99 protein-coding genes, 1 other RNA gene and 1 pseudogene (2 of these 101 running past the window's edge) are annotated in these 115,343 nt (G+C 43.7%); 59 read left to right on the top strand and 42 right to left on the bottom strand.

Going from position 1 to position 115,343, the window contains the following annotated elements:
* On the bottom strand, positions 1–333 hold the 5' portion of the coding sequence (rlmE, locus tag PCAR9_RS09145; RefSeq protein WP_014949364.1) for a 23S rRNA (uridine(2552)-2'-O)-methyltransferase RlmE. 297 nt of this gene lie to the left of the window's left edge; the window shows 333 of its 630 coding nt (coding positions 1–333); it begins with the start codon at positions 331–333; its stop codon lies beyond the left edge, outside the window.
* 95 nt (positions 334–428) lie between these two features.
* On the opposite strand from rlmE, the gene yhbY reads away from it, so the two are divergent.
* Together yhbY and PCAR9_RS09135 are read left to right on the top strand one after the other, a co-directional pair.
* Positions 429–722 carry a ribosome assembly RNA-binding protein YhbY gene (yhbY, locus tag PCAR9_RS09140; RefSeq protein ID WP_014949363.1) on the top strand — a complete coding sequence of 98 codons (294 nt, stop codon included), beginning with the start codon at positions 429–431 and terminating at the stop codon, positions 720–722.
* A gap of 114 nt (positions 723–836) precedes the next feature.
* Complete coding sequence (locus PCAR9_RS09135) at positions 837–1,613, top strand: 3-hydroxyacyl-CoA dehydrogenase (RefSeq protein ID WP_179983327.1); 777 nt, start codon at positions 837–839, stop codon at positions 1,611–1,613.
* A 137-nt stretch (positions 1,614–1,750) separates the two neighbouring features.
* Here PCAR9_RS09135 and PCAR9_RS09130 read toward each other — a convergent pair whose 3' ends face one another.
* On the bottom strand, positions 1,751–3,691 hold the full coding sequence (locus PCAR9_RS09130; protein WP_179983326.1) for a hypothetical protein: 1,941 nt from the start codon (positions 3,689–3,691) through the stop codon (positions 1,751–1,753).
* Between the two features lie 106 nt (positions 3,692–3,797).
* Positions 3,798–6,194, bottom strand: coding sequence for a Lon protease family protein (locus tag PCAR9_RS09125; protein ID WP_179983325.1), 2,397 nt, complete (start codon positions 6,192–6,194; stop codon positions 3,798–3,800).
* A gap of 291 nt (positions 6,195–6,485) precedes the next feature.
* Here PCAR9_RS09125 and PCAR9_RS09120 point away from each other — a divergent pair, with 291 nt between their 5' ends.
* From PCAR9_RS09120 to PCAR9_RS09045, 16 genes are all read left to right on the top strand, one after another.
* Positions 6,486–7,121: a hypothetical protein gene (locus PCAR9_RS09120; protein ID WP_179983324.1), complete on the top strand. Its 636-nt coding sequence runs from the start codon at positions 6,486–6,488 to the stop codon at positions 7,119–7,121.
* A 319-nt stretch (positions 7,122–7,440) separates the two neighbouring features.
* The gene (gene leuS, locus PCAR9_RS09115; RefSeq protein ID WP_179983323.1) at positions 7,441–10,044 is read left to right on the top strand and encodes a leucine--tRNA ligase; all 2,604 of its coding nucleotides are present in this window, start codon (positions 7,441–7,443) and stop codon (positions 10,042–10,044) included.
* An 11-nt stretch (positions 10,045–10,055) separates the two neighbouring features.
* Entirely contained in the window at positions 10,056–10,583 is a 528-nt protein-coding gene (locus tag PCAR9_RS09110; protein ID WP_179983322.1) for an LPS-assembly lipoprotein LptE, read from the top strand.
* A gap of 24 nt (positions 10,584–10,607) precedes the next feature.
* The gene (holA, locus tag PCAR9_RS09105; protein WP_179983321.1) at positions 10,608–11,636 is read left to right on the top strand and encodes a DNA polymerase III subunit delta; all 1,029 of its coding nucleotides are present in this window, start codon (positions 10,608–10,610) and stop codon (positions 11,634–11,636) included.
* A 57-nt stretch (positions 11,637–11,693) separates the two neighbouring features.
* Positions 11,694–12,395, top strand: coding sequence for a nicotinate (nicotinamide) nucleotide adenylyltransferase (gene nadD, locus PCAR9_RS09100; RefSeq protein ID WP_179983320.1), 702 nt, complete (start codon positions 11,694–11,696; stop codon positions 12,393–12,395).
* Between the two features lie 17 nt (positions 12,396–12,412).
* Positions 12,413–12,733: a ribosome silencing factor gene (gene rsfS, locus PCAR9_RS09095; protein WP_118495087.1), complete on the top strand. Its 321-nt coding sequence runs from the start codon at positions 12,413–12,415 to the stop codon at positions 12,731–12,733.
* A gap of 114 nt (positions 12,734–12,847) precedes the next feature.
* Positions 12,848–13,318, top strand: coding sequence for a 23S rRNA (pseudouridine(1915)-N(3))-methyltransferase RlmH (gene rlmH / locus PCAR9_RS09090; RefSeq protein ID WP_179983319.1), 471 nt, complete (start codon positions 12,848–12,850; stop codon positions 13,316–13,318).
* Positions 13,319–13,348: 30 nt separating this feature from the next.
* On the top strand, positions 13,349–15,265 hold the full coding sequence (gene mrdA, locus PCAR9_RS09085) for a penicillin-binding protein 2 (RefSeq protein ID WP_179983318.1): 1,917 nt from the start codon (positions 13,349–13,351) through the stop codon (positions 15,263–15,265).
* Positions 15,262–16,377, top strand: coding sequence for a rod shape-determining protein RodA (gene rodA, locus PCAR9_RS09080; RefSeq protein ID WP_179983317.1), 1,116 nt, complete (start codon positions 15,262–15,264; stop codon positions 16,375–16,377). The genes mrdA and rodA overlap by 4 nt, the downstream gene beginning before the upstream one ends.
* Before the next feature lie 5 nt (positions 16,378–16,382).
* Entirely contained in the window at positions 16,383–17,390 is a 1,008-nt protein-coding gene (locus PCAR9_RS09075; protein ID WP_179983316.1) for a septal ring lytic transglycosylase RlpA family protein, read from the top strand.
* A gap of 410 nt (positions 17,391–17,800) precedes the next feature.
* Positions 17,801–18,985 (top strand): D-alanyl-D-alanine carboxypeptidase family protein, encoded by a 1,185-nt coding sequence (locus PCAR9_RS09070; RefSeq protein WP_179983315.1) that lies wholly within the window; start codon positions 17,801–17,803, stop codon positions 18,983–18,985.
* Between the two features lie 101 nt (positions 18,986–19,086).
* Positions 19,087–19,350, top strand: coding sequence for a DUF493 family protein YbeD (ybeD, locus tag PCAR9_RS09065; protein ID WP_179983314.1), 264 nt, complete (start codon positions 19,087–19,089; stop codon positions 19,348–19,350).
* 87 nt (positions 19,351–19,437) lie between these two features.
* Positions 19,438–20,022, top strand: coding sequence for a lipoyl(octanoyl) transferase LipB (gene lipB, locus PCAR9_RS09060; RefSeq protein ID WP_420000790.1), 585 nt, complete (start codon positions 19,438–19,440; stop codon positions 20,020–20,022).
* Complete coding sequence (lipA, locus tag PCAR9_RS09055; RefSeq protein WP_179983312.1) at positions 20,015–20,977, top strand: lipoyl synthase; 963 nt, start codon at positions 20,015–20,017, stop codon at positions 20,975–20,977. Before lipB ends, lipA begins: the two co-directional genes overlap by 8 nt.
* Before the next feature lie 139 nt (positions 20,978–21,116).
* A complete protein-coding gene (ansA, locus tag PCAR9_RS09050) occupies positions 21,117–22,124 on the top strand; it encodes an asparaginase (RefSeq protein ID WP_179983311.1) in 1,008 nt (335 codons plus the stop codon).
* 90 nt (positions 22,125–22,214) lie between these two features.
* Complete coding sequence (locus PCAR9_RS09045; RefSeq protein WP_179983310.1) at positions 22,215–23,054, top strand: DUF2797 domain-containing protein; 840 nt, start codon at positions 22,215–22,217, stop codon at positions 23,052–23,054.
* 118 nt (positions 23,055–23,172) lie between these two features.
* Here PCAR9_RS09045 and PCAR9_RS09040 read toward each other — a convergent pair whose 3' ends face one another.
* Both PCAR9_RS09040 and PCAR9_RS09035 read right to left on the bottom strand, forming a co-directional pair.
* Entirely contained in the window at positions 23,173–23,724 is a 552-nt protein-coding gene (locus PCAR9_RS09040; RefSeq protein ID WP_179983309.1) for an NAD(P)H nitroreductase, read from the bottom strand.
* Positions 23,725–23,921: 197 nt separating this feature from the next.
* The gene (locus PCAR9_RS09035) at positions 23,922–24,533 is read right to left on the bottom strand and encodes an HvfX family Cu-binding RiPP maturation protein (protein WP_179983308.1); all 612 of its coding nucleotides are present in this window, start codon (positions 24,531–24,533) and stop codon (positions 23,922–23,924) included.
* A 44-nt stretch (positions 24,534–24,577) separates the two neighbouring features.
* Between PCAR9_RS09035 and PCAR9_RS09030 the strand changes: the two genes are divergently transcribed.
* The 3 genes from PCAR9_RS09030 (at position 24,578) to PCAR9_RS09020 (ending at position 27,382) form a co-directional block, all read left to right on the top strand.
* A complete protein-coding gene (locus PCAR9_RS09030; RefSeq protein ID WP_179983307.1) occupies positions 24,578–24,763 on the top strand; it encodes a hypothetical protein in 186 nt (61 codons plus the stop codon).
* A 195-nt stretch (positions 24,764–24,958) separates the two neighbouring features.
* Positions 24,959–26,824, top strand: coding sequence for a signal peptide peptidase SppA (gene sppA, locus PCAR9_RS09025; protein WP_179983306.1), 1,866 nt, complete (start codon positions 24,959–24,961; stop codon positions 26,822–26,824).
* 66 nt (positions 26,825–26,890) lie between these two features.
* Positions 26,891–27,382, top strand: a complete 492-nt coding sequence (locus PCAR9_RS09020; RefSeq protein ID WP_332066660.1) for a SprT family zinc-dependent metalloprotease — start codon at positions 26,891–26,893, stop codon at positions 27,380–27,382.
* 86 nt (positions 27,383–27,468) lie between these two features.
* On the opposite strand, the gene yfbV is transcribed toward PCAR9_RS09020, so the two are convergent.
* A complete protein-coding gene (yfbV, locus tag PCAR9_RS09015) occupies positions 27,469–27,918 on the bottom strand; it encodes a terminus macrodomain insulation protein YfbV (protein ID WP_179983305.1) in 450 nt (149 codons plus the stop codon).
* A gap of 586 nt (positions 27,919–28,504) precedes the next feature.
* Here yfbV and trxB point away from each other — a divergent pair.
* The 4 genes from trxB to infA all read left to right on the top strand — a co-directional run bounded on the left by trxB (position 28,505) and on the right by infA (position 31,281).
* Positions 28,505–29,470 carry a thioredoxin-disulfide reductase gene (gene trxB, locus PCAR9_RS09010; RefSeq protein WP_118495102.1) on the top strand — a complete coding sequence of 322 codons (966 nt, stop codon included), beginning with the start codon at positions 28,505–28,507 and terminating at the stop codon, positions 29,468–29,470.
* A 51-nt stretch (positions 29,471–29,521) separates the two neighbouring features.
* Positions 29,522–30,268 carry a leucyl/phenylalanyl-tRNA--protein transferase gene (gene aat / locus PCAR9_RS09005; RefSeq protein ID WP_179983304.1) on the top strand — a complete coding sequence of 249 codons (747 nt, stop codon included), beginning with the start codon at positions 29,522–29,524 and terminating at the stop codon, positions 30,266–30,268.
* Entirely contained in the window at positions 30,265–30,987 is a 723-nt protein-coding gene (locus tag PCAR9_RS09000; RefSeq protein WP_179983303.1) for an arginyltransferase, read from the top strand. The genes aat and PCAR9_RS09000 overlap by 4 nt, the downstream gene beginning before the upstream one ends.
* Positions 30,988–31,062: 75 nt before the next feature.
* A complete protein-coding gene (gene infA / locus PCAR9_RS08995; RefSeq protein WP_008844395.1) occupies positions 31,063–31,281 on the top strand; it encodes a translation initiation factor IF-1 in 219 nt (72 codons plus the stop codon).
* A gap of 162 nt (positions 31,282–31,443) precedes the next feature.
* On the opposite strand, the gene clpA is transcribed toward infA, so the two are convergent.
* The gene (gene clpA, locus PCAR9_RS08990; protein ID WP_179983302.1) at positions 31,444–33,720 is read right to left on the bottom strand and encodes an ATP-dependent Clp protease ATP-binding subunit ClpA; all 2,277 of its coding nucleotides are present in this window, start codon (positions 33,718–33,720) and stop codon (positions 31,444–31,446) included.
* 24 nt (positions 33,721–33,744) lie between these two features.
* Complete coding sequence (gene clpS, locus PCAR9_RS08985; protein WP_118495106.1) at positions 33,745–34,065, bottom strand: ATP-dependent Clp protease adapter ClpS; 321 nt, start codon at positions 34,063–34,065, stop codon at positions 33,745–33,747.
* A 245-nt stretch (positions 34,066–34,310) separates the two neighbouring features.
* Here clpS and cspD point away from each other — a divergent pair, with 245 nt between their 5' ends.
* Positions 34,311–34,529 carry a cold shock domain-containing protein CspD gene (cspD, locus tag PCAR9_RS08980; protein ID WP_014949330.1) on the top strand — a complete coding sequence of 73 codons (219 nt, stop codon included), beginning with the start codon at positions 34,311–34,313 and terminating at the stop codon, positions 34,527–34,529.
* A gap of 581 nt (positions 34,530–35,110) precedes the next feature.
* On the opposite strand, the gene PCAR9_RS08975 is transcribed toward cspD, so the two are convergent.
* Positions 35,111–37,330 carry an NADP-dependent isocitrate dehydrogenase gene (locus PCAR9_RS08975; RefSeq protein ID WP_179983301.1) on the bottom strand — a complete coding sequence of 740 codons (2,220 nt, stop codon included), beginning with the start codon at positions 37,328–37,330 and terminating at the stop codon, positions 35,111–35,113.
* Positions 37,331–37,844: 514 nt separating this feature from the next.
* Between PCAR9_RS08975 and PCAR9_RS08970 the strand changes: the two genes are divergently transcribed.
* From PCAR9_RS08970 to PCAR9_RS08940, 7 genes are all read left to right on the top strand, one after another.
* The gene (locus PCAR9_RS08970; RefSeq protein WP_179983300.1) at positions 37,845–38,387 is read left to right on the top strand and encodes an rRNA large subunit pseudouridine synthase E; all 543 of its coding nucleotides are present in this window, start codon (positions 37,845–37,847) and stop codon (positions 38,385–38,387) included.
* Positions 38,388–38,772: 385 nt separating this feature from the next.
* On the top strand, positions 38,773–39,900 hold the full coding sequence (gene mnmA / locus PCAR9_RS08965) for a tRNA 2-thiouridine(34) synthase MnmA (protein ID WP_179983299.1): 1,128 nt from the start codon (positions 38,773–38,775) through the stop codon (positions 39,898–39,900).
* Positions 39,900–40,526: a high frequency lysogenization protein HflD gene (hflD, locus tag PCAR9_RS08960; RefSeq protein WP_179983298.1), complete on the top strand. Its 627-nt coding sequence runs from the start codon at positions 39,900–39,902 to the stop codon at positions 40,524–40,526. The genes mnmA and hflD overlap by 1 nt, the downstream gene beginning before the upstream one ends.
* A 13-nt stretch (positions 40,527–40,539) precedes the next feature.
* Positions 40,540–41,907 carry an adenylosuccinate lyase gene (gene purB, locus PCAR9_RS08955; protein ID WP_179983297.1) on the top strand — a complete coding sequence of 456 codons (1,368 nt, stop codon included), beginning with the start codon at positions 40,540–40,542 and terminating at the stop codon, positions 41,905–41,907.
* Between the two features lie 104 nt (positions 41,908–42,011).
* Positions 42,012–42,854, top strand: coding sequence for an adenylate/guanylate cyclase domain-containing protein (locus PCAR9_RS08950; RefSeq protein WP_179983296.1), 843 nt, complete (start codon positions 42,012–42,014; stop codon positions 42,852–42,854).
* Positions 42,855–43,208: 354 nt separating this feature from the next.
* Positions 43,209–44,375, top strand: a complete 1,167-nt coding sequence (locus tag PCAR9_RS08945; RefSeq protein WP_179983295.1) for a cupin domain-containing protein — start codon at positions 43,209–43,211, stop codon at positions 44,373–44,375.
* 9 nt (positions 44,376–44,384) lie between these two features.
* Positions 44,385–44,843: a GNAT family N-acetyltransferase gene (locus PCAR9_RS08940; RefSeq protein WP_118495114.1), complete on the top strand. Its 459-nt coding sequence runs from the start codon at positions 44,385–44,387 to the stop codon at positions 44,841–44,843.
* Positions 44,844–44,890: 47 nt separating this feature from the next.
* Here PCAR9_RS08940 and PCAR9_RS08935 read toward each other — a convergent pair whose 3' ends face one another.
* On the bottom strand, positions 44,891–45,307 hold the full coding sequence (locus tag PCAR9_RS08935) for a DUF4826 family protein (protein WP_179983294.1): 417 nt from the start codon (positions 45,305–45,307) through the stop codon (positions 44,891–44,893).
* A gap of 417 nt (positions 45,308–45,724) precedes the next feature.
* On the opposite strand from PCAR9_RS08935, the gene PCAR9_RS08930 reads away from it, so the two are divergent.
* The 3 genes from PCAR9_RS08930 (at position 45,725) to PCAR9_RS08920 (ending at position 49,058) form a co-directional block, all read left to right on the top strand.
* Positions 45,725–45,940, top strand: a complete 216-nt coding sequence (locus PCAR9_RS08930) for a PGPGW domain-containing protein (protein ID WP_179983293.1) — start codon at positions 45,725–45,727, stop codon at positions 45,938–45,940.
* Positions 45,941–46,293: 353 nt separating this feature from the next.
* Positions 46,294–46,800, top strand: coding sequence for a (2Fe-2S)-binding protein (locus PCAR9_RS08925; protein WP_179983292.1), 507 nt, complete (start codon positions 46,294–46,296; stop codon positions 46,798–46,800).
* On the top strand, positions 46,797–49,058 hold the full coding sequence (locus PCAR9_RS08920) for a molybdopterin cofactor-binding domain-containing protein (protein WP_179983291.1): 2,262 nt from the start codon (positions 46,797–46,799) through the stop codon (positions 49,056–49,058). The genes PCAR9_RS08925 and PCAR9_RS08920 overlap by 4 nt, the downstream gene beginning before the upstream one ends.
* A 257-nt stretch (positions 49,059–49,315) precedes the next feature.
* On the opposite strand, the gene PCAR9_RS08915 is transcribed toward PCAR9_RS08920, so the two are convergent.
* Positions 49,316–49,465, bottom strand: a complete 150-nt coding sequence (locus tag PCAR9_RS08915; protein ID WP_179981858.1) for a hypothetical protein — start codon at positions 49,463–49,465, stop codon at positions 49,316–49,318.
* 293 nt (positions 49,466–49,758) lie between these two features.
* Complete coding sequence (ppsA, locus tag PCAR9_RS08910; protein ID WP_179983290.1) at positions 49,759–52,131, bottom strand: phosphoenolpyruvate synthase; 2,373 nt, start codon at positions 52,129–52,131, stop codon at positions 49,759–49,761.
* 271 nt (positions 52,132–52,402) lie between these two features.
* Between ppsA and ppsR the strand changes: the two genes are divergently transcribed.
* On the top strand, positions 52,403–53,215 hold the full coding sequence (gene ppsR / locus PCAR9_RS08905; protein WP_049586695.1) for a posphoenolpyruvate synthetase regulatory kinase/phosphorylase PpsR: 813 nt from the start codon (positions 52,403–52,405) through the stop codon (positions 53,213–53,215).
* Between the two features lie 214 nt (positions 53,216–53,429).
* Here ppsR and PCAR9_RS08900 read toward each other — a convergent pair whose 3' ends face one another.
* Positions 53,430–54,143 (bottom strand): diguanylate cyclase, encoded by a 714-nt coding sequence (locus PCAR9_RS08900; RefSeq protein ID WP_179983289.1) that lies wholly within the window; start codon positions 54,141–54,143, stop codon positions 53,430–53,432.
* A gap of 301 nt (positions 54,144–54,444) precedes the next feature.
* Between PCAR9_RS08900 and PCAR9_RS08895 the strand changes: the two genes are divergently transcribed.
* Positions 54,445–54,909 (top strand): metal-independent carbonic anhydrase family protein, encoded by a 465-nt coding sequence (locus PCAR9_RS08895; RefSeq protein WP_156086370.1) that lies wholly within the window; start codon positions 54,445–54,447, stop codon positions 54,907–54,909.
* Between the two features lie 80 nt (positions 54,910–54,989).
* Here the strand turns inward: PCAR9_RS08895 and PCAR9_RS08890 are convergent, their stop codons facing one another.
* Both PCAR9_RS08890 and PCAR9_RS08885 read right to left on the bottom strand, forming a co-directional pair.
* On the bottom strand, positions 54,990–56,966 hold the full coding sequence (locus tag PCAR9_RS08890) for a tetratricopeptide repeat-containing sulfotransferase family protein (RefSeq protein WP_179983288.1): 1,977 nt from the start codon (positions 56,964–56,966) through the stop codon (positions 54,990–54,992).
* Between the two features lie 223 nt (positions 56,967–57,189).
* The gene (locus PCAR9_RS08885; RefSeq protein ID WP_179983287.1) at positions 57,190–59,892 is read right to left on the bottom strand and encodes a TonB-dependent receptor; all 2,703 of its coding nucleotides are present in this window, start codon (positions 59,890–59,892) and stop codon (positions 57,190–57,192) included.
* 322 nt (positions 59,893–60,214) lie between these two features.
* Between PCAR9_RS08885 and PCAR9_RS08880 the strand changes: the two genes are divergently transcribed.
* Complete coding sequence (locus PCAR9_RS08880; RefSeq protein ID WP_179983286.1) at positions 60,215–62,185, top strand: BCCT family transporter; 1,971 nt, start codon at positions 60,215–60,217, stop codon at positions 62,183–62,185.
* Between the two features lie 30 nt (positions 62,186–62,215).
* On the top strand, positions 62,216–62,692 hold the full coding sequence (locus PCAR9_RS08875; protein WP_012518305.1) for a MarR family winged helix-turn-helix transcriptional regulator: 477 nt from the start codon (positions 62,216–62,218) through the stop codon (positions 62,690–62,692).
* Positions 62,693–62,776: 84 nt separating this feature from the next.
* Here the strand turns inward: PCAR9_RS08875 and PCAR9_RS08870 are convergent, their stop codons facing one another.
* Together PCAR9_RS08870 and PCAR9_RS08865 are read right to left on the bottom strand one after the other, a co-directional pair.
* Positions 62,777–63,124: an RnfH family protein gene (locus tag PCAR9_RS08870; protein ID WP_179983285.1), complete on the bottom strand. Its 348-nt coding sequence runs from the start codon at positions 63,122–63,124 to the stop codon at positions 62,777–62,779.
* Positions 63,121–63,552 carry a type II toxin-antitoxin system RatA family toxin gene (locus PCAR9_RS08865; RefSeq protein WP_179983284.1) on the bottom strand — a complete coding sequence of 144 codons (432 nt, stop codon included), beginning with the start codon at positions 63,550–63,552 and terminating at the stop codon, positions 63,121–63,123. Before PCAR9_RS08865 ends, PCAR9_RS08870 begins: the two co-directional genes overlap by 4 nt.
* A gap of 145 nt (positions 63,553–63,697) precedes the next feature.
* Here PCAR9_RS08865 and smpB point away from each other — a divergent pair, with 145 nt between their 5' ends.
* A complete protein-coding gene (smpB, locus tag PCAR9_RS08860) occupies positions 63,698–64,177 on the top strand; it encodes an SsrA-binding protein SmpB (RefSeq protein ID WP_179983283.1) in 480 nt (159 codons plus the stop codon).
* 99 nt (positions 64,178–64,276) lie between these two features.
* Here smpB and PCAR9_RS08855 read toward each other — a convergent pair whose 3' ends face one another.
* Complete coding sequence (locus tag PCAR9_RS08855; RefSeq protein ID WP_179983282.1) at positions 64,277–65,500, bottom strand: NADH:flavin oxidoreductase/NADH oxidase family protein; 1,224 nt, start codon at positions 65,498–65,500, stop codon at positions 64,277–64,279.
* A 408-nt stretch (positions 65,501–65,908) separates the two neighbouring features.
* Here PCAR9_RS08855 and ssrA point away from each other — a divergent pair.
* Positions 65,909–66,268, top strand: a transfer-messenger RNA (tmRNA) gene (gene ssrA, locus PCAR9_RS08850).
* A gap of 226 nt (positions 66,269–66,494) precedes the next feature.
* Positions 66,495–67,251: pseudogene (locus tag PCAR9_RS08845) on the top strand (DUF2034 domain-containing protein).
* A 223-nt stretch (positions 67,252–67,474) separates the two neighbouring features.
* On the opposite strand, the gene PCAR9_RS08840 reads toward PCAR9_RS08845, so the two are convergent.
* A complete protein-coding gene (locus PCAR9_RS08840) occupies positions 67,475–70,216 on the bottom strand; it encodes a hypothetical protein (protein ID WP_179983281.1) in 2,742 nt (913 codons plus the stop codon).
* Between the two features lie 597 nt (positions 70,217–70,813).
* Positions 70,814–71,416 carry a thiamine biosynthesis protein ThiC gene (locus PCAR9_RS08835; protein ID WP_179983280.1) on the bottom strand — a complete coding sequence of 201 codons (603 nt, stop codon included), beginning with the start codon at positions 71,414–71,416 and terminating at the stop codon, positions 70,814–70,816.
* A 315-nt stretch (positions 71,417–71,731) separates the two neighbouring features.
* Between PCAR9_RS08835 and PCAR9_RS08830 the strand changes: the two genes are divergently transcribed.
* The 7 genes from PCAR9_RS08830 (at position 71,732) to PCAR9_RS08800 (ending at position 81,214) form a co-directional block, all read left to right on the top strand.
* Positions 71,732–72,454: an ABC transporter ATP-binding protein gene (locus PCAR9_RS08830; RefSeq protein WP_179983279.1), complete on the top strand. Its 723-nt coding sequence runs from the start codon at positions 71,732–71,734 to the stop codon at positions 72,452–72,454.
* Positions 72,451–73,893, top strand: a complete 1,443-nt coding sequence (locus PCAR9_RS08825; protein ID WP_179983278.1) for an ABC transporter permease — start codon at positions 72,451–72,453, stop codon at positions 73,891–73,893. Before PCAR9_RS08830 ends, PCAR9_RS08825 begins: the two co-directional genes overlap by 4 nt.
* Complete coding sequence (locus tag PCAR9_RS08820; RefSeq protein ID WP_179983277.1) at positions 73,890–75,206, top strand: DUF3526 domain-containing protein; 1,317 nt, start codon at positions 73,890–73,892, stop codon at positions 75,204–75,206. Before PCAR9_RS08825 ends, PCAR9_RS08820 begins: the two co-directional genes overlap by 4 nt.
* Positions 75,203–77,398, top strand: a complete 2,196-nt coding sequence (locus tag PCAR9_RS08815) for a TonB-dependent siderophore receptor (RefSeq protein ID WP_179983276.1) — start codon at positions 75,203–75,205, stop codon at positions 77,396–77,398. The genes PCAR9_RS08820 and PCAR9_RS08815 overlap by 4 nt, the downstream gene beginning before the upstream one ends.
* 295 nt (positions 77,399–77,693) lie before the next feature.
* Positions 77,694–78,659 carry a hypothetical protein gene (locus PCAR9_RS08810; RefSeq protein ID WP_232091164.1) on the top strand — a complete coding sequence of 322 codons (966 nt, stop codon included), beginning with the start codon at positions 77,694–77,696 and terminating at the stop codon, positions 78,657–78,659.
* 9 nt (positions 78,660–78,668) lie between these two features.
* Positions 78,669–79,175: a YfiR family protein gene (locus PCAR9_RS08805; RefSeq protein ID WP_179983274.1), complete on the top strand. Its 507-nt coding sequence runs from the start codon at positions 78,669–78,671 to the stop codon at positions 79,173–79,175.
* Positions 79,172–81,214, top strand: coding sequence for a putative bifunctional diguanylate cyclase/phosphodiesterase (locus PCAR9_RS08800; RefSeq protein WP_179983273.1), 2,043 nt, complete (start codon positions 79,172–79,174; stop codon positions 81,212–81,214). The genes PCAR9_RS08805 and PCAR9_RS08800 overlap by 4 nt, the downstream gene beginning before the upstream one ends.
* A 173-nt stretch (positions 81,215–81,387) precedes the next feature.
* On the opposite strand, the gene PCAR9_RS08795 is transcribed toward PCAR9_RS08800, so the two are convergent.
* Both PCAR9_RS08795 and PCAR9_RS08790 read right to left on the bottom strand, forming a co-directional pair.
* Complete coding sequence (locus tag PCAR9_RS08795) at positions 81,388–82,614, bottom strand: hypothetical protein (RefSeq protein WP_179983272.1); 1,227 nt, start codon at positions 82,612–82,614, stop codon at positions 81,388–81,390.
* Between the two features lie 245 nt (positions 82,615–82,859).
* Positions 82,860–83,828 carry a LysR family transcriptional regulator gene (locus PCAR9_RS08790; RefSeq protein WP_179983271.1) on the bottom strand — a complete coding sequence of 323 codons (969 nt, stop codon included), beginning with the start codon at positions 83,826–83,828 and terminating at the stop codon, positions 82,860–82,862.
* A 190-nt stretch (positions 83,829–84,018) separates the two neighbouring features.
* Between PCAR9_RS08790 and PCAR9_RS08785 the strand changes: the two genes are divergently transcribed.
* On the top strand, positions 84,019–84,849 hold the full coding sequence (locus PCAR9_RS08785) for a DUF4437 domain-containing protein (RefSeq protein WP_179983270.1): 831 nt from the start codon (positions 84,019–84,021) through the stop codon (positions 84,847–84,849).
* Here the strand turns inward: PCAR9_RS08785 and PCAR9_RS20255 are convergent.
* The 6 genes from PCAR9_RS20255 to PCAR9_RS08755 form a co-directional block, all read right to left on the bottom strand.
* Positions 84,827–85,117: a DUF3325 family protein gene (locus PCAR9_RS20255; protein ID WP_179983269.1), complete on the bottom strand. Its 291-nt coding sequence runs from the start codon at positions 85,115–85,117 to the stop codon at positions 84,827–84,829. The two genes, PCAR9_RS08785 and PCAR9_RS20255, sit on opposite strands and share 23 nt — an antisense overlap.
* Complete coding sequence (locus tag PCAR9_RS08775) at positions 85,114–86,700, bottom strand: PepSY-associated TM helix domain-containing protein (protein WP_179983268.1); 1,587 nt, start codon at positions 86,698–86,700, stop codon at positions 85,114–85,116. Before PCAR9_RS08775 ends, PCAR9_RS20255 begins: the two co-directional genes overlap by 4 nt.
* Positions 86,701–86,720: 20 nt before the next feature.
* A complete protein-coding gene (locus PCAR9_RS08770; RefSeq protein WP_179983267.1) occupies positions 86,721–87,014 on the bottom strand; it encodes a DUF3649 domain-containing protein in 294 nt (97 codons plus the stop codon).
* Between the two features lie 15 nt (positions 87,015–87,029).
* The gene (locus PCAR9_RS08765) at positions 87,030–89,477 is read right to left on the bottom strand and encodes a TonB-dependent receptor (protein ID WP_179983266.1); all 2,448 of its coding nucleotides are present in this window, start codon (positions 89,475–89,477) and stop codon (positions 87,030–87,032) included.
* Between the two features lie 226 nt (positions 89,478–89,703).
* A complete protein-coding gene (locus PCAR9_RS08760; RefSeq protein WP_179983265.1) occupies positions 89,704–90,816 on the bottom strand; it encodes an ankyrin repeat domain-containing protein in 1,113 nt (370 codons plus the stop codon).
* A gap of 77 nt (positions 90,817–90,893) precedes the next feature.
* Positions 90,894–91,865: an NAD(P)H-dependent oxidoreductase gene (locus PCAR9_RS08755; RefSeq protein WP_179983264.1), complete on the bottom strand. Its 972-nt coding sequence runs from the start codon at positions 91,863–91,865 to the stop codon at positions 90,894–90,896.
* 199 nt (positions 91,866–92,064) lie between these two features.
* On the opposite strand from PCAR9_RS08755, the gene PCAR9_RS08750 reads away from it, so the two are divergent.
* On the top strand, positions 92,065–92,964 hold the full coding sequence (locus PCAR9_RS08750) for a LysR family transcriptional regulator (protein WP_179983263.1): 900 nt from the start codon (positions 92,065–92,067) through the stop codon (positions 92,962–92,964).
* 64 nt (positions 92,965–93,028) lie between these two features.
* Here PCAR9_RS08750 and PCAR9_RS08745 read toward each other — a convergent pair whose 3' ends face one another.
* Both PCAR9_RS08745 and PCAR9_RS08740 read right to left on the bottom strand, forming a co-directional pair.
* The gene (locus tag PCAR9_RS08745) at positions 93,029–93,598 is read right to left on the bottom strand and encodes a nuclear transport factor 2 family protein (protein WP_179983262.1); all 570 of its coding nucleotides are present in this window, start codon (positions 93,596–93,598) and stop codon (positions 93,029–93,031) included.
* 30 nt (positions 93,599–93,628) lie between these two features.
* The gene (locus PCAR9_RS08740; protein WP_232091163.1) at positions 93,629–94,735 is read right to left on the bottom strand and encodes an alpha/beta hydrolase; all 1,107 of its coding nucleotides are present in this window, start codon (positions 94,733–94,735) and stop codon (positions 93,629–93,631) included.
* Positions 94,736–94,850: 115 nt separating this feature from the next.
* Here PCAR9_RS08740 and PCAR9_RS08735 point away from each other — a divergent pair, with 115 nt between their 5' ends.
* Positions 94,851–95,756 (top strand): helix-turn-helix domain-containing protein, encoded by a 906-nt coding sequence (locus tag PCAR9_RS08735; protein ID WP_179983261.1) that lies wholly within the window; start codon positions 94,851–94,853, stop codon positions 95,754–95,756.
* Positions 95,757–95,799: 43 nt separating this feature from the next.
* On the opposite strand, the gene PCAR9_RS08730 is transcribed toward PCAR9_RS08735, so the two are convergent.
* Positions 95,800–96,651, bottom strand: a complete 852-nt coding sequence (locus PCAR9_RS08730; protein ID WP_179983260.1) for a DUF3307 domain-containing protein — start codon at positions 96,649–96,651, stop codon at positions 95,800–95,802.
* Positions 96,641–97,315 carry a hypothetical protein gene (locus PCAR9_RS08725; RefSeq protein WP_179983259.1) on the bottom strand — a complete coding sequence of 225 codons (675 nt, stop codon included), beginning with the start codon at positions 97,313–97,315 and terminating at the stop codon, positions 96,641–96,643. Before PCAR9_RS08725 ends, PCAR9_RS08730 begins: the two co-directional genes overlap by 11 nt.
* Positions 97,316–97,640: 325 nt before the next feature.
* Between PCAR9_RS08725 and PCAR9_RS08720 the strand changes: the two genes are divergently transcribed.
* Complete coding sequence (locus PCAR9_RS08720; protein ID WP_179983258.1) at positions 97,641–98,156, top strand: TetR/AcrR family transcriptional regulator; 516 nt, start codon at positions 97,641–97,643, stop codon at positions 98,154–98,156.
* 63 nt (positions 98,157–98,219) lie between these two features.
* A complete protein-coding gene (locus PCAR9_RS08715) occupies positions 98,220–99,269 on the top strand; it encodes an alcohol dehydrogenase family protein (RefSeq protein WP_179983257.1) in 1,050 nt (349 codons plus the stop codon).
* A 122-nt stretch (positions 99,270–99,391) separates the two neighbouring features.
* On the opposite strand, the gene PCAR9_RS08710 is transcribed toward PCAR9_RS08715, so the two are convergent.
* Entirely contained in the window at positions 99,392–100,882 is a 1,491-nt protein-coding gene (locus PCAR9_RS08710; protein ID WP_179983256.1) for a sensor domain-containing diguanylate cyclase, read from the bottom strand.
* Positions 100,883–101,048: 166 nt separating this feature from the next.
* Here PCAR9_RS08710 and PCAR9_RS08705 point away from each other — a divergent pair, with 166 nt between their 5' ends.
* Both PCAR9_RS08705 and PCAR9_RS08700 read left to right on the top strand, forming a co-directional pair.
* The gene (locus tag PCAR9_RS08705) at positions 101,049–101,624 is read left to right on the top strand and encodes an exopolysaccharide biosynthesis protein (protein WP_179983255.1); all 576 of its coding nucleotides are present in this window, start codon (positions 101,049–101,051) and stop codon (positions 101,622–101,624) included.
* A 241-nt stretch (positions 101,625–101,865) separates the two neighbouring features.
* Positions 101,866–102,627, top strand: coding sequence for a DNA/RNA non-specific endonuclease (locus PCAR9_RS08700; protein ID WP_179983254.1), 762 nt, complete (start codon positions 101,866–101,868; stop codon positions 102,625–102,627).
* 66 nt (positions 102,628–102,693) lie between these two features.
* On the opposite strand, the gene PCAR9_RS08695 is transcribed toward PCAR9_RS08700, so the two are convergent.
* From PCAR9_RS08695 to PCAR9_RS08660, 8 genes are all read right to left on the bottom strand, one after another.
* Entirely contained in the window at positions 102,694–103,545 is an 852-nt protein-coding gene (locus PCAR9_RS08695) for a sterol desaturase family protein (RefSeq protein ID WP_179983253.1), read from the bottom strand.
* Positions 103,546–103,654: 109 nt separating this feature from the next.
* Positions 103,655–104,308 carry a CDP-alcohol phosphatidyltransferase family protein gene (locus PCAR9_RS08690; RefSeq protein WP_179983252.1) on the bottom strand — a complete coding sequence of 218 codons (654 nt, stop codon included), beginning with the start codon at positions 104,306–104,308 and terminating at the stop codon, positions 103,655–103,657.
* Positions 104,302–104,940, bottom strand: a complete 639-nt coding sequence (locus PCAR9_RS08685) for an ATP-binding cassette domain-containing protein (protein ID WP_179983251.1) — start codon at positions 104,938–104,940, stop codon at positions 104,302–104,304. Before PCAR9_RS08685 ends, PCAR9_RS08690 begins: the two co-directional genes overlap by 7 nt.
* The gene (locus PCAR9_RS08680; RefSeq protein WP_179983250.1) at positions 104,930–106,675 is read right to left on the bottom strand and encodes an ABC transporter permease; all 1,746 of its coding nucleotides are present in this window, start codon (positions 106,673–106,675) and stop codon (positions 104,930–104,932) included. Before PCAR9_RS08680 ends, PCAR9_RS08685 begins: the two co-directional genes overlap by 11 nt.
* Positions 106,675–108,009, bottom strand: a complete 1,335-nt coding sequence (locus PCAR9_RS08675) for an ABC transporter substrate-binding protein (RefSeq protein ID WP_420000783.1) — start codon at positions 108,007–108,009, stop codon at positions 106,675–106,677. Before PCAR9_RS08675 ends, PCAR9_RS08680 begins: the two co-directional genes overlap by 1 nt.
* Positions 107,996–108,883 (bottom strand): DUF547 domain-containing protein, encoded by an 888-nt coding sequence (locus tag PCAR9_RS08670; protein ID WP_179983249.1) that lies wholly within the window; start codon positions 108,881–108,883, stop codon positions 107,996–107,998. The genes PCAR9_RS08675 and PCAR9_RS08670 overlap by 14 nt, the downstream gene beginning before the upstream one ends.
* A 5-nt stretch (positions 108,884–108,888) precedes the next feature.
* On the bottom strand, positions 108,889–111,042 hold the full coding sequence (locus PCAR9_RS08665; RefSeq protein WP_179983248.1) for a dihydrolipoyl dehydrogenase family protein: 2,154 nt from the start codon (positions 111,040–111,042) through the stop codon (positions 108,889–108,891).
* Between the two features lie 15 nt (positions 111,043–111,057).
* On the bottom strand, positions 111,058–113,397 hold the full coding sequence (locus tag PCAR9_RS08660) for a TonB-dependent receptor (RefSeq protein ID WP_179983247.1): 2,340 nt from the start codon (positions 113,395–113,397) through the stop codon (positions 111,058–111,060).
* A gap of 167 nt (positions 113,398–113,564) precedes the next feature.
* Between PCAR9_RS08660 and PCAR9_RS08655 the strand changes: the two genes are divergently transcribed.
* A complete protein-coding gene (locus PCAR9_RS08655; RefSeq protein WP_179983246.1) occupies positions 113,565–113,975 on the top strand; it encodes a hypothetical protein in 411 nt (136 codons plus the stop codon).
* Between the two features lie 85 nt (positions 113,976–114,060).
* Here PCAR9_RS08655 and PCAR9_RS08650 read toward each other — a convergent pair whose 3' ends face one another.
* Positions 114,061–114,525, bottom strand: coding sequence for an EVE domain-containing protein (locus PCAR9_RS08650; RefSeq protein ID WP_179983245.1), 465 nt, complete (start codon positions 114,523–114,525; stop codon positions 114,061–114,063).
* A 228-nt stretch (positions 114,526–114,753) separates the two neighbouring features.
* Here PCAR9_RS08650 and PCAR9_RS08645 point away from each other — a divergent pair, with 228 nt between their 5' ends.
* A protein-coding gene (locus PCAR9_RS08645) for a YgiQ family radical SAM protein (protein WP_179983244.1) crosses the window boundary here: on the top strand, positions 114,754–115,343 show its 5' end (the start). 1,765 nt of this gene lie beyond the right edge of the window; 590 of the gene's 2,355 nt are visible here — the first part of the coding sequence; it begins with the start codon at positions 114,754–114,756; its stop codon lies beyond the right edge, outside the window.

Raw genomic sequence — 115,343 nt, 5'->3', positions numbered from 1 at the left:
GTTCAATAGTGCGTCGAGAACCGCGTCCTCTCTGAAATCACCTTGTAAAAAGTCTACGCCGACTATCGGGTCCATTGGCAAAATATCGCACGCGATAACTTGACCATTGTCGCCAACAAGCTGTGCAGCTAACTGAGACCAGCCTCCTGGTGCAGCACCAAGGTCTACAAGTGTCATTCCTGGCTTTATAAGCTTATCTTTTTTCTGGATTTCTTCCAGTTTATAAATAGCTCGCGAGCGCCAACCTTCCTTATTTGCTTTCTGCACATAATGGTCGTTGACGTGTTCTTGTAACCAGCGTTTACTGCTGGCGGAGTGTTTCTTTTTTGTCATTCCAGTACAATGTCATTAGGATTGTAGAGAAGATGGCGTTAGAATACGTAATTTCAAGCATAAACTAACAGATTAATTGTAAGAAATATTACTAGATGAAACTTTCAAATAAACAGAAACAATTCCTAAAAGGTCTTGCACACCCGTTAAAACCTGTTGTGCAGCTAGGTGGGAACGGCCTGACAGAAGGTGTAGTTGCTGAGATTGACAACGCACTTAGTCACCATGAATTAATTAAAGTTAAGGTGCCAACCGATGATCGCGAAGAAAAAGCGCTTATCATGGATGCCATTGTACGTGAAACCAACTCAGTTAAGCTTCAGGTAATTGGTCACACGCTAATTATCTACCGTCAAAGCGAAGACTGTAAAATTCAGTTGCCAAAATAGCTACAAAGTAACTGAATAAAAGGTGCCGTTCCCTTTCGGCACCATAGTTTTTCTTCTTACTTCCCGTTAACATCACGTTAATAATAGTGAACAAACAGGGTTTAAGGGAAAACTATGACGCTAAATAATCTTACCGCCGTTGTCACTGGCGGTTGTTCAGGACTTGGTCACGCAACTGCTATCGCGCTACGCGATGCGGGTGCTAACGTCAGCCTTTTCGATCTAAATGACGAACTTGGCGCGCAACGCGTTGAAGAATTAGGTAAGGACAACACGCTTTTCACCAAAACCGATGTTCGTGATGAGGCTTCTGTTCAAGCGGCTATAGACGCGACAACCGAAAGATTTGGGGCCATTTCTTTAGTGGTTAACTGCGCAGGTATCGCCCCTGCAAAACGTTTACTTGATAAAGAAGGCAACCCTGCCCCGCTTGGCGATTTTCAGAAAACTATCGATATCAACTTGGTCGGCAGTTTTAACGTATCTCGTTTGGTGGCTGCAACTATGGCCAAACAGTCGCCCATTAACGAAGAAGGTGAACGCGGTCTTATTATCAATACTGCTTCAGTTGCGGGCTATGAAGGTCAAATAGGCCAAACTGCCTATGCCGCAAGTAAAGGCGGCATTATTGGTCTAACTCTACCAATGGCACGAGATTTAGCACCTTTAGGCATTCGTGTGAATACCATAGCGCCGGGTGTAATGGGCACGCCAATGCTGCTTGCTATGCCTGAAAAAGTACAAGACGCCCTTTCTGCTAACGTTCAGTTTCCTAAGCGCCTTGGCCTGCCTGAAGAGTTTGCTAAATTAGTTATTCATATGGCGAACAACAGTTACTTGAATGGTGAGACAATCCGCTTAGACGGCGGGCTGCGCATGCCACCAAAATAGGAAAAAGTACAAAATCATAAACACCGGTTTTACAAATAACGAGCATTAAAAACCTTCAAAAGCGGGAGCATAAGCTCCCTTTTTTCTCAGGGTGGCTAAAACCACTGACCCTTTTTTAATAGAAGTCGCGCTAGTCGCTAGAAGTAAGTATAGAGATAAGTTTCTGGAAGAGAAATTGCTTCATCTTCGTTAACACGTAACTCAGGATGTAAAGCGGTAAGTCTTTCATAACTTTCCGGGTAATAAAGCTTTACCAATTTCATTCGACTTTTATGAAATTTATCAATAGTGGGCTTAAAACGCATAAGTTCGTTAACCGTTTTTTCAATACGCATTAGTGAGCTAGTGTTTTTTCTGATGTTTAGTGCAATATGAAGAGGATCTTGCCCTTCATTTGAGCCACTGAATTGGACATTATTTTCAAAGAGGTACGATATTAATTCCGCATCATGCTTTGACGCTGCATAGTAAACTAAACTCTTACCATAAGCGTCAGGTTCGTAAATGGGGACACCCAAGACTGACATATTTTCTATAAAGTCACTGTTCAAAAGTCTTCTGAAGGTTAACTGGTTATAATCATTTATCCCGCTCCAGAATGGGCTCTGAATTATGGCGGAATAGCCTGTTTGAAACATCAGCAACTTGTACATCACAAATTCATACTGACTTTTATGCACAGGCTCAGACAATATTAAATCAATGCCTTGTTGCGCTTTCCCCTTTCTAAAATAAGTGTATGAAGAATCTATTCTATCTATCAAAGCTTGATTTACAGGTACACCTTCGGTGGGTGTTCTATATTTACGAAGGTAATAATCAAGTAGCACTGGATCTGTACCAGAAAGTTTACCGATGATCGCTTTTTTATCACCATCAAAACGTGAAGCAACCTCGGATACGACATCATGTATTTCTCGTGGTTGCCAGCGTTTGTTTAGCTCTGTCACGTGCGCGTTACATTCCTTAATGATACGATTTAACTCGGTTTGATTTAAGCTTCCCTGTACACTTGCCAACAGTTGTTTTTCTAACGTTTCAATGAGCGGATGATTTTCACTTATGCGTATGTTTTTTCTTTGGCCTATTGAAGTTAAATCCAAATTATAGTCAATGATGAGCGTCTGAATTTCGCTTTCGTCAAATCTGAAAAATTGTCGAGGAAAACGCCCTTCTACCAGTTCATACGTTTGTGACTCGAAACGCGCGGCTGCGTTAAAATCCAATAACTTTAATACAATATTAGCTGCGGATGCCCGGTTATCAGTATGATAGCCGTGTGTCAGTGCACTAAGTGCCCACTCCATACTAGAGCCTAAATATTCGTCTTGCGTGGGTCTAAATCCCCGCTTAAGCATGAAGCTAACAATATTATCGCGATGACCCATAATGGCATAGTCAAGAAGCGAAGTTGTGGCGTAACGATCATAGGAAACTTTGGCAAAAGGATTTTCTAGCGCTTCGAACATCATGAGTATGCTGTCATCTGATGTACTTTTATCAATAAGAAAGTACGCAACATCGTCAACACTCACATCGTTTTCAGCAAGCGTCGTTTGTTTTTCTAATAACGTTAAATGCTCGAAATTTTTAAGCTCTGGATTGGGAACCTTTATCATCACAGATAAGCCCCATTCTTTAGCTAAAGGCTCTGCATCAAAGAATCTGTCGTTCAAATCCTTAGTTTGCAAAGAAGTTGGCGCGTCACTTCTTAAGTATTTAATTCGAAAACTTTCAGCAAAATTTGAGTTGAGAAAATGTTCAACAACCAGTGTGACTTCATTAAGAGAATAGATACCCTCTTTGACGTAACCATCCCAACTGGGATAGCTATTACGTGCCCAGTTGGATTTTTGCTGATTTTGCTGGTTAATAATTGTTAAACAAGAAGAGTAGTTCTTAGTATCAGCGTGGGATATTTCTTCCGTATTATTATCTGTTGTCGAGTCAGTAACGTTATATTCTTCGACGGGCGAATACGTTGTTTCGTTTGCATCGGAAGAGTATCGACTACTTACATAAATAACCCCGCAACCAAGTAGCACAACCCCTATGCCAATTAATAGCCTTTTGTTCATTGCTATGTACTCCCTTACTCAAATGAATTCGTACCCTTATTCTCATTTACCCCCGTCACATCACCCTCTGCTTCCCCAAAAACAAGCGAACTACGCTCGAAGCCTATTATTCGCCATCGCCACCATTCACAATAAGGGCAATATTGTATAAACGATTCACGGCATGGTAGTTAATTGAATTTTTCGGATAACGTCCTTTACTGCTAATTTTACCTGCTTCCTGTTCCATTAGAATAGTTAGCGCGTCATCAACGGTTTCAACGGTGTAAATGTGAAACAGACCTTTTTTCACAGCGTCGATAACGGTGACGTCTAATACCAAATTAATCGCATTCGATTTAGGAATAATAACGCCCTGCGTACCGGTTAGGCCGCGGTGCTGACACAAGTCGAAAAAGCCTTCTATCTTTTCGTTCACACCGCCCACCGCTTGCACTTCACCATATTGGTTTATTGAACCTGTAATAGCCAAAGTTTGTAGGCACGGGATTTCAGTAAGAGCAGATATAAGCGCAACCAGTTCTCCAAGGGATGCGCTGTCGCCGTCTATATGACCGTATGACTGCTCTAATGCGATGTTGGCAGATAACGTTAACGGGAAATGCTGAGCGTATTTATTACCTAAATAGCCGTTAAGTAACATAACCCCTTTAGAGTGTATGGGCTGTCCAAGCTCTACTTCACGCTCGATATCAACTACGCCACTTGCCCCAGCAAACACAGTAGATGTGATGCGTGCAGGCGTACCAAATGCGGTGTCACCAATATCCAATACGGTTAATCCGTTTACTTTTCCTACCGCTTTGCCCTCAGTAGCAATAAGCACGTGACCTTCTTTAATATCGTTTAAAAGCGTTTGACTAACGCGGCCTGTGCGACGTTTTTTGGCACTTAATGCTGTTTTTAAATGATCGAGCTCTAGCGTGTCGGCATTCGACTTCTTGCAGAAATAGTAAGCTTCATTAACTAGCTCGATAACTTCAGCAAAATGCGCGGAGAGCTTTTCTTTGTGTTCGGCCATTCTAAGCGAATACTCAACCAACCTGCACATGGCGTTAGCCGTTATACCTTCAAGCCCTAATGTATTAAGATGCGCTCGCACCTTGCCCACAAAGTCGAAAAGCGCCTGTCGAGTAACGGGGATTTCTAAATCAAAATCCACTAACACTCTGAATAGCTCGTCAAACTCATCATCATAATCTTGCAGGGTGTAGTACAAATCGCGAGAGCCTAGCAAAACGATTTTCACATTTAAGTCGATAGGCTGAGGGTTTAGTGTGATGTTATTCACCATACCCACGTCTTGCTGCGGTAAATCCATGCGCAAACGCTGGGACTTAATGGCAAGTTTCAGGGTATCCCACACAAAAGGCTGCTCGATTAGTTGGTCGACATCCAGTAAAAGGTAGCCGCCATTTGCGCGGTGCAGTGCTCCTGACTGTATCATTCTGTAATTGGTAAATACGCTACCATGAATGTTGGTATATTCAATTTTACCGAACAGGTTTTGGTAGGTAGGGTTCGGCTCGTAAATAACAGGTGCCGCATCGTCTAATTTATTTGATACCAATACATTAGGAAGAAACTGCTCTTCTAAAAATATCTTCTTATCGAAATCGTCACTCTTTTCCTCTTTTTGCTCTTCATTATGAATAACTAAGATAGCGTTAACCAAAGCGGTTTTAAGCTGTTTTAGATACTTCATAACCCCAAGCTCAGAGGCGTATTTGTGCTCAAACACTTTGATAAGGGGCTTAATCACATGCTCTGCGGTCTTTTTGTCAAGCTCACGCAGCCTTTCTGAATTTTCGCGCTTCCACGTAGGTAAACTTAACAGACTTTCACTCAGTCTATTTTCTAAATCATCTATGAGCGTGTAAAAGCCTTCTCGCTGCTCGTCTGTAAGCGATGCAAAATCAGTATCTCTTATTGGCTTGCCATTAATGATAGGTGAAAACGTAATTGAGCCACCCTCTTCATAAAGCGCAACGTCGTTAGCTTGTGCGTAACGCTCTACAGCATCAATAGCTGCATCGTACTTTTGTTCAAACTCTCTGGAAATAGATGCACGGCGGCGCTGATAACCAGGGTTATCAAATGCAATAGGCAGTGAATCCAAGACATCATCGATAAGTGCAGCCATATCTTTTTGAAATGCCTTACCGCCACCAGGCGGGAATTTTAGCGCTACTGGCTGGCGTTCGTCGTCAAAGTTGTTGATATAACACCAATCGTCGGGTGCACGAAGCTGTGCGACTTGGCGTTCAATGTAGTCTTTTACTAAAGTGAAACGCCCTGTGGCAGGCTCACCCATTACGTAAAGGTTGTAACCTTTGGTGTTAATACCTAATCCAAAAGTGAGCGCTTCCCGTGCACGCTCTTGCCCAATAAAAGTCGCGTTTAGCGCTTCATCGTCTTTTAAGGCACTGTTTACCGCTCGGCGATTTATGGTAGGTGATAGCGCGTCTACATTTAACGCATATATATTAGTGTCTACAGACATGCCTGTTCTATTTTCGTTTCTTTACTTAAGTGAAACCCTAATTAACAGCACTGTCAAACGGTTAACTCTAATAAGGCAGCTTTACGTTGTTAATTGCACAACAAACAACCAGCTCAGTGTCTTTATGGGCACGTTTAGGCATATTGCTCAGGCTTTAACTCCTCTATTCATATTGATACTTCGGGGAGCAAGGTGTAGCTTTTAATGAGCAGTAAACGCAATGACGCAATAAATAGTAAAATTTTAAGCGCCAAGCAGCCAGCATGAATAATAAAAAGCAAGGTTAAAACGATGACAATAATAACGAAAGCAAGCCAAGCCCTGCTCCTTTCAGGTCTACTGAGCCTAACATTCACTTCACCTAGTCACGCTGACGTAAACTATGCAGATAACTCTGGTTTTTCTATTACTAACGAAAGTGAGAGTGCGGCCCCTATCGAAGCCGTGTATTCTCACTTTATTCAAGACGTAGATAAGTGGTGGCCGAAAGATCACACTTGGTGGAAGGGCACGCTAAGTATTGATGAACAAGCCGGCGGTTGTTTTTGCGAAGTTACACAAACAGCAAGCGCGGCACACATGCAAATAAGCTATGTTGAGCCTAATAAAAAGGTAGTGATGACCGGCGGATTAGGACCTCTTCAAGAAATGGGCGTATCAGGTGCGCTTACTTGGGAATTCAGCACCGTAGAAGAAAACGTCTTATCGAACGATGATACAAAGCGCGAACCTTCACCTAAAACAAAGGTTACCCTTATCTATCACGCCTCTGGCAATATTCACTTCAATGGACAACGAGCGTCTAACGAGGACGCTGCCAATTTGGTTAAAGTTGTCGATAAAGTTCAGGCGCAGCAGCTAAATGCATTAACCGCCTTTAGCGATAAACAATTTAACGAAGTGGAAAAAGACAGCGCTAAACGATAATAGAAATGACCAGTAATAGGTCGCTATGTGAATTTTACGCGAGAGTTTAAGCAAATCATCTTCGTTAACGCGCCTAAATAGCTGCATTAATGCTCACTTTTCATGCAAGCAGAAATAAATATTGCCTAGTTCAGTGTTAAGCTATTGAGGCATGGCTTAGCGCTGGGTTATTCTATTGGGCTATATGTATGTAAAGTGGGAAGATCCCACGTGCGGTTAAATGGCAAGAATACAGGAGAGGTTACAAATTCTCTTGTAAATCGTTCGCCTTATGCCGCCCCATAAACGTTTTAACTTTTAATGCGGAAGCCTAAGTTTCATGGCCGATAATCAGTACAATCCGAAAGACATTGAACAGCGTGTTCAGCAATACTGGGAAGATAACCAATCTTTTAAAGCAAACGACGATGTAGATAAAGAAAAATTCTACTGCCTATCGATGTTTCCATATCCTAGTGGCCGACTTCACATGGGTCACGTGCGCAACTACACCATTGGTGACGTAATTAGCCGTTTCCAGCGTATGCAGGGTAAAAATGTATTGCAGCCTATGGGTTGGGATGCTTTCGGTCTACCGGCGGAAAATGCAGCGATTAACAACAACACTGCGCCGGCGAAATGGACATACTCCAACATTGATTACATGAAAAATCAGCTTCGCTCGTTGGGTTTTGGTTACGACTGGGACCGCGAAGTAACAACATGTAAATCTGATTACTACCGCTGGGAACAGTGGTTCTTCACACGCCTTTATGAAAAAGGCCTTGTGTACAAGAAAAACTCTACCGTGAACTGGGACCCTGTAGATCAAACTGTTCTGGCTAACGAGCAGGTAATTGACGGTCGCGGATGGCGTTCAGGGGCCTTAGTTGAACAAAAAGAAATTCCACAGTGGTTTATTAAAATTACTGACTACGCTGAAGAGCTTTTACAAGATTTAGAACAGCTTGAAGAATGGCCGGATCAAGTACGTGCCATGCAAGCAAACTGGATTGGCCGCTCTGAAGGTGTGGAAATCACGTTTGACCTAGCATCAGCGGTTAATGATATTGCCGATTTAACGGTATACACCACTCGTCCGGATACCTTCTACGGCGTAACCTATGTAGCAGTAGCGGCGCAGCACCCATTAGCTGAGTTTGCAGCGCAGTCTAATCCAGATTTAGCAGCCTTTATTGAAGAGTGTAAGAACACCAAAGTTGCAGAAGCTGAATTAGCGACGATGGAGAAAAAAGGCTTTGCCACTGGCTTTGAAGTTATCCACCCTTTAACTGGTGAAAAGCTTCCAATTTGGGTCGCTAACTTCGTGTTGATGGACTACGGTTCAGGCGCAGTTATGGCTGTACCAGGTCACGACCAACGCGACTGGGAGTTTGCCACAAAGTACGATTTGCCTATTAAGCAAGTTATTGCGCCAAATGCAGGCGATGAAGATAAATGCGACCTTTCAGCTTCTGCGTTTACAGAAAAAGGTAGCTTAATTAATTCGGAAAAATTTGACGGGCTTGAGTTCGATGCGGCATTTAACGGTATCGCTGATGAGCTTGAAAACAAAGGCTGTGGTAAGCGTAAAGTAAACTACCGTTTACGTGATTGGGGCGTAAGCCGACAGCGCTACTGGGGCGCGCCTATTCCAATGTTAAACTTGGAAAACGGTGAATCGGTTCCGGTTCCTGCTGACCAACTACCGGTTGTGTTACCGGAAGACGTAGAAATGAATGGCGTAACCTCGCCAATTAAAGCTGACCCCGAGTGGGCTAAGACCACATACAATGGTGAAGCTGCGTTACGTGAAACTGACACCTTTGATACCTTTATGGAGTCATCTTGGTATTACGCACGTTATGCAAGTGCTACCAACAACGATGCCATGCTTGACCCGACTTCAGCCAACTACTGGCTACCAGTAGATCAATATATCGGTGGTATCGAGCACGCCATCTTGCACTTGCTTTACTCGCGTTTCTTCCACAAATTGCTACGCGACGAAGGCTTGGTGAACACTGACGAGCCATTTAAGCGCCTATTGTGCCAAGGCATGGTATTAGCCGACTCTTACTACCGTGAAGACGCCTCTGGTAAGAAAACGTGGTTCTCGCCTACCGAAGTAAGCACAGAGAAAGACGACAAAGGCCGCATTGTTAAAGCGTGGCTGACAGCAGATGGCGAAGAAGTTATTCATGGCGGCATGACCAAAATGTCTAAGTCGAAGAATAACGGTATCGACCCGCAAGAAGTTATCGACCTGTACGGTGCCGATACAGTCCGTCTATTTACTATGTTTGCAGCGCCACCAGAGCAGACCCTAGAGTGGGTTGATTCTGGCGTAGAGGGTGCAAACCGTTTCTTACGTCGTATCTGGAAGCTTGTTACCGAGCACGTGGAAAAAGGCACGCCAGAAGCTATTGACGTTAAGTCACTGTCGAAAGACCAGCAGGCACTTCGCCGTGAAGTACACAAAACGATTGAGAAAGTGTCTGATGACTTGGGTCGTCGCCAAACCTTCAATACTGCGGTTGCTGCAGTAATGGAGCTACTGAATCACCTTCAAAAAGCGCCACAAGAAAACGCTCAAGACATCGCTATTATGCGCGAAGCTTGTGAGTCAATCTTGTTGCTACTTAACCCTATTACCCCGCACATCGCTCACGAGCTTTGGAAAGTACTAGGTCACAGTGAAGATATCGATTCAGCGCCATGGCCACAGGCAGATAAAGCGGCATTGGTTGAAGACGAGAAACTTATTATTGTTCAGGTTAACGGTAAGGTTCGCGCGAAAATGACCATCGCAGCTGATGCAAGCAAAGAGACAATTGAAGCGTCGGCGAAAGAGCAGCCTAACGTTCAGCAATTTATCGAAGGTAAAACCATTCGCAAAGTGATTGTTGTTCCTGGCAAGCTTGTCAATATTGTAGCTAACTAGGTCAGATGGTGATGAAAAAGCACTTACAATTTGTAGTCGCTGTGTTGGCTACCGTTTGGGTTACAGGCTGTGGTTTTCATTTGCGAAGCAGCCCTAGCCTACCTGACGACATTAACACGGTTGCCATTGAAAGTGCTCGAGCACACGCGCCCCTTGCGCGTGCGCTCGATAAACGCCTTAACGTTTATGGTTTATCCAGTGTTAACGTGGATAAAGCAACCCGCTCTAATCAACACGTAAGCATATACTTGCTACCAGAGAAATTAGAGCGCCAGCTGCTGTCTGTTTATCCGTCGGGACAAGTTGCTGAGTACGAGCTTATTTACGTAGTTCGTTATCGTGTTCAATTTCCCGGTAAAGAAGCGGTGATGGCCCAATTTGAAGTGGTACGTGACTATCAAGACGATCCGGACCAAGTGTTGGCAAAGTCTCGTGAACTTGAACTAATGTTAAGCGAAATGCGCAACGAGGCAGCAGATATTATGATTAGACGCCTTTCTAGTCAGGCAGTTGCTGCGCCTAACGTATCGTCATTATAAATCAAATATACATCAGAATTTTTCATGCAAATTTATCCAAACCAATTTAGCCAAGATATTTCAAAGGCATTACGTCCATGCTATTTGGTGTTTGGAGACGAGCCACAACAAAAATTTGATGTTATTGAGCAAATTCGCGCTAAAGCAAAGGCTAATGGTTTTGAAGAGCGCACTGTGCTTGTTGCTGAGACAGGCTTTAACTGGAACCAGTTAATTGAAGCTACGCAAAGCATGTCGCTTTTTTCTAGCCAGCAGTTTATTGAATTAGAGCTACCCACAGGAAAGCCCGGCACTGAAGGCAGCAAAATGCTGCAAGAAGTCGCGGCGTCTTTAGGCCCCGATATTCTGTTGCTCGTTCACGGCCCCAAAATAGGTAAAGACGTACAGCGCGGCAAATGGTTTAAGGTTCTTGATGAACTGGGCGTATCGGTACTTTGCTATCCGTTGGAAGGTAAGCAGCTAAACGCGTGGTTGAATCAACAGCTCAACGCCCATCAGCTTTCCGTGACCGCGTCAGGCGCCAAAATGATTGCCGATTTTTGTGAAGGCAACATGCTGGCCGCCAAGCAGGAAATTGACAAGCTCGCGCTGCTCTATCCGCAGCAATCTATATCAGATGAGCAAATTGAGCAGGCTATGGTGGACCAATCGCGCTTTAACGTGTTCCAACTGGTTGACGTAATGCTTAGCGGTGACAGCACTCGCTGTATCAAAATGCTCTATCGATTAGAAAGCGAAGGTCTAGAGCCAAACATTATTATCTGGGCGCTTGTGCGTGAATGGGAGCAGCTATGGAAACTAAAACTAGCTCAGCAAAGCGGCACACCTATACAGTGGCAAAAGTTTGGTATATGGCGCAATAGGCAAGGTTTCTATCAAAGTGCATTAAATCGTTTGAGCCTTGCACAGCTCGAAGACATACAAAAAGCACTAACGCGAGCTGATCATGCATTTAAACAAAATGTAATTGCCCGGCCCTATGTTGAAATGTGTCACCTTTGCATGATGTTCATGGGCATAGATCTCCGTGAAATCCCGCTGTTACAAGCGTAAAAGCCATATAAAGTATGAACAAGGTATAGACAAGGTTCGGACAAGGTAAATAAACTAGTGAGTCAATCACGCTCTTCTCAATCAAACCAACACGTAAAAGCTATCCTAGGCGGTACTTTTAACCCACCACATAAAGGTCATATTGGTGCTGCATTGAAGGCCGCTGATGAAGTGGGTATTGAGCGCGTTTATCTAATGCCGTGCAAATTAGCCCCCCATAAGTCGGTAGGCGTTTCAGAAACCCACCGGGTAAGAATGATTGAACTTTGTGCCCAAAACAATGACAGACTTATTCCAGAGTTAATTGAACTGACGCTTCCGTCACCCTCTTACACGGTAAAAACACTGCGAGCGTTGAGAGAAAAAAGCAATGATACAATCTGTTTTTTCATTGGCGCAGATTCACTGTATAATCTGGATAAATGGTACGAGTGGGAAGACCTGCTCGATTACTGTCACTTAGTGGTTATGCGCAGAGACGACGAAGAATTTTCGCCGCCTCCCGCAATACAAGCTTGGTTAGATTGTCATGTGGCTAACGATATAAATGTTATTCACGCAAAGCCTGCAGGCCATGTAGTGTTAACCAACACACCGCTGTTTAGTGTTTCATCTACTGAAATTCGTGACGTACTAGCAGGTGCTGCCACGTCTTACGAAGCGAATGCGCCAAACGCTTTAAAGGCTACTTCTGCCGAGTCTTGGCTAGAAGAAAGCGTATTAGCCTACATAAACGAACATCAGTTATATAAAAGTTAAGTAAGTGAGGAAAGCTCTTGGAGAGTCAACAGCTCAAACAGTTTGTTAAAGACAAAATTGACGACATGAAAGGCCGTGATGTTATCGAACTAGACGTTCGCGGCAAATCAACGATTACAGATACCATGATCATTTGTTCGGGTAACTCTAAACGCCACGTATCTTCTATTGCTGAAAACGTAATGGTTGAAGCAAAAAATGCCGGTCATGCTCCTGGGAGTGTGGAAGGTAAAGAAACAGGTGAATGGGTTCTTGTTGATTTTGGTGATGTTATCTTGCACGTTATGCAGGACGAAACCCGTGACTTCTACCAGTTAGAAAAACTGTGGGCGCAGTAATTTAGACGCCGGCTAGAAATACATAGCTACACGGTCGATAAAGGCCATACCTCATTAGCGTATGGCCTTTATTGTATAAGAGAAAAACTAATTCCTGCGGTAAGGGTACATTAAGTGCGTATACAAATTGTGGCGGTCGGAACAAAGATGCCAGGCTGGGTTAACACAGGCGTTGAAGAATTTATTCGTCGATTTCCCAACGATATGCCGGTGTCATTTACTGAAATTCCCGCTGGTAAACGGGGTAAGAACGCCGATATAAAGCGCATTTTAGAGAAAGAAGGCGAGCAAATGCTGGCTGCTATTCCTAAAGGAAACCGCGTTGTTACCTTAGAAGTAACGGGCAAGCCTTGGGACACCCCTACACTGGCTAAACAACTCAACAATTGGAAAATGGACGGGCGCGATGTAAGCCTTCTTATCGGCGGGCCTGAAGGATTGGCGCCTGAGTGTATCGCGGCGTCGGAACAGAAATGGTCCTTATCAGCCCTTACGCTCCCCCACCCTCTTGTTCGAATTATTCTTACCGAAAGCCTATACCGCGCATGGTCGGTCACGCAAAATCACCCGTACCACCGTGAATAAGAAATCGCTACACTAATGCAAAGGAAGTCAATGCCTCGAAAACGACAAGCAATTCGCGATCATTCTGCTGAGGCGAACTTGTTCGCTCGCCGCGCGACTATCGCTTTTATTATCGTTGTAGCCATGTTGGGCATTGTGCTAAACAACCTTTATTCTTTACAGGTTACCCAATTTGAAGATTACCAAACCCGCTCTAACGGTAATCGAATAAAAGTTTTACCCATAGCACCAAACCGCGGTCTTATTTACGACCGAAATGGTGTACTTTTAGCGGAAAACCGCCCGGTTTTTAGCTTAGAAGTCATTCCCGAACAGGTCGATGATATTGACCAGACCCTTGCTGATCTAACCGAATTAATGGACATCACAAGCGATGAGTTAGAGCGCTTTCAGTCAACGCTTAAGGGTACCCGTCGATTTAAACCCGTAGCCCTTCGCACACAATTAAGCGAAGAGGAAGTCGCGCTTTTTTCTGCCAGCAAACACAAATTTCCGGGCGTACAAATTGAAGCCCGTCTAGCTAGACATTATCCGTACAAAGAAACCCTCACCCACGCCCTCGGTTATGTGGCACGTATTAATAAACGCGACTTGCAAAAGCTTGTTGAAGCAGGACAAGAAGATAATTATGCGGCAACTCATGACATTGGCAAATTAGGTATTGAGAAATACCACGAAGAATTACTGCACGGTAAAGTCGGCTATCAGCAGGTTGAAGTAAACAATCAGGGTCGTATCATTCGTGTGCTGAGTGTTGAACCGCCAACGCCGGGCAAAGACATCGTACTTAACTTAGATTTAGAGCTTCAGTTAGAAGCTCAGCGAATAATAGAAGGTATGCGCGGCGCAGTAGTCGTAACCGATGTTAAAACCGGCGGCGTGCTCGCCCTATATTCTAACCCCAGCTACGACCCGAACTTATTCGTGCACGGTATCAGCAGTAAAAATTATTCCGCGCTGTTGAATTCACCCGACCGGCCACTTATTAACCGTGCTACTCAAGGTCAATACCCTCCTGCTTCTACCATCAAGCCTCATTTAGGTTTTGTTGGTCTTGAAGAAGGCGTTATTACAAAAGACTATACGGTTAACGATACGGGTCGCTATAAATTACCTAATGTATCTCATGTGTGGCGTGACTGGCGTCGATGGGGCCATGGTAAAGTAGATGTCTCGAAAGCCATTGAGGTGTCTTGTGACACCTACTACTACGAACTGGCCTATAAATTAGGGATCGATAAAATTAGTGAGTCTATGTATGAATTCGGCTTCGGAGATTTTACCGGCATCGATCTTTATGAAGAATCTGACGCGAATATGCCAAGCCGAGGTTGGAAGCGCGCACGATTCAATCAGCCTTGGTACATTGGCGACACTATACCTGTCGGTATAGGCCAAAGTTACTGGACCACTACCCCTGTGCAATTAAACACATCAGTTAACACGTTAATTAATGCCGGCGAACGCTATATCCCTCAGATTATTCGTGGCTATATGAATACAGATAGCTCTGTAGACCTTATCCCACTTAAGTCGCTTCGGCCTATAGAGATTAAAAACCGTGAAAATTTAGACGTGGTATTAAACGCCATGCGCGATGTGGTAAGTGGCGATGAAGGCGGAGCACGCCATGCGTTTGCAGATACGCCATATGATTCAGCGGGTAAAACAGGTACAGCGCAGCTCTTTACGGTTGGACAAAATGAAGAATACGACGCCAGTAAAATAGACGAGCGCCTTCGCGACAACGCCATGTACGTAGGTTTTGCACCTTTTGATGACCCAGAAATATCGGTAACTGTGGTACTTGAAAACGTAGGTGGTGGTAGTAAGAACGCGGCGCCTGTCGCGCGTCAAATCATGGACTTTTACTTTCGAGACCGTGTTTTTGAAACTGCCGACGTTAATACAGCAAGTAGTGAGAATAAATTAGGGGCAAACCAGTGAAGCGAACCACGATAAACCCTAATAAGATAAGCTTTCTTCAGCGAATTCACATTGATGGCTGGCTACTGGTTGGTCTGCTCGTACTAAGTTGTGTTGGACTATTTACGCTCTATTCTGCGTCTGGACAGGATATAGAGCAAATGGAGCGCCAGTTTATTAGGCTGGGATTTAGTTTTATCGTCATGTTCGCTCTAGCCCAAGCCCCTTTAGGCGTGTTTAGGTTTTTCTCAACCTATGCCTATGCTGCTGGCCTATTAATGCTTATAGCCGTACTGCTGTTTGGCGACATGGGTAAGGGCGCACAGCGCTGGCTCGATCTAGGCTTTATTCGTTTTCAGCCTTCTGAATTAATGAAGCTTGCCGTACCTATGATGGTAGCGTGGTATATCAGTAAATTCACCATGCCGCCACGCACCACGCATATCATTGTTGGTTTTGGCCTGGTGGTTGTGCCCACCATCCTGATTGCTAAGCAACCCGATTTAGGAACTTCACTGCTGATAGCAAGCTCGGGGATTTTTGCCATATTTCTGGCCGGAATGAGTTGGCGACTTATTTCTATCGTCGGCGGTCTTATTGGTGCCTTTACGCCTGTTATGTGGTTTTTCTTAATGAAAGATTATCAGAAACAACGAGTTCTTACCTTCTTGAACCCAGAAAGTGACCCTCTCGGTTCTGGCTACCACATTATTCAATCTAAAATTGCCATTGGTTCAGGCGGGGTTGACGGTAAAGGCTGGCTACAGGGTACCCAATCTCAGTTAGAGTTTTTGCCAGAACGCCATACCGACTTTATTTTTTCTGTATTTAGCGAAGAATTTGGTCTTACGGGTGTCATGTGCTTAATGGCAATTTATATTTTTATCATTATGCGCGGACTGATTATCTCAAGTCGCGCACAAGATGCTTATGCGAAACTACTCGGCGGTAGTATCACGCTTACCTTTTTCGTTTATGTATTTGTCAACATGGGCATGGTTTCAGGATTACTCCCAGTGGTAGGCGTCCCCTTACCCTTAGTGAGTTTTGGTGGAACATCTATGGTGACTTTGATGGCAGGTTTTGGCATTCTTATGGCCATTGCCACTCAAAAACGTTTAATGTCTAGATAACTTGTATGTTTCAACGCCTTTTCTCGGTACTTGATTTAGTTAATGTAAGCGCATTTCAAGCAAGCTTACCAAACGCATTTGCGCGTAAACACTTTATGCGTTGCGGCGCGGCTGTATTTACCGCCATCTTGTTAGCTGGTTGTCAAAGCGCGCCTTCTCAGTCTAGCCGATACACTCAACAGCAAGATTCTGCACCAAAACATGTTGCAAAAAAGCCTGAAACATTAGACGCGGTCCCCAAATACGAAGCCTATCGCATGTTCAACAGCAGGCCATATAAAGTATTGGGCAAACACTATACGCCTATGAATAGCGGTAAAGGCTATGAAGAGGTAGGCTATGCAAGTTGGTACGGCCAGAAGTTTCATGGTCATTTAACCTCAAACGGTGAAACCTACAACATGTTTGCTATGAGCGCCGCTCATAAAACATTGCCGCTTCCATCTTATGTACGCGTTACTAATTTAGAAAACAACAAGCAAGCCATAGTTCGTGTTAACGACCGCGGTCCTTTTCATGATAATAGGATTATAGATTTATCATACGCCGCCGCAGTGAAACTTGGCTATCACAGTAAAGGCACTGCAAAAGTTAAATTGGAAGTTATTCATTTTGACGAACAAAACAATGTCACGGTAGGCAATAACCCAACGGTGACCTACGATGAGTACTTAGGCATAGCTGTAACTCCTCCTCGAGAGATAGCCAGTACGTCGCCTAAGCCCCCTCTTGACCCAGCAAAAGCTGATAAAACAGCAACTAAACCTAGCAGCAATACCGTTGCCGATGCTGTCTATATACAAGTTGCAGCGCTCTCAAACGCTGAAAAGGCAAAGTCTATTTCCAACGTACTATCGGCCTTGTATCAAATTCCCGCTCACCTGCCGGTAGCTGATAACATTTATAAACTCCAGCTTGGGCCTATTCACGACGAAGCTGTTGTGGCAGAGGTGCTCGAGCAATTAAAGCAAAACGGTTACCCTAACGCTTACGCAATTACACAAACGCTATAAGCAGTTACCGAGTACTCAATCTCACAGCTTTTTTGTACGGAGATATACATACCCATAGAAGGTTGCGCCCCCGCATAAAAATATAAGCTTGTTGTCTTGCCAGCTTATTCCCGCTCATAAAATCAACGACATTGTGGCAGCTTTGTGTCATTCAGCAGGCAATATCACGGTTTCTTCGTCTTATCCCTACTATCCCTTAAACTTTTTTGATAAAACCTAGTCTTATAAGCAGCCTTTCGTTAAGATCTCGTACTGCCCAAAGAAAATATGGGTAAATAGTCAGAGTTCGGTTACGAACTGGACAAAAGCTAAAATTGGGTAGCCATGTTTTAAGGTATTCGCTTCGCGGTTATCGCAATAACAGGGTAAGCTTTAACTCACACGGATAAACGGTCAAAGAAATTAGAACCATGCTCAGAATAATTCAACGCGCTAAACCGTCATTACTTTCATTTGCCTTTTTGGTGATGGGGACATTACTGCACACAGCTAACGCTGCTGTAGTGACACCGCCAGCCCCCACTGTAGCTGCAGAAGGTTTTTTACTTACCGACTATGAAACCGGTAACGTTATTGCGTCAAAAAACGCAGATATGCAGCTTGCACCAGCAAGCTTAACCAAAATAATGACGATTTATGTCATTGGTAAAGAGCTTCAAGCGGGCAACATTAGTCTGGACGATGAAGTCACTATTTCTGAAAATGCATGGGCGAAGAAATTCCCAGATTCATCAAAAATGTTCATCGAAGTAGGAACACAGGTTTCTGTAAGTGATTTACTTCGCGGTATCGTGGTGCAATCAGGAAACGATGCCTGTGTTGCAATGGCCGAACACGTAGCGGGCTCTGAGTCTGCGTTTGCTAGCATGATGAATGCTCACTCAGCATCACTTGGTATGACAAGTTCTCACTGGGTAAACGCACACGGCTTGCACGACCCAGACCACTACACTACACCACGTGACATGGCTGTGTTGTCTCGCGCGCTTATTGCTGAGACACCAGAAATGTACAAAATTTACAGCGAAAAAGAATTTACCTACAACGGTATTAAGCAATACAACCGCAACAGCCTATTATGGGATAAAAGCTTAAACGTTGACGGTATCAAGACTGGCCACACGTCTGACGCGGGTTACAGCTTAATCACTTCAGCGGAACAAGGTGGAATGCGCCTAATCTCAGTGGTTATGGGTACAGACAGCGAACGTGCGCGTAAAGTTGAAAACAAAAAGCTGCTTAAATACGGCTTCCGTTTTTACGAAACACTAACGCCATATGAAGCTGGTCATAGTTTTGTAGCGCACCGTATCTACATGGGTGATAGAGAAACCGTAGACCTTGGAATTAATCAATCTACCCCCATTACTATTCCGCGCGGTCAGGCGGCAAACTTAGAAGCTAACTTTGAGCTTGACGACAAGCTAGAAGCGCCGCTTGCAAAAGGCCAAGTTGTTGGGAAACTTTACCTGCAGCTAGATGGTGAAGACGTAGCGAGTTACCCTTTGGTAACACTTCAAGAAGTAAAAGAAGGCAGCTTCTTTAACCGCGCTAAAGACTACATTATGCTTCAGCTAGGTTTTGACGACGAGTAAGTTACCATACTGAAAACGTTAAAAAGCTAGTTGTGAAGCGGCCAGATTTGTTACAATCTGGCCGTTTTTTTATATGATATTTTAAGTACCAAGGATATCGCATGGATACCCGTTTCGACGAACTACTAGATTTTCCAACAAACCAAACCTTTAAAGTAATGGGCGTTGCCCACGAAGACCTACCAGAACAAGTAGTAGGATGTCTTCAAAAGCATGCACCTGGCGACTATTCACCTACGGTGAAACCAAGCAGTAAAGGTACTTACCACTCGGTGTCTGTTAGCGTGCGTGTTACCAGTAAAGAGCATATGGAAACCATTTACACTGAGTTAGCTAAATTAGAGCTTGTTAGGGTTGTACTTTAAGTGAATGAGCAGTCGACATCGGCTACCGTAGATGGCGTTATTGTACGTCAACTAGGTCGTCAGCCTTATGCGCCAATCTTTGAAGCGATGAAACGCTTTACTGATGAGCGCGACCAGAATACAACTGATGAAATTTGGCTTGTGGAACACGATGCGGTATTTACTCAAGGGCAAGCGGGTAAAGCTGAGCACATACTGATGCCTGGCGATATACCCGTGGTTCAGGTAGACCGTGGCGGTCAAGTTACCTACCATGGTCCAGGCCAGCAAGTCATTTATTTGATGCTTAACATAAAGCGCCGCAAGCTAGGCGTGCGTCATTTAGTCACTGCAATGGAAGAAGCAGTGGTCGGACTACTTGCCAAGTATGATGTAAAGGCCTATCCAAAGCCCGACGCGCCTGGGGTATACGTCGACGAGAAGAAAGTCTGTTCGCTAGGTTTAAGAATACGTAATGGCTGCTCGTTTCACGGTTTGGCTTTAAATGTTAATATGGACCTATCACCGTTTCAGCGTATCAACCCATGTGGTTACGCCGGTATGGAAATGATCGATACCGCGCGCCTTAATGGTCCAACGACACTTGAAACCGCTGGTAAGGAATTAACGCACCTGTTGCTAGAAGCGCTTTCCCTTGCACAGCCAACATATAAAGAAGGTTTTGATGAGTAACGCACGACCTCAAGCGGGGGTAAAACTTCGCGATGATGAAAAAGTAAAACACATACCCGTCACCATTATTCCTACAGAAAAGGAAGAAATGCTGCGCAAGCCTGAGTGGATCAAAATCAAACTTCCTCGCACTACCGAGAAAATTGACCACATTAAGAAAACCCTGCGCAAAAACAATCTTCACTCTGTGTGTGAAGAAGCAAGCTGCCCTAACCTAGCAGAGTGTTTTAATCACGGTACCGCCACCTTCATGATTTTAGGTGATATTTGTACCCGTCGATGCCCATTCTGCGACGTAGCCCATGGTAAGCCGCTTCCGCCAAGTGCAGAAGAGCCTGAAAAACTCGCCAAAACCATCGCTGAAATGAATCTGCGTTATGTGGTGATCACTTCGGTTGACCGCGATGACCTTCGCGATGGCGGAGCACAACATTTCGTAGACTGCATAAACGCAATTCGCGAACACAGCCCTTCGACAACCATTGAAGTGTTAGTCCCTGATTTCCGTGGCCGTATGGACCGTGCGCTTGAGATTTTCAAAAACGGCGTACCCGACGTATTTAACCACAACCTTGAAACCATTCCGCGCTTATACCGCGAGTGTCGTCCAGGTGCAAACTATCAGTGGTCACTGGACTTACTTAAAAAGTTCAAAGCACAGCACCCAGATGTTATGACTAAGTCAGGTCTTATGATGGGAATGGGTGAAGAAAACGAAGAGATTCAAGGTGTACTTGATGACTTACGTGCACACGATGTAGATATGCTTACTTTAGGTCAATACCTCCAGCCAAGCCGTCACCACTACCCGGTTAAACGTTATGTTCACCCGAAAGAGTTCGATGCTCTAGGTGACTATGCTAAAGAGATCGGCTTCACTCATGCAGCATGCGGCCCTATGGTTCGCTCTAGCTACCACGCCGACCAACAGGCAGCGGGCAAGGAAGTAAAATAAAAAATGTGACATAAAGCGGTGGTCTTCACCGCTTTTTTTTGCCCCTATTTCTGAGTGACAAACCCACAGGTATTGTTAGAATGCCCTCAAAATACGCAGTACCTTTTTTTCAAGGGCTTTGAAGGGTAAGAGCATTTTCATGCGCAAACATATTTATATCGCCTATACAGGCGGAACAATTGGTATGAAGCCATCTAAACAAGGCTACGTTCCAGCCGCCGGCTTCCTGTCAGACACGCTTAAAAATATGCCTGAGTTTCATCGTTCGGAGATGCCCCTTTTTACGCTCCATGAATACGACAATCTCATTGATTCTTCAGATATGGATCCCACGGATTGGCAGCGTATTGCCGATGATATCGCCAATAACTACGACAAGTATGACGGCTTCATTATATTGCATGGCACTGACACAATGGCTTACACGGCCTCAGCGCTAAGCTTTATGTTAGAGGACTTGTCTAAGCCAGTAATAGTGACTGGGTCACAAATCCCTTTAGCTGAGCTTCGTTCTGACGGCCAAGTTAACTTACTCAATGCGTTATTTGTAGCCGCGAACTTTCCTATCGCTGAGGTCGGGCTTTTCTTTAATAACCGACTTTTACGTGGTAACCGAAGCCGTAAAGTTGATGCAGACGGGTTTAGCGCATTCGACTCTCCTAACTTCCCTCCTCTATTGGAGGCTGGCATTAATATCCGCCTTAAGGCAGGAGAACTCGCAAAAGCGCCCACAAACAACTTAACCGTATCTAACGTGTCGGCACAGCCTATCGGCATGGTGAGTTTATACCCAGGCATAGCACCAGAGGTAATTAAAAACACCCTGCAGCAGCCTGTAAATGCACTAATCTTACTTAGCTACGGCGTGGGGAATGCCCCCCAGAACCCTGAGCTTATTGCACAGCTTAAATACGCTAAATCTCGTGAGATACCGGTTTTAAATTGCACCCAATGTATGCGAGGTCGCGTGAATATGGGGGGTTATGCAACAGGACACGGTTTGCAAGAAGTGGGCGTCTTGTCAGGTAGTGATATGACCCCTGAAGCCGCTCTTGCCAAACTGCACTATTTGTTAAGTAAAGGGCTTCCTTTTGAAGATGTCTGTAAGTTGCTAACGCAAAATCTGCGTGGCGAATTAAGCGACTAAGCTTACATAAAAGGTTAACGCTGAAGGCTCTATTTAAAACTTAGCAATAGTGCCAAGTAAGAAAGATTTCAAAGAGTAAAGGTTTAAAAAGTGACAACAAACTATTCAGGTATGCTGAAAAAGATGCGTACCTCTGCTGACGAAAATAACAAGGTTAACTACACACTGCCTATTGGCGATGCATTACTGGATATCAACGAACTTATCGGTAAAGAGGTGTCCGTTACTTTTTCCGGTGAGATTAACTGTGTTCATTGTAATCGTAAAACTAAGAAAAGTTTTAACCAAGGGTATTGCTACCCCTGCCTAATTTCACTTGCTCAATGCGACAGTTGTATTATTAAACCAGAAAAGTGCCACTACCACGAGGGTACGTGTAGAGAGCCTCAATGGGGCGAAGAACATTGCTTTAGCGAACACTTTGTTTACTTAGCAAATACAGGTACCGTAAAAGTAGGTATTACCCGTCAAGTCACAGACGGCGTATCTACACGCTGGATGGACCAAGGTGCAACACAGGCTACTGTTATGTTGCGCGTGCCTGACAGGCTGACAAGTGGTTTAGTTGAAACCTTATGCAAAGACCATATTGCCGACAAAACTAATTGGCGCACCATGCTTAAAGGAAAGCCCGATGAGGTCGACTTAGAGCAGGTTAAATCAGAGCTGATGAGCAAAATTGAAAATGATTTAGAGGCGCTTAAAAAAGAGAAAGGTCTTCAAGCCGTTTCAGAAGTGTCTACGCCGATACACGATATTCACTACCCGGTAGAAGAATACCCAATTAAGATAAAATCTTTGAATCTTGATAAGGACCCGTCGTTTAGCGGCGTGTTGCAGGGGGTTAAAGGTCAGTATTGGATGCTAGACGGTGACCGCGTTATCAATATAAGAAAGTTCGCGGGCTACAACGTAAATCTATCGTTTTAAAACGTCTGTCAGATCTGTTGTTGGGTCTGTTGTTAGTTAATAGCAACAACAGACCCGTATTGTCAACAGCTAGCTATGGATATCGTTTACTGTGATGACTTAGCGAGAAAACTAACACTTACTGCCAATATTCAAAGTAGTCATCACTATTTCTTTGCGGCTTAGGTGCGGGTTCAAACGCCGGCGTTCCTAGATATAAGAAACCCACTAGTTCATCCTCTTCGCTTAAACCTAACCCGTTTCTCACTGTTTCACAGTGCGCATAGCCACCAGTACGCCACATTCCATTAAATCCCTGTGCAACTGCAGCCATTTGCATGGCCATAACACCACAGCTTGCAGAAGCAATTTGCTCAACACGGGGCACTTTTTCGTGTTCTTTGTGTTTTGCAATAGCAACAATTATCATAGGCGCGCGCTTCGGGAGTTGAACTGCACGCTCAATTTCCTTTTGCGTCTTTTCATTTTTTATCGCTGACTGCTCATATAGGGCACCCAGTTTATCTAGGCCCTTACCTGTACATACAATGAAACGCCACGGCGTTAAGCACGCGTGGTCTGGTGCTCGAAGGGCTGCCTGCATGATATTTTCCAAGGCATCACCACTTGGCGCAGGTGCTTCCAGCCGAGGCTGAGAGCTTCTATTAAGTAATAATGTTAATGCGTCCATTTACGTCCCTACTTTTCACTCATATGGTTGTTGGCTCATATGGTTGTTGGCCCATATGCTAGCGCGTAATTAAAATGGTATGACAGAGATAAAAAGCATACCTGTACTATGTGGTAGATCCTACGGCTGATAAACAAAAAAGACCAGAAAATTCCGGCCTTTTAACGTGAATGTCTTGAGTATAAATAACCGTAAAACTAATCCATTTTGCGGCTAAACATTTTTCCTAAATAGTAGTCCACACTGAAAAAACGACCGCCACCATAAATGAACAATACTAACAACATAACGAAATAGGTGGCCGCGAACTCGATACCGTTATTGAGTACAACAAAGTTGCCGCTTGAGGTTAGCCAGTCATAGTGACCGTGCTCTTGTAGCAACGACTTAGCGGCCGACAGCTTTTCCGGTGCAGCCATAATGCTCTCGTTCAATAAAATAGTACCATCTGCTAACCAAGACGAAGCGTCCGCTATGGCTAGCCATCCATTTTCCGCATGCACGCTTACCATGGCGACGACCATTGTTATCATAAGAGGTATACTAACCAATCGCGTTAAAGCGCCAAACAACAACAAAATACCACCTACTAGCTCAGCCGCTGTAGCCAGAAATGCCATGACCAGTGGCATAGGTAATCCAAGGCCGTAATCGTCGTTTCCAAACCAATCGACTATACTGTCGAAACTAGATGCTTTGTTCCATCCTGCCTGTATCATTACAGGGGCTAAATATAGGCGCAATAGAAGTAATGGGATACCGTCGGCTAATTGAAGCCGTGTAACAAATTGTTGATAGAGGTGTGTCATTGTTTTACCTATCCGGGGTGCTTAGAACATAAGAACGGCGCTTTATGAAAAAAATTTCACCTCGCAAAGATAAGCCATCCCCCTTCTCTCGAATAATGCGAAAAGGCCAAGAAAAAACAAACTACAAAGCGCGTAACGGAAAGCTTCTCATGCTAATGAGCGAGGAAGATCATGCGCGCATAGCTAAGTTAATTAGTAAATGGCTAGCGCAGGATGAAACAAACCCGTGACCTACACTAACCACCGCTGTTTTTAATCTAAATTTCTCCGTTGCCGTCACACAAACCAAAAGCGCTTACAAAAAATTACAATTAAGTTAGCGATCTTACTCGATTTAGGTAACATAATAGGATGCAGTACATTGGGCTTGATACACCTGTTTCATCTTGCTCTGATTAGTTAATTCAAAAAAGGTAGTGATAAAAATGGCAGCCAAAGGAAATTGGACTAAATCCTTGTTTATTGGCTTGTGGACGGTGCTTAACTTCACCCGCAAACTTTTCTTTAATGTGATATTCATTGTTATTTTTGTTGGGTTGATTATCGCCATTGCCGGTCAGGGCGATGAGCCGTTATCAGTAAATAAAGATAGCGCGTTGTATCTTACCTTGAACGGTAAGCTAGTTATTGAAAAGGAAAGTATCGACCCATTTGAACAGTTTTTGCAGGAATCGCTTGGTAGCGAGCCCGAAAACCCGGAAGTACTCGTTCGCGATGTTATGAAGGTTTTAGAGAATGCCAAGAAAGACCGACGCATTAAAGCCCTAGTACTTGACCTTCACGGGTTAACCGGAGGCGGTTTAGATAAACTGCGCACTGTCGCGAACGCTATCGATGCATTTAAAGAATCAGGAAAACCCGTTTACGCCATTGGCGATTACTTCTCGCAAGACCAATACTACTTGGCAGCCCACGCAGACAACATCTACCTAAACCCAATGGGTGGATTAATGTTTGAAGGTTACGGTCGCTACGGCATGTACTTCAAAGACATGTTGGAAAAGCTGAAAGTAACAACCCATATCTTCCGTGTAGGAACGTATAAATCTGCCGTTGAGCCGATTATGCGAAATGATATGTCTGAGGAAGCTAAAGAAGCTGAAAAGCAATGGTTAGACGGCTATTGGGCACAGTATAAAGCTGACGTTGCAGCCGCTCGCGGTATTGATGAAGCAAATTTCGATGAAACACTTCAAGGCCTATTAGCAAAATTTGAAGCGGCCGGTGGTGACTTCGCCCAGTATGCGCTTGACAACAACTGGGTTGATGCGTTGAAAACTCGCGAGGAAGTAAGGCTAGAGTTAACCGAATTAGTGGGCGAAGGTGATAACGAGCAGGGTGTAAACCTCACTACGTTTAAATCTTATCTGAAAGTGGTTAATCCTCCTATGCCTGTCGTTGAGTCAGACATGGATAAAGTGGCTATCGTCGTTGCTAAAGGTACAATTTTAGACGGCAATCAAAAAGCTGGCACTATAGGCGGAGACAGTACCGCTCGTCTATTGAGAAAAGCGCGCTTAGATGACAACGTTAAAGCCGTTGTCCTTCAAATCGACTCACCCGGTGGCAGTGCTTTTGCCTCTGAAATCATTCGCCAGGAAGTTCTACAGCTTCAACAAGCAGGTAAGCCTGTTATTGCGTCTATGAGCACTTACGCAGCATCTGGTGGTTACTGGATAGCGGCAAGCACCGACAAGATTATTGCAAGCCCAAGCACTATTACAGGCTCTATCGGCGTATTCGGTATGTTCATGACATACGAAAACTCGCTTGATTATTTGGGCATTCACAGTGACGGTGTAGGCTCAACAGAACTTGCTGGTTTTTCAACTGTACGCCCTCTTGCTCCAGAGTTTGGTCAAATTCTTCAGCGTAACGTTGAAAACACATACGGTAACTTCCTATCGCTAGTGTCTAACGCTCGTGGTATGTCGGTTGAGGAAGTGGATAGCGTTGCACAAGGTCGCGTATGGATTGGTGAAGATGCAATTGAGCTAGGTCTAGTTGACCAGTTAGGAACACTTGATGACGCTGTCGCTGCCGCCGCAGAGATTGCAGAACTTGAGAACTATGACACCTTCTATGTACAGCGCACGTTGACCGCACAGGAAATTTTCTGGAAAGAATTTTTCGGTCAAGCCATGACGTTCGTAGGAAAGTGGCAGTTTGCTCACGCCGACTCGTCACTCGTTAACGAGTTTAAGCGCGTACTTAAAGAGTTTAGTTTAGTTAATAAGCTGAACGACCCTAAAGGAACCTACGTGCTTTGTTTACCTTGTGATGTCGAGTAGCTAATAATAAATACAGTTAACATTAGATACAGTTAACTACGCAAAGACATAGAGTGAGGCAGAAACATCGCTTCAAATGATTTAAATAAAGAACAGCGTCGCGTAATTACCGACGCTGTTTTTTATTGTTTTGAACAAGCAGAGCGTTACTTTAACCGTAAGTTTGAACGCCCAACCATTACGTTTAGACGTTCAGGTAGGAATGCCGGAACGGCGTTTTTGCAGCAAAACCGCCTAAACTTTCACCCTCTTCTTTTCAAAGAAAATGTCGAGGCCTTCATAAATGACGTGATACCTCATGAAGTAAGTCATTTACTGGTATGGACGTTATTTGGAAAGGTTCAACCCCATGGCAGAGAATGGCAATCGGTTATGCATAGTGTTTTTAACCGTACACCTGCAGCCACCCATCAGTTTGATGTAAAACGGGTGACAAAAACCTTCCAATATGTTTGCGACTGCGACACATACGCGTTATCTACGCGCAGACACAATAATATTTTGAAAGGCGCACAGTATAAGTGTCGAAAATGTCAGGCATTGCTAAGAGCCGCCTAAACGCTCTCCATTTATAGAATAAAAGTTGGCCTAGTAGCTAGACTACTATTAGTAGGCTACGGGAGTTTTGAAACAACAGGTGGCTTTTAATTAAACCAGTGTTTAGTGAATGCGTTATCTAGATCGTTAAAGGCCGTTTTAAGTAGCTGAGCCAGCTCCTTATATTTAGGCTTTGACTTAGCATTACTGATATTCACTCCCTGCGTACGCATTTTAGAATGAATTTCCTGATACCAGCTTTTTAGCTGTGGTGGAAGATATTGATCTGAGCGATGCCCTAACCATAGCAAACCCTGCATAGGTAAACTCAAGAAAAAAGCACCTATCGTAATAGTTTGGGGGAGATAGTCTGTACCTAAGTTTTGATATAAAAGCGCACATGACAACATAGCAACCGGCGGCATAGTCTTAATAGCAAACTTGGTGGCTGCTACTACTCTGCATTCTGGGAAAAAAGCGTAAAGCTCTTTTCTCACAGGCCATGTCTTCATGTACTGCTGACCGTTTTTCAACATTGTCATTACTGATTGAGACATGGTTCACCTCTTCGTTCTCAGATAGGTATAGTTAAATTGTAAACTGCTTTTTATCTATTACAATTTAGTTGCGTAATTTTTACTCGTTTTCTTTTTTTGCTTTGAATGCGGCGCCTCCTATGAGGAACCCGCGACGCAAAACATTTTATCAAATAAGATAACGATTTGGGTAATTAAGTTTTGTCGAAGCCGCTGTAAAGCGCTTCTGCGCCCCCACTGTGCTCTAGTTACGTTCTGGCTTACTTTTTAGATGCCTTCGGCGCATAAATTCAGCGGTCATGCTTAAAAGGTACTACAAAGTTAAAAGCATCGTAATAATTAAAAGGTATAAATTGAGCCTATCTTTAAGTGACATTTTTAGCACTTGAAGGCATCATATAGCGCTTTAGCCTGAACATAGTCTTGTATGGCTTAGTTGTTACTTTTGTTAACACAACTAACTGACGACCTGCAGATCATGCGCTGGCAGATTACTATAATAAAAGTAACTGGGTATTGAGCTTGATTTACGAATTTTCGCCCCTACCTAGCTTTCTAAGAGAATTTTATAAGTAACCCATAACGGGTGAATTATTTGGAGAGGAAAATGGCAGAAAGCAGACACGTCCGTCTACTTATCTTAGGTTCAGGCCCTGCGGGTTATTCAGCGGCGGTTTACGCTGCACGTGCAAACCTTGAACCTGTATTGTTAACTGGTATTCAACAAGGCGGACAGCTTACTACCACCACTGAAGTAGAAAACTGGCCGGGCGATCCAGAAGGACTTACAGGTCCTGATCTCATGGTTCGTATGCAAAAGCATGCAGAAAAGTTTGATACCGAAATTATTTTCGATCATATCAACAAAACTGATTTTTCAAAGCGCCCTTTCACTCTTTATGGTGACAGTGGTACGTATACCTGTGACGCATTAATTATTGCAACAGGTGCCTCTGCTAAATACCTAGGCCTAGAGTCAGAACAAGCCTTTATGGGTAAAGGTGTATCTGCCTGTGCAACCTGTGACGGTTTCTTCTACCGCAACCAAAAAGTAGCGGTTATAGGTGGTGGTAACACGGCTGTTGAAGAAGCACTATACCTTTCGAACATTGCTTCAGAAGTCCACGTTATCCATAGAAGAGACAGCTTTAGAAGCGAAAAAATTCTAGAGAAGCGTCTTCGCGAAAAAGCTGAGAATGGCAACGTGGTCCTTCACCTAAATCGTACCCTTGATGAAGTGCTTGGTGATGAGATGGGCGTAACCAAAGTTCGCATCAAAGATACCAACAGTGAGGCGACGGAAGAGATTGACGTAATGGGTCTTTTCGTGGCTATCGGCCACAAGCCAAACACTGATATCTTCGATGGCCAGCTAGAAATGAAAGATGGCTATATCGTAGTGAATAGTGGAACTAACGGAAACGCAACTCAAACTAGCGTTGAAGGTGTATTTGCCGCGGGTGATGTGAGCGACCACATTTATCGTCAAGCTATTACATCAGCTGGAACTGGCTGTATGGCTGCGTTAGACGCCGAAAAGTACCTAGACGGTACCATGCCTGAGCAAGGTTAATACTCTATACCTAAGCCCTACAATTCTGTGGGGCTTTTTTCTGGCTGAATTATGATAGCGTTACACTACATAGAAGAAGGCGCTCCCTTCCCTTCTGTCGATACCGCATTGGAAGACCCCAACGGCCTGTTAGCGTTTGGTGGCGATCTCAGCCCAGCCCGTTTATTTTCAGCTTATTCGCAAGGAATATTCCCTTGGTTTAGCGACGACGAACCTTTGTTGTGGTGGTCACCTGACCCAAGAGCCATTATCGAACTCGACAACTTTGTTGCTTCGAAAAGCCTTAAGAAGCTCGCTCGTAAGAGAAAGTATCAAGTAACTTTAAATCATGCGTTCGACCGTGTGATAGAAGCTTGTTCATCAACACCTCGTAAGAACCCTAATACGGGTGAATTGAACAGCGAAACCTGGATTACCTACGACATGATTGACGCCTATCGGCAGCTTAATGGTTTGGGTTTAGCGCACTCGGTAGAAGTATGGAATGGAGATTCGCTAGTTGGCGGGCTGTATGGCGTGGGAATTGGAAAAATTTATTGCGGCGAGTCTATGTTCCACGTTGAAAGCAATACATCTAAGCTTGCCATGTTGGCCTTGGTCGAACATATGAAATCTCAAAATATGGCGTTTATCGATTGCCAGCTTCCCACTGATCACTTGTCATCACTGGGCGCTACCGTGTTGCCTCGCGAAAACTTTATTGAAAAACTGGAAAATAACAACCACACTTTAACTGAAGACGGTAGGCTGTCTGAAGACTACCTTAATCGTTGGAAGCCAAGAGTGATTACTCCGTGAAGTTTGGTATAACGCAATCATTTTCATGTAGCTATTTGCCTGATGAGCAAGAGCAGTTGTTAGTGTACGCCGAAAATAATGATTTTCAGGCGTGGCGATATTCGCAATTAATACAAGCGGGCTTTCGTAGAAGCGGCGAGCAAATTTATCGCCCCCACTGCCCTGCCTGCCACGCGTGTAAATCTGTGCGAATACCGGTCCACGATTTCGCACCTTCTCGTAGTCAGAAGCGACTACTTAAAAATAATAAAGGGTTTAGTGTAAAACTCGTTGATAAAACCAAATCGACTTACTACCCCCTATATGAGCGCTATATTACAGAGCGCCATGCAGATGGGAGTATGTACCCGCCATCTAAAACACAGTTTGATAATTTCGTATTGTGTGAGTGGATGACAACCCATTATTTAGAGGCCTATGATGGCGACAAGCTTATTGCTGTAGCCGTCACTGATATCGTCGATGCCAACGAACACATGGGGGCACTTTCTGCGCTTTACACGTTTTTTGACCCCGACTATAGTTCAGCCTCTTTGGGCACCTGGATGATATTGATGCAAATTGAGCAAGCGAAGGATTTAGGCCATCGATACGTCTATCTGGGGTACTACGTAGATGGCTGTAAAAAAATGTCTTACAAACATAAATTTTTGCCATTTGAGCAGTTTAGTGACAATGAATGGCATCTATTTAGCAAAAATAGTAAAATAGACACTTAATTGCTTTACACCGAACCCAAGATTGGGTAAGGTCTGCGCGGCAAAAATTTTGAATTACTGAGGTAACTGCTTTACATGGCAAAAGAAGATTGTATTGAAATGGAAGGTACTGTGTTGGACACACTACCTAACACTATGTTCCGCGTTGAACTAGAAAACGGTCACGTAGTGACTGCACACATCTCTGGTAAAATGCGTAAGAACTATATCCGTATTCTTACTGGCGATAAGGTCACTGTTGAGATGACTCCTTATGATTTGACCAAAGGTCGTATCATTTATCGCGCAAGATAATGAGCCATTTAAGCGGTAACGCATAAAAAAAGCCCGATTAATATCGGGCTTTTTCGTATCTAGTGGTTACAGTGTCAAAAAGAAACTGTAGCGCTAGGTAAACAACGTCAGTTGTATTGCCTAACGCTACGCTAGGTCACTGCTCAGTATTAATGTGCTGTTCTAGCTTGGTTCTGCTTCTTCAGACTTAGCATCAACGCCTGAGTATTCGAAGGTAAGCTTATCATCAACACAATCTACTTTCACATTTCCGCCTTTAGATAGCTCACCGAATAACAATTCATTCGCAAGCTCCTTCTTAAGGTCGTCTTTAATAACCCGAGCCATAGGACGTGCGCCCATCGCTTTGTCATAGCCCTTCTCGGCCATGTAAGCTCGCGCAGCGCTGGTTACCTCTAGCGACACACCTTTAACGTCAAGCTGTGCCTGAAGCTCGATAATGAATTTATCAACCACTTGTAGAATAATCTCTGGATCAAGGTGATTAAACCAAATAATGCCATCGAGACGGTTTCTAAACTCAGGGGTAAACACCTTGTTTATTTCAGACATTGCATCGTGGCTGTGGTCTTGCTGTTTAAAGCCAATAGACTTACGCACCGTTTCCTGCACACCTGCGTTGGTGGTCATTACCAACACAACATTTCTGAAGTCTACTTTACGGCCGTTGTTATCAGTCAGCGTGCCGTGATCCATGACTTGAAGGAGTATGTTGTATATATCGCTATGCGCTTTCTCAATCTCATCTAAAAGCACAACAGAGTACGGATTCTTTATTACCGCGTCTGTTAACAAACCACCTTGGTCAAAACCTACGTAACCTGGAGGAGCACCAATAAGGCGACTAACGGCATGGCGTTCCATGTACTCAGACATGTCAAAACGCACTAGCTCTACGCCCATGGTTTTCGCCAATTGTTGTGTTACCTCTGTTTTACCCACCCCGGTAGGGCCAGCAAACAAGAAACTACCAATAGGTTTTGCTTCATTGCCTAAACCTGAGCGCGATAACAAAATAGCGTCATTCAGCGTCTCTATGGCTTTATCCTGACCGAACACAACCATCTTAAGGTTGCGGCCTAGGTTCTTAAGAACTTCTTTGTCAGAAGCCGATACAGATTTCTCAGGAATACGCGCCATTTTTGCAATAATTTGCTCAATATCGCCTACATTGATTGTTTTCTTGCGTTTTGACGGTGGCAACAGACGCTGGCTCGCGCCGGCTTCGTCCATAACATCAATAGCTTTATCTGGAAGATGACGCTCATTAATGTATTTAGCTGACAGTTCAGCGGCCGCTTGAATCGCCTTTTGTGTAAAGCGCACATTGTGGTGCTCTTCATAACGACTCTTAAGCCCAAGTAGTATTTTGGTAGTGTCGCTCACACTTGGCTCAGTCACATCTACTTTTTGGAAGCGACGAGCAAGGGCGCGATCTTTTTCAAAGATTCCCTGGTACTCTTGATAAGTAGTCGAACCAATGCAGCGAAGTTCACCGCTAGATAGTTTAGGTTTAAGCAAGTTAGACGCGTCCATTACGCCACCTGACGCCGCGCCGGCACCAATGATGGTATGTATTTCGTCAATGAACAAAATTGCGTGTTTGTCTTTGCCAAGCTCTTTCAAAATCGCTTTTAAACGTTTTTCAAAGTCACCACGATATTTGGTGCCAGCTAGCAGCCCGCCCAAATCAAGTGAATACACTGTACTTTCTGCGATAACTTCAGGCACGTCATTGTTTACAATCCTATAAGCTAGGCCTTCCGCAATTGCAGTTTTACCTACACCTGCCTCTCCCACAAGCAACGGATTGTTTTTACGGCGACGACACAGAATTTGAATTGTGCGTTCTACCTCTGAATCGCGGCCGATGAGCGGGTCAATTTTGCCATCTTTAGCGTGACGATTTAAATCAGTAGCATACTTGCTTAATGCAGAACCGCCCTCTTCACTTGATTCACCTTCTTCAGATGCTTCTGGGTTAACGGGCTCATCGTCGTCCGCCTTACTAACGCCGTGACTAATAAAATTCACAACGTCTAAGCGAGTAACATCAGATTTTTTAAGGATATAAACGGCTTGCGATTCTTGTTCGCTGAAAATAGCAACTAGTACATTGGCGCCAGTTACTTCGTCTTTGCCTGACGACTGCACGTGAAATACCGCACGCTGTAGCACACGCTGGAAGCCTAGCGTCGGCTGTGTTTCCCGTTCGTTTAACTGGTCATCTAAGATAAGTGGCGTGGTATCTTTAACAAACGATAGGAGTTCGCTTTTGATTGCCTCAATATCGGCACCACAAGCCTTGAGCGCGTCGCGAGCAGCTGAGTTATCAAGCAATGCCAACAACAAGTGCTCAACCGTCATAAACTCGTGACGGTGCTCTCTGGCAAATACAAACGCATCGTTTAACGTTTGTTCTAATTCTTTATTTAACATATTGCTCGCCCTCTACAAAAAACCTTATGCTTGCTCCATCGTGCACATCAGCGGATGCTGATGCTTGCGTGCGTACTGATTAACCTGCATCACTTTTGTCTCTGCTATCTCAGCAGTAAAAATGCCACACACGGCTTTTCCTTGATAATGAACGGTCAGCATAAGTTGGTTGGCTTTCTCATCGTCCATATTGAAAAACTTTTTGAGTACCTCAATGACAAAATCCATCGGTGTATAGTCGTCATTGTTCAACAACACTTTATACATGGGAGGCGGCTGCGGCTTTTGTCGCTGCGCGTCTTTTTGTTTTTCCTTTTCGATACTAATAGCGTTGTCTTTACTCATAACTTAATAATAGTGGTATACCGGCACATATGTGTACAAACTTTTGTATAAATTTATTCACATTTGCCCTTGACATAATATGGTTAAAAAATCTACATTTTGTATAGTGGTTTTGAGTATTGCACGTTTGTCACTCTAAAGCAGTCACTTTAAAGTTTCTACAGTCAATACTCTTTCCACCGTGTCTCCGGATCTATAATGGGGGCAGATACTCGTGAGTTCAAGGATTAAGAGGAAGTCGAAGTATGGCGGTTGGCAAAGTTAAATGGTTTAACAACGCAAAGGGTTTTGGATTTATCGTGCCTGAGGATGGTGGTGAAGATATTTTCGCACATTACTCTACGATTCAAATGGAAGGCTATCGTTCGCTAAAAGCAGGTCAGGAAGTAACGTTCGAAGTTCAGCAGGGCCCTAAAGGTCTTCACGCTGAGAACATTGGCTTCAAAGAAGAACCAGAGCGTTAATAAAGAATTTAAAAAGCCTGACCCTTGCGTCGGGCTTTTGATTTTTTCGCTGTAAGTTTTTGCTACGTTAACGTGAGATGGGCGCTATTGGGCGTCACGTATTTCGTCGTCTTTAAATCTTCTAATACAGTATTCTCAAACCTTTTTCCTAGAACCTACACCTCTCTTTTCTGTTTTATTATAAATTTTTAAGATTAACGATATCCTAGAAGTAGTGTGTGGGAGCTAATGCTTAAAAACCGCTAACGCTGTTGTTTTTTATTTAAGTGCTTTCATGTTTCGTTTTAATCGGCATTCCTTTCTCATTTCGCCGTTCAGCGTCTTTTTAATTTCACTGACTTAGCATTTCCTTATCCTGCTAATTTGGTATTTTCACTCTGCGCTTTGCTATACCGTACTTCTAAACCGTACTTCTTATACCCTACTTTCAATACCAGCCTTAACTTGTCAGCGGCATAAAAAAAGCCCGCTTAAATATATAAGCGGGCTTACTAATGGTATTTAGATAACACTAACAGCTATCTAGGCAAGCTTACGCGGATGCAATAATACAGCCGCGTCTAAACGCTATGGTCAAGAATCTATGCGCCAAGAATCCCTTTTAAAGTCTGGCTAGGAGACATTGTTGCGAAAAGCTTGTCTTCGTCTGGGTAGTAGTAACCGCCAATTTCTTGCGCGCTACCTTGAGTTGCATCAATCTCAGCCAAGATGTCATCAATTTTTGCAGATAACTCTTCATACACTGGCTTAAACTGCGCTGCTAGGTCTGCATCTTCAGTTTGGTTTGCTACTTCTTCAGCCCAGTATAGACCTAGGTAAACGTGGCTACCACGGTTATCAAGCTGACCTGCTTTACGAAGTGGAGACTTACCGTTGTTCAGTAGCTTCTCAGTTGCTTTATCTAAGGCAGAAGCAATTACTTTTGCTTTAGTGTTGCTGTGTTTAATCGCAACATCTTCTAGCGATACCGCTAGAGCAAGGAATTCACCCAGTGAGTCCCAACGCAAGTGGCCTTCTTCAACAAACTGTTGTACGTGCTTAGGTGCACTACCACCCGCACCAGTCTCATAAAGACCGCCGCCTGCCATCAATGGAACAATAGATAGCATTTTAGCACTTGTACCCAACTCTAGAATTGGGAATAAGTCAGTTAGGTAGTCACGAAGTACGTTACCTGTTACTGAAATAGTGTCTAAACCGCGAAGCGCACGTTCCATGCTGTAGCGAATAGCGCGTACAGGAGACATAATTTGAATGTCCAAACCGTTTGTATCGTGGTCTTGAAGGTACTTTTCAACTTTCTTGATAAGTTGCGCATCGTGAGCACGCTCGTCATCTAGCCAGAATACTGCAGGCATACCCGATTGACGTGAACGAGTCACCGCTAGCTTAACCCAATCTTGAATAGGTGCATCTTTCACCTGACACATACGCCAGATATCGCCTTCTTCAACATCGTGAGAGATAAGAACGTTACCGTCTTGGTCAACGATTGATACCGTGCCGTCTGCTTCTAATTCAAACGTTTTGTCATGTGAACCGTACTCTTCTGCTTTTTGCGCCATTAGACCAACGTTAGGTACCGTACCCATTGTTGTTGGATCGAATGCACCATGTGTCTTACAGAAGTTAATAACTTCTTGGTAAATGGTGGCGTAAGTACTTTCAGGAATAACCGCTTTAGTGTCGTGCGCCTTTCCATCTGGTCCCCACATTTGACCAGAGTTACGGATCATTGCAGGCATAGACGCATCTACAATTACGTCACTTGGTACGTGTAGGTTCGAGATACCTTTGTCAGAGTTAACCATCGCAATTGGCGGACGGTCTGCATAACATGCGTTGATATCTTTTTGAATTTCAGAACGCTGACTTTCAGGTAGGCTCGCAATTTTGTCGTAAACGCTACCAAGGCCATTGTTTGGATTAACACCAAGCTCTTCAAACAGGTCGCCCCACTTGTCGAATAAATCTTTATAGAACACTTTTACACAGTGACCGAACACGATTGGGTGAGACACCTTCATCATGGTCGCTTTTACGTGTAGTGAGAATAGAACGCCAGTGTTCTTCGCATCTTCGATTTGCTCTTCGAAGAACTCGCAAAGCGCCTTTTTGCTCATGAACATGCCGTCGATCACTTCGCCAGCAAGCAAGTCTACGCGAGGCTTAAGTGTTTTCTTGCTACCATCTTTGCCAGTAAATTCAATGCTAACGTGACCGTCTTTTTCTACTGTCACTGATTTCTCACCAGAGTAGAAATCACCGCCGCGCATGTGCGCTACGTGTGAACGAGACGCTTGAGACCACTCACCCATTGAATGCGGGTGCTTGCGCGCATAATTTTTAACAGCAGTAGGCGCACGACGGTCAGAGTTACCTTCACGCAGTACCGGGTTAACCGCACTACCTAATACCTTGCCGTAGCGCTCACGAATCTCTTGCTCTTCAGCATTTTTAGGTGAATCAGGGAACTCTGGTACGTTGAAGCCTTTATCGTTTAATTCTTTGATCGTTGCACGAAGCTGAGGAATTGAGGCACTGATGTTTGGAAGCTTGATGATGTTAGCGTTCGGGTCTTGGGTCATCTCACCCAGTTCAGCTAACGCGTCTGGCACTTTTTGTTCTTCAGAAAGATACTCAGGGAAATTTGCCAATACACGCGCAGCTAATGAAATATCGCTTAGCTCAACGTCGATATCTGCAGCTGCTGCAAACTTCTGGATGATTGGAAGAAGTGAGTAAGTCGCCAGCATTGGCGCTTCATCAGTCTTCGTATAGATGATCTTAGACTTGGTCATTATATACCTCAATTTTTTCGACAGGGTACTGTCGTCTTTAGTCCATTAGGTCGCAACAACCCGTAACATGTTTAATGTTACGCCCACAGTCATTGCGAAACGTATTTGATGTTTTCCACCTTTTGCTTTTATTGAGCATTAGGTCACTTGCTGTTTTCTTCCCTGCATATTATTCAATTCCCTATGTTAGCAATAAGCCCCTCGTTGCCATGCGCTTAACTTAATAGTTACGCAAAGCGGCAAGGTCTAATGTACAAGCAAGCCCGCTTGTCACTGCTAAAACTGTCTAATAATTATGCAGATGCGCTCTCTTGTAAAAATGGGAGCGACCATTAGTATAGGGTCGAAAGTTTGAGTTACAAGTCATACCATTGTCTTAGCACATAAGATCACAGAATTTATCGACAAACTACTGTGCAGAAACGTCTATTTGTGCTGAATTTTCTCAAGCGCGTTAATTTGATTTGAAGTAAAATCCCCACCGAAATCTCGACAATCAACAAGCGGAAGTAGCATGTCTTCAAACGCCAAAGTGGTGCTGTTTAATAAGCCCTTTCAAGTTCTTTCTCAATTTACCGACGCGGACGGTAGAGAGACGCTAAAAGATTACATTGATATTCCCGATGTTTACGCAGCGGGACGCCTAGACCGAGATTCTGAAGGCCTCTTAGTACTCACTAATGATGGTAAGCTTCAACACAAACTGGCAAACCCCAAGGCCAAGACCAGCAAAACCTATTGGGTACAGGTTGAAGGTGTAATGGACGAAAAATCCATGCAGGCGCTACGTGATGGTGTTGAATTAAAAGACGGCATGACTCGCCCAGCTAAAGTAAAAGCGATGAAGGAGCCCGATGTATGGCCAAGAAACCCACCTGTGCGTTTCAGACAATCTATCCCAACTAGTTGGGTGTCAATTACCATCACAGAAGGCAGAAACCGACAAGTAAGACGTATGACAGCGCACGTAGGTTTCCCTACCCTTCGCCTTATAAGATATCGAGTAGGCAGCTGGACCATAGATGGCATTGAGAATGGTAAGTACGTGAGCTTTTGATGATAAAAGCAAATCCGATACTTGAATTCACCTTTGACGACCACACTAATGCGGCATCAAGAGGCTGGAAATATATCAACCGATCGGCATAGCTGTACCTTGTGGTGCTTATTTACGCATAGAAAAATTTATGCGTAAAGAACCGAGCATGTCCACGTACATATTTAATTACTTAATCAGATAAGGATTAAATGTGAATTACCGATCGGAATCTGATAAAATCCGCGACCTCGAAAACAGGCCTATTTGTTCTTGGTAACTTACGTTAAAGCTCACATAGCAGCTTGGTGGAATAGCCCACCAAATAAGTAACTGTATTGGCAAATTCATAAGTATGTTAATGCATGACCCCATTAGCAAATAAGGCTTCTTTTTTATTAATCAAATGAGTGTGCAATCTGTAGTGAGTGATATTGAATCTAACGCCAGCAAAAAAGTGATCGTCGGTATGTCCGGCGGTGTCGATTCGTCTGTTTCAGCCTACCTGCTTCAACAGCAGGGATACCAGGTTGAAGGTCTTTTCATGAAAAACTGGGAAGAAGATGATAACGATGAGTACTGCGCCGCTGCGGAAGATTTAAAAGATGCGCAAGCGGTTGCTGACAAGCTAGGCATAGAGCTGCACACCATCAACTTTGCTGCAGAATACTGGGATAACGTATTTGAGTATTTTTTAGAAGAATACAAAGCGGGCCGAACGCCTAATCCAGATATTATGTGCAACAAAGAAATTAAGTTTAAAGCGTTTCTTGAGTTCGCTGCAGAAGACCTTGGTGCAGACTATATAGCCACGGGACACTATGTTCGCCGCCGTGAAGTAGACGGCAAATGGCAGATGTTGCGCGGTCTCGACAACAACAAGGACCAAAGTTACTTCTTGTATACGCTAGGTGAAGAGCACGTTGCTAAAACCCTTTTCCCTGTGGGTGATATTGAAAAACCACTGGTGCGTAAAATTGCTGAAGAGCAAGGGCTGATTACCCACGACAAGAAAGATTCAACAGGGATCTGCTTTATCGGCGAACGCAAGTTTAAAGACTTCCTAGCCCGCTACCTACCAGCGCAGCCTGGCGTTATCGAAACCGCAGAAGGTGAAGAAATTGGGCAACACGAAGGCTTGATGTATCACACTCTAGGTCAGCGTAAAGGCCTTCACATTGGCGGTTTAGCTAAATACGGTGATGACCCTTGGTATGTAGTAGATAAAGACGTTGCCCGCAATGTACTTATTGTAGGACAAGGTGCCGATCACCCTCGCCTTTACTCAAAAGGTTTGGTTGCCAAACAGCTACATTGGGTAGACAGAAAAACATTAACTGAGCCTATGCGGGCGGTGGTTAAGACGCGTTATCGTCAGGCGGATATCCCTTGTACTATTACGCCAACTGAAAACGACACTATCGAAGTTGTGTTTGACGAACCACAAAAGGCGGTAACACCGGGCCAGTCGGCGGTATTTTACAGTGAAGAAGTCTGCCTTGGCGGCGGTATTATTGAGAGTTACATTCGCTGATGCTAGATACTGATATAGAGAATAATTTGGCCCTAGCTGGGGTATGTCAGGCTGCTGCGCTAGTGCAGCAGCTAGCCAGACGAGGCGCAGCTGACAACGAAGCCATCGAAGCAAGTTTATCAAGCATACTGGTTACCGACCCTGAAACTCCTCAACAGGTGTTTGGGCAATTGTCTAACTTAAAAACCGGTTACACCACCCTTGCTGCGCAATTATCTGACAAGCAAGCAACAAAAGACACAGAGCTAACCCGCTATATCGCAAGTATCTTAGGCCTTGAAAGAAAGCTAGCCAGAAAGCCTAAAGCTATGCAGGAGCTCGGCGAACGCATTTCACACGTTCAGCGCCAGCTTGCCCACGTTGACTTTCAAAACCCGCAAATTGTGTCCTCATTAGCGAGTATTTACAGCGATATCATCAGTCCGTTAGCTCCGCGTATTCAGGTGGCGGGCAACCCAGATTATTTGAGCCAACCTGCTAATCAGCACAAAGTGCGTGCCCTTTTACTTGCGGGCGTAAGGGCAGCGGTGATGTGGCGTCAAATGGGCGGTAAGCGAAGAAACATATTATTTAAACGCAAACACATTCTTAACAGTGCTGTTAAAGCACTACGATTAATAAACTAGTGAGGAGCTTAAGGTGGAACTGAGTCAGTTAACTGCAATTTCCCCTGTCGATGGTCGATATGCTGGCAAAAGCGTAGAATTACGCAGTATTTTCAGCGAATATGGCTTATTAAAATACCGTGTAGAAGTAGAAGTACGTTGGTTGCAAATGCTGTCTACTAACCCACAAATTGAAGAAGTTCCTGCCTTCTCAGACACGTCAAACGCGCTATTAGATCAAATAGTCGCTGAATTTAGCGTTGAAGATGCGATGCGTATCAAAGAAATTGAGCGCACAACAAATCACGACGTAAAAGCCGTTGAATACTTCCTTAAAGAGAAAGTAGCAGACAACAGTGAGCTTTCTGCGGTCAACGAGTTCATTCACTTTGCGTGTACGTCTGAAGACATAAACAACCTTTCTCACGGCCTAATGCTTCGTGAAGCCCGCGAAACTGTTATTCTTCCTTACTGTGACAAATTAATCGAAGCGCTAGTAGAACTTGCTAAGCGTTATCAGAATGTACCTATGATGGCCCGTACCCACGGTCAGCCAGCCTCTCCTACTACTATGGGTAAAGAGATGGCAAACGTGGCTATTCGCTTGAAGCGTCAGCGCAGTCAAATTGCAGGTGTTGAACTGCTTGGCAAAATTAACGGTGCTGTGGGCAACTACAATGCACACTTGTCTGCCTATAAAGATGTAGACTGGCATGGCGTTTCAGAAAAGTTCGTTACCTCACTTGGACTTACCTGGAACCCGTTCACTACGCAAATCGAACCTCACGATTATATCGCTGAAATGTTCGACGCTGTTGCCCGCTTTAACACCATTCTTATCGATTTCGATCGTGACGTTTGGGGTTACATTGCACTAGGTCACTTTAAGCAAAAAACTGTTGCTGGCGAAATTGGCTCATCCACTATGCCGCATAAAGTTAACCCTATCGATTTTGAAAATTCTGAAGGTAACTTGGGTTTAGCCAATGCTATCTTTGACCACCTTGCTGCCAAATTGCCAATTTCGCGCTGGCAACGCGACCTTACTGATTCAACGGTCCTTCGTAACCTTGGCGTAGGTGTGGGATATGCAGTTATTGCGTATCAAGCTACGTTAAAAGGTATTAGTAAGCTAGAAGTTAACGAGCAGAGCTTGCTTAACGAGCTAGACAATAACTGGGAACTATTAGCAGAGCCAATTCAAACGGTAATGCGTCGTTACGGTATTGAAAAGCCTTATGAGAAACTTAAAGAGTTAACTCGTGGTAAGAAAGTAAATGCTGAAGTTATCGCCGAGTTTATCGATAATTTAGACATGCCAGATGCCGCTAAAGCCGAGCTGAAAGCTTTATCGCCGGCAACTTACATTGGCGACGCAATCAGGCTGGTAGATCAGTTATAAGCCCCTACGCTTTCCACTACACTAAAAACGCGGTCAGAGTACCGCGTTTTTTTATACCTACTTTTTATTTAATCTTTAAACGGATATTAACTGGGAGCATGTAGATGGACTTACGCAAAAATGACGATAAAGGCCGTGTCACGTCTAGTGAGCAAGGCGGGCCGACTATAAAGCCCCTTCACCCGAATGCGTTACAAAATGCTAAGCAAGTACAAAACGATGCCAATAAGGGTGTAAGCGTAAAACACGAAGTGCAATGCGCCGTTGTAATTTTCTGTGACCTATCGAATTATCAAGGTTTAGCAAAGCAATACGGCGATACAATGTGTACTGGTATTGTGGAAACACTGTTTAGCCAGTTTGATGAAACAGCAAATGACCTAGCACTTGTACCGCTTAAAACCAACGGCGACCAGTATATTGCAGTGGGGTTTTGCAGTGAATCTAGTTTTGCTAAATCTTGCCTCCACGCCGCTTATCGACATGAACCATTTCGGGTACTTCAAGACGTAGCTCACTGCGCGATGGAGTTTGCTATCAAGGCTCGTGACCTTGTTAGCAGCCACACTTTATTAATGTCTTCGTCTTGTCAGCTACGCTCGGGTATTGCCGCCGGTGCTCTACTGGCAGGTTACTCTTCTCGCGTATCATCAGGCTTTGATATTTGGGGAACAACCGTGAACAAAGCAGCAATGTTAGAGCAAGCTACCGCTCCTAACACTATTGCGGTTTGTGAAAAAACTTATCATGCGCTGCACACGGGTAGCGTTAAAAATGACTTACCAATAACCAAAGATTCAGTTAAACCGTGTGAATCTGATAACTGTGCTTCTATTAGCGGCAATCAAAACTCAATTCGGATTTTAACTAATCAGGTGGGCCAACGAGCACTTTACAACACTCAAATTAAAGTCAAAGCGGCATTACTGAATGCTTACATTTGCTAGATAGTCATAAGGGCAAAAACACAATTTGAGCAACAAGCATTTATCTTTGCTTGATATGCCTTTTTCTTTTTACTTTTTTCTTTTTGCACGCTCTGTACACACAGCCTATGTTTATCATCAACACCAACCAATATTCTCGCTAAGCTTTTCAGACAATAAGGTAGCAATCCCCTTTTCAATAATTGATAATGCCGGTTTTACACTATCACCTCGCCTTAGTTCTATTTTTACGCTTTCATCTATGCTTTGCGCTAACTTGTGCTTTATTCATATGTAAACCGCGCTTTGTGTAATTAGTTTCACTAAGCTTCGCGAGGGAACACCACTAATTTTGGCTTACAAAAAAGAGATGCGATGAGCACAAACGACAATACGTACTTTATTGATGCACAAACAGGTACAGGCTTTAATGCCGAAACTTTCTTAAAGCACTACTGGCAACAAAAGCCTGTGGTAATAAAGAATTTTTTTCCAAACTTTGCAGATCCTATAGATGAAAACGACTTGGCAGGGCTCGCACAAGAGTCAGATGTCGACGCTCGAATCATAAGCAATGACCAAGGAAACTGGCATGTTGAACAAGGACCAATCAGCGACTTTGAAAAGGCATGCAAGGGTAAATGGACACTACTTGTTCAGGGCGTAGATAAGTATGTACCGGACGTTGCGCCAATTCTCGCACCTTTTTCTTTTGTTCCTAACTGGCGACTAGACGACCTGATGGTAAGCTTCGCTACAAATGGAGCAGGTGTTGGGGCTCACATCGACCAATACGATGTGTTCCTTGTTCAAGGTAAAGGGAAAAGGCGCTGGCGTGTAGGTAAACCTGCAAACTACAAAGAAGTGTGCCCACACCCGAAACTAAGACAAATTGAAGGCTTTGAGCCTGTCATAGATGTTATTTGTGAACCTGGCGATGTGGTCTATGTGCCGCCGGGTTGGCCTCATGATGGCGCAACAGTTGAAGACAGCCTGACCTACTCAGTGGGCTATCGCGCACCAGACAATCTGCAATTGGCTGAAAGCCTGGCAATGATGCTGGATAAAGGTGCTGGAAATTACCGCTTTACCGATGCTGGCAGAACAATACAATCAAGCAGTGCACTAGTTAACGCCAGCGATGTTGCAGCGCTTAAACAGCAACTGATAGACGCTATTAATAGTGAAGATTTCACGTATTCCCTTCTAGAAGCCATGAGCGAACAAGGGGTTCCGGAATTCCCACTCGAAGATGAAGTCACCTTAGAGCAAATTTCAAATGAATTCGCGGCAGGCATTAGCTTTGCTCCTGCGCCCGGCATTCGCGCGTTAATTTGTGATGGCAAGCGTGGCTTACCGCGCGCTCTTTATGTAAACGGAAGCCAATTCACTTTTGCGAAAAGTGACCAAGAATGGTTTGAAGTGCTAGCATCGGGTGCCGTTTTGAACGCAACATGCTGCCAAGATGCGCCTTCTTTTACATTTTTAGAAACCTTAACTACACTTATTAATAATGGTTATTGGGAATGGGCCGAGGATTAACAGGAAAAGATGGCGTTTACTATACAAAACGTCGATTGGGAAAAGGATAAACATCGACTTAAAGCACTTAGGGAACATGTATTTGTTTTAGAGTGGCAAGTACCGGAAGCTAGCGAGTTCGACGAACACGATAGCTCGGCGTGCCATGTGCTGATAGTCAACGACCAAAACGAACCCATTGCCACGGGGCGCTTAACGAAAAAAGGTGAACTTGGCCGTATTGCAGTTAAGCGCTGTCACAGAACACTTCCTGTTTACCGCGCTTTGTTTGGCGCTTTAATAGCAGCGGCTAAACAAAATAACCTTCCCATAATCAAAGTTATCTGTAATTTGGAAAGCGTGTCATATCACCAATCTATTGGGTTTAAACCGGACGGAAACGTGTTTATGGACGCGGGCGTTCCCAGACAAAGGCTTCAATGTCCGGCAGAGCGATTTCCTCTGCCAGATGTCACCCAGCTGCACTAGGACACTTGTTACCTAGCGCGATATAAACTGATTAAACGCCTTGCTTGTTACACCCAAAGATCTGGCGTATTTTGCATCGCAAATAAGCTTTCAGCGCGATTCACTAAAAGCGCTCCAAACGCCTTTTGGCTTTCGTCTGCACCCTTAGCGTTAATCAAATTTTCTGCTTTAAGTTGCCAATGCATAGAAAAATGGCGCAATACTTCTTTCGCATTTTTCGCATTATCTACTGTTGTGTAATCAGAAGGTAAGTCACCGCTTATTACCCAGTAAAGCTTACCGTCCATTGCTTTAATCTTCCACACCGCTAGATACGGCATTAAGTAACGGCTATCTTCAGTGATAACGGTGTCAAACAAGATACCATTTTCTGCTAGAAACTTATTTGCTTTTTGAAACTGCTCTCTTACCCAATTCCCGTGTTCTTCTTCACTGATAGGTTGTCTTTCTTGTTGTTCAGCCATAATTGGTCTCTTCTTATATTTGTTTTTATTGCGCAAAACTTCGTTGCGTGAATTCCCAAGCAATACACGCGTTATAGTTTACGGTTTTACATCGCACTTCTTTAAAAGAACCATATAGGTATAGCGCTAATTACTACTTTGTCTGTGCCTCTTTGTACTGTATTTCTAGCACGCTTTCCAGCGCAATCAGCCCGATCATCAAACTTGGGCTTTTAAACGATTATTTATTCATCAATAGTGCGAGGCATACTTTGTGCCTGCACTTTAATAATAGCCCTTTAATATTATTTTCTAATATTCAAACAGGCTTCCTCCCGATATTAGACAGGCACAAACATTTACATATTTGTTATTGGCAAACCGCTAGAGTTGAGCGACACTGTAAATACACCAAACTTATAAGACGAGTGCAGGCAAATGCGTATACTAAGACTTACTCTGGGAGCAATTTTATTTGTTGGCGGAATTGTTTTGACACTACTTCCTGGCTCTATCCTTTTTGTCGTAGCAGGTTTAGTACTGTTAAGTTACGACTGGCCAAGGGCACGTGGCTGGCTTAAGTATAGCCAGCGGACAATGACAATGAGCGCACGCAAAATAGACCGTTTTCTTCTTATGCGAAAGCTTCGATAGCGCTTACCGGAGCTTTTCCCCTCTTCATATACACGCCTCGCCCACACAACACTATACTCCTTTTACTGCATAAGAATTTCTTTCGCGGTTCTTACGTTATTTTATCGCAGACACCTAACATTTAATCTTATGTAAATGCGTAAAGATGCAATGCGTGTTAACGTAATTTAAATAAACAATTGCGAAGCCTTTAATAATAAAAGTAGTGGCATTTATCTTTGCATGCTCAGCATCTTAGATAGTTCGTATCATCAGGCAATGTAACCGTATAAGTATGAATTCTGTAGTGTGTTCAAATAACGCAGTACTGCTTGGGTAGTTCATATTTATCGCTTACCTATGGAGACAAGACCATGATCACGTTTACCGTTAATGGTAACAAACACGAATTCTCTGGTGACCCTTCAACACCAGTGTTGTGGTACCTTCGTGACGAATTAAACCTTACAGGACCTAAGTTTGGCTGTGGTATGGCGCAATGTGGCGCGTGTACTGTTCACATTGACGGTATGGCACAACGCTCTTGCGTATTACCTGTTTCAGCCGTTCAAGGCAAAAAAATTACCACCATTGAAGGGCTAAGCGACAATGGCGATCACCCTGTCCAAAAAGCGTGGGTAGAACACAAAGTACCACAATGTGGTTTCTGCCAGTGCGGTCAAATCATGCAAGCTGCCAGTCTGTTATCAACCAACCCAACGCCAAGTGACGAAGAGATTGTTCAGAATATGTCGGGCAACATATGTCGTTGCGGCACCTACCCTCGCATTCATAAAGCTATAAAGTCCGCATCGAAATCAATGAGCGGCAATGCGGGTGTTAGCTACTTTGACCCAAGCAAAACGGGAGAAGAAGCATGAGTCAGAATACCTATTTTGATATGAATCGTCGCAGCTTTTTAAAGTCGACCGCTGCAGCGGGTGCATTGGTACTAGGTACCTATTTTATGGGCAGCGCTCCTCGCGCTATGGCTGGCGTTCTGGCTAAACCCGCCGATAATGCAAAGCGAGCAAACTTGTTTATTGCACTTCGTCCAGACGGAGTGGTTGAAGTTACCTGCCACCGTAGTGAAATGGGTCAGCAAATTCGTACCGCAATTGCTCAAATTGTGGCAGACGAAATGGAAGCGGCTTGGGATAAGGTTGTTGTTATTCAAGGTAAAGGCGACCCTAAGTACGGTGACCAAAACACCGATGGCTCGCGTAGTATCCGCTTCAATATGCAGCGTCTTCGAGAAATGGGCGCCAGCGTACGCTATATGATGCAACATGCTGCAGCCAAGCGTTGGGGTGTTGAGCCTAGTAGCTGTGTTGCCGAGCAACATGTGGTAACTCACACTTCGGGTAAGACTCTTGCCTATAAAGACTTAATTGATGATGCACTGACTATTACGCCGCCAGAAGCAGATAAGCTTACCCTTAAAGATAGGAAAGAATGGCGTTACATCAATACTGGTATGGCGCACATTGACCTTCAAGATATCGTTACCGGCAAAGCCACTTTTGCCGCCGACGTACGCGAACCCAAAGCACTTGTAGCGATAATCGAACGCCCCCCTGTAGTCGGTGGAAGAGTAAAAAGCTTTAACGCAGATAAGGCGAAAGCGGTAAAAGGTGTGGTTGACGTTATTGAAATACCTGCGCCTAAAGGCGCACCGCAATTTCAACCGAAAGGTGGTGTAGCAATTATTGCTAACAACACATGGGCAGCGTGGCAGGGTCGCAAAGCGCTTGAAGTCACTTGGGATGATGGTGCAAACGGCGACTACAATTCACAGAGCTTTAAAGAACAGTTACTTAACACCGTAAATGCACCGCAAGCCCTTGTCAGAGAGAAAGGTGATGCGGTGAGCGTTTTAGAAAAGGCCAGCGACAAGCTAATTGCCGACTACTACGTGCCGCATTTAGCACAAGCCCCCATGGAGCCCCCATGCGCGACAGCCATGTACCACAAAGATCGCGTTGACGTATGGGCTGCAACACAAAACCCGCAGGCTGATATGGAAACTGTGGGCGCTATGGTTGGTATGGACAAAGAAAAAATTAATGTCCACGTTACCATGCTAGGCGGCGCATTTGGTCGTAAGTCTAAGCCTGATTTTTCTGCTGAGGCAGCATACCTTTCAATGAAGACGGGCAAACCAATTCGCGTTCAGTGGACACGTGAGGACGACATTCAGCACGGTTTCTATCATGCTGTGTCGGCTCAGCATGTCGAAGCGGCTTTAGATGAAAACGGTAAGATTGACGCATATCTTCACAGAACCGCGTTTTCTCCTATTGCTTCAACCTTCCAAGAAGGTGCAAACGCACCGTTTAGCTTTGAGTTAGATTTGGGCTTTACTGACAACCCTATTCTAACGCCAAACATGAAGCTAGAGCGCGGTGAAGCACCGGCAAAAGCACGTATTGGATGGATGCGTTCTGTATCAAATATCTTTCACGCCTTTGCTGTTCAGTCGTTTATCAATGAAGCAGCACACAAGGCAGGTAAAGATGCAAAAGATTACCTATTAGAAGTTATCGGCCCTGATAGAGTTATCGATGTTACAGAGCAAAAAGCCGAGTACAACAACTATTGGGGGGATAAATCAGTCTACCCACTGGATACAGGCCGCCTGCGCAATGTTATCGAAAGAGTATCAGATATGGCAGGCTGGGGGCGAGAGATGCCTAAAGGCCGCGGGCTGGGTATTGCTGCGCACCGCAGTTTCTTAACTTATGTAGCTACCGTGGTTGAAGTTGAAGTGTCTGATGCTGGCGATCTCAACGTGATCAAGTCTTGGGTAGCCATTGATGCAGGTACTGTAGTTAACACCGATACGGTTAAGAACCAAACGCAAGGTGGCTCAGTCTACGGTATTACCACCGCGATAAGCGATGGTATTACCTTTGATAAAGGTCGCGTACAACAAAGTAACTTCCACAACTACCGCGTACCGCGTATGAGCGATTCACCGCTAGAAGTAGACGTAGAAGTGATTGAAAGCGATGCGCCACCAGCGGGTGTGGGCGAACCAGCAACGCCGGTATATGCGCCAGCACTGTGTAACGCAATATTTGCTGCGTGCGGTAAACGTATTCGACAGTTGCCTATAGGTGACCAGCTGAAAGCTTAATGCGCTTGGGTGGTTCAATCTAATAAATAAAGGGTAAACACATAGGGTGTTTACCCTTTTTTATACGTTTATATCGAATTTCTGTATGTATCAATAAAAGCGTGAAAAAAGCGATTTATGGGTAAGAGAAGAGGCTGTAAATGTTGTAAATACTAAGAAAAAAACTCAAAATGAAAGTGAACCTGTAAACTTTCACAAATCTAAGCCCACTTTCAAATGAAACCAGCAAATGCTCACCTTATTATTATAGGTAACGTTTACTCGTAATTGCGTTCCATCCACATTAGCTGCATTTTAAGTTCGTTAATTTCCTTCTGGGCTTGCGCCAGCTGCTCTACTACAGAGCCTGACTGCATAACATTTTCTTCGGATTGTTTTACTGAAACTGCGCTGTCATTATGTGCCATAAGAGTTCAACCAAGTTAATTGTTAATGTAAATCTCAATGTGTAAGTCACTTTGTAATATTACATTTTTAGTTACACAAAGTCATGTAAACAATGACCAAAAGCGCATACTTTTACGAAATAACCATAGTTTTTTTGAGGAATGTAACGCTGGCATAAATCTTAGTAAAAACGACACAAGGTCTTGAAAAACCCTTAAACAAAAAAAGAGACCAAAAGGTCTCTTTTTACTCGTATCCACCTAGCGTTACATTGGCAAGTCACCTTGCAAACGTAGAACACTGTACCTGGATTTTAGCCATGCTTTTCAGCAAGGTATAGCCATGTCTCAACGACAGTATCAGGGTTAAGCGATACCGAATCGATACCCTCTTCTACTAACCAGGCAGCGAAATCTTCGTGATCAGATGGACCTTGACCACAAATACCCACGTATTTACCGCGTTTCTTCGCAGCTTGGATTGCCATTGAAAGCAGTGCTTTCACCGCTTCGTCACGCTCGTCAAACAAGTGTGCAATAAGACCGCTGTCGCGATCTAGTCCTAGCGTTAGCTGCGTTAAGTCATTAGAGCCGATTGAGAAACCATCGAAAATATCCAGGAACTTATCAGCAAGCAATGCGTTCGATGGTAGTTCACACATCATGATAACGCGAAGGCCATTTTCGCCTTTCTTAAGGCCCTGCTCTTCAAGGAGTTCAATGACCTGACGACCTTCTTCTAGCGTGCGAACAAACGGGATCATGATCTCAACGTTGGTCAATCCCATTTTGTTTCGAACGCGTTTAATCGCTTCACATTCAAGGGCAAAACAATCGCGGAAGTCTTCAGAAATATAGCGGCTCGCACCGCGGAAACCTAACATTGGGTTTTCTTCGTCTGGCTCGTATTGATAACCGCCCACTAAGTTGAAGTATTCGTTCGATTTGAAATCTGACATACGAACGATAACTTTCTCTGGCGAGAAGGCTGCGCCAATGGTTGAAATACCTTCTACCAATTTCTCGATGTAGTATTCCGTTGGTGATTCGTAACCTGCGATCATGTCGCTTATTTCTTCTTTCAACTCTTCTGGTTGGCTGTCGAAATTAAGCAGCGCTTTAGGATGCACACCAATCATACGGTTGATAATAAACTCAAGGCGAGCAAGACCAACACCTGCGTTAGGCAAGCGAGCAAAGTCGAATGCACGGTCTGGGTTACCCACGTTCATCATCACTTTAAGCGGTAGCTCTGGCATAGCGTCAATGCGTGAGGTCACAACGTCGAACTCTAGTTCGTCGCCATAAATGAAACCGGTGTCACCTTCAGCGCAAGACACAGTAATCTTGTCGCCATTTTTAATACTGTCAGTTGCGTTACCACAACCTACTACCGCTGGAATACCTAACTCACGAGCAATGATTGCCGCGTGACAGGTACGGCCACCACGATTAGTAACAATCGCAGAGGCCTTCTTCATGATAGGCTCCCAGTCAGGGTCTGTCATGTCAGTTACCAGAACATCACCTGCTTGGATTTTGTCCATCTCTTCAATTGAATCAAGTACTTTCGCTACACCAGCACCAATTTTGTGACCAATTGCACGGCCTTCACAAACAATGTTGCTTTGACCTTTTAACTGGAAGCGCTCAATGCTCTGTGAGTCTTCACGACTGCGTACTGTTTCTGGGCGAGCCTGAACAATGTAAAGTTTGCCGTCTGCGCCATCTTTGGCCCATTCAATGTCCATAGGGCGCTTGTAGTGCTGTTCAATAATTTGTGCCTGCTTAGCAAGCTCCATTACTTCATCGTCGGTTAATGAGAAAGTTTTGCTGTCGGCAGCATCAATATCAACAATAGACACCTGCTTACCGTGAGCTTCATCGTCTGAATACACCATCTTAGTAAGCTTACTGCCTAGATTACGACGAACAATTGCAGGTAAGCCTTTGTCTAGCGTTGGTTTGTGAACATAGAATTCATCAGGGTTAACGGCACCCTGTACCACCATTTCGCCTAAACCGAATGAACTGGTGATGAATACAACGTCCTCAAAACCTGACTCTGTATCGATAGTAAACATAACGCCCGATGAAGCGATGTCACTGCGCACCATGCGCTGTATACCAGCAGATAGCGCCACACCTTTATGGTCGTAACCTTGGTGCACGCGATAAGAAATAGCGCGGTCGTTAAACAGTGATGCGAATACGTGCTTGATAGCCACCAGCACGGCTTCATAACCTTTAACGTTTAGGAAAGTCTCTTGTTGCCCTGCGAATGACGCGTCAGGCATATCTTCTGCGGTAGCAGAAGAACGCACTGCAAATGACGCTTCTTCACCTGCATCCCCCTGCAGCGTAACAAAGGCAGTTTTGATTTCTTCTTCTAACTTGCCTTGAAATGGCGTGTCGATGATCCACTGACGAATGTTTTTACCCGCTTCGGTAAGTGCATTCACATCGTCTACGTCTAGCGAGTCTAAGACTTCGTGGATACGCGCTTCTAGGCCGCTTTGCTCTAGAAACTCATTAAATGCTTCGGCGGTGGTAGCAAAACCACCCGGCACCTGCACACCGGCGTTCGCCAGGTTTGAGATCATCTCGCCTAATGATGCATTTTTGCCGCCTACGCGACCCACATCATGCATGCCCAGTTCTTGATACCAAAGTACGTATTCTTGCACAGCCCAAGCCTCCAGCTTTTTTATGTGTAGGGTATGAGGTTAATTTCAGGTTTGTGCTTTTTATCACCTGAAACTCATCAAATTGTTGTCGATATGTGGTGAAAACCACTGTTAACGCTGTCCATTACGTTTGACAGCAAACCTTTGAAATTTGTTGTCATTCACAAGAACCGTGTAGCTTTTCGACGAAATCATCTTAGAATGGGGAAATTCAGAAAGTAAACCCTTTATTACTTTTGTAATTAAATTACACCAATGTTAAGGATATGTTGTGCGCACAGCTTTTTATATTTCGGATGGTACAGCCATCACTGCAGAGGTCTTTGGCCACGCCCTGCTTTCTCTGTTTCCCGTTTCTTTCAACCACAACACCATTCCTTTCGTTGAAACTGAGGAACAAGCTCACAAAGTTTTGCAGCAAATTTCTGAAAGTTTTCAAGACACCGGAGAAAGGCCGCTCGTTTTTTATACAATTGTGAATGTAGATATTCGCAAGATAATCTCTAAATCTGTAGGTATTAACTATAATTTTCTCGATCAATTTGTCGCGCCGTTAGAAAAAGTATTGGGTGTTCCTTCAAAACCAGAAAAACACCGTACACATAGTATTCATGAAACTACCTACGACATTAGAATTGAAGCCGTGAACTACGCGTTGGCCAATGATGATGGTTCTAACCTGAAAGACTATGACGAAGCCGATATCATACTTACCGGTGTATCCCGTTCGGGTAAAACCCCCACAAGCCTTTATTTAGCGCTTCAATACGGAATAAAAGCAGCAAACTACCCTTTTACAGAGGAAGACATGGGCGACATGCTAAAGCTTCCCCCTGCCCTACGCAGGTTCAAACATAAGCTTTTTGGGCTAACGATCGCAGCGGATAGACTCCATCAAATACGTTCAGAGCGCCGTGCAAACAGCAAATATGCATCGCTGCCACAGTGTCGGATGGAACTGCGTGAAGTAGAAAACTTGTATAGAAAGGAAAAAATCCCGTTTTTAAATAGCACCAAGTACTCGATTGAAGAGATTTCAGCAAAAATATTGGCAGAGACGGGGCTCAAACGTCGTAAGTACTAAGCGGGCTTTTAAGTTATCAGTAACTTTGTACGAAGCTGCCATATTTACCCGCTGTATTTTATACAGCGCTTTTTATGTCGCGGTGGTGCCTTTAACTTTGTAAAGCGACAAGGCACCACATTACCTAAATTCTGGTCAAGTTTAGGCTAACTAGGCGATAGTAGCTCTAGTATTTGCAGTCTTGCTTGCCCTTTTATTATTTACTATTGAAGCGTCACTTCTTGTTGCTTTCTACCAATTCTTCAAGCGCTACACCTGGGTCTTCTTCACCTGCAACAGATGATGCATAAGGGCTCGCAGCTTCTGCATCCTGATGTGAAACGTCCGCTTTACTATTGGATTGTTTTTCTTCATCTGAAGACAACGTCGTTTTTTCTTGTGAACTTTTTTCTTTTGCTTTCATACCTCTAATCAACTCCTCTACATAAGGTAAAAATTCTAGAACGGTAGCAACGGCGATAACTGATAGTAAATACCATGTTGGAAGGGGCTCTTGCTTAAACCGCAGACCAAAATCAGCAGGACTTTCGCCCAGTCCGAATAACGCTATAAAATGAGACCAATGTCTGGCAATTACCAAAATTAATGCGAGCAGCGGTATCATTTCCAAAAAGCTGTGCACATGTTGCTCAATAGGCCCCACTCTTCTTTTCGATACCGCATAGCTAACGTCCCACAGTGCTGTTAATTCATGTAAGAAGAAAAACAGAATACCTGCAGCAATAATTAAACTATTCACCTCAAAGAGGAGAACCATAAAAAGAGGAATTCCTACCTCTAGAAACATCAATAGATGAATTAAGGACTCCTTCGGCCCCGCGGTAGCAGCAATATTACTGCTGCGGTGGCAAAACCAGTCGACTATCCCTGCTGTGAACCACAGCGGTATGATGAAATACATCAATATTAGCTGTGTAACGTCATTCATGACTAAACCTTCTAAATTAAGTCTACGCATTACAGATGTAAGAGCTTGTAAACTCGACATCAGATAACGTTGTAACGTTGAAAACAGAAGATTAGATTAAGAATGATTAACATTTTTTAATGTCTAATAGGTGACAGGTTTTCTTATTGGAGAAGTTGAAGTTATGCAATCGACAGGTCTTAGCGCTTGCTGATAGAAAATGACTATCACGGATAAACAGTTACAATTCATTAATTTATCGATATTGTAAACAAACAAAATGATACAATATAACATTGCACATTATCTTAGGAGAAATAACATGTTCACAGAAGAAATGGTTCATACCGCACTACAAACTTGGTGCGACAATGTAGTAGCGGTAGGTAAAGTGCACGCTGAAGGTGGCGATGTAAAAGCATTCGCTTCACAAGTGCTGTCAGATAACTACGACTACGATAATGGAAAAGTACTCTTTAAACCTACGCTCACTTTTGGCTCTCAAACATTTCGCCCAACAAAAGAAGGCGCTTTATCTTATTTCGTAGGCGGTAATAGCGACTATCCAAACGATAATGGCTTTAAATTAAAGCCATGGGTGAAAGTTTGGTATAGCAAAGAAGACTTTATTTTGAATGGTGAACTTGCCATTGTTCAGTGTAACGTACACTTTATCGGCGAAGACGACAGCCATATTTTTGTAAACAAGAGCTTTGTTTTCAAACAATGTGAAGACGGAAAAATTCGCATTATCCTTCATCAATCTTCGCTTCCGTATCAGCCTTAAAAGGTAGTTGATACGTTTTAACTAATTAAAAAAGAGTCATGGCTTAAAGACAGCCATGACTTTTTATTTTTGGCTATCCATTATTTATTTGTCTTCGTGTCTCTACCTAGTGCTTGTTTAAGCTCAGCTAAATAGTTTTCGAAAGGCTTCCACTGCCCCATTCCTGTTTTGTATATAGGTTGGCGAACCTGTTCAGAACTTGGCGTCTTTATCACCCGTTTGGTTTGGTGAAATGCTAAGCATGCTTCTTCAAAATCTAACCCACAAAAATTTAGAATGCGTTTAACCTGCCCTTCCAAATCATCCAGAACATCTTCGTGCTGTACAGTAAGAATTTCCCCAGGCAACACACTATGCCAATGATCCATAAGCTGTTCATAAGCATTATAGTAACGGCCAATATCGTCAAGCGAATAGCTGAACTCTTGCCCCTCACCGAATAACTGTTTAAAGCCACTAAAACAGCAGTCCATTGGGTTTCTGTGTGCATCAATAATTTTGGCGTTAGGCAGTATTTTTTTAATTAAGCCTATGTGAATGAAGTTATTAGGCATTTTATCAATGAAAAATGCCGCGCCTTGTCGGTAAGCTTTAGTCTGCTCAATATAACGGGCACCAAGCTTTTCGAGGGTTGCACTATCTAGTTCGCTCACGTTAAACGGATAAGGTGTTTTTTGATGACTTAATGATGAAGCAATACCTAATATATCGTGTAGCTCCATGGTGCCGTCTACCTGCGAATGTGACGCGAGGATTTGCTCTAATAATGTCGAACCAGCGCGAGGCAAGCCCACAATAAAAATAGGATCGGGAGCTTGGCAGCCCTGTTTTGAACTGAAAGAATCCGCCGTGAAAGCCTGCTGCTGAGCGTCTAAAGCCTTCTCTGTTCTACTAATATCAAATTGAAGCGTACTGTGTTTAAGTTTATTGCCTTGGTCATAGTAGGCAAACGCTTTATCTGCCTGGCCTTTGTCTTCAAACCCTTTACCTAACGCAAAACAGATGTGAATTTTATCGTCTAACTTTATCGAGCTAGCTTCAACTTGCTTGCACATTTGCGACAGCAAGTTGTCGCTAAATTTGTAGGTTTTTGTATTCGCTAAACTCCAATAAGCGTCGCCGTAATCATTCGCGTATTCAACCGCTTTTTCATAGGCGTTAACGGCATCCGTAGTATCGCCTTTTGCTTTTAACGCATGGCCCAATGCAACCCACACTTTAGGTCTATCAGCATTTTGTGACAGCACTTCTTTGTATAGGCTTATTGCTTCATCTAACTGACCAACGCCAACAAGTGCATGGGCCAAGCTGGTTTTAATAGCAAAGCTTTCTGGGTTCAGCGCTAATCGCGCCGTCGCTACCTTCACCGCATCCGGAAACTTTCCTAGTTTAGATAAAACATTTTGATAGGCTAATGCGGCACGCTCATTCTCTGGATAAAGCTCAACGCAGCTTTCTAAAAGAAATTCAGCATCGCTATATACCTTAAGCTGCATGCCTATTTCAGCAAGTAACATCATTGCCTCTGGGTGATGTTTTTGCTTAGTTAAAAACTGTCGGCATACTTGCTCTGCTGCTGAAAACTGCTTTTCATACATTAAATCGTAAGCACCGAGTACCGGTGCAGGAAGTGACTGCAAATGTTCGATTTGCTGGGTCGCCATTGATACTGCAGGTACGTCGTCATGGCTTTTATAAATGGTAAGGAGCTTTTTCCAACTGCTAATTAGCGCGGGGTTAAAATGCGTAGCTTTAAAAAATGCGTTAGCCGCTGCTTGATGGTTGCCGGTGGCTTCATGGCAATAAGCTAACTCTTGATATCCTCTACCATAATCTGGCTTAAGGCCAAGTAGCGCATCAATATGTTTAAACGCCTCACCATATTGTTTAGACAGCCTTTGAATAACCGCTGTTAAATAGTGTGTTTCCGCCTTCTGTTGATCGCTCAACGATGCAGAAAAAAGCGTTTGCATGCTTTCCATTGCAATTGAGAACTGTCCACGCTGCAGTGCCTGCCTTACAGCCCGTACTTGTTGTTGAAATTCTTCTGGTGTCATAGCCTACTTTATTATTCTATTTGCAAAATATAGCGCGCTTTTATGAGCCTAATTAAAACATAAATACGAGCGTTTCAGCACAACTGCTATTTTCTTTTACGCCTTGGTTACAAAATACAGATACTACCGAAATTTTTAGCTTTAGTAATGAGAACGGCAGACTTATGTCTGCCGTTTGATATCGCTATTGCGTGGTTAACGTTACATCAACCACTGATAACTATTAATAATAGTCGTAAGAGAAGCGCAAGCCGATGGTACGTGGACGGTTTGTCACAACTTTAGGCGTGTACTGTTGCGTGTCGATGTTTAAAATCGCCGACTTGTCGAAAACATTATCGATGAATGCTTCAACTTTCCAGCTCTCGTACGACATGCCTACAGATACATTACCTATAACGTAACTTTCCTGAATGTAGCGTCCACCACGAATAACTTCGCCGTCAGCACCTGGATAAGTTGCACCGTTAAATACCTCGCCCTCATCTTTAATCTTAAGACCAGAGCCCGTGCCGTAGATTAGGCGTGTGGCGTCTTCCATAGCGTAGGCATTCATAACCATGCCAGCAAGACGGTCGCCGGTATAAGTCAGTGATGCGTTAACAAAACCTTCTTTACCACCTTCCAACTCGAAGAAATAGCGCGCGCTAATATTACCCGAGAAGTCAGCTGAGTATGGCAGTTCACTTCCCACACCTGCAGCAATACCTTCAAGCTCAGGGTTAATACTAACAAGCTCAGTATCTAAAACGCTAAACGCTGCATTAATCACTAGGTTATCGGTAGCTAGCCATGAAATATCGGCATCAATACCTTTAACTTCCGCATCACCTACGTTGTCGGTAAATACTAGGAAGCTAATATTAGCTGGGTCAAAACGTGACGTTTGTAAATCAGTAATTTCTGAGTAATAACCAGTCGCATTAACACGCAATATACCGTCTAAGAAGTCACCTTTTAGACCAATCTCGTAGTTGTCCAAAGTATCTGTTGTTGAATAAACCGGAACACGAAAGTCAGCAAAGGCGCCTGTATCATTTGCTGCTGCGTCACCGCCTAAACGGTTAGTTACCGGTGGACGGAAACCTTCTGAATAGTTCGCGAATAACAATACGTTTTCGTTTACCTTCCAGTCTAGGCCGAATTTAAAGATAGTGTCATCTACCGTTAATACGCCGTCATCACCCAACAAACTGATATCAAGTGAACCGTCTTGAATAGCATCCACAACGCCCTGGCCGTCTAAACCTAAACCATCGTAAACAGCTGGGTCTAATACACCTTGACCGTAGGCTTCTAAACGACTTGTTACGTCACGAGTTGACGTAGCGCCGCGGTAAATGTCGTCAATTTGATACCAGCGGGCACCAAAAGTAGCGGTTACCGTGTCAGTAATTTCATAACCTAGCTGACCAAACACCGCGATTTGCTCGATTGTATGCGTTACATCGTTTACAAAGCTAATTTCAGGTGAGAAAGGACCACCGTCACTGTTAATGCCTTTATTACCCTGAAGCGTTCTCGCAAGGTCAGTGAATATCTCAGTACTTGCAATTTTGAACTGCCCTACCGAAGCCACTTCTTGCTCGTCATAAAACACACCAGCAGTTAGTTGCCATGGCGTGTCCATCGTAGTGCTAAAGCGTAACTCGTGAGTTAAACGAGTGCTTGTAGTGTCTTCTTTGTAATACTTAGTTGGGTCAAGACAACGGGCATCGTCTGGGTTATCTGGCGTCTCATAGTGTGTACACACATAATATGCCGAGAACAAACCACCGTTTGTATAACCTGTGTAATCGGTAAGTGTGTCTATTTCACGGTCTAGGTAACCACCGGTATAAACTACATCAAGTTTTTCAAGACGGCCATTTAAGGTCCATGTGGTTAAGCCAAACTCATCAGAGTTTTCATCGCTTTGGAAGCGAATCGCTGAGCTTTCACCTTCAACTGTTGGGTCGTAAGCAAATACACCTTCAGTGTCTAGGGTTTGCTCGGTATGCTGTACCACTACATCCCAATTGTCATTAATAATGTATGACAAGCCAAAACGAGCACCAGAGTAAACCGCATCGTTGAAGTTATCTTCAACGTGTTCGCTATTTCTTGGTGATACTACGGCTGCTTCGCTAGGGTCAAAACCATTTATGCTGCGACGCGCATCCATCTCAGTAGGGTCAATACCTTTTACCTGAAGAGCACCGCCAGATATGCGGTCAATAACCACTGCACTTCCAATGTAGCCACCATTGCTAGGATCGTTTTCAATGTTGTCGATCCAACCGCCTTGGCTATCGTTGTATGCCGCTACACGCAAGGCTAAATTATCAGTTGGCGTCACGTTAAAGTAGGCTTCAACTGTGTTACTCATATTACCGCCTTTGGTGGTAGAGATACTGGTATCAAAGCCTGCAGCAAATCCCGAGTGATCGGGCTTGTTTGTAATTAGTCGAACAGTACCTGCCTGTGAACTTGCACCGAATAGCGTACCTTGCGGCCCAGGAAGTACTTCTACACGCTCTACGTCAGTAGCGAAAATATCCAAGTTTCGTCCTGCCATGGAAACTGGCATTTCATCTAAATAAAAAGCAACAGAAGGCTGAAGCGCCTGAACCGATGAAAGTGTGATGCTTGATTGCGTGGTAGCGGCACCGCGGATATAAATTTCGTTTTGCCCAGGGCCTGTACCCTGGAAAACTACGTTAGGTAAGAATTCTACGTAGTCTTGAAAGTTATCAATACCAAGGTTCTCTAACGCCTTACCGTCTAAAGCAGAGACGGCAACAGGTACATCTTGGATTGATTCACTTCTTTTGGTGGCGGTAACTTCAATGGTTTCAAGTTTAGCAGGCGCGTCTGATTCTTGCGCAGCCAAAGAGGTAGATGCCAATGCAGCGATGATGGCACAGCTAAGCTGAGTTTTTCGCATTTGTGTGTGTTTCCTTCAATTGTTTTTTATTCTTCGGATTGTGTTTACTTCATACACATATCAAAAAGATCATATATTACAATACAACAACTATAATTAATTACTACACTAACGATTAATATTTAACCAAAACATAGTAAATAATAGCGGAAAGTCTAATATTGGAAGGTTATTTAGAAGCCCCCGAACGCGATGCGCTGAGTGAAATTTTAAAATACATATAAATCGAATTATTTCATCTGATATTTATTAAAAGTGCTCCATGCTGTATATTTCGCCGTAATAACCTAAGTTGAAATAAAAGGTGAAAGGAAATTACTGCGTGATTGAGAACGAAAAGAAATCTCCACTCAATAAGCCGGTGTTTATAACGTCTTCTGCGTTAATCATCTGCTTACTAATCTTCGCTGCGGGTACGCCCGAACTTGCAGACTCTGTCTTCCAAAAATTGCAAAGTGTAATTGTTTCAAACGGCAGTTGGTTTTACGTTCTAACCGTTACTATCATTGTCCTAGCAGTGGTGTATTTGGGCATGTCTCGCTATGGCGAAATTAAATTAGGGCCTGACCACGCCACACCAGAGTTTAGTTTCGGTACTTGGCTCAGCATGCTGTTTGCTGCAGGTATGGGCATTGGGCTAATGTTTTTCGGTGTAGCTGAACCATTAATGCACTTTATGTCTCCACCCACGGCACAGGCAGAAAGTATAGACGCCGTACGCGAAGCGATGAAAACGACCTTCTTCCATTGGGGTATACACGCGTGGGCTATTTACGCGGTGGTCGCACTCATACTCGGTTATTTTGCCTACCGTCAAAACTTACCCTTAACCCTTCGTTCTGCACTCTACCCACTTATCGGCGATCGTATTTATGGCTGGCCTGGACACGTGGTAGATATATTTGCAGTAACCTCAACGGTATTCGGCATTTCAACCTCTCTCGGTTTTGGCGCATCGCAAGTTAATGCAGGCTTTAACTATCTATTTGGTTTGCCCTCTAATACCGGTGTTCAAATTGCTATTATGGCAGGCGTGGTTGGCCTGGCGGTTATTTCAGTAACAACTGGTCTAGACAAAGGTATTCGTCGCCTTTCAGAAACCAACATGGTGCTGGCTATTATTTTGCTGCTAATTGTATTGTCGTTAGGTCCAACGGTATTTTTACTACAGGCCTTTATGCAAAACACTGGCGCATACCTGTCTGACATAGTGCGAAACACTTTTAATCTGTACACCTATGAAAAAACCGACTGGATTGGTGGCTGGACCATCTTTTATTGGGGCTGGTGGTTAGCATGGGCGCCTTTCGTAGGTCTATTTATAGCGCGTATCTCGTTCGGCCGAACTATTCGCGAATTCGTTATGGGCGTTCTACTTATCCCTTCTGCGTTTACGCTATTTTGGATGACCGTATTTGGTAACGGTGCTATCGACCAAGTTTTGGTGCAAGGAAAAGACGTACTGGCACAAATGGTTAACGACGATACCTCCGTAGCGTTGTTTGTATTCTTAGAGCAATTTCCATTTGCTTCAGTTCTTAGTTTTATTGCTGTACTTATGGTAATTATATTCTTTGTAACCTCGTGTGATTCTGGCGCAATGGTAGTTGATATGCTCTGTTCCCACGGTGAAAACGATACGCCGTTGTGGCAACGCGTGTACTGGGCGCTTGGTGTAGGTATTGTAAGTTCAATACTTCTTTATGCTGGCGGACTAGGTGCACTCCAAACAATGACAATTGCTGCTGCTCTGCCTTTTGCTATCGTGCTGCTTATCGCTATTTCCGGTTTGTTAAAAGCACTGAGGATTGAATCTTACAAACGAGAAAGTCTGCAGGTAATGGCTGGTACGCCTTTACATAACGATTCAGATAAAAACTGGAAAGACCGATTAGAAAACATCGTGACCTTTCCGGATGAAAGTGCTGTTCGCCGATATGTAAATAAGGTAGTTATGCCTGCGCTAACAGAAGTTGGTGAAGAGTTTAAGTCTCAGCAGTTCAATATTAATATTGAAGATAATGAAGAAGCTCTTATCTTGACCGTTGATTTAGGTAACGACCCCGAATTTATCTACGCGGTATATCTAGTGCCGACAGAACAGCCGGAATTTGGTCCAAGTGACACACCAACACTGGACGAAAACAAAAAGGCAACGTACTATCGCGCCGAGGTTCACCTGAGTGAAGGTGGTCAGAACTATGACATTATGGGTTGGTCGAAAATTTCAGTAATTAATGACGTAATCGATCACTACCATAAGCACCAACATTTTATTCATTTGCTTAAGTAACCACGTGGTTACGCATTTGTTGGAAGTAACATGCGAAAAGAAGAAGAACTATTAGTGGCACTACGGCGCGTTATTCGCGCTGTAGACCTACGCAGCAAGCAGCTAAGTAAACACGTGGGTTTGACAGGCCCACAATTGTTAGTAATGCAAAATATTGAAGAGCGCCCCGGCATTATGGTGCGCGAAATTGCAGAAAATATTAATTTAAGCCCTGCAACTATCACCAATATTTTGGACAGATTAGAGTCTAGAGACTTAGCTACGCGCATTAGAAGTACGCAAGACAAACGAAAAGTGGGTGTGTTCTTAACCGAACGCGGAAAAGAAGCGGTGGTAGACGCCCCGCGTCCGCTTCAAGAGCACTTTGTTGAACGTTTTTCTCAGCTAAAAGAATGGGAGCAAAGCCAAATGGTAGCTACCGTTCAGCGTATTGCTAGCATGATGGATGCTGAAGATATCGATGCCTCGCCTTTCTTGGAACTAGGCAGTATTTCAGAAAAAAGCTAATAGTTTCTGTTTTCTCTAAAAAATGGCCTTCAATATGAAGGCCATTTTTGTATTTTTTATAAAAGTAAAACGAACTGTACGAAACTACGACTTCGCTTTCAGCGGGTTTACTTTTCCGCCAGTAATTTTGTCTGCCCTTCCCTCTTCTTTGGCTTTTTCAGCACGACGTTTTCGAATCTCTTTAGGGTCAGCTATCAGCGGGCGATAAATTTCTATCCGATCACCGTCGTTAAGCGTATCTCGCAGTTTAACAACGCGACTCCAAATACCTACTTTTGTGGCTTTCAAGTCAATTTCGGGAAACTGCTCAAGCACATTTGACGCATTAATCGCCTCCTCTACTGTCGCATTTTCATGAATAGCAACATCAATGATGGTTTGCTTGGTGGGCAATGCGTAGGCAACCTCAATATTGATGAGCTTATTACTCATGCGTACACACTCCGCGCTCTGTCGGTGAAAGCTGAAACCATACTAGTAGCCAAACTGTTAAACACTTTTCCGAATGCCATCTCTGCTAGCTTATTACTGAATTCAAATTCAAGATTAAGCTCTATCTTACACGCTTCATCAGAGAGCGCTGAAAATGTCCAGCCGCCGGTTAACGAACGAAACGGCCCGTCTACTAGCTGCATTTGAATACTTTTACCTGGCTCTAGTACGTTGTGTGTTGTAAACCACTGTTTGATGCCGGCTTTTGCAACTAGCAAAGATGCTTTCATGCTTTGCGCTGAAGTGTCGAGGATTTTACTATCGGTACAGCCTGGTAAAAACTCAGGGTAGGAAGCTACATCGTTGACTAAGTTAAACATGGCTTCTGCGCTATGAGCTACAAGCGCGCTTCTATGAATACTTGGCATTGATCCCACTACAATTAAAACTCTTAGTCGCATTGTATCACAGAAATTTTGTATCGCTTGTATTCGGTTTTGAACCAAATGCCCCAATATAAGATAACAATGACAACTAAAGACATTCCTTTGAACAATCAGTATAATAGCCAGCATGAAAAAGAATAAAGCCAACAAAAACACCTCAGGAAATATCGCGCAGAACAAAAAGGCGCGTCATGACTATTTCCTAGAAGACAAGTTCGAAGCCGGGCTTGAGCTTCAAGGGTGGGAAATTAAAAGTATTCGTGCCGGTAAAGTAAACATTACCGACGCGTACATCATTATCCAAAATGCCGAAGCATATTTGGTAGGTTGTAGAATCAGCCCGCTAAATCAGGCATCTACCCACGTTATTGCTGCGCCTGAACGCGCGCGCAAACTGTTGCTTAAAAAGCGTGAGATAGATCGATTAATGGGCGCACGTGACCGCCAAGGTTATTCAATCGTGGCAACGTCTATGTATTGGAAAAAGTGTTGGGTGAAACTAGAAATTCACCTAGCGAAAGGTAAGCACGCTCACGACAAGCGCGACACTTTGAAAGATAAAGACTGGCAACGCCAAAAAGAAAGAATGATGAAACACAGCGTTTAACGCTGTGTTTTTATATGTGGCGCTATAAAAGAAGCTTGATTTTGGCTGCGTTTTTATAAAGCAGCCTTTTAAAAAAACCTTACCGAAACGGTATTGGCGTTAGCCTACGTCTCGTTTGGTCATCTTCTTTCGATGCAGCATATCAAGAATAAGACTCCAAAGCGGTGACGGGTTTCTTAGTGTGGTTAGATTATTTCCTAATCGCCTAAGCTGTCGTCGCACCATTGCCATGTTCGCAAGGCTCGCTAGCGATTTATCTTTCCAAGCGCAGTGTGGAATAATGCCTGAGTAAGACCATTCTTGCTGCCACTTTTTAGCGAGGTCGGGCGTAATGGCAAGTGCACTGGCTAAGCCTACCATAGCACAACCCTGCTCTATCACTTCTTCTGCCACTTCGGCCCTCTTAATGCCGCCTGTGGTCATAAGTGGAATATCGGTTTTACTCACCAAGGCCTGTGCAAATTCTAGAAAGTATGCCTCTCTGGCAAGAGTGGTATCGTCCCGTGTTTGGCCCTGCATGGCGGGCGCTTCATAACTACCGCCAGACAGTTCAACCACATCTACACCCAAGGCTTCTAAGCGGTTTACTACTTCACAAGCATCGTCGAACGAAAATCCGTTCTTTTGAAAATCAGCAGAGTTAAGCTTTACCATAACAATGAAGTTTTTAGCGCAAACCGCTCTAACCTGGCTGACTATATTTATTAATAAACGGGCGCGGTTAATAATAGAACCGCCCCACTCGTCTTGGCGCTGATTAGTAAGCGGAGATAAAAATTGCGTAAGCAAGTAGCCGTGAGCAGCATGAATCTCAACGCCGTCGAAGCCAGCTTTTTCAGCTTGCTTAGCCGTTTCGACAAAGCGCTTGCATACATCATGGATATCTTGGCAGGTCATTTCTCGGGGCTGAGCAAATAGCTTAGAGTGTTTACCCATATCTAAGGGTACAGCAGAAGGCGCGATAGCTTTGCCCTGCATGGCTTTAAATACTTGGCGACCAGGGTGATTAATTTGCATTATGGCTAATGCGCCATTCGACTTAATGATCTTCGCCCACTTATGAAACGGCGCAATATCGGTATCTTTTTCTAGTGCAACACCACCCGGCCCTGTCATAGCTGCCTTATCAACCATAACGTTACCCGTAATTACCATGCCTAAATTACCATGGGCCCAGTATCGATACAGTGAATATAAAGACTCACCGGGAATGTTTCCCATGCTCGACATATTTTCTTCCATTGCGGCTTTAACAAGACGGTTTCGCGCTGTTACGCCACACGGCAGGGTATAAGGAGAATACAATATGGAATCTGAAGACATTTACACTACAAGCCTTTTAATTATGCTGACGTACTTTAATGGTTCTTGCCTCTAAATGCATCCTTACATAGGTACTTATTCCTTAAAAATTTTCTAAAAAATTATTAAACGTTGGGCCCTTTTAACGGAAACAGAAAGCTATCTTTTAGCTTTCTTATCCCTATATTAGAGCAGGCCCTTGAAAACTAATGTTGCTAGCCACATATCAAAGTTAAGTCGAAAATAGACTTGCTGTTATGAAGGTAACTTTGTTTTCTTAGCTTTGTTTTCTTAGCTCGCATAGTAAGCTTTTGAAAACATAAGTGTTATTTTTGGTTGTTTTATAGCCAAACCCTTAAAATTTAAAGCGTTTTCTAAAAGAAAGCATTTAATGACGTAACATTTGTGCTATTATTGAAAATCACACTCGGGGCTGATTAGGATTCGACAGGATCTAGGAAGCCGGAGGTGCATGCAGAGGAGCGGTTGGCCTCTTAAAAAAGCCGCATTTAAATAGTCGCAAACGACGAAACTTACGCACTAGCCGCTTAATAACCGGTATAGGCCCTTCCACCCTAGTCTCTTCCTGCTAGCGGGGATTCGGAAGGTCATCCAAGTAGGATAGCGAGGGAACCTTGTCTAAGGGTGAACCGCGAAACAGTATTAGGCCAGCTGCAAGGAAATCCTGTTTGTCGGAGTTCCAAGCAGTTAAATAAATGACAAACTAAGCATGTAGTACCAAAGGTAGACATTTTCTGGACGCGGGTTCAAATCCCGCCAGCTCCACCAATTCAATAAATTAAGACGTCCTATGACGTCTTTTTTTATGTCCACAACAACGTAAAATCAATAACTTAGCCTAATCTAACTTTCAATAGCTTCCTTCAACCTCTTTGATTTCTAAACTGAATACGCAAAGTTGCCTATCTCTCTTACATACTTATCGTTAGACAGTAATACCGAAGGTTTTCAATTGGCCGTGTATGATGAGTGTTGTAGAACAAGGAAGTAATATATGCCAAGAAACAAAACTAACTTTATCGATTTACTTGTTGAATTGCCTTGGTGGGTGTCGCTAATACTTTCAGCAAGTACTTACGTAATCATGGTGCATGGATTACCAAATGTGCAAACTGATAACCCAATGATTGCCATGGTGTTTAACGCGTTTTCAATCCCCGCCCCGTTCATTGCCGCAATGACTTTATTAGTTGCACCGTTTGCATACTTCAATTCACGCCGTAAAGCTAAACAATTAGATACGCAACGTGGTTTAGATACTATTCGCGATCTGCATTGGCGTAACTTTGAAGAGCTTGTGGCTGAAGCCTATCGTCGCCAAGGATACAGAGTTACAGAGGGCGGTTACGGTGCAGACGGTGGCATTGATTTGGTTTTAAAAAAAGGGGATGAGAAAATACTTGTTCAATGCAAACAGTGGAAGGCACAAAAAGTTGGTGTGAGTGTGGTACGTGAGATGTTTGGTGTGCTCACTGCAAGCAATGCTAGCCGTGTTTTCATTATTTGTTCTGGTAAATTCACACAACAGGCAATCGACTTCGCGTTAAGTAAGCCTATTTCCCTAATGGGCGCAGATGAGACTTTCCCTCGTTCAAAGTGTGCAACCCGAGACTAAGTTAGAAACTGCTAAACCAGTAGTCTGTCCAAGGTGCGGAAGCGAGCTTGTAGCGCGTCAGGCAAAACGCGGGGCTAACGCAGGCAACCGCTTTTTAGGTTGCTCTAGCTTTCCCAAATGTCGTTACACCGAGTAGAAAGTTTCAACTGACTTATGAAAAGTTAGAAGAATTAGAGCGTAAAGCTGTCTGATAATTTTTAGTCGATTCAAAGCGATACGCCACACATTAGCCGAAGATAAACGCCGTAATGTGAAATACATATTTGTTACCATATAGTTGGCGGCGGCATTGGATGGGTCAGGCATTTTTAAACTATATGGCCAATCTTAATGCAATGTAAGTTGCACCTCTTTCGACATTATTTTAACCGCGCACGCGTCATATTGGTCAATGCACTCTCTATAGTTCTCATTTCTTCACTGTCGCAAGCGTATCGCCGCATAACTGTTGCCACGCCGCGGAGGTTGTCACTCATTGTAAATATTGACTTTTGTGCGTCAGCAGAAATCAAGCCAAATGAGCCGTATAAACTACCTAACGCATCTAGGCTCCCGGCGTTGGTCTCTTCCCCTAATTCGGTGAATATATCGGCATGTCGTTTCGCTATCGTATAGTAGCGCGTTTTACTAAATGTATTTCGGTATAATTCTTCACCCATAACCGTTTGAGTAATCTCTTCCCATACTTTAGTACGTTCAAAATCGACAGTATTGGAGCCTAAGCATTTAGGCGCCAGGTGCTCATATGACGCAATAAAAAAACCGGTCATTGCGGTGCTCATACTGATACCTTTTAAGCTATCTAGCATGTCTTGCTTTATGGTTTGTGGGTCACTATGACTACCAGCAAAAAGTGACGTTAGTTCAACTACACCAGAATTAAGTAACGGCCTTGTTGCTTCAACCATCGCTCGCTCAAATTTTTTATCTTCGTAGGCAATAATTTCCATGTCGTTTCGATAAAGTGCATTAATGTAAATCGCTCCCTTGTCTTCGGCACTCAACGGCCCATACCCAACACGGCTTTGATGGGCGATTTGTTCAAGTTCTGCCATGCGGCGCTGTTTAGCGTTGTTAACCACTTTCCAGACAGAAGAGTGCTGTTTATCTGGCCCGATGAAAAGCTCTTTACTGACTTTGTTTAGCTCATCGACACTGGTAATTTTAAAAATTTTGTCAATTACACTTTGGCTGATCTGTTTAAGGTAAGGTTCTCGCACTTTAAACAGCTTATCAAAGAAGCTACTCACTACAGGCTGATTTCTCAATCCAATATACAAGTCTTTGTGTTGCTCAAACCAGTTTTTAGAGACAAGAAGTGCCTCCTCAGGCGTTGCATAGCCAATATCCGCTGGCAACGTATGTATTGAAAAATAATTCTTTAGTAAACTAGGAAGTTTGCTATTTATATAGCCTCTTACCTCATCTCTGGCTCTTATATTCAATGAATTCCAATTGGCTAATGTCCGCGGCTCTATGGCGTTCATAAGTGCTTTCAAATCTCCGTTTTGAGCGTGTTTAATGCGCGCATTAATTTCAGCATAAACCTCTTCTCGCTGCGGTTTGCGTTTGCGCTCAACCAGTTTTGTCTCACTCTGTTCTTTTTCTTTAGGTTTAGCGGCCTTAAATTCATTATCAGTTTCTCTTTTTTGTTCCACAAGCCAGGTTTCTGTTTGAGCTTTTTCTTTAGGCCATAATGCATTGCGAACATAAACAGATTGCACTTCAAATTCATCCAACGAAGAAAAGTCATTAGCTTTTGCTAATTCGTTTAATGTGTAAGCCTGCCATTCGGCCGCACCATCAAGCGCCATGCCACCAATAGCGGCACTCAAGTAGTCTAATACACGTTGTTTCTCGCTAAAGCCGCTCGATAAGACGTTAATGAGCGACTTTTTTAGCGGTAAGTTATTCTGCTGCGAGCAAATCCGCGCTAATTCGTAACCATACCCTTCACGCAGCTCATCACCCATATCTAACAAGCTATTTTCAAAGTAACTGTTGAACACTGATGGTCTGAACAAATTGATCAGTTGAACGATTTGAACGCTTTGCTTCGACGTTCCCTCGTTGTTTTTAAACTCTTCCAGCCATGCGATTAGCGAAGGTATACAGCCCGAGCCGGCTTTTTGCTGTAATATAGGGTGCCGACCCATGGCAACGTCCTGTTGCTGCGATCTAAGTAACTGTATTTGTCGAATTAGCGAATTCGCCGCCTCTTGATTTCCGGATTGTTTTTCTCGCGCTATTTGTGACTGTACTTTTTGTAATTTTGCGTTGATTTGATTTAACCGAGATTGTTTTTGCTGCTGTTTTTCTCGTTGGCCCTTTTGATGTTTAGCCATTAACTCTTTTTGTGATTGATTTTGTTCGGCGTTGATGTTGGCACTTTCGCTAACTAAGTCATATGCTTTTTTACGCAGTTCAGCAACTAATGCAGTATTGCCTTCGGCTTTGGCTTGCTGCCCTTGAATTCTAAGTGATTCAAGCTGTCGGTTAATGAAGTCTGTTCTGTTTCTTTCTTCAACAGCACGCAGCCTGGCTTTCTCGACCTCATTACCATTGTCTACAGCGCGCTGCATGTATTTAGGCAGTGTATTACCAGCAACTAGCAAAAGCGGCGCTTTTTGGCTACTTTGAGGGCCAGCAAAAAATAGATATATCTCATCTTTGTTTTCGCTTATCACACCCAAAAGCATAACAGCCGGTTGCCTATGAGGCTGATACTGGATTTTGAACAGGTTTAGCTTAGGCATAAATTCGCCGGTTAGCGCGTATGTAGTGGGCTCTGGGATGGTATTAAAGGAATCAATTTTCGCGACATCCAGTATCACCTGGCCAGCTATAGGGTTCCACTGGCCAAATTGCTTAACCTGATTTTTCCCGTTTCTCTCGCCTTGACGCCTAAATGATTGTAATGTGTTAGCTGAATACGCCGAAGAACTGGCTTCAAACCGAATATTGATACGTTTGACTTGCCCTTGCTCAACAATAAGACCGGTCCAGTCTTTGGATACCTCAGATAACACGGTTGCAGCATTGCTAAACTGGCAAAGAATGACCCCAATAATGTAAAATGACGCAATTATTAATCCTTTCAACACGAATTCCTTTATTCATTCTTGACTGAGCATGAGGCGTTCAGCTCGTATTAGCCTTATGTTAGCCAACAAATTTGTTCAAATAATAACCTATCAGTGTTCAGTAGCAAAAAAAAGCCTTAACTAAAAAGTTAAGGCTTACGCGATGTCTTGAAGTGTCCTTTGGATGCTATTTATTATGATCCTGCAATTCTGGCAAAGGCTCTCTTTGAATATAAGCCCTTGTAACTTCAAATATCTTAAAAACATGACAAATGCTCTTCGCGGTGAACAGAGTCTTTCCCCCGGGGACATACAACGCATAAACTTTACAGATTAATAGTTAGACTAATTTTGAGCAGATTTATTACTCTTAGTATAGAAGATATGTTTTTTTATAAGACAAGAAGCTATGAGATAACCTGCAACAGAAAACAATTTATCAAGTGATATTTGCCAGTAGTGCATTTCGCGTTGCCGTGTCTAACTGCATGTAAATTAGGGAAAAGAGTTAGCAGCAGGTTTTGTGTTGCTGAACAACACGTAGCGCCCCAACCGACCACTAACATACTCCGACGTTCTATTTAATAAAGTATTTTATTTGAAAGTTACTAAGCCTTAGTCTGCCTTGCGGTTTAAGCTGATCAAACAGATAGCCAACAACAATGTCGCAATCATACCTGAAGCGCCAGCTACGCCTGATGGTAGAAAGCCATCACGACCAAATATGATTAATATGGCATTGGCAAACATAGCGACCATGCCAACTATAGCGGTAAGACCACCAATCGTTTTACCGCCCTTTACCACGAAGAATAGGCCGAAAACGACGGCTGCTAATCCTAATAACAACTTCGCTGCGTAGTAAATCATGAAAGACAAAGATACTACGCCGCCAATTAAAGGTTTAGCGCCTTCTACTGCGCCAGCAACCTGACCGAAGGTTGAAAATAACGTTAGGCCAATACTTACCTGCACAATATTTAGAACGGCGCTAAAAGTAATTGCCGACCAGCCTAGCTGCGCGTTTTTTGCTTGCACCATAGCGCTACTAGCAAAAGCAGCGAGTACGGTAAAAATTACAGCCTCAAATCCCCAGGCATACTGCCTCGAAAAGCTAATTCCGCTGCTGTAAAGCGCTGTGAAAACAGCTTGTGTTATTGCTAGTAGCAGTAATAGTGATGCGGTCGCTTGAATGGTGCGCTTATGAGTAAATTCCATTATGGCTCTCTTTTCTTTTAGATATGTAAGTAGCATTTATTGATGTTGCTATAAGACAGGTAAAACAAATTAATAATTTCACTTAATTAGGTAAAAATGGCAAATCATCTATAAAGAGGAGAAACTTAGCCTATTAAGGTAGACCACTACCAATCGGCCAGTCTTTTTCGTTCAGATCTTCAGCAATTTTCTATTCAAGCACTACTTTTTCTTTTCGATTGGTCATTCCACTGTCACTTAAGAGTAAAACGTATTCCCATCTAATTAGTTATAATATAACATTGCGCACAAATTTCTGTTACAGCACGTTATACAATGCAAACAAATTCAGTGATATGCGCAGATGCGCTTACCGTGCGCGTTGAAAACCGCACGCTTTTAGACAATCTAAACTTCAATGTTGGTAAGGGTGAAGTTTTCGCGCTCTTAGGCGGTAATGGTGCCGGTAAATCAACTACGCTTAAAACCTTTTTAGGTTTGATGAAAGCAAACAGTGGTAGCGCTACTGTGCTGGGCCACAACGCCACTACTCACCCTAACGATGTTCAAAAGTCTGTCGCTTATTTACCTGAATCTGTAACCCTTTATGGTCACCTTTCTGGCTTGGAAAATATCCGTTACTTTCTCTCGGTAGCTGGTGTAGAAAAATCAGACGAAGACATTTTTGCGGCACTTCGCAAAGTGGCTCTTCAAGAAGATTCATGGAATAAGGCGTTGTCAAACTACTCGAAAGGTATGCGTCAGAAAACCGCAATTGCGCTTGCTTTGTTGCGTAATGCCCCAGTGCTGTTTTTAGATGAGCCTACCTCAGGCTTAGACCCTGCAGCTATTGACGAGTTTAATGCGTTGGTTTCTGAACTTGCGGCCAGCGGCGCTACCATTTTTATGGTAACCCACGACGTGTACGGTGCTTGCCAGGTCGCTCACCGCATTGTGCTTTTAAGTAACGGTAAGCTAACCGGCTCTTTCGAGCGTGTTGGCGATACGCCTATTGATACTGAAGCGGTACACGCAGCATTTGCAGGGCGCAAAGCATGATGTTGAGTGTAGCAAAAACCATTTGTGCAGATCAGTGGCGCTATTGGCTGCGCACTAAAGTGGCCGCAACAGTACTGTTGCTCGGGGCCATACTGACCCTGGCTGCCCTAGTTGTAAATGCGTTTCACATTGAGGAAGCCGCGCACGCTAGAGACCACCTTCAAACTGAAGCAGAAGAACGCTTTAAAGCGCAGCCTGATAAGCACCCTCACCGCATGGTGCATTACGGTCACTATGTCTTTCGTGCCCCTACTCCATTAAGCGTGATTGAACCTGGCGTCGACACCTACACAGGCAACGCTATTTTTCTAGAAGGGCACCGACAAAATAGCGCCATGTTTGCAGAGCAGCGACAATCGGCCGGGCTTACGCGTTTTAGTAGCTTAACCCCTAGCTTCCTTGCGTTAGTACTCGCGCCACTATTTATTATTCTTATCGGTTACGGCAGTGTATCGCGAGAGCGTGAGGCCGGAACACTTACTTTGTTATTGTCGCAAGGTACTACGCGCTGGCAGCTAATGTTAGGAAAACTCTTAGCCCTAATTACTGCTAGCGGGTTGTTCTTACTCCCTTTGCTTCTGGCCTGCTTATATGTCGCTTTTTCAAGCGAAAGCCCGCTAGTAGTGCTGCTATTTTGCTTAAGTTACGCCGTTTACTTCTTGCTATGGGCTATCGTTGTAATTGCGTGTTCAGCGTTATTTGAGAAAAGTAGCGTTAGCTTCACCGTACTTATTGTTATCTGGATGGCTGCGTGTGTGTTGCTTCCTCGCCTAGGGAGCAGCGTCGCAACGAATGCAGCCCCCTCAATGGGCAAGCTTGAAGCGGACTTTAAAGTAGAAGAAAAGCTTAGAAGTTTGGGCGACGGTCACGACGTTAACGACCCTGCGTTTAAAAAGCTAAAAGAAGATTTATTAGCAAAATACAAAGTGGATTCCGTAGACGACCTTCCTGTTAATTTCCGCGGTGTTGTTGCTCAGTACTCTGAAGGCAGACAGGCAAAAGTGCTTAATGAATTTGCCGAAAACAGAATGGGTGAAGAATTAGAACAAGCCCATATTGCACGTCAGTTTGGTTGGCTATCGCCTACCGTTGCCGTTCGCGCAATCTCTACAATATTAGCGGGTACCAGCCTCGAAACCCATCATCGTTTTTTACGAGAAGCAGAAGCTCTGCGCCTTGAATTCGTGCAAGGGCTAAATAAAGTGCATGTTGAAAAGCTGGATTACAAACTCGACATGAACCGCAACGCAAGCGAAGAAGCGGCGGATAAAGCTGTTGTGGGTGCAGACAATTGGGCATTGCTTTCGGAATTTAATTTTAAGCCAGAGGCAGCAAACACACGCATTTCAAACGCGCTTATCTATTTTCTACAACTGTTTGTTTGGGTATGCATTACCGCCTTGCTTTTAAAAGCGGCTGTTAGGAGGTTAAACCCATGATGCGTTTTACCGATCTTCAACGTGAAGCTAATTTTGTTTTTGGTCACCGCCAAATAAAACTTACGTTATTAGTCGTATTTCTTCTAAGCGCAGTGTCTTTGTGGTCAGGTCATGCAGAAATGCAGGAACAACAAGCCACTATTGAACGTTTGTTAGAAAAAGACCAAGTAGAGCGTGAAGCCGTTATCAATCACCAGTCTAACTTCGGCATGGTTGCTTATTACGCGTTTCACCTGACTTATGCGCCCCCTTCCCCACTGGCTTTTGCAACCGTAGGCGAAAGAGATGTATTTCCTTGGAAGCATCGTATACGCATGCTTGCATTAGAAGGGCAAATTTATGAAAGCGATACAGATAACCCAGAGCTTGCGTTTTTAGGGCGTTTCGATTTTGCCTTTGTGACCAGCGTATTGCTGCCATTATTTATTATATTGCTACTTTACGATTTAAAAGCAAAAGAACGGGAAGCCCGCCGCTTCGATTTACTAAATGTAACAGCACGCAATGCCCATGCGATATGGACATCACGAGTATTAGTCACCTTAGTGCCTTTAGCTCTTGTGACGCTTACTCCGTTTGTTGTATTCGCGTTAATCAACGGTGCATCTTTACTCTCCATATTGACCGTTTGCGCGATAGTAATAGGTAACATTGCGTTATGGAGTGCCATTGTTCTTGCGATTGGCGCCGCAAAACGTTTTGCAAACTTCAGTGCAACGCATCTTGCCTCTATTATGCTAGGCGTTTGGCTTGTTACAACAGTTGTAGTGCCTGTAACCGCACACACGGTCATTAATGCGGTGGTTGAAACACCTGAAGGCGGCGACATTGTGCTTACCCAACGTGAAGCGGTAAATAGTGCGTGGGATAAGCCTGTTGAAGAAACATGGCGTGCATTCATTGCCACTCACCCGCAGTGGGCCGACTACACAGAGTTTGACCCTGAACGAGACAGCTCATTTAATTGGAAATGGTACTACGCATTTCAACAAGTGGGCGACCAAACGGCTAGTGAGCTATCGAAGGGCTACCAGGCAGCTACGCTTCAAAAAGACACCATTGCAAGCTACATAGCCTTGCTTTCTCCTTCCTTGCTTACACAACGTTTATTATCAAGTGCCGCTGATACCAGTGTAAGCGCGATGGTGGGCTATGAAAATGATGTACGCGCTTTTCATAAAGCGCTACGAAAATTCTATTATTACCACCTTTTCAAAGACCCTGAATTTTCTCAGGAGAGCTTTGAAGCACTACCACAATTTACACCACACACTAAAGGCTCACACGAGAACCGCACAGGAAAAGAAGAATGAAAACGAGTTGGGTTAAATCATCACTTGCAGCCACTATATCAGCTTTATTAAGCACGTCGGCTTTGGCGCAAAGCGATAACAGCCAAAATGAAGCTGATGTTGAAAAAATAACCGTGCACGGTATGCACCGCGCGTATCAAGGGGCTTTTGAATACAAAGAGGTACCTGCAGCAGCTCAAGATATAGACTTAGGCTTACTTAGCGATGCTGGTGCCATTAATTTGAATGACGCACTAGATCTGTCGGCATCTGTAGCACGTCAAAATAATTTTGGCGGTCTTTGGAATAGCTTTGCAATTCGTGGCTTTTCTGGTGATGAAAACTTACCCAGTGGCTTTCTGGTAAACGGCTTTAATGCAGGTCGTGGTTTTGGTGGCCCTCGTGACCTATCTGGTATCGATCATGTTGAAGTATTGAAAGGCCCGAAAGCTGCCCTTTTCGGACGAGGTGAACCAGGTGGCGCAATTAACCTGGTAACTAAACGTCCTCAGTTTCGTGAAGGTGGTGAAGTTAAAGCCACTTACGGGAGCTGGGAGCAAATGCGAGTTGAGGCTGATGTACAAACCGTTGCAGGCGCGTCCGAGAATGTCGGTGTTCGCCTAGTTGGTTTTTATGAAGACGCTGAAAGTTTTCGCGATACAGTAGAAACCGAGCGCTTTGGGTTTTATCCATCGGTAACCTGGGAAGCGTCGGCAGATACTACCGTGACTTATGAGCTAGAGTACACAGAACAAAAGATTCCTTTTGATCGCGGTGTAGTGGCTATTGACGGCGAATTAGGCCATCAACCCATTGAAACCTTTACTGGCGATCCGAATGGCGACACAATCGATACCGAAGTTGTTGGTCATCAAATTGAAGTTTCTCACAAGCTTGCTGATGACTGGAACTTGTTGTTAGGTGCAGGTCTGCGTGATACCACATTTGAAGGCAATGCATTAGAGAACAATTTTGGCGGCCGTCAAACGCTATTTATCGACCCTAATCAAGCATTGTTATCGCGCTTTAAGCGTTATCGTAATTTTGAAACTGATTATCTTGTATTACGAGGCGAAATTGCGGGTGAATTTGAAACAGGCTCACTAACCCATCGCGTTATTATTGGTGCTGACTACGACAAATTTGAAAACGATCAGGTAATTCTGCGCTATCGCCCGCCCTTTTTCTCGGCCGATACCGACATTAACGATTTAGACTTAGATCAGTACCTTGTGGTCGATATATTCAACCCCGATTATTCACCCCTTCCCGATGTTGAGCTTTCTGACAATCTAAACCGTCTAGAAGTACAAAAAGCTTGGGGCGTTTACTTTCAAGACCAAATTAACCTTACCGACAACCTTCAAATTCGTTTAGGCGGTCGTTTTGATAAGTTTGAACAAGAAATAGATAATCGATTAGCAAGCCCGGTAAGCACTACGTCGCAAGATGATACCCGTTTCTCGCCGCAAGTGGGCGCCGTTTACGTGTTTAACGACAGCACCAGCGTTTATGCCACCTACGGCGAAGGTTTCCGTCAGTTAACGGGTTCTGATTTTGCAGGTAACCCTTTCGAGCCGAACGAATCAGAATCTGCTGAAATTGGCCTTAAAACCGATTTAACGTCTATGTTCGATAACGTACGAGGCGATATCACGCTTTCACTATTTAATATTGAGCAAAGCAATATTTTGGTGTTTGATGACAGTGAAGAAGCTTCAGACGGCTTTTTCTTAACTCCAGCAGGCGAAGCGCGAAGCCGCGGTATAGAGCTAGACATAAATGCCGAATTTGAAAATGATATTTCGCTATGGGTGTCTTACACCTTTGTGGATGCAGAAAGTACAAATGATGCGGCAGATGCTAACTTCGTTGCCGCAATTGAGTCTGGCGACCCGCTAATTAACGTTCCAAAAAACCAGTTAAGTATTCAACTAAGTAAAGATCTTACTTTAGTTGATATGCCAGTGCGTATTGGTTCTGGGCTATTGTATGTAGACGAACGCTTAGGTCAAACTGCCACAGACTTCTACTTACCAAGCTACACTACAGTACGTGCGTTTGCTGAGATAGAGCCTGTCGAAAATCTATTGGTTAAAGTAGCAGTAGACAACCTATTTGATAGAGAATTTTATACTAACTCTTTCGCAGATGTATGGGTTGAACCCGGCGCACCGCAGCGCTTTAGGCTAACGGCTGCCTATCGTTTCTAATTGTTAGAAATATAGAATTTATACGAGAAATTAAGAAGGGGCCGATATTGAATTGGCCTCTTTTTTATTTTCGACCAAGTTATAATTTTTCTTTATTAATCAGAACACTAAATATCTAAAGGATACTAAAGGCTAATAAGCAAGACTCTTTAACTCCCTTATAATAATCTATACTAAAGCAGTCATCTCTTTTTCAGTGGTTTTTTACATGTTGCTTCGCTATTTAGTTCCTTGCGCTCTTTTCTTTTCCAGCGGTTTCGCTTACTCACAAAGCACGCCCTCAGAATTTGCTGAGATGAGCTTTCAAGATTTACTCAACGTCAATGTCAATGACAATATTGATAGCGTTGAACAAAGAAAGTGGTCGCTATCCTTGCAGTTTAAAGCGGCCGAGTTTGACGGTTACATGATTGATGATAGTGATATCTCACTGGATGAGGTTTTGTTCAGCCCGGGGGAAGAAAGCCGAACCGAGGAAAACTTCCCGGTTGTCCCCACCGTTATTAATCAATACGTTAAAGTTGTACAAATAGGCTATCAAGTTAGAAGCGACGTCAAGATTGGTGTTCAGATACCACTTATTCGGCAAGAAACTGATCATATTAGTGTAGTGCCCGGGTATGACGAGTTTTTGATTTCATCTGAAGGCTTAGGTGATGTTGTCGTTACTGGCCATTATGAATTTGCATCAAATGAAAACTACAGCATTTGGTTAAGTGGCGGAATTAGCTTTCCTTCAGGGTCAATAGACGAAGAGGGAGACACGCCGCGCGCTGCGGGTGACCAACAACTCCCCTATACTATGCAACTCGGCTCTGGCACCTATGATTTCCCTTTCGAAATAGGCTATCAAAATAAGGGGCGTTATCCGTTTTCTATTATGTTTTCAGCAAGAGTCCGCACCGGTGATAACGATAGAAACTATCGTTTAGGCAATAACTATGAACTTAACGGCAAATACAATTTTATTATTTCGCAAAAAACGACCCTATTTGCGGGGGCAGAACTTAGCTATGCAGATTCAATACACGGACGAGACGAAGAAATAACGGTGGATGGTGATTTTCCCTACCCTGCGGGTATAACTAACCCAGAATTATATGGCGGGAGCAAAGTAAGATTGTTCGGGGGAGTAAATTACTTCGCTACGGATTGGCTGCAACTGCAACTTAATGGCAGTAAGCCGGTATACCAAAATCTAAATGGCCCTCAACCTAAAGAATTGTGGCGATTTGGCTTTCAATTGTCGACTCTATTTTAAGTAAACTGTGTGATAAAACTACCAAACGCTTACGCCGTCAAGATAGCATGGATAACAGTTGTATATTGCTTACTCTGTTCTCAGGCGTTTGCCGAGCTACCTAAAATCGATAAGCTTAAAGCCGCTTACATGTACAACTTCACCAAGTTTATTACATGGCAGAGCAATGAGTCTGTTCCTATCGTCTTTTGTATACACAGAAATGATGAGCTTTTGTCGTTTTTCGATGCGTTAGTAAAAAGTCGGGAAAAAGATAAAATAAGCCTTGTAGTATCTGATAGTAAAGATGCAAGCTACTGTCATATGACTTATTTATCGGCAAGTGATGAGTTAGCCGACAGCCAAGTACGCAACAGTGTTTTGATCACTGAAAACAATGAAATGATAGGCATTGCGCCCGTTTTCCGCTTTTACACTGAAAACCAAAAACTCAGGTTTGAGATCGACGTAGCACGTGCGGACGAATTAAACATTAAGATTAGCGCTAAGCTCTTACAAGTGGCGAGGATTAAATGATGTTTCGACGTTCCTCGTTCTTTACCAAACAACTTCTAGCTGTCCTAGTCGTTAATTTCTTCTCATTGTGTTTGGTAGCGGGTTTGCTTTACAACAACTTCGTCGCCGATTACAAAAGTAACTTGGTAGATGTACTAGACAACCAATCTACCCTTCTTGCGTCTGCAGCAAGTACATCGGTTCTATTTAGCGATGTCGACACCACACAAGAATTGCTTGATGCCGCGTCTAAATTACCCGCAATAAAGAGTGCAAAAGTTTATGACGACGCCTATACGGTCATTGCAAGTTACACCATGGGTGACTTTGAGGAAGATATATCTCCTTCAACAGTCAAAGAAGGCGCAACTTTCGGTAAACACCTTATCCATTACCTGAAGCCAATAGAATTCAACGATGAAGTTATTGGTTATCTCATACTTACTGCAAGCACCACTTCGCTGGAGGAACAACAGCAGCATGCTATGTATGTCGTATTAGGCGTGCTCATAGTCAGCATGCTGTTTACTTACCTCTTTCACTGGCGGCTTCAGAGTTTTCTATCAAAACCCATTCAACAGCTTATTTCACTTGTTAAGTTTGTAGGAAGCAAACGTGAGTACTCGAAACGTCTTCCTGACAAAAGAGATGATGAACTCGGTGAACTTTTTGAAGGCGTTAATCACATACTAGCCACGGTAGAAAGTCACCAGGCTCAGCTAAAAGCCCAGAACACAGAATTAGAGCGAGTAGTAGAACTGCGCACTAGGCAGCTATATCAAAAAGCGAACTACGATGCCCTTACCCAGCTTCCAAACAGACATTTGTTTGTAGAAAAGTTAGACGAAGCCGTAAACAAAGCTAATTTTCAAAACACTGCCCTTTCTATTTTATTTCTCGACCTAGATAGATTTAAACTGATTAACGACACGCTAGGCCATGATATTGGCGACGAAGTCCTAATTATTGTAGCCAAAAAGCTAACGGCAATAGTTACCGAAGAAGATTGTGTTTGTCGCTGGGGTGGTGATGAATTTGTAATAATGCTAGAGGGTGTTGCCGAACATGATGAACTTGTTGCTTTATCTTCTGAAATTATCGAAAGTCTTAGCCAGCCTATGGCGATAGGTAGCAACCAGCTTCACATTTCAACTAGCATTGGTATTGCACTCCATCAAAAAAATTTAGAAACAGGAATAGAAATATTAAAGCACGCCGATACCAGCATGTATCACGCTAAAGAAAAAGGCCCTGGGCACTATAGCTTTTTTAATATTGAAATGCTTGAAGAGTCTTTGGTACGCCTATCTTTGGAAAGTAGAATTCGACAAGCTATTAAGCTTGAGGGGGCATTCTCACTAGTGTATCAGCCTCAGGTCTGTATACGCAGCGATAAAATTATCGGTCTAGAGTCGCTGATACGCTGGAATGACGAAGGCACTGATATACCGCCGTCTCAGTTTATCCCAGTTGCTGAGGAAGCGGGCTTAATTAACCCTCTTACTACCTGGGTACTTTCAAATGTATGCCAGCAAATTCGAAAGTGGCTAGATGAAGGGTTAAATTTAGTGCCAGTCGCAGTCAATTTGCCTGCAAGCTTTTTGATACAGCTAGACTGTGCAGAGCAAATCGAAGAAGTATTAAGTAAGTATCAGGTCCCACCACATTTACTGGAAGTTGAGCTAACCGAAAACACCTTTATTAGCTCTACAGACTTTGCACTAACATCGCTAAAAAAACTGAAAAAAATTGGCCTCAATATTTCCATTGATGACTTTGGTACTGGCTACTCTTGTCTTAGTTACATAGGTACACTTCCTATCAACAAGCTTAAAATCGATGGCAGTTTCGTTTCTCAATTAGGGCAATCAAGCTCTAACGACGGAATTGTTAACACCATTATAATGCTTGCGAAGAGCTTAGAGTTGACCACTTTAGGCGAATGCGTAGAAACTAAAGAGCAGCAGCAGGCCCTTGCAGAAATGGGCTGTGACTCTGTCCAAGGTTATTTGCACCATAAACCGCTTAAAAGCAGTGAGATAACGCCCTTGATGCGATAAAACCTGTAGATACTATCCGTACCTGAGTAATAGTTGTCGAAGCTATCCTCGACTATTGCCTAAAAAGCTTTCAGAAATGCAATATTCTGTTAATTTCAAAATTACAGGCTATAAAATGGAGGCTTACAGGTAGTAAGCCTCTTAATCGCTTTTAAAGCTTATTCACGCTAACCCTATGAAGGTTGAAGCGTTTGCATAGGTTCGATATCGGTTGTGTTGTTTTTGATAAACGACTCAATATCTTTTACTTCTTCTTTACTAAAGCCTAGGCGCGCTCTGATACCCGTTGTTCCGTCAGCATTTTCAATTACAACAAAGTCGTTAACGCCAAGCGTACGTGAAAACACGGTGTGAACTTGCTTGTTGTTGATATCTACGATCTTAACTTTGGTCGACGTTCTGTAAATTGCCATTGGACCAGACTTAGTTTGAACCCAGTTGATTGACCAATAATAGTGGCTGTAGTTTGGCAAACCTAACTTAGTGTAAAGAGACTCTTTAAAATCAACATTTTCACACTTATTGATAGCTGCATTTTGGCGTCTGCAGTTAGAGTGCTCTGCGATTTCTTTGCCGCCCAACCCTACGTCCATAGGTACAGTAGTATTGCCATCGATACTTACGAGTACATAGTCGTCGAACTTATTTAGTCCGAAGGTATTGCCCAACTCTTTAAATGAGTCAAACAAACCACCTACTTTATCGTTTTCATTACGAGGGTCTTTTTCTAGAAGAATAAAACCGGTAGATGCAGCGTCGCCTTTTTGATGCTCAGCAATGTGGTAGTTATCTAGCAGAGTGATATTTTTAACGCTATCCCCATCAATAAAATAACGGAAAGCTGAGCCAGGACGCCCTACAATAAAACCATCTGACGTAGGTATAACGCTATTGCCTGTCGCTTTTTTCCCTGTCACCGTTCGCACTTCAAACTGGCCGCCACGCTTCCACACAGTACCTATTTTTATAGGCGCTTCCGCAGAGTGTGCTTTGTGATACTTAAGCGTAAAAGACCCGTCAAAATTCTCTACTGCATAGGTGAATTCGCCGGTAAACCTATTTCCACCAAAGTTCGCAACCTGCCCTTCGAAGTCGTTAAACATCTGACCATCTATCATGATGCCATCTTTTTTGCGGTAAAAAATAGCAGGGCCGCCCGTAGCATCTACTTTCTGCTTTTGTTCAGAGAGTTCTGCTGCGCTTAGTACGACTACTGGCTGAGCAACTGGTGCTGCTTGTTGCTGCGCAGGAGCTTGAATTGGCATACCCTGCAGCTTAGCTAAAAACGCTTTTTGCATTTGATTAGCCATAGCTTGTTGTTCAGGGGTGGGAGGTGTGCTTCCACAAGCACTGATAAGCGCGGCGGCGACTAATGATGGAACTAATAGTTTTGCTTTCATGTTTATTCTCTACTTGTGCTTCTAGCCAATTGTTTTGTACTGAAGCTTTTTTATGAAAACAAAGGAATGTAGAGGAAGTGATGCTGTGGCAGCGCTACCCTGCACTGTGCATGTTCGAACTTTTGTCTCGCATTCCTTTGCCGAGACTATTAGAAAATATCTAGACTATAAATTCAATCTAGAAATCACGCAAAACGCCTATATTTTAACCACTTAGAATCAGCAATATCCATTGCGCCCTGGTTTTACAGGTTTGCAATATCATTTAAAGCTGGCCATTCATTTTCATTAAGTAACCCTTTTTCTATAAGCTTGTGTCGACGTTCCTCAATGGCCAATTTCAATTCATCTCTAACTAATCTTACTGCTGGGGTGATCAGATGTCGGCTGGGTAACATTATCCACATTTCAGTTAATGGCACCTGAAACTGATGCAACACCCGCTTTAATTTACCGCTCAATAAATCTTCAGCCACGTCAATGGCTGACTTCTTGGCAATACCCATACCGTCAATGCACCATCGTCTAACAATGTCTCCGTCATTAACGGCGCGATTGCTGCGCACTTTTACCTTAATTTTTTCGTTCTCTTTCACCAATTCCCATGTGTTATGAGTTTGATCGTAAAGTTTATAAAGTAAGGCATTATGCTGAATCAGGTCGTTTGTTGTTAGTGGTTCACCGTACTTTTCAATGTATGCGGGCGATGCACAAATAACATGTGGAATATTGCACACTTTAAAACCATACATTTGTGACTCTTTTACTGCTTCTTTAGTCATTGCACGAAGAGCAACATCAACACCGTCGCGATAAAAATCTACTCGGCTATCGCTTACATGTAGTCGCAACGAGAGTTCTGGGTTTTTACCTTGTACTTTATTAAGCAGTTCGCGCATTAGATTCCGTCCCATCTCCGATGACATCGCCATGCGAAGCTCACCATTAACACTTTGCCTTTCCTCCGTAATGAGAGATAAACCTTGCTGGAGTGTATTTAGCGCCTGTTGAGCCATAGGTAAGTATTGCTCCCCTTCATGGGACAGCCTAATTTTGCGTGTACTTCTCACAAAAAGCGCTACGCCAAGCTGCTCTTCTAAACGTTTAATGGCCATGCTTGCAGCGGATGAACTGATATCAAGCTTCTTAGCCGCTGCCGTTATCGAATTGACTTCAGCGACTTTCACAAACACAGAAAGGTCTTCGGTTTTCATTTTTCCCTCATAGGTTTAGTCCACATACGCCCTTTAAAGCATATAAAGAAAAAGCAAATGGATCACTTTCATTATCCACGTTTTCGGGAAAGTTCTTATCGATTTTGGTCGTTTATTATCCGTTAACCAACGAATAAACTGTCATTCATTCGTTAATGACATTAGTAGCAAGGATAAACAGGAGCTTTATATGAAACATATCGCGTGGCGAAAACTAACCATGGCGTCGCTAGTTGTAGGCGCTTGTGCTGCTTTTTTACCCAGCGCCTATGCTGAAACAAAGGTAGTAAGTGCAGAAGATGTTAAATGGGGTTACTTAAACCCTGCACGCGGTGACAAAAGCCCAGGCGCAGCCGACCTATGGGGTGATAGAACAAAAGACACAGCTACAGGTATGCTAGTTCGTTTTAATAAGGGCTTTGAATCGCCACCACACATCCACAACATTACCTATCGCGGTATTGTTATTGAAGGTGAAATGCACAATGACGACCCAAGTGCCGCTAAAATGTGGATGCCAACGGGTTCGTTTTGGACTCAGCCTGCCGGTGAAGATCACACTACAGCAGCAAACGACAAAACCAACCTGATTTACCTAGAAATTGACGAGGGTCCGTATTTAGTTAAACCGTCAAAAGAACATTTCGACAATGGAGAACGCCCCGTTAATTTGCATATCGATAACATGGTATGGCTGCAAAAGAGTGACTTAGTCAACATTGCGGCTGACGGCGTATCCGCCACTTATCTATGGGGCGATACCAATAGTGTTTACGGTACTTTAGTTAAACTGCCAAGCGGCTTTGAAGGTTCAATAACATCTAACGGTGATGAATTTAAGGCCGTAGTGATAAAGGGCAGCCTAAACTATAAGCAAGATAGCAACGCTGAAGCACTAGCTCTTGATGCGGGAAGCTATATTGAATCATCCACACCAGCAACACACAAAGTCCGCAACGTAAGTGATGCTGACGCTATCGTTTATGTTAGAAGCTCATCTAAGTATCAAGTAAAGAACTGAAGTACACGGCAATAATTAGGAGGGCTGCACTTAATGTGCAGCACCACCACACTATTGCGATACTGATAATTTCAATACGCGTTAACGCTAAACACAAAGATGCAGAGAGTAGCATCCAGCCTATTAACTTGGTAAAGGGTGGCGAGGGTAATAGACGTAACACCTTGGTTAATACCCTACTATTACCTGCCTGCTTCGCGTGTTTGTTCATTGCTAACATTAAGCATAAGAAGCCTAACAGTTGTATTATAAAAACCAGTGTTATCATTCCTGCTCCTTTTTCACACAAGTGCTAGGTTTTGTATCTTTTGCAGATATATCCGCATTGGCAATACGTAAACCTATCTTCTTTGCAGTCCAATACAAAATGATACCTGAAACGAAAAAAGCAGGAATGAAGCTTAAATAAACGCTATCTAAATATTCGATACTGTTTGCTATTCGGTCTTTAAATAACACGAGTTCTATAGCAACGGTGGCAAAACAAAGACCACTAGCTAGCGCGAACTGCTCTTTCCAAGCAACAGCAGCTTTTGCACGCCAAAGTGCGTGAACAGCACTTAATGCCCACACAGTAAAAAATGTGTTTACTTCTAATTGGGCGCGGCCTGCAACATCGTGCGCTATCAACTTGTTAGCAATAAAAAACGAAACGCTGGCCAATATTAAGCCAGCAACAGCCGCCACGTTGCCTTTTTCCACAAGCGCTAAAGTGAACGGGTTTTGCTTAGCGCTTTTTTTCCGCTGAGTGACCCAAATGATATTGCCAGTGGCAATAAGCGCGCAGCCTAAAATACCTAACCCAAATAGCAACCATCGCATGCCAATAGGGGCAAAGTTTGCCTGATGGAGTCCGTATAGAATACGTCGTATTTGAGCTGGAACCGTTTCATCATCGTAACCTTTAAGAGATTCACCTGTATAGGTTTCAAAAACTAAACGATCTGCACGGTTTGATACTGTTGTGGCCTTGCTACGCTCTACAATCATTCGGCTATTTTTATACCCTACGCCTTCAACGGTAATTCTTGCTATTGGGTTGGGCTCGCGCCACTGATTAGCAATTTTTTCTTGTATATGCGCATAGTTCGGCACAGGGACTGGCATGGAGGGCGACATGGAGGGCGGCACGTTTAACAAGTGATCGCTACCAATAACTTTTTCACCTAGCTGCAGGCTCGGCAGTGAAGGAATAATCTGGCTGTTTACGCCTCGTTCTCCCCGCTCGAAATTAGCGTTAGCGGTATAGGGCAAATACATAATCGCGTAGATGAAAATGCCGCTTAGGCAGATCATAATACAAAATGGAATAGTGAGAATACCGGCTAAGGCATGAAAGTCGGTGGTCCACTTTTTTAGCTTTTGCGGGCGAAGCGTGAAGAAGTCTTTAAAAAATCTGCGGTGTGTATAAATACCGGTAAAAATAGCAAGCAACATTGCCATTGCAGCAATGCCGGCAATGTACCGCCCGCCATAGCCTCGAAGTTGCAATGTGTAGTGAAAATTTCTAAAAAACAAGCCGCCTTTTGTTTCTGTTTCATTTTCTCTTGCAGCGAGTTGATTGTTGAAGGTCACGGTTTGTCTTTGCTTACCCTCACGCCATTGCACACTCCAAAGTGCAGAACGCTCTGAAGGCAAGGCTATCCGCCACTGCTCAGCTTCACCTGCATGTTCATTTAAATAAGTAAAAGAGTGGGCGAGCATCGATTGCTGACTTTGAGAAATGCTTCCTCGTTCAGGCATCAGGTAGCGCGTTATTTCCGGTGTAAAATAGCTTAACGTGCCAGTGAAAAATATGGCGAAAAGCAACCAGCCGAGTATCACACCTAAATAGGTGTGCAACCAAATCATACTCTTTCTGAATGTAGCTTTCATAATGGGGCGCTTAAAGGTGAAACTAACGGAAGCGCCGCGGCGAGTATGCTAATAAAAGCAATTAAAGACGCGCACCACTTCTTCGTGTGCTTGATAGCAAAGCTTGCGATAAATACAGCAAAAAATACGAAGTAGCTTGCCATACTGCCACTTAGTATTGCCACTCCCTCTTGCTGCTTAAACATGTGGAAAAATATATAAGCGAAGTAAAAGCTTATTAGCGCAGAAACGGCATAGCCGCCTAGAATGGCGGCTATGCTACGCAGCGCAACGTCTACGTTGTTACTCAATGTGCTGACTCTTTTTTAGAAGCGATACGCCACAGAAAGTTTCGCATTACGCTCTTCGCCAGGTAAACCACCTAGGTACATAGCACTGCTGTAGTAGTCTTTGTTGTCCAGGTTACGTAGGTTAAGCTGTACGTCCCAGTCGTCTGATACATAACTAACTGCCGCATCCCATACCGTGTATGAGTCTACGAATGCGTAGTCTACGCCAAATGCCGATGCTGAGATGGTACGCTCGTCTTCATAGGTTACACCAACGCTGAACTTAACCGGCGCAGGTAGCGCTTCAAAGCTATGGCTATAGGTTAACCAAGTACTTGCGAACTTTTCAGCAATTCCCTTTGTCTGTTCTTCATCAGTGCTCGATGCATATGCGCCAGGTTCAGTACGCGGCTCTTGATAAGTACCGTTTGCATTAAGCGACCACTGATCATTAATATCGAAGTTAATATCTACTTCAACACCCGTAGTGCGGTCTTGCTCGTCGTAATAGAACTCAGGTACATCAATGTTGTAAGACGGGTCTTCAATATTATCTTCATACAGTGGGTTGGTGTACTGAAGGTTTGTACGCGCCGTATCAAACACTACCACCGAGCCAATGACCTGTTCATTTAGCGCAGTAAAACGTACACCTAAATCCCACGACTCTGATTCAGAGTCAGGTCGGTTGTTTTCTTCTGATAGAGAACCTAGTGTGCTGTACGCAGTGCGACCTTTTGAGTGGTTAATGAAAGTACTTAGGCTGTCGCTATACATGTAGGTTAAGCCTAGGTTGTAGGTGAAACCATCATCATTTGCATCGTACTCTGGGTTACCATCGCTAAATTGGTTCTGATAGGTTTGCTTTACGCCACCGTATGCACCACCAATACGTGCAGTAAAGTTATCATTTAGATACAGAACTTCTTGGAAGCTAACGCCCCAGCTAGATACCTCTTTGTCGTACTTGCTACGAAGCGCTGGGTTATAGTCTTCAAACGTGCCGGTGGGCCAATTTGGGTTACGAATATCTAAGATGTAAGGCACAGCATCGCTTCGTGTGTCGTCTGCATCCCAAATAGACCATTGCGTGTATTCTATGTCCATATTTTCATAGTTAGCACTAAATAGGTGCTCACCACGAATATCGCCTAGCGACCAAGTATTTGTAAGGTCGATAAAGTATTGCCACACACTTTCTTGTGCTTCAACTTTACGGTATTCCTGTCGACGTGCTGCATATGGGTACAATACATCGTCAATAACAAGCGGCGCTCGCGGCTCTAGGTTAGTCGTTCCGTTTCTGTCTACGTAAACATAGTTAAACGCGCTGGTTTGACGAATATACTCTGTTTCGTAGGTACGGTATTGTAGTTGCTGAGTTAAAGACCAATCGTCGCTAATGACCAAGTCTTGACGAAGCTTCACGCGGAACTCTTCACCTTCATTCGGGCGAGAAATTGGTGATATAAGGCTAGTATCACCCAAGTCAAAAGGCTGAACCCCATCAGTAGAAACTAGCGAAGCAGCTAATTCGTCGCGCTGAGCGTCGGTAAGCTGTAAACCACCTGATTCTGCAGTATCGTTAACCAAGTCAGCGCCAGTTAAGCTACGTGCGTCAGTATCGAACATGGTTAGGTCGATAAGTCGAACGGGATGACCTACCGAATCAATTTGTACAGCATCATCAATATAAGCAGCAGACAATAGGAACTGGTTATCGCTTGATGCAACATATTTAAGTGATGTGTAAAGCTCGCTTCGCTCATCGCTAAGTCCACGATAACCGTCAGACTGCTCACGGTTTGCTACTACGCGATAAGCAAGGTCCTTGTTAATCGCGCCTGTTGCGTCAGCCATTATTGAATAGCTATCCCAACTGCCTACTGAGGCTTTAACTTCATAGGCTTCTTGAAACTGCGGCTTCTTCTCAATAAGGTTGATAATACCGCCCGCTTCACCCATGCCGTATAGACCGGTTGCAGGGCCTTTGAGCACTTCAATACTTTCAATATTAGTCATTGAACGTGTTGGGTTATAACTGTTGCCCAAATCTGCACCAGCATAAATACCGTCAAAGGTGTAGTTAACACCAAGGCCGCGAATCGCTAAATTATCACCTACACCGTAATTGTTTCCATCTTGGCTTAGACCACTGATGTTGCGAATACTCTCTTGCAGCGTATCTACACCCTGCTCTCTTAACAAAGTACCGTCAACAACCACGATAGCCGCTGGCGTTTCCATTAGGCTCATATTTGATTTAGTGGCCGTACCCGACTCCAGAATAAGTCGATTGTGGCGACCGTAAACGGTAATGACGTCTAAGTTTTCTTCCGCACTTTGTACTTGAGAATCTACGGGTGTCTCAGCATCGTTGTCTTGCGCCAGTGCCGACGTGGCAGTAACTGTAGACGTTACAGATAAAAGAGAGAGAAGAATTGCATTAGCAACTTTACTTTTTTTGTGTGAAGTGTGGTTCATTTTTCGCCCAAATCTAAATGATAATAGTTATCGCTTTTGATAAGGGCGCGGATGTTATGACGAGAAAGCATTCAATTCAATACAAAAATAAACTTTAGTTCAATTTTTCCTAAAAAATACGGAAAATCTGCACATTTTCACGCAATTCCAACAAATGACTCATATTTTTTAAACAACTGAAAAGCTTCTTAAAGTATCTTTGTAATGACGGTTTATTACTTTCAATTTATTGTTCGGCGGCGAGCAGATAGTTAGCAAGAACTTCGTAACCGTTTTGCCTTGCAAGCTGCTCTGGTGTATTGCCATCATAACCTTTCAAATCTAACCTAGCTCCTGCTTCCACCAATACTTTCGCTGCCTCTAAATGCCCATGCCACACTGCGTCATGAAGCGGTGTATACCCGTTGTTAGGACCTTGCGCGTTAAGCACTTCCTGAAAGCCAGGATATTGACTAAGTAACGTCAGCATGTCTGCACGCCCAAAATATGCGGCTTTGTGTAAAGCAATTGCGGCCATGTAGGCGCCGGTAAGCGTTTGATCTGCACCGTTATCTAGCAACAGCTTTGCTACTTTCAGGTAGCCTTTCATCGCTGCAAGCAGCAGCGCGCTATGAAAATCACTGCCTTGTTTCAATACGGGCGCAACCGCATTAACGTCATACCCTTTTTCTAGCAGCACCTTTATTTCAGCTACCATTTCTTCTTCAGACAGCGCTTGGTTAGCAACGACCATATAAATGGCTGCTTTTTCTTGCGCTTGCTGCAGCGTTTTCGCTTCATGAGCCGCAAATAGCGCGTTAATGGTGGTAACATCTTCATTTAACGCTTTATCGTTTGCTTTTGTACCGCTTCGATTAAACCCAAGGGCTGTAGCGCCTGCCGCTGAAATAACGGTGGTATCGATGTCGGGCAAACTTAATAAATATTCCACCGCGGGAATATTTCGGTGCCACACGGCCAATAGCAGTGGCGTTCCGCCCAGGCGTACTGACTGCAAGTTTACGAATGCCCCCTCCTTCACAAGCAGTTTAACAAGGTCTAAGTTTCTTCCTTGAACAGCCAGATGAAGCGGCGCTACCCCCATTAATCTATCGAGTCCGTTAACATCTGCGCCGCTGTCTATAAGTGCCTTAACACGCTGTATATCGTTATCCCACACTGCTTTGTGCAGCGGTGTTAGGTTCTGATTTATGTTGCTTTCAAACTTACTTGAATAGAGCGCCCCGATTGCTTCGTTTGCCAAGGCTTCGCTAAACGAAGCGGTAATGCCCATGCCAGAGAGCACAATTAACGCCAGAGACTGGCAGGTTTTTCTTGTAAACGGCATAGGTTTATTCATTGTCTCGCCTAACTTTTTAAATGCTTTTTGTCTTGGTTTTAAATTCTGGTTTTGAGTTTTTAGCACGTTGTTAATCTCTACAAAGGACTAACAACGTAACTGTCGATGATTACTTTACCTTCGGTATCAATATGCACATGCCAGCGCTCTTTTACCTGTACCTCAACCGATTCCCCTTTAAAGTCAGACGATTGAAATGTGTCAGCGCTAAGGTTAATTCGAAGGTCTACTGTAAATCCATTGGGCTTCGCTGAATCAGCATCGGGTTTGATATCAATTTGATCTACACGGTGCTCACAGTTAGGTTTAAACGTCTTGCGTGCCCACGCGTACCAGTCGTTGAATCCAGCATGGCCTTGAAATCGTCCCTCTGGCGCTTGCCAGACAACCTCCTCGCTGAGATTCGGTAGAAAAGCTTCACTTGACGCCGGCAATTGATCGAACTGCCCAAACCACGTCGTTACAAACTGTTTGATACGCAATTCTGGTGAGTTCATCAAAGCATCTATAGCATCGGCTACCCGCTTACCATGTTGATCACCACGGGCCTGAACGTCTGAAAGCGTGTTGTAAACACCTTCAATGTACACCATGCGATGGCTGTAAATTGGCTTGTGGTACTGCATTTTTGCAAGATAAGCGAGCTGTTCTAGCGGGCGTAAGAATTCTTCCACACTGAAATGGTTATAGCCTAGCGGTCTATAAGACTCTTTTGGGCCACCTACCGAAATGGACAGTAAAAAGTGCTTATTCGCCAGCTTGTCTCCTTCAGGGCCAAACGCAAAATTATAAGTAAATACTTGGTCAATCCAGCGCTTAAGTAAAGCTGGTACAGAATACCAGTAGAAAGGAAACTGCAGCACAATCACCTCAGCGTCAAGCAAGGCTTTTTGCTCTGCCTCAACATCAATTGGGTTGTTAGAATAAAGGGTGTCCAAGCGTCTAACTTCAATGTCGTTTATGCGCTTAGTCAGGCTTTGCAAAATAGCGCTATTAGCATTGGACTGGTCTAAATTAGGATGGCCGGAGATAACTAATACTTTACTCATTACTTCTACCTTTGCGTGATAATTTTATGGTTAGTTCAAAGTGAACAGATAGAAGTTTATGCTTGAATGACCTTTAGTTTTAGATGATGATTAACTTAAAGATTATTAGAATGAAACTAACAATTAAAATCTAGACAAAATTTCAGGCTCGAAGCAGTTTGATCAATTTTGTAAGTTAGGCTTTCAAGAGGCGCTATAAGTGAACGGCACCACATTTCAACAACTTATTGTTTTTCATGCTATTGCCGATGAAGGCAGTATTAGTGGCGCTGCTCGCCAGTTAGAAATGGCACCGCCGTCTGTAAGCCACGCGCTTAAATCTCTAGAAGCAAGTGTGGGCGTTCCTTTGTTCAATCGAACCACGCGTAGAGTTGAATTAACCGATGCGGGAAAGTTACTTAAGCAGCAAACTCATCATGCTATCGACACGTTAGATATTGCATTTGAAGAGGTCAACGCCCTTAGCTATACCCCTAGGGGCACGGTTCGTATCACCACTCCCCGCTTCGCCTTCCAACAGCTTTTGGCGCCTTATTACCAAGAGTTTTGCGAGCGCTATCCAGACTTAAAGCTTGAGGTATCGATAAACGACGCAGCCGTAAATTTGATTACCGATGGGATGGATGTGGGTATTCGCTTTGGTGATAGGATAGAACAAGGCATGGTGGCAAAGCGATTAACTAAAGCCACGAAAGAATGTTTGTTCTGCTCACCTCAATACGCTGAAAAGTATGGCCTTCCCTCGTCTATTGATAGCCTTCAGCAACACAAGCTCATTCAATATCGTTTTATTACCTCTAACAAACTTGCGCCACTTCATCTGTGGCAAAACCAGCAAGCTGTTAGTGTTTCAATGCCGATTGCTATGGTAGTCAACGATACAGATTTGATGATTGATGCTGCCAAAAAAGGGTTAGGTATAGGAAGAATTGTTGAGCCTATGGTGGATGAATTATTTGAAACCGGCGAGCTTGTTCCCGTACTTAAAGAGAACTGGTTTCCTTATTCAGGGCTGTTTATGTATTTTCAGCAACATAGTCAAAAGGCCCAAAGAATTAGGGCCTTAATCGACTTTCTTGAAGAAAAGCACGCCGTTTGACGCTAGCGCCTGTTGGTTTTTACTGTGCATCAAATCTCAACAGGTGTTAGTAACTTGTTTGCTTTCAGTTCGCTAGGGTATCGTTTTTAACTTGCTGCAGATGCGCTAAGCGGTCTTTCGCATTTTCTGGCGCAATCGCTAAAATATCGCGACTGCCCGTCTCCTCTCTTTTTTCTAATGTCACTGAAGTAATCAGCCATTGCCCTTCTATTTTTCTGAAAGTGAAGTGGTAGATACCCGAAACTTGCCAAAAACCATCATGCCCAAGCCAGTGACTGGCAGTAAACGGCACGTTAGCAAACGCTATATCTTCTTTTCGGTTAATACTTGGGTTTCCCAAGTTGTGAAATGTTTTGTCAAAACCAGGCAAAAAAGCCGCCCAGTTTTGCATCAAGACCTCACGTTTTTGGGTTACCGCATCGCCCCCAAACAAACTGGTGTAGTCTGTTGTTACATGTGGGGCAAACAGTAAGGTTAAGTATTCATACGCATTGTTGTCAGCTAATGCTGAAAAGCTATTAAGGTTGCTGTGAATACTTGCAATGTCTTTATCACGGTTCAAATAGGGTGTGGCAGCATGGCCCATAGTATAAACTCCAACTAACATGACACAAATTATGGCTTTAAATTTCATTTCTGAGCCTTTAATAGGTAAACACTCGCTTTAAAATGCGCTGTCGAAGTGAGAAACTACGGCGTTAACGGCTTTTTCAACAGCTTCGGGTTGGTCGTAGAAGTCAAATTGATTGATATTATCTAGCCAAATTGCATTTACCGAATCAGTCGCGTTTTCCAAATACTGATGTGCACCTTGTGGCAGCGCCATCGCTTCTGATGCAGCCATTAAAACCGGTATAGTCTGTTTTGATGCACTTAACTGCGCATTGTAATTAAGCCAACCGCTCCATGACGTGACGTTGAATTTGTTGTCGTAGGCAGGCAACAAACCTCGTGATTGCTCAGTGTAATAAGGTGCGTTGTACATCAAAGCATTTTCATTGGTTAAACTTGCCGCTTCAATAACTAATGGCTCGGATTTGTCTTTCTCTGCCGCTGCTAACGCAAGTAATTGATTGCGACTTTCTTCACCGCCATATATTGCTGTTGCCATTGCTTCATCATGTAACCAAGGGGCCACTACTGCCACCGCGCCTAACCGTGTATTTTGGCTAAATTGAGGTTTTTGAACCGCAGCATCAAGCATATAGCCCGCTGAGGCACAAATGGCCAAGCCAGCAATACGGCTGCTGTCGACCTGCTCGACATTTGGCAGCGCTTTGATAACAGCCTGTATATCTTGCGTTTTACGAACAGGATCTTCAAGATACGCGGTTTGGTTGTCATCGGTATCTCTTGACGCTCCCCAACCTCTAAAATCAAATGTAACAGCAGCGTAGCCTCTCTCTGCTAGTGCTGTTGCATAAACGGCTGGCATTTGCTCTTTTACAGATGTCCATGCACCCGTAACAACGACCACTGGTGGATTAGCAATACCTTTTGGAAGGTATAAATTTGCAGCCAAGTTGCCCACTTCTGTGTTTAACGTGATATTTTCCATTTGAAATCCTTGCTGGTTGTATTGACGATGACTATTTTTGATCTCACTGCTTAACTGCGCCTGATCAGCGTTTAGTTGTTCAATGCTTGCTCGGGCTTGGTTTAACGCGTCTGTTTGCGATGGTTGTTGAGCGTGTGATACGCCCGGTTGTAGTATGATCAGTGGCGATATCAAAAGTGACTGTGCAATTACTGTTATGGTAGTTTTAAGCATTTGGCTGTGCTCTTTAAGTGGGTAATCAATGAGCACAGGATATGAAATAGTGCGCCTTAGTTATTGCACATTAATGCTAATTATTTGTAGGTTATTGCTAAAGGAAACATAAAGCTTGAAGTCACGTTTAGCCTTTTTTGATCATGCGACACATCAACCTTCATCGTGCAAAGACGTACTAGATATTGCGTTTTCAAACGACGGTCTCGATTGGAAAGGCATCATTTTAGAGAAAGGAAAGTCGCCTCACTTTTACCCTCAAAATGTGTATACCCCTTATTTCTATTTCGCACTCGCCCTTGAAAGCGATCTGAATTGGAACATAGAAGCGAATGGAAGTATGGTTTCTTTAAAAACCAGTCCGGGAAACATTTGGATAAATCCACCTAAAACGCCGTTTACACACGATATATCCGAGCCTTGTTATTTTGTTATTTTAGCGGTTGAAGAACGTGTATTTTTAGACGCATGTCCGTTTAAGGTAGAACACGAACAACTGCAGTTTCTGAACAACTACAACGTGGAAGACGAGACCATAAAGGGGCTAATTGAGCTTCTGTTATTAGAGACACAAGCAAAGGGTCGTAATGGGAAAGCCTATTTAAGTAACTTATTGTCTGCACTTTCTGCTCATTATATCCAAAATTATTCAAATTACCGCGACCTTCAAGATTCCTCAGCAAAGAGTGTCAAAATAGGCAAGTCACAGATAGATAAGATTGAGCAATACATTAAAGAAAATATCGGCAGTACCATTAATGTAGATGCGCTGGCCGAGCTTGTTTTTTGCAGCAAGTTCCACTTTTTAAGAGAGTTTAAAAAGAGTGTTGGGGAAACACCTTACCAATTTATTACCCAATACCGTGTTGAGCAAAGTAAAAAATACTTACTCGCGAATACTCATTCCATGAGCGACATCGCGTTATTACTGGGATTCAATGATCAATCTCACTTCAGTCGTGTTTTCAAAAATCACGAAGGCATTACCCCAAGCCAATTCATTAAACAATACAGCACCTAGAATAAAGTTACCTTTGGGCACAACCTACTCAATAAAGCCCTTGCTAAGACTTTATGGGTAACTGTCCTAATGCCGCTGCGCATGCCAAGCCAATGGCAAACGTCATCGCCACACTGGTGAAGGTGCCCAAAAGTACATACTCGGTAAGTTTTCTATCCTGGTGCTTAGTTAAATCACCGAAACGGAAAATAGATTTAGCTGCAATAAGAAACCCTATAGCGGAAAACTGATTTAACAATACAAAAGTTAACATGAGTACACGTTCTAAATAGCCAATTCGTTGACCTGCCAGCGACAAGGTTTGTTGTGCTTCAGTGGTTATCGTAGGCGGATCATTAGGATGGGCTGATGGGGGTTTGTTAGTTAAAACTTCACTGCTCCAAGGGGACAGTAGTTGCTTTATAATAATTGAGCTGGGCTTAAGCACGGCTAAATAGGCAAGAAGCACCGCTAAATGTTGTGCACCTAGTAGCTTTAGTAACGCTAGTGCGCTGTGCCATTGGTTTGTGTCATATAAAAACACGCCCAAGATCACAGCCACGTGTGCAAGCTGATCGATGACAAACGCGGTAGTATTTTGGGAGCAATAAGACTTAATCACGTCAATTTTAAAATGAGAAACCGCTATTATAAGCGTTGCGATGCCTATTGTAGCCATGCTGCCGTTGCCGGATAAAAGCACTAATGCGATAAAGGCAAGTGCACCATGTAGTAGTGCATGTAAATACAAAGGTAACGCTAGCGCGTGTCGCTCGTTTCTTTGCTTTACCCAAGAATAGGGTTGAAAATAAAAGTCGGCAAGCAAGTGTGCAAGTAGTAACCCCACCAATAGTTCAGGCTGTGCAAAGTCAGGAACGGCGTTAACGATAGCGCCTTTTGATGTTTCAGCTATCATTTAACGCTCCAGTTATGGCGTGCTTCATATATTCAAGGTATTCAGCAACAAGCTTGTAATTACTCGCGTTAAGAATTCGACTCACATTACTTCTATTTTTATTAAGTAATGCCGCTATATTGTCATGACTTTTGTCCGAGGCTTCAAGGTAGGTCAGTAAGGTTTCTGATTGGGTTTGTGTTAAGCCGCTTGCATGAGTATCCGCAAAGCGTGTAAGTAACTGAGTTTTGTTTTCTAGCTCGGTATTGCTGCTGGAAAAAGCAAGGTAATTGGGTTTAATCGAATCAAGTCCGCGCCCTGATAAAACAAAGGCTTCCCCCGTGCCTGTTTTCACTTCTTTAGGACGAAAATGTGCTTCACCCACTGCTACGCTTATTCTTACATCAACGCTTGGCATGCGTGCTTTTAGCGCTAAACGTAAACCTAATGCAATGTGCATACTGTACTGAGGTTGGTTCACCGCCAGCTGAAATGCGTCGCCGCGATAAATGTCAAAATGGCCGTCATACTGCTTAGCGTAATTCGATAAGTGCTGTTTTAGTGCAGTGAGGATATCTCTGAAGTCTTCGTCTGTATAAGACTGGGAGTCTGTGATATCGCCGGTCAGCACGCCAGCATAGCTCTTCAGTTTATTATTTATTGCGTTGTTTTTGTTCGTGTTCACTTTGCGCCGCCGTGATCTTTTTTCATTACAAGAAACGCTTTGACTTGTTATCACTATGACACGCCTATCCATCAAATTCAAAAACAATCACACTTTAAAATGTGATTAAAAATAATCACAAACAAGGATGTGACTAATATCTGCAACGTTAGCGTAAACGTTTATGTAGTTTAAACGCGCACATTGACTATGTAGAACAATCATTCTACCATGAGGGTAGAATGATTATTCTACATAGTCATGTATGGAATCAAGCGCTATACCCAAGCAACTGCTAGGGCCGCTTACAGAATCATTAGATAATTTTTTAAAAGAGGTAAAGGTAATGACGCCCAAACAAATTGAACTAGCCTCAAAATTAGAAAAGGCCTTTGCACTCTATGGTTTCGCAGAACCTAATGTGGCAAAACTAAAAGACTACACAGGTACAACGCTTAAAACCCTATACAAGTACTTCCCGTCAAAAGAAGATATGATTATTGGTGCGCTTAACTATAGGCACAGCCGCTATATTTCATTTTTAGAGGAACACTGCCCTTCTTCTCGAAAAGAGGCACTTCACCACATATTTGAACGTTTAGCGCTATGGCTTAGTAGCTTTGCCCCGCGAGGCTGTATGTCGCTTCAAGCGTTGGCGAGTTACCCTGACAACCAGCAAATTGAAGCGGCCGTTAATGAACATAAGCAAGCGGTTTGGTCGTGGCTAAATGAAAAGCTACAAGACGAAGTTCTATCCAATAGCGTGTTTTTGCTGCATGAAGGTATGTCATCAGCATGGCCTACTCTTGGGGATAAAGCGCTCACTGCAGCGCAATCTACGTTAAATACACTGCTTGATTAGCACCTTTTTATTGGCTTCATTCTTAACATTTACTTATTTCAATTTACATCCTAGGTGGACATTATGAGAACCTTACCCAGCAAAATGTATGGCGTACAGTTAACAAAGCACGGCGACCTCGATGCACTTACCTTTAATGACAATATTCCCATGCCCGCGCTAACAGACAATGATGTGCTTATAGAAGTGCGCGCAGCGGGTGTTAACAATACGGACCTGAATACACGTAAAGGCTGGTATTCAAAAGGTGACAATGATGCAGAAGACGCCAGTTGGGGAGGTAACGCTTTAAATTTACCTCTAATTCAAGGGGCTGATGTTTGTGGTTATATTGTTGCTGTAGGAAAAAGTGTAGATCCAAATCGTATTGGTGAAAGAGTAATCATAGAGCCGTGCCTGATTGAAGCCGATAGCAAAGAGCTTGAATCTCCTTGGTACTATGGTTCGGAGTGTAACGGTGGTTTCGCTCAATATACCAAAGTGGCCGCCCGTCACGCACACGCCGTAAATACAGCTATGTCTGACGTTGAACTCGCATCTTTTCCTTGTTCATATTCGACAGCCGAGAATCTTTTGTACCGCGCTAATGTTCAAGCTAACGAGCGTGTTTTCATTACAGGTGCATCGGGTGGTGTTGGCTCTGCAGCAGTTCAACTTGCAAAAGCCCGCGGCGCTTACGTGGTGGCAGTAACCAGTGAAGAAAAGAAAGCAACATTGCAGGATTTAGGCGCTGATGAAACCATTTTACGTGATGATGATTGGGCTAAGTATGCTAAAAAAGCACCGTTTGATGTTGTCGTTGACCTTGTAGCTGGACCCCGCTGGCCCGAATTACTTGAAATTTTAAAACCTTTTGGACGCTACGCTACGTCTGGCGCAATAGCTGGCCCTAACGTTAATTTAGATGTGCGAACCCTGTACTTAAAAGATCTAACCTTACTAGGCTGTACCATATTGAATGAAGGCGTGTTTGAAAACTTAGTTAACCACATCGAAAAGGGTAACATTAAACCTCTGGTATCTAACACCTACCCCTTAACAGATATTAAGCAGGCACAAATAGACTTTGAAAAGAAAAACCACGTTGGTAAGTTAGTATTGCAAGTATCATAGGTTAACGTAATTTTGGTTAGATTATCTTGGGTTAGATTATCTTGGGTTAAAGTACCAAGCTTCATAAGTTTAGTTAGCTTTATTTAAAGCCTCCAGACTTTAATGTATGCGCAACGTTGCAATTAAAACGTTGCGCAATTCCTACCTGAGTTTTTGGCGCGATAAAGCGCAGAATCTACGTCTTCGATAAATGAGGTGGCATTATAGTGTTCTTTTTCTACACTATTGTGTTTTGTTGATTGACGACTATTAAAACAAGCCATACCAATACTGACCGTAAGGATGCCTTTAATTTTTGATTTTTCATGAGCTATCGACAGCTGTGATACATTGCGTAGAATTCTAGCGGCGATACACTCTAAGGCATCACTATCGGTGTTTGGCAGGATAATAGCGAACTCTTCCCCACCGTATCTTGCTACTAAGTCGTCGTTACCCAAACAACTATTAGAAAGCGTTTCAGCCACACTCTTAAGTACGTTGTCGCCAGCTACGTGCCCGTAGTAGTCGTTATATTGTTTAAAATAATCCACATCAATTAACAATAAACTAATGGGAATATCATTCTGTTTAGAACGTTCCATATCGGATTTTATCGTTGCATCAAATAAGCGCCTATTCGCAAGCCCCGTAAGTCCGTCGATATTTGCTAAGCGCTCTAACTGCTTATTCGCGTCAAGCAGCTCTATCTGCATTTTTTGTAACGCTTTTCGGTTATGCAAGTTTTGAAGCGTATTGCCAAGCATTTCACCTATACGACGTAAGTATTCAATATCGAACGCTTTCCATGAGTAAGGCGCGCCAATGATATCGCACCCGATAAAGCCATACATTGTGCCGTCGACCATAATGCGAACACAAAGAAGCGAGAAAATTCGTTGTTCTTCAAAACTCTTCTTTTCCAAAGACGCTGATTCTGGGAGCGCTGAAACGTCATCGACCTTAAACAGCCCGTTAGTGATATGGCTCATAAAAAAAGGCATCGTATCAATTGGAATGTTTTGTAGCTTATTTATGTAGGGAATAACTCCCGCAGCCACCCATTCATGGGTATTTGACATCAATACGCCGTCATCGTTAAATTCAAATAAGTAACACCTATCTACATCGCAAAACGCACCAAATGCGGCTAGCGCCTGATCAATAATACTATCTAGCTCATTAACGTTGGCATTGATTAATTTTGAAGAGAAGTTAGTAAGCAGCTGATTGAACGTAATGTGCTGATTAATTTTAGATTCTTTTTGGCTAAGGTCTAACAGCCCTGTGATATCAGTTTTTATATAAAGAACAATCCAATCATCGGTAGTGGTAGTAACAACATTTCCATCAACGAAACAATTCATGGTTCTAGAACTTGTTTGAAGTCGAAAGTAACCGTTGACCTCCAAGCCAGATTCGATAAGAGAGAAAGGGTCATCTCCTACTGCTACTTCTTCTTTCGAACTCTGGTCAAAGAACGTAAATAAACTCCTTTCTGATGTTTCTAAGTCAATTATTCCAAAACATTTTTCGAAATATTCACTCGCATAAATATCTGGGCTACCAGCACATTTAAACAATATGCTGGATGGCATTTGGCGAAAAATGGATATAACTTCTTTTTTATTCAACGTTTTTCTCGGTAGGGTGCTCTCTTTAAAAGTAGCAGTACTTCAACAACAGTAAAGCTATGGAGCACCTATTAAGGTCAAATTTCTTTCAATTTGATTATTAAACTTATTTAAGAATTATCCGTACCAACTGACGAGTGCTACCCAACAGGATCTAACGTTAATTATGAGCGACTCTATCGTAGAACTTTTAGATGAAATGTATGATAAGGAAAGCGAAAAGACGTCACTAGGTGAAATTGTCGATCGCTTTGAAGACCGAGGATTTGGTCCGCTTCTCTTAGTACCCGCTCTTATTGCTCTACTTCCTACCGGAGCGATACCAGGCGTACCTACCTTATGTGGTTTGACGTTGTTTTTTATTTGTATTCAGGCAGCTTTAGGTAAGAAAAGCCCTTGGCTACCAAAGGCACTTAAACGAAAAGAAGTGAGTTCAAATAAACTAGAAAGCGCCATAGACACAGCTAAGCCCTACGCTAAAAAGTTCGAAAAGCTACTTAAACCCCGTCTCACATTTTTATCAGATACACCGGTAAAGAATATTATCGCTGGATATTGTGCGCTTGCGGCACTTTGTATGATCCCGTTAGAAGCACTTCCTTTTGCCGTAGCCCTTCCTGCTTTCGCCCTTTGTATTACTGCTTTAGGTATGACTAACCGCGATGGTGTGTTTTTGTCTATTGGCATTTTAATGCAGCTAGGTACTGGGTATTTGGTGATGAAAGCGCTTGGCGTAATTTAATTCGCCCTAACTGTTTTTTGCTATCCTTTGCTCGCTTTTCCAGCTTTTCTCAAAAGCTAACGCTCCAAACACAAATACTGTCGTTTAAGGAACGAAAGCCGTACTCCTTACACACTTTTTTTACTGCCATTCTTTTTTTTAGTTTGATATTTACGTACTATTCTTCGTTTAAAAGCCTGTACTTTGGTACAGGTATTTTGTGACAAGTCATTACCTACGAAGAAATAGGCTATAAAACTATATGAAGAGAATGTTAGCAGTATCTCTTGCGTTATTTTCGTTTGCTACTTTTGCTGAAAACTGTGTATTTAGCTGCCCTATTGGCTTAGGCGGGCAAACTATTACTCGCTCTATTTACACCTTAAACAACAATCCGCAGACCAAATTTGCCAATTGGGTGGCGTATCACGTAACGCCCGACACCATCGACGGCCCTTCGCGAAGCAGAAACTGGAAGGCAGATCCCGAACTTCAAGATGAAAGCACGCTTGAGCCTAACGATTATAAAGGAGCGTGGCGAGAGATAGGTACAGATAGAGGGCATCAGGTTCCCCTCGCCTCTTTTAGCAACTCACCAGACTGGCGGGAACTCAACTATCTTTCAAACATTACACCCCAAGACTCTGATTTAAACCAAGGACCATGGGTTAAATTAGAAAATGCTGTACGTAGTTTAGTAAGAACAGGGCAAGATGTGTATGTGGTTTCAGGCCCACTTTACGAAACATTTTTCGCAGCCTTACCCGGTGCCGATGAGCTTCATAGTATCCCTAGCGGTTACTTTAAAGTGGTCGTAAGTGAAGTTAACGGTTTAGTGGAAGCATCTGCGTTTATCATGCAGCAAAACGCCTCTCGCCGTGATGATTACTGCACAACACAAGTCACCATTGATGAAGTAGAGGCAAGAACCGGGTTAGATATTATGCCAGTATTACCCGATGAAAGTGAGCAAACCATTGAAGGCAAACTTGGCAGGCTAGCGATGCGACTTGGCTGTGGCTAAGCTCTATGTATAGCTGACAGAACGCGTTATTCTGACACGCTAATAGGCAGCCTTTTCCTTTGCTAACTAGTTGCTTTTAAAAGGCTGCAATAGCAAGGCGCGAATTGAAGCGTTCTCTTTTATCGCAGGTACATCCTGTTGGCCTATGGAAAGTGTTTCATCGCTTTGCTTCGCTCTAGGGGTAAAGCTTTTAAAAAGCCTGTCCCACCAAGATACGCTGAAACCATAGTTAGAATTTGATTCTGTTTTAGCTTGGCTATGGTGTATACGGTGCAAGCGTTGGGTAATAAGCACCCATCCAATTCTGTCATCCCACCTTTGCGGTATTCGAATGTTTGCGTGGTTGAACAGCGCAAACCCGTTAAGTGCCACTTCAAAAATAACAATAGCAGTGGCTGGTATGCCTAGTATCGCTACTGCCAAAGCTTTAACGCCTAGACTAATAGCAATTTCAACAGGGTGAAACCTAAGGCCTGTAGTGGTATCGACATGACTGTCGGCGTGATGCATTTTGTGGAAACGCCATAAAAAAGGCACCGTGTGAAACAATCGATGCTGCCAGTAAATAAGCATATCCAGCAGCAGTACGCTTAAAACCACTATACCGACAAATAGAGCGTTGCCGTATTGGGCATTATTCATTTGAGCAGTGGACTGCAAAGTGCTGTCTGTTTTAGCTGTTACCAGGTTAAACAGCCCAACGCCCTCTTGCTGAGCCCATATCGATACGCCAACTAATGTTGCTGGAAGTAAAACTCTAGATACTAGTGCCCCTAACACCACCATGGAAAGGTTACCTACCCAGCGTGTTTTTCTATTTAACACGGCATTACGCGCTGGGAACAAGGCTTCCAGTATCGCCATAAAGGCAAAGATACCAAGAAATACACTTAGTCGAATAATAGACGCATTATCCACTACAGCTCTCTTTTCGATTCAATTTCATGTTTATTTCTTAACGACTAATTACGCTTTGTGCACAGAGAAGGCGCAGTTTTTAGCCTTACCCCTTATCAGTTGTAACGCCCTAAATCTCATCATTTGTCGAACATTGTCTTTGTTCTACTTCTACTTTATTTAAGGTGCTGAACCCACCCGCAATTCGAGTGACAACCGTTACCGCGCAAGCAGCGGAAAAAATATAAGCAAGTGCCGCGAAATGCTCGGGCCAAATGCAAAAACCAAGAAACACTAAGATTGTTTCTGTGCCCTCGGTTAACCCCTGCATGTAATAAAAACTCTTATTTGCGAACTGTGGTCGGTCGATTTTAAATTTTTCAGCTACAATGGCAAAAGCCAAAAAGCTACTGCCCGTACCGATAAACGTGGCAAGTAGCACCATTGCTGGCATTCCCCAATTGTTGGGATCTGCAATACCAAATGCCAAGGGAATAGATGCATAAAACAAAAAGTCTAGGCATATATCAAGAAACCCACCTGCACTGCTGCTACTTTGTTGATAGCGTGCTAACTCACCGTCAATACCGTCAAATACTCTGTTAAGTATAATGCAGCTAAGTGCCATTCCCCACCAGTTAAAAATAATAAAGGGGACGGCAAGAATACCTAAAACAAAGCCTGCCACCGTAACTTGATTCGGAGTGATGCCTCTTGCATTCAGTGCTGTGATCAAAGGTTTTAATAGCGGTTTAATAAAAGGGGTGATTTTCGCGTCTAGCATGATGATAACTCTATTATTTGACCGCCAGCAGCAAAGGCGTCCTCTTTATCGTGTGTTACAAGTACTGCGGGAATATTTCGCGCTTTAAGCTGCTTAAATGTCCAGCTTCGAATTTGCTCACGAAGGGCAAAATCTAGCTTACTAAATGGCTCGTCTAACAATACGACGTCAGGTTGTGAAGCGAGCGTTCTTAGTAGAGAAACACGGGATTGCTGCCCGCCTGATAATGAAGTGACTGCGCGCTCCCCTATGCCTGCCAAGTCGACAGCGCTAAGCATTTCTTCGATAGCCTCCATTTTAGCCTTTCGATTTGTGTGACTGTCTTTAGGCATGGCAAAGGCAATATTTTCCGCAACCGTCATGTGCTCAAACAACAAGGCGTCTTGAAACATAATGCCTACTTTACGTAAATGAGCCGCTTTATCGTTTACTACAACGCCGTTAATTTTAATGATACCGCTAAAACTAAACGGCCCATGAAGTTGGCCGATAATTGCCTGCAGCAAAGTAGACTTTCCGGCTCCACTTGGGCCCATTACCGTTAAAATCTCTCCGACTTTCACACATACATTCACTTTTAATAGTGTGTTTTGTGCATGAGAAACCACTAGATTTTCTAAACTAAGCGCCATGTAATACTGCTCTACTCTTTTTCTCTGATGTACGTAACTTGTTACTTGGTTTTACTAACGCAGCAGGTAAATACCACGCCATCACAAAGCCAACTAATGGCATAATCGCTTGGATAATAACGAATACCGCCGTTAAGCGCGTACTGCTTCCCGACACTGATGCCACGGCTTCTGTTGTGATAGTGGCAATGGTGCCTCCTGAGGCCAATAACGTAGGCAGGTACTGGCTAAAGCTTATAGCAAGCCCCAACGCCCACGCCACCATAATGGCTGAAAACAGGGATGGTAATTTAATATGGTAGAACACTTGCCAGGGCGTTTTGCCTAGGCTTTGTGCAACCATTGCGTATCGTATATCGAATTTGCGATAGGCTACCGCCATAGACAAAAACACGTAGGGCACGACATAAACCATATGGGCGATGTAGGTATGAAACCAAACAGCGTCTTGCAGCACGAGCTGCTGGAACCAAACCAGTCCATATAAAAAAGCCACACCAGGGACCAATAGCGGTAAAAACAACGAGATAGAAAACGCCCTGTTAGCATTTATACCTGCAGGTTTAAGCAGCTCACTTTCTAGTGTGAATAGTACTAACCCCAATGCTGAGGTGCTTACCAATATGCCCAGTATTAAACTGTTAGAGAGTGGCGTTGCAAGCGTTTCAAGTGCTGTTCGCCAATGCAATAGTGTGGCACCTTCTGGCAATAAATTAGGGTAGTACCACTGCTTAGCGATTGAGTACATAAGTACCGAATAAACCACCGCGCCAATCATCGCAATGTATAGCGCTACAATGCTATAAGCGGCGCATTGCACAAGGCGATCAAAAAAGCGCCTGTTCCCTTTTGCAAGCCTTTTTCTTCCCGCATATATCACTATACGCTCGACACCTAATAACAGCATTAACGCCAACCCACTAACGGCAACCTGAAGCACGGCTGCACTGCTTGCCAATAGGCGCATAGATAAATCGATATGATTAAACCAATGCATAATGGCTACGGCCAAAGTGCTGGGGTTATTCCCTCCTAATATAAGCGGAATTTCCACGTTAGAGGTGGCAAAGACTAAGACTGCTAATATAGGGAATCTGATTTGTGTGAAGACAGTGGGCATTACAAGCTTAAAAAAGGTTGCCACGGGGGAATAGCCAAGCGCCGTGCCCACTTTGATATAGCCAGAAAGTTTACTTTTCACTAATGGCTGCGACATCACGCTTAACGCCATTAAAAGAATGAACGGCAGTTCTTTTAAACTTAATGCCAGTAGTATGCTTAGCCCCCCAGAGTCGTATGGAAAAAGCGCCTCGCCGCTACCGGGAATAACCGTATTTGTTCCTAGCGCGGTTATTCGAGCAAATATGCCTGACGGGCTGAATACAAATAGCAAAGCAATGGCTGCAGCAGCGTGAGGAAAAACAAGAAACGGACTTAATAAACCTTGAATTTTGTTAAGCCAATTCGATTGATAAAACGAAGCTAATAATAAAAACGCACCAGCCATCGCCAGTAATGTAGACCCCACCCCAGTAAAAATTGAAAGCCACACCATCTGCCAAATATCATCAAGCGCAAATAGCGTTCTAAAAACGTCTAGTGAAAAGCTGTTTGCGCCTATGGCAGGAAAATAGCCTAAAGCCGGAAACGCTACGCCAACCAACCCAGCCAAAACAGGAATGCACAGCAAAAGTAATAAGCACCAGCGTGCAACTTGCGTAAATTGAGCGAACATTAGTAGCGCGCTCCATAACGTTCGTACCATGCCTCTCGCAGCGCATCGGTCCAGCTTGAATGAGGCTCGGCCAGCAGGATCGTTGCTTGCGATTTATCTAACGTTGATGGGTGAGTATTACTTTCAACAAACAGTGCTTGGTCTGGCGCTGAAAGGCTTTCAATATCAAGCACCGTGTCGTCACCCCACACTTCTACCTTCTGCTTTTTAGCTTGTGCCTGTGGAGAGATCAGGAAGTTAACCACCGTTTTGGCCGCCGCTTTGTTTTTTGAGTTATAAGTAAGGCCTACAAAATGGACATTCGCCAGGCTGCCGTCTTGCATAACATAGGTACGAACATCGTCAGGTAAATCGAAACGAGTTACCGCCGAAGGAATTTCTGAAGCGGTAAAAGAGAAGGCCATTGAAAGCTCACCTGTCCCCACCAATCGTTGTAATTGGGAGGCTTGACGTAACATGTGCTTACCCTGTTGCCACATGGTAGGATGCAGCGCATCAAGATACGTCCACAAACTAGGTAAAACCGCATTGAGCGATTTATCATTTGCTGGCTGATAGAAAAGGCTTACCTTATCTTTATTAAGTGCAAGCGCTGCATACTTAATAAAACTAATACCTAAATAATCGCTCGGTACTGGGTAGGTAAATCTACCTGGGGATTTTTGGCTAAATCGTAGAAGCTCTTCTATGGTTTTCGGCGCCATAAGCCCTAGCGTATTTAAGTGTACGCTACGGTAGTAAAAAACCATAGAGGCTTTGCCCCAAGGCGCCTCCATTCCTAAAGTAGGCTCACCAAAATCTGTTGTTACAGCGGGGTTTTGATCTGGGTTGGTTAGGCTAAAGTTGTCAAGTTCTCCTACCCACGAAGTACTTAGCAGGTCGTGCTTTTTCATCGCAGCGAAGTTTTCGCCGTTTATCCATATAAGGTCAACACTCCCGTTTTTGTGGTTTCCCGCCGCCTTTTCAGCAAGTACCCGAGAAACCGCATCACTGGTGTCGGCCAGCTTCACATGTTGAAGTTCTATGTTAAAACGTGTTTTAACTTGCTCGGCTACCCACTGAAGGTAGCTATTGACCTGGGCGCTCCCCCCCCAGGCATGAAATCGAACAAGAGGCGGTTTTTCGCTGGCTGCTTCATCGCTAGCTTGGCCCAACGCAGGCTGGGCTACAACAAATACCGAAAAAATGACCATACAGGTAAAAAAGAGTACCTGCATGGGAGTAAAAAAGAGTCTATTTGTACTTAACTGTCCCGCAGCTTGCCACTCTGAATTCATTTGGGAAGCATTCAGAGTGCTAGCGTTAGCGTTAATGTTAGCGCTACTGTGCCGCATTAAGCGCCCAGTCATAGTTTAGATATTCGATATCCGCAGTGCCATTTTTTAACGCAGTCACTTGCGCTTCAGTTAATTGCATTGCGTCTTTATACAGCAAGATAAACTCATTGAGCGTCGACGTATCACGCCACTCGCCGTTTTTACCTTCAAAATCCTCACTGTACCAATCAAATATTTTTGATAAATAGAGTGTATTATCGCTCATTTTGTTGCGAGAGGTGTCAGCCAAAAACCGCTTAGTTTGTGCCTCTAACTGCGAATCTAGTTTGTCTGCCGTGTATGCTTCTTCACGAAGCGCTGGGCAGCCTACGCTCGCGCAATTCACCGCAAAATGAATGCGAGGCTCGTTATAGCTTTTTGTGGTTTGGTTTGTACCGCGAATAAGTTCGTGTTCAATTTCATCCAATGTGCGAGTTTCACCAAGCAGCGGGGCTATCTCTTTTTTCCAAGGCGAAGAAAAGAAACTTCCTAAATCTCGGATAGAGTCAATAGCTGGGTACTCAGTTAAAATAAGCTCAATGGTATAGGCGTTGTAAGCATTAATCAGAAAAGCGAGCTGTTTATCTTTACCCCATGAGTCGAATGTACTTTGCTCAACCTTAGATAAGCGCGCTAAATACTCGTTAAGCGTATTCCGCTCTTTTTTAAAGCCGTCGTAATTTACCTGTGTACTTGCGCCGTTAGAAATTGGCGTGACGTATTTACCTAATAAATTATCAAATGTGCTATGTAAGCCCTCTTCAGCACTAGCATAGAAACTTACGCTTGCAGCAAACAGCGCTAGGCTGCCTGCTGCAATACCACGTGCTACTGCACTATTACGTGATAAACGGGCGATTTTACATATAAAAGTCGTTAGAGTAGTTTTCATCTCTATCACCCTCTGCGCCATGTGTGGAATTTCTCAACGTAGCTTAAAAGTTTTTCAGGAGCATTAGCGCGCTTCCAGTTCCCTGCTGCGTACTTTGCGCCTTCAGCCCAGGTTGGGTAGGCGTGAATAGTACCTAGTATTTTGTTTAACCCTAGGTCGTGCTTCATCGCTATAACAAACTCAGCCAGTAAGTCTCCTGCGTGCTCCGAGACTATAGTAACGCCCAATATTTTGTCTTTACCTGGCGGCGTAAGTACTTTAATAAACCCTTTTCTGGCACTTTCCGCAACAGCACGATCTAACTCTGCAAATTCGTATCGCGTTACTTCAACGTCAATATCTTGTTCTGCAGCATCTCGCTCACTAAGACCTACCCTCGCCACTTCAGGGTCGATAAAGGTTGTCCAAGGAATAACGCGATAATCCACTTTAAACTTCTTAAATGTGCCGAAAAGTGCGTTAACCGCCGCATACCATGCCTGATGCGAGGCTACGTGGGTAAACTGATAGGGCCCTACCACATCACCAGCAGCAAAGATGTTTGGCATAAGGGTTTGCAAGTATTCATCGGTTTCTATGGTTCTATCGAACTGAATTCCCAAATCTTCAAGACCAAACCCGTTAAGGCGCGCTTTTCGACCAACAGCCACAATCACTTCGTCATAGGCGATAGTAGACTCAACACCTTCTTTAGCAACTACTAACACTTTTTCACCGTCTTTCGTCTCAAAGCGTAGTGCGTCATGAGATGTCAAAACATTCACTCCGCTTTCACGAAGTACAGATTCAGAATATTCAGCTACGTCAGCATCTTCCTTACCCATTAAACGTGGCGCACGTTCAACTTGCGTAACCTCACTGCCAAGGCGAGAAAATGCCTGCGCCAGTTCACAGCCAATAGGCCCACCACCCAACACAATTAAGCGCTTTGGCGATTCTTCAAGGTCTGCAAATTTAGACCATAAGGTGTCAGAAGTGACATAACCGCTTTGTTCGATACCAGGCAGGTCAGGAACAAAAGGCGCTGCCCCCGTGGCAACAACAATGTTCTTTGTTGTTAGTGTTTGAGTGCCGCCATGATTCTTTTTAATCTCTACTGTCCAGGGGTCGATGATCTTTGCATAGCCTTTCACTACATCCACCCCTAAACTGGTGTAACGCTCTACACTGTCGTTGGGCGCGATAGCCGCAATGACTTCATGAACACGGGCCATCACTTTTTTAAACGACATCGCTGGTGTTACTGGCTCTAAACCATAGTTATCGGCATGGCGCATTTGGTTAGCTACTTTGGCCGTTTTTATAATGGCTTTACTAGGCACGCAGCCATAGTTAAGGCAGTCGCCCCCCATTTCTCCTGCTTCTACCAGCGTCACCTTTGCTTTTACAGCGGCGGCGATATAGCTGGTAACCAACCCACCTGCACCGGCGCCGATCACCACTAAATTACGGTCAAATTTCTTTGGTTTGTTATAGCCTTTGTATACGCGACGGCGATTCACTATTGCCACAATGCCTTTAGCTATCCATGGAAATATACCTAGCAGAACAAATGAAAAGATAAGTCCAGGCGATACGATGCCTGACAGGCTGTCAATTTGCGCCAGTTGCGTACCTGCGTTCACATAAACAGCGGTGCCAGCAAGCATGCCTATTTGGCTTACCCAGTAAAATGTCCAGGTTTTAAGTGACGTCAGCCCCATTAACAGGTTGATTAAAAAGAACGGAAATACCGGAACTAAACGCAGCGTAAACAAGTAAAACGCGCCTTGTTTTTCTACGCCCTCATCTATCTTTTTAAGCTTTTCTTTGAACTTGTTGCGTACGGTATCTCGTAGAATGAAGCGCGCGACTAAAAAAGCTAACGTAGCGCCTACGCTTGACGCGAAAGACACAATAACTAAGCCCTGCGCCAGCCCAAACAGTGCACCTGCAGCAAGGGTCAAAATTGCCGCGCCAGGTAGCGACAGTGCAGTAACCGCCACATAAATAGCAAAGAACACCCCAATGCTTAATACAGGTTTTTTTTCTATTTGCGCTTGAAATGTATCAAGTGAGTCCTTCATCCCCTGAAGGGTTAGATAGCTATTCAAATCAAAATAGAAAAAGCTAAATATAGCGGCGGCAATAACACCTAAAAGCGCTATTTTCTTAAACATAAAAATCCTTAGCGCTTAAAACGCGTATTGCATGGTAACTTGAGCGTGACGAGGCACGTTTGGCATAACCAGAGTCGCGCCAAAATATCCGCCTTCAAAAAGCGGCTGCCAATTTTCTTCATCAGTAACGTTAATAACATCTAAGCGTAAACGAAGATCATCGCTCACTTGGTAATCAGCATTTAAGTCTATAGTGTACTGGTCGCGAATATGCACGGTTTGTAAAAAGTCTAATGGGAAAGACTTGGTGTATAAAGCACTCGCACCAAGCTGAACATTATCAGTCACCTGCCAGCCAGCATTAACGGATGCTATTTGTGGAGGAATACCTTGCACTCGGCTGTTCGATGCTGGGAACGCGGCAAACGATGGCGATCCCACACCTGTGCCCTCAACAATATCAGGACGACTGTTATCAAACGCATCTATCACCTGAGCCGTGCCTTGAAACGCTGCAGAGTCATCGAAGCGAGCGTCTAAATAACTGTAGGCAGCATTGACCCATACATCGTCGCCCTGATAAAACATTTGCAACTCAAACCCTTTGGTTTTCACGCCGCTATTGCTGCCATCGCGGTTGCGTAAGCTACGGGTTTGCTCAAACACTGCCGCTTCAGCATACCATTTGCTGTTTGGCGCGTATTTTACCCCTGCTTCATACAGAGTATTTTCGGTAGCAAAATTAAGCGGGTTAATTTCATTATTACCGCCCAATACTGTGCCACCCGCCATGCTGTTTGACGTAGCATCGTTTTCGGAATACGCAGCATATAAGTTGATGTCACCGGTGAGTTTGTAAACCGCGCTTAACTGATAGCTAGTTAACGTATCGCTATAGGTATCAGACGCGGCCGTTACTCCCTCAGGCGCTAGAGGGTCACGGGCTTCAACATCGTAATAATCTATTCTAACGCCGGCAATGGTTGAAAACGTGTCTGTCCATGTAGAGCGTTGTTGGAGCGCCAAACCAGTTTGCCACGACGTGGAATCAGTGGTGTCTGACAGGTTTAAGTCGCCGCTTCCATCGCCGTCCAAATCATACTGAGCTCCCGGAGATACAAATACACCCGCACGTAACTCGACTAAACGCGCTTTTTGCGCGTCGGTAAGAGGGATCACGCGGTTAGAAATAGGCCCAGTTAAATCAATCGGATTGTCGGCCTCAGTAGTAAACTGGCTATAGCCCAGCACATCGTTATAGCGAAGCGCCAAGCCTACGGTAGTAATTTGGCTATCGTTCCACTGGTAATCTAGCTCGGTGCGATTTTCGAAGGTGTCAGCGCCGTCAATAATTTCGACAAAGCTATTTTGGGCTATCTCTTCGCGCTCTAAATACTGGTAATAGGTGATATTGCGAAGTGCCATGTTATCAGCCATTTTGTATTCTACACTGCTGCGAATAACCGTGGTTTCAGCACCATTGATGTCATCAGGATTAGTGAATACGCGGTTGCGGGGAATAACCACTTCACCGGTAGGTGAAATAATGGCTCCAGCGCCCGGAACTGAACTGCCATTAGGCTGAGTGCCTTGCCCAGTAATATAAATACCATTGTCGATAAGGTCTTGCGTAGGGCGATTTATACCCGCATTGTCTGGATAGTCTGTGTTGTAATATTCAGCGCTGATATCCCAAGTGAGTGCGTCGCTCGGTGTATAGCGATATGCAACAAATAGGTTTGTACTATCGCGCTCAGCAAAATCATAGAAGCTGCCGTGATCTAGGTACTCAGCACTAAAGCGAATGCCGCTTTTACCTTCTTCTATTGCTGTGCCGTAATCTACTTGGGCTGAATACTGATCCCAACGCCCGGCGCGAAGGGTAACTTTACCCTTGCTTTCTGTGGTAGGCGCGACCTTGGTTTGAAGGTTAACAAAGCCACCATTACGCTGCGTACTACCAAACAGTACGGGAGAAGGCCCTTTCACAACGTCAATTTGTTCAACGCTATTAAAAGACAATGGTAACCCAAAACCATTATTACCAGCCTGACGACGCACGCCGTCTTGAAAGAGTTCGCCTAACTGCCCCCGAATACTTGGCAAGCTGGGAGTACCGAAGCCGCTTGAAGCATAGGCATTAGGGGCTGCCTTTACGATATCGTGTAAATCATTAATGTTAAGCGCTTCTATCGCTTCTGCCGACAATGACGTTACTGCACGAGGGGTTTCTGCTGCACTTAAACCGCTACCAAATAACCCTTTTAGCGTATTGTCGCCTGGGTTTAGCGTGTTTAAGCTCTGTTGACTGCCTGTTACTTCTACTACTTCAATATCTGATGCTTGCTGGGCAGCTAACGACTGACTGATGGCAAGCGCGAGTGTGCTAACGGCTAGGCCGATTATTCTTTTCATTAACGATTCCGTATTTTTACTTATTATTCGACTAGACCGATACGTGTCACAAAAAATTTCAGTACATTTAATTTTCGAAAAAATATTAAAAAACACAAAATTAAATGAAATTTTTATTTTGAACGATCGTTCTAGTATGCTTGCACTATTATACTTTTGGAGCATGTATGCAAAACAACACAGATATTCAAAAGCGACTTGAGTGGTCGTTACTTTCTCTTCGCGTAACTATTTTTATCGTTATGTTCGTTTGGACCCTAGATAAGTTTGTCAACCCTGCCCACGGCATGGCGATTTTCGAAAAATTTTACGGCATAGGCGGCGTACCTGAAATGGCCGTGTACATTATGGGTGCATTGCAGCTTGCATTGGTGCTAGCATTTTTAGCGGGCCTTGCGAAAAAATACACCTACGGCCTTATTTTTATTCTTCACGGCGGCTCTACCCTTTCGTCTTTCCCGCAATATCTAGACGCCTTTAATCACCTGCTGTTTTTTGCCGCATGGCCTATGTGGGGTGCGTGCTTCGCACTTTTCTTATTGCGCGACGCAGACACCAAATTTGCGTTAGGCAAGTAGTCAACATTTGTTGGGGCGACTGCACTAGATAGTGATAGCAGTTGCCCTTGCTACGGCACACCTCATGGCGCTAATACTGGGCTTTTTAACCTTTGGCAGCATCATACAGTTGCTGCCATTCGCCCTCTTGTACCGGCATTATTGATAACCTTCCGCCTTTTTTAACTAAAGGTAGTTCAGTAATACCTTCCATACTTTTAATGACAGAAAGTGGAAGTACGCTGGAAAACTTCTCTACAAACTTTACATCTACACGATACCAACGCGGGTTTTCTTGGCTGGATTTAGGATCGTAGTATTTTGACTCAGGGTTAAACTGTGTAGTGTCTGGATAACCTTCTTTCACCACTTCTGCAACGCCTGCAATACCGACTAGTTTGCAGCTGGAGTGGTAAATAAAAATCTTGTCGCCTAGTTTGACGCCGTCCCGTAAAAAGTTGCGGGCTTGGTAATTTCTAACGCCATCCCAAGGCTCGGTTTGATCAGGACGGTTTGCCAAGTCATCGATAGAAAATGCATCAGGTTCTGTTTTAAATAGCCAATACGCCATGTTTTTATTCATTCTCTTAATGTTTGCACACCTACCAAAGCGTATATAAATAAACATACGCTTTACGTGCGCTATTATCTTTTTAACTAACACCAGTATACAAAGCGCATTTATTTAATGACAGTGCTATACCTTAGCTTGGCTAAGACTGCTATAATTACGCACTTAATCTGAGCTTATCCCTATTTTGAGCTCAGCAATTCCCTGATTTTTCTAGATGTGATTACTATGCAAGCCACCATTAAGGCCGACCGCGGCCTGTTTTCTTACCCTAAATATTGGCCACACTGCCTGGGTACTGCGCCTTTTCTTCCTGTGTCAAAAGAGGAAATGGATGCCCTTGGCTGGGACAGCTGTGACGTTATTTTGGTAACCGGCGATGCGTATGTCGATCACCCTAGTTTCGGTATGGCAGTTATTGGTCGTGTTCTGGAAGCCCATGGCTTTCGCGTTGGCATTATTTCTCAGCCAGATTGGAAGAGTAAAGACGACTTTATGAAGTTGGGTAAGCCCAACCTGTATTTTGGCGTAACAGCCGGAAACATGGACTCGATGATCAACCGCTATACGTCTGACAAAAAGCTTCGTCACGACGATGCCTATACGCCAGGCAATGTAGGCGGTAAGCGTCCTGACCGTGCCGTAACCGTATATGCACAGCGCTGCCGCGAAGCCTTTAAAGGTGTACCTGTGATTGCGGGCGGTATTGAAGCCAGCTTGCGTCGTATTGCGCACTACGATTACTGGAGCGAAAAAGTGCGCCGCTCTGTACTGTTCGACTCTAAAGCCGACATGCTGTTTTTCGGTAACGCCGAGCG

The sequence above is a fragment of the Alteromonas macleodii genome (genome assembly GCF_903772925.1).
Lineage (GTDB): Bacteria > Pseudomonadota > Gammaproteobacteria > Enterobacterales > Alteromonadaceae > Alteromonas > Alteromonas macleodii_A.
The sequence above is the reverse complement of the archived record's forward strand: the minus strand, read 5'-3'. Positions and strand labels throughout refer to the sequence as shown.

What these genes read in the sequence shown, in the direction of transcription:
- yhbY (WP_014949363.1), top strand. Translation starts at nt 429, where the DNA reads ATGAAACTTTCAAATAAACAGAAACAATTCCTAAAAGGTCTTGCACAC.
- PCAR9_RS09135 (WP_179983327.1), top strand. Translation starts at nt 837, where the DNA reads ATGACGCTAAATAATCTTACCGCCGTTGTCACTGGCGGTTGTTCAGGA.
- PCAR9_RS09130 (WP_179983326.1), bottom strand. Translation starts at nt 3,691, where the DNA reads ATGAACAAAAGGCTATTAATTGGCATAGGGGTTGTGCTACTTGGTTGC.
- PCAR9_RS09125 (WP_179983325.1), bottom strand. Translation starts at nt 6,194, where the DNA reads ATGTCTGTAGACACTAATATATATGCGTTAAATGTAGACGCGCTATCA.
- PCAR9_RS09120 (WP_179983324.1), top strand. Translation starts at nt 6,486, where the DNA reads ATGACAATAATAACGAAAGCAAGCCAAGCCCTGCTCCTTTCAGGTCTA.
- leuS (WP_179983323.1), top strand. Translation starts at nt 7,441, where the DNA reads ATGGCCGATAATCAGTACAATCCGAAAGACATTGAACAGCGTGTTCAG.
- PCAR9_RS09110 (WP_179983322.1), top strand. Translation starts at nt 10,056, where the DNA reads ATGAAAAAGCACTTACAATTTGTAGTCGCTGTGTTGGCTACCGTTTGG.
- holA (WP_179983321.1), top strand. Translation starts at nt 10,608, where the DNA reads ATGCAAATTTATCCAAACCAATTTAGCCAAGATATTTCAAAGGCATTA.
- mrdA (WP_179983318.1), top strand. Translation starts at nt 13,349, where the DNA reads ATGCCTCGAAAACGACAAGCAATTCGCGATCATTCTGCTGAGGCGAAC.
- PCAR9_RS09075 (WP_179983316.1), top strand. Translation starts at nt 16,383, where the DNA reads ATGTTTCAACGCCTTTTCTCGGTACTTGATTTAGTTAATGTAAGCGCA.
- PCAR9_RS09070 (WP_179983315.1), top strand. Translation starts at nt 17,801, where the DNA reads ATGCTCAGAATAATTCAACGCGCTAAACCGTCATTACTTTCATTTGCC.
- ybeD (WP_179983314.1), top strand. Translation starts at nt 19,087, where the DNA reads ATGGATACCCGTTTCGACGAACTACTAGATTTTCCAACAAACCAAACC.
- lipB (WP_420000790.1), top strand. Translation starts at nt 19,438, where the DNA reads ATGAAACGCTTTACTGATGAGCGCGACCAGAATACAACTGATGAAATT.
- lipA (WP_179983312.1), top strand. Translation starts at nt 20,015, where the DNA reads ATGAGTAACGCACGACCTCAAGCGGGGGTAAAACTTCGCGATGATGAA.
- ansA (WP_179983311.1), top strand. Translation starts at nt 21,117, where the DNA reads ATGCGCAAACATATTTATATCGCCTATACAGGCGGAACAATTGGTATG.
- PCAR9_RS09040 (WP_179983309.1), bottom strand. Translation starts at nt 23,724, where the DNA reads ATGGACGCATTAACATTATTACTTAATAGAAGCTCTCAGCCTCGGCTG.
- PCAR9_RS09035 (WP_179983308.1), bottom strand. Translation starts at nt 24,533, where the DNA reads ATGACACACCTCTATCAACAATTTGTTACACGGCTTCAATTAGCCGAC.
- PCAR9_RS09030 (WP_179983307.1), top strand. Translation starts at nt 24,578, where the DNA reads ATGAAAAAAATTTCACCTCGCAAAGATAAGCCATCCCCCTTCTCTCGA.
- sppA (WP_179983306.1), top strand. Translation starts at nt 24,959, where the DNA reads ATGGCAGCCAAAGGAAATTGGACTAAATCCTTGTTTATTGGCTTGTGG.
- yfbV (WP_179983305.1), bottom strand. Translation starts at nt 27,918, where the DNA reads ATGTCTCAATCAGTAATGACAATGTTGAAAAACGGTCAGCAGTACATG.
- trxB (WP_118495102.1), top strand. Translation starts at nt 28,505, where the DNA reads ATGGCAGAAAGCAGACACGTCCGTCTACTTATCTTAGGTTCAGGCCCT.
- aat (WP_179983304.1), top strand. Translation starts at nt 29,522, where the DNA reads ATGATAGCGTTACACTACATAGAAGAAGGCGCTCCCTTCCCTTCTGTC.
- infA (WP_008844395.1), top strand. Translation starts at nt 31,063, where the DNA reads ATGGCAAAAGAAGATTGTATTGAAATGGAAGGTACTGTGTTGGACACA.
- clpA (WP_179983302.1), bottom strand. Translation starts at nt 33,720, where the DNA reads ATGTTAAATAAAGAATTAGAACAAACGTTAAACGATGCGTTTGTATTT.
- clpS (WP_118495106.1), bottom strand. Translation starts at nt 34,065, where the DNA reads ATGAGTAAAGACAACGCTATTAGTATCGAAAAGGAAAAACAAAAAGAC.
- cspD (WP_014949330.1), top strand. Translation starts at nt 34,311, where the DNA reads ATGGCGGTTGGCAAAGTTAAATGGTTTAACAACGCAAAGGGTTTTGGA.
- PCAR9_RS08975 (WP_179983301.1), bottom strand. Translation starts at nt 37,330, where the DNA reads ATGACCAAGTCTAAGATCATCTATACGAAGACTGATGAAGCGCCAATG.
- PCAR9_RS08970 (WP_179983300.1), top strand. Translation starts at nt 37,845, where the DNA reads ATGTCTTCAAACGCCAAAGTGGTGCTGTTTAATAAGCCCTTTCAAGTT.
- mnmA (WP_179983299.1), top strand. Translation starts at nt 38,773, where the DNA reads ATGAGTGTGCAATCTGTAGTGAGTGATATTGAATCTAACGCCAGCAAA.
- hflD (WP_179983298.1), top strand. Translation starts at nt 39,900, where the DNA reads ATGCTAGATACTGATATAGAGAATAATTTGGCCCTAGCTGGGGTATGT.
- PCAR9_RS08950 (WP_179983296.1), top strand. Translation starts at nt 42,012, where the DNA reads ATGGACTTACGCAAAAATGACGATAAAGGCCGTGTCACGTCTAGTGAG.
- PCAR9_RS08945 (WP_179983295.1), top strand. Translation starts at nt 43,209, where the DNA reads ATGAGCACAAACGACAATACGTACTTTATTGATGCACAAACAGGTACA.
- PCAR9_RS08940 (WP_118495114.1), top strand. Translation starts at nt 44,385, where the DNA reads ATGGCGTTTACTATACAAAACGTCGATTGGGAAAAGGATAAACATCGA.
- PCAR9_RS08935 (WP_179983294.1), bottom strand. Translation starts at nt 45,307, where the DNA reads ATGGCTGAACAACAAGAAAGACAACCTATCAGTGAAGAAGAACACGGG.
- PCAR9_RS08930 (WP_179983293.1), top strand. Translation starts at nt 45,725, where the DNA reads ATGCGTATACTAAGACTTACTCTGGGAGCAATTTTATTTGTTGGCGGA.
- PCAR9_RS08925 (WP_179983292.1), top strand. Translation starts at nt 46,294, where the DNA reads ATGATCACGTTTACCGTTAATGGTAACAAACACGAATTCTCTGGTGAC.
- PCAR9_RS08920 (WP_179983291.1), top strand. Translation starts at nt 46,797, where the DNA reads ATGAGTCAGAATACCTATTTTGATATGAATCGTCGCAGCTTTTTAAAG.
- PCAR9_RS08915 (WP_179981858.1), bottom strand. Translation starts at nt 49,465, where the DNA reads ATGGCACATAATGACAGCGCAGTTTCAGTAAAACAATCCGAAGAAAAT.
- PCAR9_RS08900 (WP_179983289.1), bottom strand. Translation starts at nt 54,143, where the DNA reads ATGAATGACGTTACACAGCTAATATTGATGTATTTCATCATACCGCTG.
- PCAR9_RS08895 (WP_156086370.1), top strand. Translation starts at nt 54,445, where the DNA reads ATGTTCACAGAAGAAATGGTTCATACCGCACTACAAACTTGGTGCGAC.
- PCAR9_RS08890 (WP_179983288.1), bottom strand. Translation starts at nt 56,966, where the DNA reads ATGACACCAGAAGAATTTCAACAACAAGTACGGGCTGTAAGGCAGGCA.
- PCAR9_RS08885 (WP_179983287.1), bottom strand. Translation starts at nt 59,892, where the DNA reads ATGCGAAAAACTCAGCTTAGCTGTGCCATCATCGCTGCATTGGCATCT.
- PCAR9_RS08875 (WP_012518305.1), top strand. Translation starts at nt 62,216, where the DNA reads ATGCGAAAAGAAGAAGAACTATTAGTGGCACTACGGCGCGTTATTCGC.
- PCAR9_RS08870 (WP_179983285.1), bottom strand. Translation starts at nt 63,124, where the DNA reads ATGAGTAATAAGCTCATCAATATTGAGGTTGCCTACGCATTGCCCACC.
- PCAR9_RS08865 (WP_179983284.1), bottom strand. Translation starts at nt 63,552, where the DNA reads ATGCCAAGTATTCATAGAAGCGCGCTTGTAGCTCATAGCGCAGAAGCC.
- smpB (WP_179983283.1), top strand. Translation starts at nt 63,698, where the DNA reads ATGAAAAAGAATAAAGCCAACAAAAACACCTCAGGAAATATCGCGCAG.
- PCAR9_RS08855 (WP_179983282.1), bottom strand. Translation starts at nt 65,500, where the DNA reads ATGTCTTCAGATTCCATATTGTATTCTCCTTATACCCTGCCGTGTGGC.
- PCAR9_RS08835 (WP_179983280.1), bottom strand. Translation starts at nt 71,416, where the DNA reads ATGGAATTTACTCATAAGCGCACCATTCAAGCGACCGCATCACTATTA.
- PCAR9_RS08830 (WP_179983279.1), top strand. Translation starts at nt 71,732, where the DNA reads ATGCAAACAAATTCAGTGATATGCGCAGATGCGCTTACCGTGCGCGTT.
- PCAR9_RS08825 (WP_179983278.1), top strand. Translation starts at nt 72,451, where the DNA reads ATGATGTTGAGTGTAGCAAAAACCATTTGTGCAGATCAGTGGCGCTAT.
- PCAR9_RS08820 (WP_179983277.1), top strand. Translation starts at nt 73,890, where the DNA reads ATGATGCGTTTTACCGATCTTCAACGTGAAGCTAATTTTGTTTTTGGT.
- PCAR9_RS08815 (WP_179983276.1), top strand. Translation starts at nt 75,203, where the DNA reads ATGAAAACGAGTTGGGTTAAATCATCACTTGCAGCCACTATATCAGCT.
- PCAR9_RS08810 (WP_232091164.1), top strand. Translation starts at nt 77,694, where the DNA reads ATGAGCTTTCAAGATTTACTCAACGTCAATGTCAATGACAATATTGAT.
- PCAR9_RS08800 (WP_179983273.1), top strand. Translation starts at nt 79,172, where the DNA reads ATGATGTTTCGACGTTCCTCGTTCTTTACCAAACAACTTCTAGCTGTC.
- PCAR9_RS08795 (WP_179983272.1), bottom strand. Translation starts at nt 82,614, where the DNA reads ATGAAAGCAAAACTATTAGTTCCATCATTAGTCGCCGCCGCGCTTATC.
- PCAR9_RS08790 (WP_179983271.1), bottom strand. Translation starts at nt 83,828, where the DNA reads ATGAAAACCGAAGACCTTTCTGTGTTTGTGAAAGTCGCTGAAGTCAAT.
- PCAR9_RS08785 (WP_179983270.1), top strand. Translation starts at nt 84,019, where the DNA reads ATGAAACATATCGCGTGGCGAAAACTAACCATGGCGTCGCTAGTTGTA.
- PCAR9_RS20255 (WP_179983269.1), bottom strand. Translation starts at nt 85,117, where the DNA reads ATGATAACACTGGTTTTTATAATACAACTGTTAGGCTTCTTATGCTTA.
- PCAR9_RS08775 (WP_179983268.1), bottom strand. Translation starts at nt 86,700, where the DNA reads ATGATTTGGTTGCACACCTATTTAGGTGTGATACTCGGCTGGTTGCTT.
- PCAR9_RS08765 (WP_179983266.1), bottom strand. Translation starts at nt 89,477, where the DNA reads ATGAACCACACTTCACACAAAAAAAGTAAAGTTGCTAATGCAATTCTT.
- PCAR9_RS08760 (WP_179983265.1), bottom strand. Translation starts at nt 90,816, where the DNA reads ATGAATAAACCTATGCCGTTTACAAGAAAAACCTGCCAGTCTCTGGCG.
- PCAR9_RS08755 (WP_179983264.1), bottom strand. Translation starts at nt 91,865, where the DNA reads ATGAGTAAAGTATTAGTTATCTCCGGCCATCCTAATTTAGACCAGTCC.
- PCAR9_RS08745 (WP_179983262.1), bottom strand. Translation starts at nt 93,598, where the DNA reads ATGAAATTTAAAGCCATAATTTGTGTCATGTTAGTTGGAGTTTATACT.
- PCAR9_RS08740 (WP_232091163.1), bottom strand. Translation starts at nt 94,735, where the DNA reads ATGCTTAAAACTACCATAACAGTAATTGCACAGTCACTTTTGATATCG.
- PCAR9_RS08730 (WP_179983260.1), bottom strand. Translation starts at nt 96,651, where the DNA reads ATGATAGCTGAAACATCAAAAGGCGCTATCGTTAACGCCGTTCCTGAC.
- PCAR9_RS08720 (WP_179983258.1), top strand. Translation starts at nt 97,641, where the DNA reads ATGACGCCCAAACAAATTGAACTAGCCTCAAAATTAGAAAAGGCCTTT.
- PCAR9_RS08715 (WP_179983257.1), top strand. Translation starts at nt 98,220, where the DNA reads ATGAGAACCTTACCCAGCAAAATGTATGGCGTACAGTTAACAAAGCAC.
- PCAR9_RS08705 (WP_179983255.1), top strand. Translation starts at nt 101,049, where the DNA reads ATGAGCGACTCTATCGTAGAACTTTTAGATGAAATGTATGATAAGGAA.
- PCAR9_RS08700 (WP_179983254.1), top strand. Translation starts at nt 101,866, where the DNA reads ATGAAGAGAATGTTAGCAGTATCTCTTGCGTTATTTTCGTTTGCTACT.
- PCAR9_RS08690 (WP_179983252.1), bottom strand. Translation starts at nt 104,308, where the DNA reads ATGCTAGACGCGAAAATCACCCCTTTTATTAAACCGCTATTAAAACCT.
- PCAR9_RS08685 (WP_179983251.1), bottom strand. Translation starts at nt 104,940, where the DNA reads ATGGCGCTTAGTTTAGAAAATCTAGTGGTTTCTCATGCACAAAACACA.
- PCAR9_RS08680 (WP_179983250.1), bottom strand. Translation starts at nt 106,675, where the DNA reads ATGTTCGCTCAATTTACGCAAGTTGCACGCTGGTGCTTATTACTTTTG.
- PCAR9_RS08675 (WP_420000783.1), bottom strand. Translation starts at nt 108,009, where the DNA reads ATGCGGCACAGTAGCGCTAACATTAACGCTAACGCTAGCACTCTGAAT.
- PCAR9_RS08670 (WP_179983249.1), bottom strand. Translation starts at nt 108,883, where the DNA reads ATGAAAACTACTCTAACGACTTTTATATGTAAAATCGCCCGTTTATCA.
- PCAR9_RS08665 (WP_179983248.1), bottom strand. Translation starts at nt 111,042, where the DNA reads ATGTTTAAGAAAATAGCGCTTTTAGGTGTTATTGCCGCCGCTATATTT.
- PCAR9_RS08660 (WP_179983247.1), bottom strand. Translation starts at nt 113,397, where the DNA reads ATGAAAAGAATAATCGGCCTAGCCGTTAGCACACTCGCGCTTGCCATC.
- PCAR9_RS08655 (WP_179983246.1), top strand. Translation starts at nt 113,565, where the DNA reads ATGCAAAACAACACAGATATTCAAAAGCGACTTGAGTGGTCGTTACTT.
- PCAR9_RS08650 (WP_179983245.1), bottom strand. Translation starts at nt 114,525, where the DNA reads ATGGCGTATTGGCTATTTAAAACAGAACCTGATGCATTTTCTATCGAT.